Origin of the sequence: Zhihengliuella flava, assembly GCF_015751895.1 — a bacterium.
GTDB classification, from domain to species: domain Bacteria; phylum Actinomycetota; class Actinomycetes; order Actinomycetales; family Micrococcaceae; genus Zhihengliuella; species Zhihengliuella flava.
In genome coordinates, this window is sequence record NZ_JADOTZ010000001.1 from 632,918 (window position 1) to 747,386 (window position 114,469).

The window sequence follows — 114,469 nt, forward strand, 5'->3', positions numbered from 1 at the left end:
CCAGAGGACGTAGTCGGCGTAGCCAACGCCGTCCTTGCTGCCGAGCCCGGGCGGCAGGCCGGTGACTTTGAATTCGCGGACGCGCGAGTCGTCGGGGTTCCAGCCGGCTTCACGCAGCTGGAGGTCGATATAGACGCGGGTGGCGGCCTCGTCCATCTCGCCGAGGTCGATCTCGGGAATCTCCCGCTCGGCGTTAGCGGCTTTAATTCGCTCGAGTTCTGCGCGCGCGGCGTCTAGTTCCGCCTGGAGCTTGTCATTCTCGGCTTCTGCGGCTTCGAGTTCCGCGGCCATCTGGGCGACTTCGGCTTGGCTCTTGGCCGGTTCTCGCGGTTCGGCGGGCTGGGGCCGGAAGCGCTCGAGGTCCAGACGTGCGGCACTGGTGACGCGGCTGGCGTCACTGCGTGCGTAGGTGTGAGCTACCCAGATCGCAGCACGAAAGAGACCCGTCAGACCGGCGGCTGCAGCGGGGAGCGCGACGGATGCCTGACTGTGCACAGCGGTGTTGCCAATCTTCCGGACAGAGTGCATCTGGTCGCGGACGGCATCGGGTACGTGTCGCTGGAAGGTGCCGGCGTTGAGGCGGTTGTTGAGGTCGTCCTTGAGCGGCTTCTCGAGCGTCGCGTCGTACTGGTACATCCAACCAACCAGCTGCTCGAGCGCACGCCGTGCGTACATGAGGCTGACGCGGGGGTCGCGATACGCAAAGAATTCAGCCCGGTAGGCCTGGTCGGCGATGGCCGGCCACTGATCCTTCAGGAACCCGAAGTTGGATTCGGGTTGGGTCCCTTGCGCCACGTAGCTCCCCTAACGTTGCGGCGTGTGCAGCTCGTCACTGCCAGTCAGCCTACCTTTTCCCGCTCCAACTTCGCGGTGCTCAGAATCGCCATTCGTAGGCGAGCAGGATCTGCTGGTGGAATTCGGGCAGCGACGGATTAATGTGGGCAACGCGCACTGAAGGGTCTCCCTTCAGTGCACCGAGCATGCGGATGTACTCCACGAGTGGCCATGGGAGGTACCCCAGCTGCACTCCGCCAGCCGTCAAGACTGCACGAGCCTCGTCGTGGACCACATTGTCGATTTCGTGCCGAATCTGAAGCGAGTCGCCTATATTGAGCCCTCCTGAGCGCACGAGCTGAAGACCTTCTGTCTGATGCCTCAACCCATGTAGAGGAGTTGTTCCGGTAATCGTCCGCCGAGCAAGGTCAACCTCGGGCACTGCGAGCAGCTCGAAGTGATCAGTCAGGCGCCGCCCGAAGGTACGGCCAAGAATGTGGATGTCGGAGGCATCGTCGGGAAGCCCCATTGACTGAAGCCACTCCCCTCGATCATCACGTCGAAGCGACATGAGCCGAGAGGAAAACACAGGAAACAGGACATCGGATCGATAGTGTCGGTGAAGATCGGGGAAGCCCGGAATCATACGGAATTCATCGGACTTGTCGACACCTTTGAAGTACTGGAACGTATAGTCCTCAGCCGAGTGCTTCTCTAGGACGCCCATGAGGAAGTAGCGACGAGTCTCGGGATTCTGCCAGGTCACGAGCAACGATGCTGGCTCGCCCGTCGGTAGCCGTGATTCGACGTTTCGAACGTTATGCTGCGTCAGCATCAAGGCACCTCCTAAAATTCTCTCTTAACAACCCTTGTGCAAGTTTAGCGCCCTCGCCCGTGAGTCCGCTGGACGCCACCAGGTCGAGGAGCGAGTCGATGCCCGCCGCCCGCAGCCGGCCCTTCCACTCACCTGTCACTCGCGGAGCCCAGCCAGCCGAGAAATGATCAGCGAAGTCCAACAAGCTAACCTTCTTGCCTCCTTCAAACCGTCGTGCTGTCGCTTTCCTCACGAATGCACGTAGATTTTCGTGAGAATCAAGCACCCTCTCGCGCGCCTTATCTCGGGTGGTGATCCCTAATGAGGTCGCGTGATCAAAAGACTCAGCTAAACGAGCACGCGCGTGGAGACTAGTTATGAGAGCCCAATTCCGACTATGTCTATCAGTATTACCGATAAGTGCGTCAAAGTAGAGGTACAGAGAAAATGCCTCTACGGCTGTCCCGTCAAATCCACCCGGAGCCGAAACGAGTTTCAAAGCTTGGGCTAGGCTATGAGGAGAGTGACCGATACTATCCTTGTCATATGGGTCAAATCGCTCATTGAAAAACCCCATCAAAACCTGCCCTTCGACCAGCTCCTCTCCCGCGTTTCGATCAACTAGGGTGCGCACGAGTGCACCACGTTTCCCATCACGAACACCGTGCATGGCCATTGCCGCGGGAACGTTCAGCACACGCGCGATCCGACTTGCTGCAACTTCAGATGCAGCTTCATCCTCGGAGCGGTTTGAACGGCGTTCCTTGAAAAGCCAGTGCCGACCTTCACCATCGTCTAGCCATAGCTTGACTGAGTCACCACTAGATTCATCCCATGCAACTGTCCAAGCAGAAGCATCCGTTACGGACGCATCCACCTCGCCATCAGTCATGGCAGCACTCTACGCATGCGCCCTCACAAAGTAGAACGCACGCAGGCTGCGCAAGCTTGGTGCCCTAGAAGATGGGCGCCAGCGGGAAGCACACCTCGGGAACTGACGCATCGTGCGGATCGACGAGCGGTATGTACCTAGCTTTCATGTAGTCAATGCCGCTGTCGCCGAAGTGGTACGGGACGTAGTTCGTGCCGGCATGATCTAGTAGCGCGCTGAACCAGTACGTGTAGGCCGACAGCCCTCCACGCAGGTCGTCAAGCTCTAATTCGACCGTCATTGCATGCGCCACGAAGCTTGGGGTGACCTCGTCGAACGGTTGCGTTTTGGTCGTGGCGTACGTGACCTCGGAGGAGGCGAACAGCTCCCAGCCACTGGCCGACGTATATCGAAAGCGCGGTTCGACTCCATGCACCGGGTCTAGGAGTTTACTCAGCTCTAGTCGCCAACCGAGTCCGCTTGGGGCAAGGTACGGGAGTGCACGTAGACGCCCATAGCCCTTGTTGTGCAAAACGCGGACTGCTTCGAGGAGAGTGCGCTCCGGGCCGAGTCGCTGCTCTTCCTCTCGCCCGCGGCGGGCGCTCTCCAGTGTCATTCGAAGAAGTCCTCGTCGATCTTGACGACTTCGTAGACCTGCTCTGTTTCGACGCCGACGCGATACTTGATCATGAGGCTCACCAGCCGCTGGCCGTCGATGAGGATGATCCGGGTCGGGATGGACGAGGCGAAGTCGCGTGCGTTCTTGGTGAAGGTGCTTGTTGTGATGAAGACACCCTTGGTGGCGCCGAAACCATGGAGTGCACCGGTAAACGCTTGGATGGCTTCCCGGCCAACCGTATTGCCGTCACCGTAGCGTTTGGCTTGAACATAAAGCCGGTCCAGTCCGAGCGGATCTTGGTCGATCAGTCCATCGACTCCTCCGTCGCCGGTCCCGCCGATCCGTTGCCCTCGCTCCTCGGCGCCGCCATACCCCATGGCTAGGAGGACTTTGACGACAACTTCCTCAAAGAAATCTGGCGTAGCACCCCGCAGTCGCTCAAGGAGTTGCACAGCGATTTCATCGTTGACGCGTTGTACGCCGTAGGCGATGAGCTCTTCAGGGGTGGACGATTCCGCCCCATTGTCGGCGGCAGTGACTGGGTCAGCGAAGGCTGGGGCAGCCCCCGTCGACGCTGAAGCATCGTCCCAGTACTGTTTGAACAGTTGGTGGGCTTGGCCCTGAGATTGCAAGCCAGTCGGGTTCCCTGCGAGCCAGGCACGTCCTGCTTCTGAGATTTCATATGTAGCCCGTGCTGGGCGATCGAGCCAGCCCGCTTTGGACAGATGAGTAATCGCCCACGTGATCCGGTTTTCTGCGCGAGATCCACCGGACGGCAGTGTCTCTTCAATCTGTTGTCTCGTGAGCCCCACCGTTGCGATGACCGCGGCGCGAAGGTCCCTCGTCTTCCACCGCCCGCCTTGTGCGGTCACGCTCAACACGGGACGAACGAATTCGTACCAGCGCGGCATCTCTGCCGGCGGAACCTGATTCTCCATTAGAGCTCTCCCTTGAACGCTCGGTTCTGGAGTGATGCAAACAGCTCGTCCTCTGCCTTTTGAGCTGCGAGTAGGCGTGTGCGCTGGGCCTCGATTGCCCTAACTCTCCGGGCAAACTCCTGCTTCCTCACACGAGGCGGGTCAATAACCTGAAGGCTACGCAGAATAGCCAGATTGATGTTTTTTTGTGCCGACTCTGGTGCTTTTCGCTCAATAATCTCCTGCAGAAATTTAAACCAATGACGAACAAATTCCACCTGATCCTTGGTCGAGTTAAAACCGACAACACTATCAGGAAAACATGCATCAAACATCAGAATTGATGTTTTCGCAATATTTGCTGCGATAGTTATACAAAGAGTGCCAGCAGGCCACATTCGGCTCTGGCTAAGTCCAAAATCTGAGTAGGAACTCGAATGATCAGCTAAATACCCGCCCGCATTTGCCACATCTCCGGTTTGCACCAATGGATGCGGCCCGCCCAATAATCTCGGGTCGTTACGCGGACGATGCTTAGAAACACCTCGATCCAGAGTTCCCAACTCGCTGAGAGCCACTGTGGGCCATGCCTTCGTATTCGTCACCGGATCACCAAACATGGCGTGGAAGATCGACTGCGCGAGGGAGTCGAGGTGAGCGATGGCCTCGCGGCGCTTCGCGCGGATCGCATCAGCCTTGTCGAGGATGTCAGCGATGCGCCGCTGCTCAGAGGAACCTGGGAGGGGAATTTTGCATTTACTTAGGTAGTCAGCTGGAACACGACGTTGCCCACCGCTACCAGTCATGCGAAGTTTTCCAACTTCGCGAAAATGTGGGTGGCGCAAGAGATGAGACAGGTAACGCGCGTCTAGATTTTCGTCTGGGCGCAAAATGTGAAACTCGGTCGACCCGGCGCCGTATTCATTCTCAATCGTCGCTAGCCCAATTTTCCCATTTTCGAAACAGGGCGTTATCTTGGCGACCAGAACATCTCCTGCTTTGAACGGCCTATACCCTTTGCGAACGTCACCATAAAGCGTCATCCGTTCATCAACGACGCGACCCGAAGCATCATCGAGACCAGCCATACCGACGAACGATACTGTTGATTCGTCACTCAAGTCATGTGCTGGCGGATTAATGGCTGCAACTTCTCGAAGGCTCACATGCTTCACTTGAGGAGGTCCTTCAGCTCGGCGAGGCCTTCCGAAGTCTCCGCCTCAAGCTTCTCAAGGTCCGCAATGATGTCCGCCGGAGCCCGGTGCTCGACCTCCTCGTAATCAACCTCCTTGTAGCGGTTGATCGAGAGGTCGTAGTCGTTCTCAGCGATCTCGTCCTTCGGCACGATGAATGAGCGTTCCCTGCGGGACCGGCTGCGTTCTACCTCGACGAACTCTTGGCCCTGAGCACCGCGCAAGTTCTGCCACCGCTCCAAGACTTCGGGCAGATTGGTCGTGCCCTCGGGTAGCGGCGTGCGCTTGTCGTCCAGGCTGAAGCCGTCCGACTGTACGTCGTAGAACCAGACGTCCTCCGTGCCTCCGGAGTTGGTCTTGGTGAAGAACAGGACGGCCGTCGAGACTCCTGCGTACGGCTTGAATACCCCGGACGGGAGCTTCACCACGCCCTCCAACATCTGGTCCTCCACGATCTGCTTGCGCAGATCCTTGTGCGCCTTGGTGGAACCAAAGAGCACGCCGTCCGGAACGATGACCGCCGCACGTCCACCCGGCTTCAGCAGACGCAGGAACAAGGCGAGGAACAGGAGCTCTGTCTTCTTGGTTTTGACGACCTTCAGCAGTTCCTTAGAGGTGTTCTCATAGTCCAGGCTGCCGGCAAACGGTGGGTTCGCGAGGATCAGGTCATACTTCTCGGCATCGGCCGCGTGCAGGTCCGCCAGCGAATCCCGGTCCTCAATGACCGGGTTCTCAATGCCGTGCAACAGCAGGTTCATGGCGCCGATGCGGAGCATGGTCGCATCGAAATCGAAGCCATGGAACTGCTGGTTGGAGAAGAACTCGCGCTGGGTCCTGTCGAACTGAAGGTCCGGGTTCTGCTCACGGAGGTACTCCCCCGCGGCCATCAGGAATCCTGCGGTGCCCATGGCCGGGTCGCAAATCCGCTCCATCGGCTTCGGGTCCCGCATGGCCACCAGCAGCTCGATGATGTGGCGCGGCGTGCGGAACTGGCCGTTGGTGCCGGCCGAGGCAATCTTGGAGAGCATGTACTCGTACAGATCGCCCTTGGTGTCCCGCCCCTCCATGTCGATGCTGCTGATCAGGTCGACGGCCTTCTGCAACAGGTGAGGCTTGGTGATGGTAAAGCGGGCGTCCCGCATCTGGTGGCTAAACGCCGAATCAGTTTCCTCGGCCGCCGCCGTCAGGCCCTCCCGGATGAACGGAAAGACCGACTCCGTGAAGACGCGGAACATTTCATCCTGGCTGAAGTTCTTGAACCGGCTCCACCGCAGGTCCTCATAATTGCGGCCGAACTTGTCCGCGCCCTCCGGGAACACCGGGCGGTCGATCGACTTGCCCGTCAGATTCGCGCGCTTTTCCAGCCGCGTCTGCTGGTCATCGAGTCGCTTCAGGAACATCAGGTAGGTGATCTGCTCAATCACCTCGATCGGGTTGGAGATGCCGCCGGACCAGAACGTATTCCAAAGCTGGTCAACCTGTGATTTGAGTTCCCCGGTAATCATGCGTTCCAGCTTAGTCGCCAGGCCGCGCAGAATGGCCGGGGCGCGGCTGAGGTGAACCGATTTAGGGCCGCACGTGGGCACCGCAGCCGAGCCGTGCTGTTCCGCGTTAGAACAGGATGGTCGCGTAGTCGCCGACCTGTTCGAAGCCCACGCGCTCGTAGGCCGCGAGGGCCGGCGCGTTGTAGTCGTTCACGTAAAGGCTGGTGACCGGGGCGAGTGTCAGGGCGTGCTGGACGACGGCGGCCACGTAGCCCGCGGCGAGCCCCCGCCCGCGGTATTTCGGGTCCAGCCAGACACCCTGGATCTGCGTAGCGTGGTCGGTGATGGTGGCGACCTCGGCCTTGAAGATGACCTGAGAACCACAAACCTCGAAGTCAGCGAGGGTGGAGCCCTGCCGCACGAGGGTCTCCACGCGCTCCTTGTAGGAAGCCGCACCCTTCTCCAGCGGGGAGTACCCCAGCTCCTCTTCGAACATGCGCACGCACGCCGGAAGGATCGTGGCGTAATCGGACATCACGGCCCGGCGTACCGTGGCCGTGGGCGGGACGCGGGGTGGGGTGGTCATCGCGAGGAGCGGCTGGTGGGGACGGACATCGAACGCCGCCTGCTGGCCGTGGCGCAGCACCTCCCAGATCCCGCGCACGGCGACGGCGGGGCCAAAGACTGACGAATAACGGCGCCCCAGGCGCAGGGCGGCTTGGCCGAACCTGCGCGCCTGGGGCGCCGTTGAGGTCAGGGGAACGACGTTGTTGCCGACCCAGCAGGCGCTGGTGAGCTGACCGTCGTCGTAGTGGCCCAGAAAAACGGGATCCCCGTGGGGCTCAGCCGAGCCATGGGCCTCCAGCTGGGCCCGGACAAATGCGTGCGCCACGGGGTCCGCCGCGGTCAGGGCAGCGAGTTGCGCCGTGTCCTCGACCGCGAGGACGCGGACATTCGGCGCTACCCGCTCCCCCGGCTTCGGCTGCCGGGGAGCTTCAGGAGACGCTGACAGACGGGGCGCCGCCCTCAACGGGCTCCATCTCCTCGGCGATGCGCGTAGCTTCCTCGATCAGGGTCTCGACGATCTGATCCTCCGGGACGGTCTTGATGACCTCGCCCTTGACGAAGATCTGGCCCTTACCGTTGCCGGATGCCACACCGAGGTCCGCGTCGCGCGCCTCGCCCGGACCATTCACCACGCAGCCCATGACGGCGACGCGCAGCGGCACGTCCATGCCCTCTAGGCCCGCCGTCACTTCCTCGGCCAAGGAGTACACGTCCACCTGGGCCCGGCCACACGACGGGCAGGAGACAATGTCCAGGCCGCGCGGACGCAGGTTGAGCGACTCGAGGATCTGATTGCCCACCTTGACCTCCTCCACCGGAGGGGCCGAGAGAGAAACGCGGATGGTGTCGCCAATCCCTTGCGAGAGCAGGGCGCCAAAGGCGGTGGCCGACTTAATGGTGCCTTGGAACGCCGGACCGGCCTCGGTCACGCCAAGGTGCAACGGCCAGTCACCGGCCTCCGCGAGCAGCTCGTAGGCGCGCACCATGACCACCGGATCATTGTGCTTGACGGAGATCTTGAAGTCGTGGAATCCGTGCTCCTCGAACAGCGAGGCCTCCCATACGGCGGACTCGACGAGCGCCTCCGGGGTAGCTTTGCCGTACTTCTGCAGCAGGCGCTTGTCCAACGAACCAGCGTTGACGCCGATGCGCAGCGAGGTGCCGTAGTCCTTGGCCATCGCCGCGATTTCCTTGACCTGGTCGTCAAACTTCCGGATATTGCCCGGGTTGACACGCACGGCCCCGCACCCGGCCTGGATAGCCGCGTAGACGTATTTGGGCTGGAAGTGGATATCCGCGATGACGGGGATCTGAGACTTCTTGGCGATGATCGGCAGCGCCTCGGCGTCCTTGTCCGTGGGGCAGGCCACGCGCACAATGTCGCAGCCGGCGGCCGTGAGCTCGGCGATCTGTTGCAGGGTCGAATTGATGTCATGCGTCTTCGTCGTGGTCATCGACTGGACGCTGATGGGAGACTCCGACCCGATGCCCACCTTGCCGACGTTGAACTGACGGGTCTTGCGGCGGGGTGCAAGGACGGGCGGCGGGGCCTGAGGCATGCCGAGCGAAACGGCGGTCACGGATCCTCCTGTGACGAAAGTGAAATCTCACGTGCGGACCGGAGAGGCCGGCCGCACTCTGTCCATCCTACGCGGGTCGCGCTACGAGGCGTACCCGGAGAGTTCGCCCGTGACGGGGTCCCATTCGGTCACCTTCGCGTTGGCCACCAGCCCCTCGGAAACGAACGGGTCGCGGCGAATCACCTCGTTGACGGCATCCTCCCCGGACGCGGCGAAGACCAGCAGCGCACCGGAACCATCGGTGTAGGGGCCGGAGGCGACGAGCTTGACGTGCTCCGGGTCGCTCAAAGAACCCAGAAGTTCGCGGTGCGCGGCACGGTGCTCAGCACGGGCTTCGTCTGTCTCCGGCGCGTAGACGTATTCAACGGAATAAAGACTCATGCCCGCCAGTGTACTTTCCATCGCTGGGTGTCACGGGCGAGGGAGCGGTGACTCTTTCCACACGTCAGGCCGTCTGCCGGCGCACCAACTCGCAGTCCAGGATCGTCGCGGGTGCCGGCTGCTCGCCGGCCAGCCGGGCCAAGAGGACCTCGGTGATGACCTCCCCTTGGCGGCGTGAGGGCTGCCGGACCGTGGTCAAGTGGGGGTGCTCGGCGACCGCCACCGGCGAGTCGTCGAACCCGATGACGGCCACGTCCTCGGGCACGCGAATTCCTTGGGCCATCAGGGTGCGCACCGCGCCACGAGCCATGAGATCGCTCGCCGCGAAGATCGCCTCGGGCCTGCTGCCCGGGGTGTGTTCCAGTAGGGTCCGCGCCGCGGCCGCCCCACCTTCCGCAGTAAACTCCCCGGGTACGACGGCGAAGGGCTCCAGCCCGGCCTCCTCGAGTTCGGCCCGAAACCCGGCGAGCCGGTCCTCGCCGGCGGGCATCGTCGTCGGACCCGCAATGGTGGCAATCCTGCGGTGCCCGGCGTCGATGAGGTACCGCGTGGCCATGCGGCCTCCAGCCACGTTATCCACGTCGACGTAGTAGTCTTCCGCGGCGGGCACCGCCGGGCGTCCGCCGAAGACGAGCGGTACGGCCTCGGCGATCCGATTCACGAACGTATCCGCCGTGTGATGGGACACCACGATGGCCCCGTCCACGTTGCCTCCCGTCAAGTACCGGGTGGTCTTCGAGCCCGGGTCGTCGGAGGCGATGAAGAGGTTCAGCACATAGTGGGACTCGCTCATGGCGGCGTTGATGCCGCTAACGATCGCCGCGAAGAATGGGTCCCCGAAGAACCGGTTGGTGTCCTCGGGGATCACGAGGGCCACGGCGTGAGTCTGGCGCGAGGCCAGCGACCGCGCCGCGCGATTGGGCACATAGTCCAGGTCCTCAATCGCGGCTTGGACCGCCTCGAGCGCCTTCGGGCTCACCCGGCTGCCACCGTTGACCACGCGAGAGACCGTGGAGCGGGAGACTCCCGCGCGTTCGGCGACCTGCTCAATCGTTGCCGCGCTCCGCCGGGTGTGACGCTCCGTGGTCATCGTGCTCCTTGCAACTGGTGGCGGGTTAGATCGCCCGCTCCGAGATGATGTGACGATACTCGAGTCCGCTGTCCTTGACCAAGCGTTTTTGGGTCGTGTAATCCACGTGAATCAGGCCAAAGCGCTTCTCGTATCCCCACGCCCACTCGTAGTTGTCCAGCAGAGACCAGTAGAAATAGCCTCGCACATCGACGCCGGCCTGGCGTGCATCAAGAACCGCGCCCAGGTGCCCCCGGAGAAACTCCACGCGTTCAGCGTCATGGACGCGCTGTTCGCCACCGTCCTCGACCAACTCGTCGTCGTACGCTGCGCCGTTTTCGGTGACATACAGCGCGACGTCGGCCGGTGCCGCGTACTCGCGACTGACTCGTTGCAAGAGCCGGGTCAAGCCCTCCGGCTGGACCTCCCAGTGCATCCCCGTGCGCGGCAACGCGCGCTCGTGCCAATGGATCCCCTCGTGGGAGGGGAACGGGCTGCTGATCGGCCGGTCGGTGGGTGCATCTCCGCCCGGAGGCGCCACCTCGGGCTTCTCACCACCAACGAATTCCCCGTGATAGTAATTCACGCCCAGCGCATCGATGGGTGCGCTGATCGTGGCGAGATCGCCGTCGTGGGTGGCTTCCTGCCACTGCTTGACCGCGGCGGCATCGACCCGGCGGAGGTCATCAACAACGTCCTCGGGGTATTCGCCTCGGAACAACGGGTCGAGGAACCACCGGTTGAACTGGCCGTCGATGCGGCGAGCGGCATCGAGATCCGCCTCCGCGTCGGCGTTCACCGGGTCCGCCACCGTGAGATTCAGTGTGATGCCTAGGTCCAGCTCCGCATCCCGCTGCCGCAATTCGTTGACGACGGTGCCGTGGCTAAGCAGAAGGTGATGCGCGGCCAGGAGCCCGTCGCCCACGGATTGGCGGCCGGGTGCGTGGGCCCCGGCGGTGTAGGAGAGGAAGGACGAGCACCAGGGCTCGTTGAGCGTGGTCCAGATCTTGACCCGGTCCCCCAACGCGTCATGCATCGTCAGCGCGTACTCGGTAAAGCGTTCGACGACGTCGCGGTGGGTCCAGCCTCCACCCTCCTCAAGGACCTGCGGCATGTCCCAGTGGTGCAAGGTCAGCCACGGCACGATGTCCGCGCCGAGAAGCTCATCGACCAGGCGCTCATAGAAGTCCACTCCGGCGCGGTTCACGGCGCCGCCGTCGGGACGAACCCGGGACCACGAAGTGGAGAACCGGTAGGTCTGCAGGCCGAGGTCCTTCATCAGGGCGACGTCTTGGGGGTAGCGGTGGTAGTGGTCGCAGGCCACGTCGCCGTTGTCTGCATTGATGACCGCGCCCGGGGTGCGGGCAAAGTGGTCCCAGATGGACGCGGTGCGGCCCTCCTCGAAGGCGGCGCCTTCAATTTGGTAAGCCGCCGTCGCGGCGCCAAACAGGAAGTCCTGCGGGAAGGCGCGCGTGGCCAGGTGTCCGGCCGGCGAAGCCGTGCGGGAGGTAGACATAGAGTCGTGATCCTTTCGGAAGGAGATCGGGCTAGCCCTTGACGGCGCCGGCCATGATGCCGCTCACCAGCTGTTTACCCGCGAAAATGAACAAGAGCAAGAGGGGCACCGTGGCCAGCAGGACGCCGGTGAGCACGATCGAGTAGTCAACGAAGTAGTTGGATTGCAGCAGGGACAAGGCCACGGGCAGGGTGGGGTTCTGCCGATCAAGAACGATGAAGGGCCAGAAAAAGTTGTTCCACGCCGTCACGAACGTGAAGAGGAACAGCATGGCTGCAGCCGGGCGGGCGGCGGTGACGCCCACGGTCCAGAACGTCCGGATCATCGAGGCACCGTCCACGCGGGCCGCTTCGATGAGCTCATCCGGGACGGTTTGGCGTAGGTACTGCGTCATCCAGAACACGCCGAAAGCATTGACGAGCGCCGGCACGATGATCGCGCCGACCTGCCCGGTCCAGCCGATCTCGGAAAACAGGATGTACAGCGGGACGACGCCGAGCTGTTGCGGCACCGCCATGGTGGCAACGACGAAGGTCAGCAGGGCACCCCGCCCGCGGAACTTCAGCTTGGCGAACGCCCATCCGGCCAGTGTGGAGAACACCACGACGGACACGGCGATGAGCGTGGAACTGTACAGGCTGTTCCAGAGCGCCTGCCAGAAATTCACTGCCGGGTCATTGACCACCGCGGCGGCATTGGCCAAGAAATTGCCTCCGGGGATCCAGGAGCGGTCAGGATCCCGCAGCGTCGAGGCGTCGCCGGAACCGATCAGGAACGACCAGTAGAAAGGGAACAGCGCGCCCACGAGGACGACGCTGAGGCCGGCGTACGTCCAGAATCCGGGCCGGACCCCTTTGACCTTGCGTGGCACCTTACCGAGCGGCGATTTGCCGCGCCGTGACGTGCTCCGCGAGGGCCCCGGCGCTCGCGTCGACGGCTCGGTCGGGTGCCGCTGAGCTGGCCCGGCTGGCGTGGCCGATGCGCCGGGCGCCGAGGTGTGAGAGGTGGCGTGACTCATGAGATGGACTCCTTCTTGCGCACGGTGCGCGCCCGTCGGGCGCCGGAGGCCCGCGTGCCTTCGTCCGAGACCATGGCGCGGGTGATGAGGAGGTTGATCAGGCCGATGGCCAAGATGATGATGAACAGGATCCACGCCATCGCCGAGGCCCGCCCAAAGTTCCACTCGCCCCAGCCAATGTTGTAGAGGTAGAGCGTGATGGTCAGCCATTGGCCGGCCGAGCCGCCCAACCCGTACTGGTCAAAGACCCGCGGCTCATCGAACACCTGCAGTCCACCGATGGTCGACGTGATGACCACGAAGATCAGCGTCGGTTTGAGGCTCGGCAGCGTAATGGAAAAGAACTGCCGGAACGGGCCCGCGCCATCCACCGTCGCCGCCTCGTAGTAGTCCCGCGGCACGGCCTGCATGGCCGCCAGCAGAATGAGAGCGTTGTAGCCGGTCCAGCGGTAGTTGACCATCGTCGCGATCGCTACGTGGGACCAAAACGGTTCGACGTGCCACCCAATCGACTCAAGTCCGAACTGGTTGAGGATCTCGTTGACCAGACCAAAGCGGTCCGCAAAGAGGTTGTTGAAAATCAATCCCACGGCCACGGGCGCTACCACGTAAGGCAGCAAGACGGACATGCGCCAGAATGTCTTCGCCCGGATGTGCCGGTCCAGCAGGGCAGCAATGAAAAGCGCGAAGATCAACTGCGGCACGGAGGACAAGAGGAAGATGGAGAAGGTGTTCCCCAGCGCAGTCCAGAACTTGGGCTGGGTCAGGATCCAGGCGTACTGCTCGAATCCCACGAACGTGCCTTCGCCACGGACCATGTCCCACTCCATGAAGGAGATGACGGCGGTATAGCCGATGGGGAACAGTCCGACCACGGCGAAGAGCAGGAAGAACGGAGAGATGTACAGGTAGGGGGAAACTTTCAGGTCCCAGCGGCTGAGCCGCTGGGAGAAGGACAGGACGCGCACGGGCCGCTCCCCGGAGGTGCGTGCGCGCGTTGCGGTACTCGACACGTGGACTTCCTTCACTGGACAGGCACGACGACGGGGCACGGCTGCGGTGCCCCGCCGTCGGCGAGGGAGGTGGGTTAGAAGCTCTTGGCTTCCTCGACCCACGTGTTCCAGCTGGTCTCAGCGTCCTCGATGCCGTCAAAGACGCGGGTGATGGCATTCTGCAGACCGTCGTGGAATTGGAAGTACTTCGCTCCCTTGTACGGGGTCACCGTGATGGCCTCTGAGCGTTCGATCCCGATCTGCCCGACGGGAGCATCGTTGAAGTACTCGCTCGTCGCGTCGGTGAGTGCGGCGTCCTCATAGGCGCCGGACTGGCTCGGGAAGGTGCCAGCGTTCTCGAAAGCCTTCATCTGGGTCTCGGGGCTGGTGAGCCAGTCCGCCAACTTCTGGGCCTCCTCGACATTGGGCCCATTCTCCGGCACGACCAAGTAGGAGCCGCCCCAATTGGAACCGCCGCCCGGGAAGGCGTTGGCGATGTCCCAGCCTTGGACCTCCGGCGCCTCTCCCTCGATGATGCCGTGCATCCAGCCCGGGCAGAGCATTGTGGCGAACTCGCCGTTGGCCATCGAGGCGTACCAATCTTCCGACCACTGGCCGGCGTAGGCGGAAATCGGTACGGCCTGTTCCACCACCGTGTCGTAGGCCTCGCGGACCACCGGATTTTCCGTCGCGATGACGGAACCGTCCGTGTCCTCGTAGGTTTTTTCCTGCTGATTCATGATGCCCTGGAACACCGAATTCGCGGAGTCGACGAACGGCTGACCGGTCGCTTCCGTGTACTCGGCCCCGACCTCGAAGAAGGCCTCCCAGGTGGGGAACAAGGCGGCCACTTCCTCACGGTCGCTCGGCAGTCCCGCCTCTTCGAACAGATCACCGCGGTAACAGATCGCCTGCGGCCCGATGTCCGTCCCGTAGCCGACGAGGTTCCCCTCGGCGTCCGTCGCGGCGCTTTCTTTCCACTCCAGCCAGCGGCCCTTCAACTCCTCGGGCACCGGCGCCAGCAAGTCGGAGTACTGCATCATCTCGGTGTACCAGTCCACCTCGACGGCCTCGATATCGCTCAGGCCCGTCTTGCCGAGCTTCTGGAAGAAGTTGGCGCGGGCGTCATTGGAGGTCGCCGCCTTGTTATGCACGATCGTGACGCCATGGGCGTCCTCGTACTCCGCCAGAAGCTCGTCCGTGTAGCCAAAGTCGTTGAACGTCGAGATCGAGAGCGTGACGTCTCCGCCGTCGCTGCCCTCGGCGGCCTCGCCTGATCCGCAGGCGGACAGGGACAGCGCGCCGATGGCGCCGAGTGCGGTGAGAGCGGCGATCCGACGACCGGCTCGCGTGGTGTTCCTCGTCATGATTTCACTCCTTGTGAAGCACTGCGGTGATGAGGCGCGGCCAAGACCACCAGAAACGTGGGAGCGCTCTCACCTGTGATGGAAAGAACAATATGAGAGCGCTCCCACATGTGTCAACCATCACACTGAAATGCCTCCGGGTTGCGGTCAGCGACGGGGCTGCCACGCCGCGCGTGGGTGATAGGTTCATGGCCATGAGCACTCTTCGGTGGGGCATTCTGGCCACAGGCATGATCACGCACCTCTTCACACAAGACGCGGTCCGAGCCGGGCTACACGTGACCTCGGTCGGCTCACGGTCGCGCGCCTCAGCGGAGGCCTTCGCCGCAGAATTCTCGATCCCCCACGCCCACGGCAGCTATGCGGAACTCGTGGCGAGCGACGACGTCGACATCGTCTATATCGGGACCCCACATCCCATGCACTATGCGAACGCCGTGCTCGCCTTGGAGCACGGCAAGCACGTGCTGGTGGAAAAGCCGCTGACGCTCAACGCGGCGGAAGCTGCCGCCCTGCGGGACCTAGCCCGCTCCCAGGGCCTGCTGTTGATGGAGGCCATGTGGACCCGCTACCTTCCGCACATGGAACGCATCCGGCACCTTCTCCACGCCGGAGGCATTGGAGAGGTGCGCGCGCTCATGGCGGATCACACCCAATCCATTTCCACGGACCCGTCCCACCGGCTCAACGCCCTCGAGCTGGGCGGCGGCTCCCTTCTGGACCTAGGGATTTACCCCATCTCGTTGGCCTGGGATCTCCTCGGTCAGCCCACCGCCGTGACCGCCTCCGCTCGCTTGTCCGAGACGGGCGCGGATGCCGAGGTGGCCACCATCATGACGCACGCGTCAGGAGCCCTCTCGACGTCGCTGTCCACCTCCCGCTCCGCTGGCCCCAACCAGGCACACATCCTCGGCACCGCGGGGCGGATCGAGGTCGATTCCATCTGGTACAACGCGACCAGCTTCACGCACTACGACGCCGCCGGCGAGGTGGTGGAGAGGTACCGCAGTTCCGTGCCCGGCCGCGGCATGCAGTATCAGGCGCTGGCCGCCGAGCGCTTCATCACCGAGGGATCGCTGGACAGCGACCTGCTGCCTCTGGACGAATCGGTAGCCATCATGGGCACGCTGGACGAAGTGCGGCGGCAGATCGGCGTGGTGTACCCGGGTGAAGGCGAGGGCGCCGACGTCAGAACAGCTGGATCGGTTTGACGATGTCCGCGAAGATCAGCATGGCACCCATGACCAGGAGCAGGCCGGCCACGGCGTAGGTCACCGGCAGCATCTTCGCGATGTCCACCGGGCCGGGATCCTTCCGCTTGAAGATCTTGGCAATCCCCCTGCGCAAGGCCTCCCACAGCGCGCCGGCGACGTGCCCGCCGTCCAACGGCAGCAGCGGGATCAGGTTGAAGACGAAGAGGGCGACATTCAGGCTCGCGATGAGGCCCACCAGCGTGGATGCGCGATCCTGCAGCGGGATCTCTTCCATGGCGGAGACCTCACCGGCGATCCGGCCGACGCCCACCACGGAGATCGGGCCGTTCGGATCACGCGGGGCGTCAGTAAACGCGGCCCGCCCCACCGCGACCATGCGCGCCGGCAAGTCCAAGACGACGTCGGCCACGGCCCGGACGTTCTCTCCCACCTTCTCCGGCACCTCGGTCAGTGGCAGCGTCATGAGCTGCGACTGGGAACCCATGCCCACAAACCCGACCTCAACGGTCTCCACGTTTCCGGCGGCGTCAGTGACGGGCCGGCCGATCGCGTCCAGTGCTGGCCGCTCCGTCAAGCGGGGCGTGATGGTGGTGGTCTGCTCGACGCCGTCCCGCACGTACGTCACGGGCACGTCTTCGCCGGCGGTTTGTCGGATGAGCTCGGTGAGCTTCATCCAGTCCCACTCGGCCACGGCCACGCCGTTGTACTCGGTGATGAGGTCTCCGGGCAGCAGGCCCGCCGCGTAGGCCGGAGCCTCGGGGTCCGCTGGGCGACATACGGCGTCCTCGCCCGAGGAGGCCCTGGCCTGTTGCTCCTCGGAGCTGATGACGCACTGGCTGACTTCGGAGATCCGGACCGTATTTTGATACGTCCCCACCCCACTGATGAGCACGGCGAGCAACACGGTGGCGATGATCAGGTTCATCAGCGGGCCGCCGAGCATGATGATGATGCGCTTGTAGACCGGCAGCTGATAGAACATGCGGTGCTCGTCGCCCGGCTGCAGTTGCTCCGCGGAGGCCCGGCGGGCGTCGTCGGCTAACTGCTGGAACATGCCGGTCGACGTCGGCCGCGGCGCCGGTGCGGCGCCGTCAGCGTCGAGCGCGCCCGCGCCCAGATCGGTAGCACCCACCTTGCCCTTCTGCTTCGCGGGCGGATACATGCCAATCATGGAGACGTAGCCGCCCAGCGGGATGGCCTTGAGTCCGTACTCGGTCTCACCCTTCTTCGTAGACCAGAGCGTGGGGCCGAAGCCGATCATGTACTGCGGCGTGCGCACACCGAAGAGCTTGGCGGGCACCAAGTGCCCCACTTCGTGCAGGGCGATCGAGACGGCGACGCCGATGAGGACGATGACCACGCCGGCGATAAACAGCAAAATACTCATGCGTTGTGTCCGTTCCCTCGGTCCCGGCTCGGGCCTGACCAGCGCGCCCGCGCGTGGCGGCGGGCCCATGCCTCGGCGGCCAACACGGCCTCCACGCTGAGCTCGCCCCCGGTGACGGCGGCGGCGTCGTAGTCCTCGACGACGGCGGCGACGGCGTCGACGATGTCGAGGAAGCCGATGCGGCGATCGTGGAAGGCCTCGACCGCCTCCTCGTTCGCCGCGTTGTAGACGGCCATGTGCGTTGGCGACGCGGCGGCGGCTTGCTTAGCGAGGCGGATGGCGCCGAACGTGTCCTCGTCGAGCGGCTCGAACGTCCACTGGGCCGCCTGCGTGAAGTCGACGGCGGACGCGGCGCCCGGCACGCGATGCGGCCAGCCGATGCCGAGGGCGATCGGCAACCGCATGTCCGGCGGGGAGGCCTGGGCCATGATGGAGCCGTCGACGAACTCGACCATCGAGTGCACGATCGACTGCGGGTGCACCACGGGCTCGATCCGCTCCAGCGGGATGTCGAACAGCAGATGCGCCTCGATCACTTCCAGCGCCTTGTTGACCATGGTGGCCGAGTTGGTGGTGACCACGCGGCCCATGTCCCACGTCGGGTGCGCCAGCGCCTGCTCGGGGGTGACAGTGGCCAGCTCAGCGCGGGCGCGGCCGCGGAACGGCCCCCCGGAGGCGGTCACGATGAGCCGCGCGACTTCCCGTTCCCCGCCGGAGCGCAGTGCCTGCGCGAGCGCCGAATGCTCCGAATCCACGGGCACGATCTGCCCGGGCGCGGCTGCGTCCTTCACCAGCGCGCCGCCGACGATCAGCGATTCCTTGTTGGCTAGCGCCAGCAGGTGCCCTGCGTCCAGCGCGGCGAGCGTGGGGGCCAGCCCGATGGACCCGGTAATGCCGTTGAGCACGACGTCGGCGTCGGGCCATCCGGCAATGGCCGCGGCGGCCTCGGGGCCGGTGAAGAGTTCCGGACGGTAGGCCCCCGCGCCGCTGCGCGGAACGGACGCGGTAGCGCAGGCGGCATCCAGCGCGGCGGCGAGCTGCGCCGTCGTACCCGCGGCCGATCCCACGGCCTCGGCGCGCGTGGCGACGGCCTGCCGGGCCAGCAGCTCGAGGTTGGACCCGCCAGAGAGGGCCACCGCGGTGAAGCGCCCGGGGGCCTTCGCGATCACGTCGAGGCCCTGCGTGCCGATGGAACCGGTCGAGCCGATCAGCGCGACGCGACGGGGCGCCCCGGACGCGCCGGGGCCCTCGGACAGCGGGAAGGAGAAACTCTGAGCACTCACCCGCCTATTCTCCCAGACCTTTAGCGGACCGGTTCCGCGACGTGGTCTGCGGCGCCCTCGGCGTCCTGGACAGCCGGCTTCTGCCCGCCGGTGATGATCGCCCACAGGTACATCAGGACGAGGCCGGTCACGACGGTGGCGTGGTACCCCAGCCGCTCGGCGCCAAGCAGCACATCCGACAGGTAGTAGGTGAGCACACACAGTGCGGTGGACAGCAATCCGATGGCACCTGCCAAGCGGCTCGGGCGCCCGCCCGCGAAGAGGGCAATGGCGGCGATGACCAAGAACAGAGCGGGGATGCCGCCCAGGATGAGATTGGCCGTGATCGCGTCGATCTCCATGCGCTGGAATGCCATTTGCAGGCGGGGGAAAATGGCTACATAGGCCTCGGCTCCGCCAATGACGGCGAGGACGGAACCAACGAGGGCGCCAATGACAGACTTCACGGGTGTCCTTTCAGGAACAACAATTGATGCGCACCCAATCTGCCAAACGGCGGGCCCCGTGTCACCTTGGCGGGCCAGTATGGCGCCTGTGAGTTTTCACAGGCGCCACACCGATTAGTCCTCGGCCACGCGAATCTCAACGTCGATGTTGCCTCGGGTCGCTCGCGAGTAGGGGCACACCTGATGGGCCTTGTCCGCGAGGTCTTGGGCCTTGGCCTTCTCGACGCCCGGCAGGACGACCTCAAGGATCACGGCGAGCTGAAGATTGCCCTCGTCGTCTTTCCCGAGGGTGACCTGCGAGCCGATGCTCGAGTCGGCCACGTCGACGCCGTCCTTCTTGGCCACCAGCTGCAGGGCCCCGTGGAAGCACGCTGCATAGCCGGAGGCGAAGAGCTGCTCGGGGTTGGCGCCGTCGCCGGAGCCTCCCATGGACTCGGGAGCGGCGAGGTCGAACTCGACCTGACCGTCCTTGGTGACCACGTGGCCGTCACGGCCCGCTCCGGTGGCCAGTGCTTCTGCGGTGTACAGCTCGTTCATGGCACGTCCTTTCGTCGATGAACTCCGTCTGTGGAGTACGGACGTTGCCACTCAAACACACTGCCGGGCTGTTGTGTAGCGGCGGACAGCCAACACGTGGGTAATCCACACCTGACTCCCAGCGGAGACGGCTCCGCTAGCGTGTGGTGCGCGCTCGTTCCGCGAGCAATCGCGCCTTCTTCAGCACCACCTCATCCACCATCTGGCCCTCGTAGCGGAAGGCACCGGGCTCGCGCGCGGCAGCGTCGAGCACGCCGTTCGCCCACGCAAGTTGCTCGGTGCTCGGCCGGTAGCCCGCGCGGATCACCTCGGCTTGCGCCGGGTGAATGCACGCGGTGGCCGCAAAGCCCTGCGCGACGGCGTCGCTCACCTCGGCCGCGAGCCCTTCGGTGTCCTTGATGTCTAGGTACACCGAATCGATCGCCGCCTTGCCGTGCGCCCCGGCGGCGAGCCGCACCTGCGCGCGGGCCTGCACCGGGACGGATCGGTAGGCGCCCAGCCCGGTGGCGGCGTCGTACCGGCTAGCCGTCCCGCCGAGGGAGGCGATGAGGTCCTCCGCACCCCACATGAGCGCCACGACGTTCGGCTCGGCCGCGATGGCCGGCGCGTTGACGACGCCGGCGGCGGTCTCGATGAGCGCGATCACGCTGTAACCGGCGAGCGCACCGGCCTCGCCGGGCGCCTCGGTCTTGGCGAGCATGACCGTGCGGTAGGGCGTACGGGCGACGGCGGCGAGGTCCGCGACGTGATCCTCCGTGCCCGCGGGGTTGATCCGGACGATGGTCCGGGCCGCCTCCAGCGTGCTGGCGGCGACGGCCTCGCGCGCGGCCGGGCGCGCCTCGGGCAACACGGCGTCCTCAAGGTCCAGGATCACCGCGTCCGCCCGCTCGGCGGCCTTGGCGTAGCGTTCGGGCCGGTCCGCCGGGCAGAACAGGATGGACGGGCCGAGAGCGAAGCTCGTGCTCACGCCTGCACCTCACCGGCGAGTGCGCTCTCATGGGCGGCTCGCTCCCACATGAGACAGGAGCGCGTCGCTTCCGCGACCACCGTGCCATCCTGCTGATAGCCCGTGTGCTTCATGGTCACCACGCCCTGCCCGGGGCGGGACGACGACGGCCGCACGCTGAGGATCTCCGTTTCCGAGGTCAGCGTATCCCCGTGGAAGAGCGGGGCCGGGAAGCGGATCTCGCTCAGACCGAGCTGGGCCACGATGGTTCCCTGCGTGATTTGCGTGACGGACTGGCCGATCAGGGTCGCGAGCGTGAACATCGAGTTGACCAGCCGCTGCCCGAACGGCTGCTGGGCACTCCACGCCGCGTCCAGGTGGAGGGCTTGGGTGTTCATCGTCATCGTGGTGAACAGGACGTTATCCGTTTCGGTGATGGTCCGCCCCGGACTATGCACATAGACGTCCCCGACCTGCAGCTCGTCCAGATACCGGCCGCGCTGCTCAATCCGGCGTCCGGCCCGCTGCCCCGGCGAGGCGTCCAGTCCGTGGCTCTCGCTCATGCTGTCAACCCCAATTCGCGTGCAATCAGCATCAGCTGGACCTCCGTGGTCCCCTCCCCGACCTCGAGGATCTTCGAATCGCGGTAGTGGCGGGAGACGAGGAACTCGTTCATGAATCCGTACCCGCCGAAGACCTGCGTCGCGTCCCGGGCGTTGTCCATGGCGGCCTCACCGGCGACCAGCTTAGCGATCGCGGCCTCCGTCTTGAACGGTTTGCCAGCCAGCATCTTTGACGCCGCCTTATAGTAGGCCAGCCGCGCGGTGTGGGCGCGGGTTTGCATGCGGGCGATCTTGAACGCGATCGCCTGGTTGGAACCGATGCTGCGGCCGAACTGCTCGCGCTCCTTGGCGTAGCGCACGGACTCATCAACGCACCCCTGCGCGGCACCCGTCGCGAGCGCAGCGATCGCCACCCGGCCCTCGTCGAGGATCGAGAGGAAGTTTGCGTACCCCCGGCCACGCTCGCCGAGCAGATTCTCCTCTGGCACGCGCACGTTCTTCAGCGTCAGCGGATGCGTGTCTGAGGCATTCCAGCCCACCTTGTTGTAGGCGGGCTCAGCCGTGAAACCCTCCGTGTCGGTCGGGACGATGATCGTGGAGATTTCCTTCTTGATGCTGCCGTCTTTACGCTCCGTCTGCCCGGTGACCGCGGTGACGGTGACGTGCTGCGTGATGTCGGTGCCGGAGTTGGTGATGAACTCCTTGGTCCCGTTGATGACCCATTCGCCGTTCTCCAGCTTGGCCGTCGTCCGCGTCCCCGAGGCGTCGGAACCCGCTTCGGATTCGGTCAGGCCGAACCCGGCGAGCGCCTCGCCGGCGGCGAGCTTCGGCAGCCACGTGGCCTTTTGCTCCGCCGTACCGAAGCGGTGGATGGGCATCGCACCGAGGGAGACGCCGGCCTCCAGAGTGATGGCGCACGACTGGTCGACGCGGGCGATCTCCTCTAGCGCCAGGGAGAGCGCAAAGTAGTCGCCGCCCATGCCGCCGTGTTCTTCCTCAAACGGCAGTCCGAACAGCCCCAACTGGCCCATTTGGGCCACGATCTCGTAGGGGAAGCTGTGTTCCTCGTCGTGCTTGGCGGAGACCGGAGCGATCACCTCTTGGGCGAAGTCGCGAACGGTCTCCACGAGATCCTGATACTCGTCTTCCAATTCAAAATTCGGCATGTTCATGCTCCTTCGCTGGCAGGTTCGGTGGCGGACGCCTCGCCAGCGTCGGGTGCAACGCTGGCCAGGACGTGGCTTTTGGGTACTTGGTCGCCGACCGCAACGTGCACGGTGACGATTCCGGAGACGGCGGCGAGCGCGGGGTGTTCCATCTTCATGGCCTCCACCGTGACGATCGGCTGCCCCGCTTCCACGCGATCGCCCGTGGAGGCGCTGAGTGAGACGACGGTGCCGGGCATCGGGGCCCGCAGGTCCGGGTCTCCCCCGGCGACCGCGCGCTTGAGCTGGGCCAAGTGCCGGTGCAGCTTGTCTCGGCGGCTGAGCAGCCGGACAGTCGCCGTCCGCCCGCCGGAGGCCAGCCACGCGGCTCCGGAGTCCTGATCCCACACCAACTTCGCGCTCACGCCGTCGCCGTCCAGCCGTGCCCGCCCGGCGTTGACCGTGACTCTCGCCGCGCCCGACTCACCGAGGGTGACGGGCACGGCCTCTCCGTCGACGTCCAGGTCATAGGTCCGACGCCGGTGCTCGCCGAGCCGCCAGCCGTCGCCCAGCTGCCACGGCCCCTGTCTCCCCGCAGCCGGGGGCGGGGCCGTCGCCGGGGCGCCCGCGTCCGGTACCAGCATCCCGGTGCCCAGGACGACCGCGGCGAAATCCAACTCCTCCCCGGTGAGCTCCCGGGAGGAGAATGCCCCGCGCCGGGCGATGAGGTTGGTGTCAAGCCGGCCCGCGGCGACGTCGTCGTCCGCAATGAGCGACCGCAGATACTCCACGTTCGTGGCGACGCCCAAGATCACGGTCTCTGCGAGGGCGCCGTCGAGGCGGTCGAGCGCCTCGGCCCGGTGGGCGCCGCGGGCGATGACCTTGGCGATCATCGGGTCGAACCCAGCGCTGATGGTGCCTGCTCCCTCGATGGCGGTATCGACGCGCAGGCCCTCCCCCTGCGGCAGTTCCACGTAGAAGGCTTTCCCTGCTGAGGGCAAGAAGTCGGCGGCGGGATCCTCGGCGTAGACCCTGGCTTCCACGGCGTGGCCGGACAAGCGCACGTCGTCCTGTCCAAAGGCCAGCGCCTGACCCGCCGCGATGCGCACCTGCTGCTCGACGAGATCGAGCCCCCGGCCCTCGACCCGAACCACCTCTTCTGTGACCGGGTGCTCCACTTGGAGTCGCGTGTTCATCTCCATGAAAAAGAACTCGTCCGGAGCCTCGTCGGAGACCAGGAATTCCACGGTACCGGCGCCCCGGTAGCCGACGGACTCGGCCGCACGCACCGCGGCGGCGCCCAACCGAGCGCGAATCTCCTCCCCCGCGCGGCCCAGGCCGTCCAACAACGGCGCGGGGGCTTCTTCGATGACCTTCTGATGGCGGCGCTGAAGGGAACATTCTCGCTCGGCGAGATGCACGGTCCTCCCGTGCCCGTCCGCGAGGACCTGGACTTCGATGTGCCGCGGCGTGGTGACCAGCCGTTCCAAGAAGAGGGTGTCGTCTCCAAAGGCGTTCCTCGCCGTACGCCGGGCCGAGGCCAGTGCGGCCGGCAGTTCCCCGGGTTCGGTGACCGCGAACATGCCCTTGCCGCCGCCGCCCGCGGACGGCTTGATGAGCAGGGGGTAGCCGATGGACTCCGCGGCCTCCGTGAGCTGCGCGTCGCTCAAGCCAGGTTCCGCAATACCCGGCACGACGGGCACGGAGTGGGCCTGCACGTGATTCTTCGAGCGGATCTTGTCCCCCATCAGGTTGATCGATTCGCTCGGTGGTCCGATGAACGTGATGCCAGCGGCCTCCAGCGCGCGGGCGAACTCCACATTTTCCGACAGAAAGCCGTAGCCCGGATGCACCGCCTGGGCTCCGGTGCTGCGGCACGCGGCGAGGATGACCTCGATGTTGAGGTAGGTGTCTGCAGCGGAGGGGTGCTCGGCATCGCCGAGCCCGACGGCCTCGTCGGCCTGGCGCACATGCAGCGCGTCGGCGTCGTCCGGGGCATACACCGCGATGGAGCGGATGCCGAGCCGGCGGAGGGTGCGGATGATCCGCACCGCGATTTCGCCTCGGTTGGCGACGAGGACGGTTTCAAAGAGGTCAGTCATGGTCAGTCCTACATCCGGAAGACGCCGAAGCCGGAGTCCGGCAACGGCTGGCGCGAGCAGACGTCGAGGGCGAGGCCCACCACGCGGCGGGTGTCCGCCGGGTCGATGATGCCGTCATCCCACAGGCGGGCGGTCGAGTAATAGGGATTGCCCTGCGCCTCGTACTGAGCGCGGATGGGCTCGGTGAACTCCGCCTCTTGCTCGGCGGTGAACTCGCCGCCGTGGGCTTCGATCCCGTCCCGTTTGACGGTGGCCAGCACGCTGGCCGCTTGGTTTCCGCCCATCACCGAGATGCGCGCCGCCGGCCACATCCACAAAAAGCGTGGCGAATAGGCCCGCCCACACATGGAGTAATTGCCGGCGCCAAAGGAGCCTCCAATGACTACCGTGAGCTTGGGAACCCGCGTGGTGGCGACCGCGGTGACCATCTTGGCCCCGTGCTTGGCAATGCCTCCGGCCTCATACTCTCGGCCCACCATGAATCCTGAGATGTTCTGCAGGAAGAGCAACGGAACACCTCGCTGATCGCACAGTTCAATGAAGTGCGCTCCCTTTTGCGCGGACTCCGCGAAGAGGATGCCGTTGTTGGCGACGATCCCGACGGGGTGGCCGTGGATCCTCGCGAAACCGGTCACCAAGGTCTCTCCGTAGTTCGCCTTGAACTCGTGGAACTCACTACCGTCCGTGATGCGGGCGATGACCTCGCGCACGTCGAAGGAGGTGTTGAGGTCAGTCGGCACGGCGCCGTAGAGACCCTCCGGATCCACGACCGGCTCCATGGCCTCGGCGACCTCCCACGCGGGCCGCTCGGGTGGCGGGAGCGTCTCCACGATGTCCCGAACCATCTGGAGGGCGTGCTCGTCATTCTCGGCCAAGTGGTCGACGACGCCGCTCGTTTTGGCGTGGACCTCACCGCCGCCGAGTTCCTCGGCTGTGACGACCTCGCCCGTGGCGGCCTTCACGAGGGGTGGCCCCCCGAGGAAAATGGTGCCTTGGCCGCGGACGATCACCGATTCGTCGCTCATCGCCGGCACGTAGGCCCCGCCCGCGGTGCAAGAGCCCATGACGGCGGCAATCTGCGGGATTTTGGCCGCAGACAGCTGGGCCTGATGGTAGAAAATGCGGCCGAAGTGATCCTTATCCGGAAACACCTCGTCCTGCAGGGGGAGAAACGCGCCTCCCGAATCGACCAAGTAGATGCACGGGAGGCGGTTCTCCCGGGCGATCTCTTGGGCGCGCAGGTGCTTCTTCACGGTCATCGGGAAGTAGGTTCCACCCTTGACCGTCGCGTCATTGCACACGATCATCACGTGCCGGCCGTGCACCAGGCCAACGCCGGCGATGACGCCCGCGGCCGGCGCGCCGCCGTCGTACATGTCCTCAGCCGCGAGGGGTGCGATTTCCAGAAACGGGGATCCCTCGTCGAGGAGCTGGTCGATGCGCTCGCGAGGGAGCAGTTTGCCGCGGTCGACGTGGCGTTGGCGGGCCTTCTCCGGGCCTCCGCGGGCGGCCGTAGCGAGCCGCTGGCGCAATTGATCCACCAAGGCGCGCTGGGCTGCCTGGTTGGCCGCAAACGCGGGGGAACCGGCGTCCACGTGGGTCTGCAGAGTCTCCATCGACTTCTTCCTTGTTAAGGATCACTAACTTAAAAACAGGTTAGTGTTGATTAACCACTGGTGTCCACCCCTGACTGTGAGGCAGGACACCTAGACTGTTGAACCGCTGCCACCGACAGGATGGAACGATGAGCGAGACGCCGAGCGCCCCCGAGAGGCGGCACAGCAAAGAGGACCGCAGGGCCACCTATTTGGCCGCCGCGGCACGGCTTTTTGCGGCCAACGGCTACCGGGGCGTGTCCATCGAAGACCTCGGTGCCGCCTGCGGGGTGAGCGGGCCCGCCGTCTACCGGCACTTCGCCAACAAGCAGGCCGTGCTGGCCGAACTCTTGCTGGGGGTCAGCCGCTCCCTACTCGACGGCAGCACCATGGTGGCCGACGATTCGCTGGCGGCCGACGTCGTGCTGCAGCGCCTGATCGAGTTTCAGGCGGACTTCGCCCTGAACAACCCTGAGGTCATCCGCGTCCACGATCGCGACCTCGCGAGCCTCGATCCGGAACCTGCCGGCGAGGTGCGGCGCCTGCAGCGAGAGTACATCCGCGTCTGGACCGACCAGCTACGGCTGCTGCACCCGAACGAGTCGGCCGACGGCGCCCGCCAGCGCGCACAGGCCGTCTTTGGCTTGCTGAACTCGACCCCACACTCCAACACCCGGGAAGCAGCGTCAACACAGAGGTCACGCCTCGTCGCGATGGCATGGGCCGCCCTGCAAGCACCGGTACCCTAGAGACGGAAGGCCCGCCGCAACGCAGCGCCGGGTCAGCACGTGAACCCGACGGAGCGGATCGCTCCGAGGCAAGGAATGAGGAACGCCGTGAACCTACGCCCCGTGGAGCCAGCGGATCTCGACTGGTTTTTTGAGCACCAGCAGGACCCCGAGGCCAACACCATGGCTGGTTTTACCGCTAAGAACCCCGCAGACCGCGGGGTGTTTGACCACCACTGGTCCACCATCCTGTCCGATCCGGAGATTACCGTGCGCACCATTGAGCACGAGGACGCCGTGGTGGGCTACGTCGGCGCGTACCCCAACGAGGGCTACCCAGAAGTCACGTTCTGGACGGATAAGCAGTATTGGAGCCGAGGCATCACCACGAGCGCGGTGGACGCCTTCCTCGCCGAATACGCCGAGCGCCCCATCCGCGCCCGCGTTGTAACGGACAACGTCGGCTCGCAGAAGGTGCTGGAGCGCCGCGGCTTCACCATCGTCGGTGAGGCGGAGGGCTTCGCCAATGCCCGTGCCGCCGTCGTCAAGGAATACATCATGGAGCTCGCCTAGGAGATCCCCATGCCCACCCGCCGTCCGACGGCCCAAGACGTCGCAAAACGCGCCGGGGCCTCCCGGAGCGCTGTCTCCATGGTCATGAACGGCACCGCAGACGGGAACGTGTCAGCGGACCTGCAGGATAGGATTCGCCGCGCGGCGGCCCAGCTCGAATACACGCCGCATCCCATCGCGTCGGGGCTGCGCCGCCAGCGCTCCCAGATGATCGGGATCGTTACCGACGAGGCCGCGTCCAGCCCCTTTGCTGGCCGCATGCTGGCGGGGGCGTCACAGGCCGCCGCCGCGCAGGGCTATCTCACCGTCATCGCCGATGCGGGCGGGCCGGCGGCGGACACCTCCCACTTCGTGGAGGAACTGCGCCGCCGGCGCGTCGACGGGCTCATCCTCGCCACACAGTCGCTGCGGACGATCCACGTGGCGGACGGGCTGCGCCGGCAGCCCTCGGTACTCGCCAACTGCCGCGACGCCGCGGGGACGATGGCCGCCATTATCCCGGACGAGGAACGCGGCGGGCGCGAGGCGACGGAGCACCTGCTTGCTCTGGGGCACCGCAGGATCGTGTGGATTGGCGGTGGGAATGACATCGACGCCCGCCCCGCGCGTATCCGCGGCTTCCAGACAGCACTGGCGTCGGCCGGCCTGCCGCCCGGTGAAGTCGTCGAGGCCGGCTGGGATATCGACGACGGTTTCCGAGCCGCTGAGGTTCTGTTCTCACGAGAGACCGAGGTACGCCCCCATGCCCTGTTCTGCGCCAACGACCGCGTCGCGACGGGCGCGCTGCTGGCCGCCCGAACCGCCGGCCTCGGCGTGCCCGGCGACGTTTCCATCATGGGCTACGACGATCAACGGCACCTCGCCGACGCCACGGTCCCCGGACTGACGACGATGGCCCTGCCCCACGAGGGCATCGGCCGCGTCGCCGCCGAGCGGCTCATCGCGGCCCTCGACGGGCAGGCGATGATCGGAACGGACACCACGCTGCTCGAATGCCCTCTGGTGGTCCGGGGCTCCACGGGCCCACGCCCGTGACCGGCCCGCCGAGGCCGCCCCGGCTGAACGAGTCAGTCGCTAACGCGATACTCCACGGACATCGTCTCCAGGGCCCAGGCGTCGGCGACCGCTCCTGTGACGCGCACGGCCCACTCCTCGCCGGCCTCCGGGTAGGCGCGCACCGTGTGGGAGACGCTGCCGCCCCGGAAGGCCTCGACGATGCTGCGGTCGATGAAGACGCGGGCGCCCTCGGCCGCGATCGCCAGGACCGGCCGCTCCCCCGCCTCGGAGACCAGCAGCACCTCGATCTCGGCGCCCGCTGCGACGGCTCCGGCCACGGCGATCTCCGCCGGGTCCGAGACGACGTGGACGGGCCCGGGTTCGAGCGTTGCGCGGCTGCCCCGCAGGGCCGCCAGTTCGGGTGCGGGTGCGACGACGAGGCGCTCGGCCTCCAGCCCGAGGGTTCGCGGTAGCGTCAGCACGCCGGCCCAGCCAGCGGCGTCGGCGTAGGTTTCCGCGCGTCCCTCCCAGGACCAGCCCCACATGAGCGTCCTGTCTTCCTCCGCGAGCGCCTGCGGTGCGTAGAAGTCGGGTCCGGTGTCGGCCCGTCCGCCTGCAGTGGGCGCGAACCGCAGCAAGGTGCCGGCCTCGTCGGTTTCGATGTCTCCGACCAGGTAGGCAACGCTTTCGAGGCGGTGCCTGTCATCCACCCAGCGCCACAACGAGAGCAGCAGGACCCAGCGTCCGTCGAGCTCGACGAGCTGCGGGCACTCCCAGATCTCCGCCTCGGCCCACTCGCGGGCGACGCCGTCACCCGTATCCAGGAAGCGACCCAGATACCGCCACGACGTCAGGTCCTCGGCATCGTAGAGCAGCAGCGCGGGATCGCCGCCGCGCGAACCGGCGCCCTGGAGCGCGTAGCGGCGGCCGGCGAACGTGAAGAGGAACGGGTCGCGCACATCCGTGAACGATTCACCGCGCGGCATGCCTGTGGCCGGGGCCGGCGCCTTCTCCCACGCGTTGAGCTCGGAATCGCTGCTGCGGGCGAGCAGCACGGCCGATGCCCCGCCGTCTTGGCGCACGCCCGTGTAGACCAGCGTGGGTGTGCCGGCGTCCACGGTGGCGACGCCGGACCAGCAGCCGAAGGCGTCGCCTGCGTCGTCGTCCGGGGAGATCGCGACGGGATGCTCGCGCCATGAGACGAGGTCGGCAGAACTCAGGTGGGCCCAGGAGATCCGGTGGTGACGCGCCGATTCGGGGTTGTACTGGCAGAAGACATGGTACCGCCCGTCGTGGCGGAGCAGCCCGTTCGGGTCGTTGAGCCAGCCCGCCTCCGGCCTCGGGTGGATGACGGGTCGGAGAGGATCCGACGTCGCGGCGGCGGCACCGTGCGTGTCGTGGTGGTTGACCTGCGTTGTCACAAGCGGTCCTTTCATGTGGGGATCTACTTTCCGACGCCGGCGGTCAGGCCGGCCCGCAGGCTGCGTTGACCGAAGAAGAACACGACCAGTGCGGGGAGCATGGAGAGGATCACGCCGGCGAGCACCACGGAGATGCTGCCCGTGCCCATGTTGCCCTGCAGGGAGACCAGCCCGAGCGGCAGGGTGAAGTTCTCTTCGGAGATGGTCAGGATCAGCGGTCGGAAGAACTCGTTCCAGTGGTAGTTGAAGGCGAGGATGCCCACGATCGCCATACCCGGCGTCGCCAGCGGCAGGTAGACGGACCGGAAGATCCGCCACTGACTGGCCCCGTCGATTTCGGCCGCCTCGGCGAGTTCCGCCGGGACGCCCATGAAGTACTGGCGCATCAGGAACGTGCCGAAGGCGGTCGGGATGGCGGGGATGATGAGCGCGAGCAGCGTGTCCGCCAGGCCCATGCCGCGGATGATCATGAAGACGGGCACGATCGTCACCTGGACGGGGATCATCATGGTGGCCAGGACCAGCCCGAAGAGCAGCTTGTTGCCCTTGAACTTCAGGCGGGCGAACGCGTAGCCGGCCATGGCCGCCGTCATCATCTGCCCGGCGGCGATCAATCCGGTCATCAGGGCCGAGTTCACGACCAGCCGGATCATGTCGATCTGCGCGAACACCTCGGAGTAGGACGTGAAGTCCGGGTCCCACGGGATGAACCGGGGCGGGAGGTCGAACGACTCGGACGGGAGCCGCAGCGAAGTGGAAAGCGTCCACATCACGGGCCCGAGTGTCAGCACGGCCGCCACGAGGAGAACCACGAGGCGCCCGACGTATGCGCTCGTGACGGGCTTGCGCGCCGCGCGGCGCCGGGGCGCCGGGGCTTTCTTGTCGATTTGTGTAGTCATGGGTGCCTCACTGGTAGAAGACGAATCGGCGGCTGAGCTGGAACTGCACGTAAGTGACGGCCATGATCAGCAGCATCAGAACGAGACCGATGGCGGAGGCGCGGCCGAACTCGAGCTGCTCGAACGCCGACTCGAAGACGACCATGACCGCGCTGCGGGTCGAATCTCCGGGACCGCCACGGGTCAGCACGTACGGCTGGTCGAAGACCTGCAGTGCCGTGATGACGGCCATGACCGACGCCACGAGGGTGGTTGGGCTCAGCAGGGGCATCGTCACGTTCAAGAACTTCTTGATCCCGGAGGCACCGTCCAGCTCGGCCGCCTCGTAGACCTCCTTCGGGATGTTCCCCAAGCCGCCGACGAACAGCAGGAAGGAGAACCCGAAGTTCTGCCACACGTAGACGATGATGACGACGGCGGCCGCGCCGGCCGGCGTCGTCAGCCACGGCACCGGAGCCAGGCCGACGAGGCCGATCAGCCAGTTCACGACGCCGAACTGCTCGTTGAACAGGTAGCCCATGAAGATCGAAACCGACGCGGCGGAGAGCACCAGCGGGAAGAAGAACGTCGAGCGGAAGAAGACGCGGAGCCAGTCCGGCAGCCGCTCCTGAATCATGCTGGCTAGCACCAGGGCGATGCCCAGCTGCAGGGTCACCGCGATGATCACGAAGACGATCGTGTTCAGGAAACTGACGCGAACCGTCGGGTCCAGCGCGATGTCGGCAAAGTTCGCCAGGCCCACGAATTCTGGCCGGGAGATGATGTCCCAGCGGAAGAAGGCCAGGACGAGCGAGCCGATGATCGGCACGATCGTGAAGATACCCATGCCGACGATCGTCGGTGCGAGCAGCACCCATGCGAACAGGTTGTTCGTGCGTCGGCGCGGTGCCGGCTTCGGTCGCGACGGCGGGGTCGTTCCTGCGTGTCCGGAGGCGCTCCGGCGGCTCATCTTGCTGCTCATCAGCTGCTCCCGAGGACGAGGTTGAGGTCGCTGTCCAAGCTCTGCAACGCGGATCGGGTCTGCCGCGAGGATCCGCTGACCGCGTTGGTCACGTTTTTGATCAGGGCGTTTTCGACGGCCGCCTGCTCCGGCGGGGCCGGAATCGGCCCGGAGGTCGGGAAGCGGTCCAGCGTTTCGTAGAAGACCGGCCAGTTCTTGGGGCCGGTTTCCGCGTAGAAGGCCTCGTTCACCATCGACCGCCGTGTCGGCGTCGTCGTCGGTGCGGGCATGGCCAGCTCCATGGATTCGCGTCGAGCCGTGAACTTCACCCACTCCCACGCGGCGTCCTTGTTCTGCGCGGTGCGCATGATGGCGTACCCCGCCGTGCCGAACTGGTGGCGCTGCGTGCGGTTGCGTGGGAAGAACTGGACGTCGAAGTCGTCGCTCCCCATCCCCGCTTCGTGCAGGCCCTGCGCCCAATAGCCGCCGGCCGGCGTCGCGCCGACGCGCCCGCTCGAGAAGAGCCCGACGAGCGAGGTGCCGCCACCGCCTTCGGGGCGGACGCCCAGGCCTTCGGCGACGAGCTCGCGCATGTAATCGAAGGATTCGAAGACGCTCTCGTCGAGGGCGTTCGAGCCGTCCCAGATGAAGCCGCCGCCGCGCGTAGAGCGAGCCGGATCGTCGGGGTAGAACGCGTCCCAGAGCCAGTCCCCGCCCGGCGCCTTGCGCTCGGTCAGGAAGGACGTGTCGTTGTTGTAGAGCCACGGGACGATGCCGCCGAAGAGGCGGTTGGTCCAGTAGTACGGGGTGAAGCCCGCACCCTGGGACTTCTTCATCGCCCGGAGCATCTCGGTGAAGTCGTCCTGCGTCCAGTCATCCGCCGGACGGTCGAGGCCCGCTGCGTGCAGCGTGTTGACGTTCAAGTACATGTCCGCGGCATTCCAGTCGATCGGCAACTGGAAGAGGCTGCCTTGGTACATGAACGCCTCGACGAGGCTCGGGTGCACATCGTCGAAGTACTCCCGCAGCTCATCCGCGTCGCGGCGGATGTATTCGTCCAGGGGTTCAGCGAGTTTCTCCGCGAACAGCTGGGCGCCTTCCGTCGCCACGTAGACGATGTCCGGCGGGTTTCCGGCCGCCACCATGGTCAGGATCTTCGCGAAGAAGTCCTTCCAGTCCGCGCCCTGAATGGCCTGGATGTGAACGTTGATTTCCGGAAACTCCCGGTGGAAGTCCTCCGCGAGCACCCTGCGCCCCTCCGCGTCGGCGCTGTTGCCCAGGATGGCGACGGTCAGCCCGCCGGCATCCCGGCCAGGAATGTCGTTGCCCGTCAGTCGCGGCCAGGATCCGATCGTCACCCCCGCCAGTCCCAGTCCGCCCAGCGTCAGAAGCCCGCGCCGGGTGAGGTTTGTGGCGGTCGAACCGCCGATGTGTTGTGTCATGATCCCTTTCCTAACACGTGTCAGGTCTGGGTTTAAAAGTAAGCCCGGCGATGCCGGGGTGTCAAGGATCACATTTCTCAGGAGGGTCCGTGCGCGGTCCCGGCGCCTCCGGGACCGCAAATGCGGCTGCGGCCGGCCACACATGTGACCGGCCGCAGCCACCAGGGCCCTGTTCGGAGCCGGTTTCTAGACCAGCAGCTGCGCCCCCGGGATCGCGTCCAGCAGATTGGACGTGTAGTCCGTCTTCGGGTTCGCGAAGATCTCATCCGTCTTCCCGGACTCGACCAGCTGGCCGTTCTTCATGACCACCACGTCGTCGGCGATCTGACGCACGACGGCGAGATCGTGGGTGATGAACAGGTAGCTCAGGCCCAGCTCGGCCTGCAGCTTGTTGAGCAGCTCGAGCACCTGGGCCTGCACCAGCACGTCCAGCGCGGAGACGGCCTCATCGCAGATGATCACCTCCGGCTCCAACGCCAAGGCGCGGGCGATCGCGATGCGCTGGCGCTGCCCGCCGGAGAGCTCGTTGGGGAATCGGTGCATCGTCGATGCCGGCAAGGAGACGTGCTCCAACAGTTCCTTGACCTTGTTCTGGCGCGACTTCGCGTCCCCGATGCCGTGAATCTTCAACGGCTGCTCGATGGTCCGGAAGATGCTGTACATCGGGTCCAGCGAACCGTAGGGGTCCTGGAAGATCGGCTGGACACGGCGACGGAACCGGAAAAGTTCCTTTTCGCTGAGCTGGCCCATGTCCTCACCGTCGAACCGGATGGTGCCGCTGGTCGGCTTGAGCAGGTTGAGCACCATCTTCGCCACAGTGGACTTGCCGGAGCCGGACTCGCCGACCACCGCCGTCGTCGTCCCGCGCTTGACGTTGAATGACACGTGATCCACCGCCGTGAAATCGGACTTGGTGAAGCCCTTTTCCCGGATCTTAAACACCTTGGTGAGGTCCTGGATCTCGAGGACGTTGTCCGTGCTCGTTGCGGACTTCTCTGCGGCCGCGTCGTTGTCCATCCGCTGGGAGGACAACGACGGCGCCGCGCCGATCAGGCGCTGCGTGTAGGGGTGCTGCGGGTTGCGCAGCAGCTCCAGCGCCGGGCCCGACTCCACGACTTGACCCTTGTACATGACCACGACTTTCTCGGCGCGCTCCGCGGCGAGGCCCAGATCGTGGGTAATGAACAAGACGGCCGTGCCGCGCTGGGCGGTCATCTGATCCAAGTGGTCCAAAATCTGGCGCTGCACGGTCACGTCCAGCGCGGACGTCGGCTCATCCGCGATGAGCAGGCGCGGCTGGCAGGACAGGCCGATCGCGATCAGCGCGCGCTGACGCATACCGCCCGAGAACTCGTGCGGATACTGCTTGGCGCGGCGCTCGGCGTCGGGCAAGCCGGCGTTGGAGAGCGCCTCAGCCACCTTCTGGTTCATGTTCCCGCCGCCGAGGCCGTTGGCCTTGAGCGTCTCCTTGACCTGGAAACCGATCTTCCAGACCGGGTTGAGGTTGGACATCGGGTCCTGGGGCACCATGCCGATCTCATCGCCACGGATGGCGCGGAACTGCTTGTCCGTCGCCGACGCATAGTCCTTGCCGTCGTAGATGATCTGGCCGCCGGTGACCTTGCCGTTCTTCGCCAAGAGGCCCATCGCGGCGAGCGCGATGGTGGACTTACCGGAGCCGGACTCCCCGACGATGGCCACGGACTCCCCCGGGTACACCGTGAGGTTCGCGCCGCGGACGGCCTTGACCGGGCCATTGGGCGTGGAGAACGTGATCTCCACATCCTTCATATCCAGCAATGGCTGCTCGGAATTGTTCAGGTTTTCCATGACTCAGGCCTTCCGCGACTTCGGGTCCAGCGCGTCACGCAGGGCATCGCCCAGCATGATGAAGCTCAACACGGTGATGGACAGGGCAAGCGCAGGCCAGAAGAGGATCTGCGGATCATTGCGGACCGAGATCTGCGCATTCGAGATGTCGTTACCCCAGCTGACTACGCTCGGCGGCAGGCCAATGCCCAGGTAGGACAACGTGGCCTCGGCGACGATGTAGGTACCCAGCGAAATGGAGGCCACCACGATGATCGGCGAGAGCGAGTTCGGCAACACGTGTCGAATCAGCGCGCCGAACTTGGACACGCCGAGGGCCCGGGCGGCCATCACGTAGTCGGCGCCCTTCGCCTCGATCACCGCGCCGCGCGTGATGCGGGCCACCTGCGGCCAGCCGAAGATCACCAGAACCAGCGTCACGGTCCAAGGACTCTGATTGTCGCGGAACGCTGGCAGCTGCATCATCACGATGGCGCCGAGGATCAGCGGCAACGCGAAGAAGATGTCGCCAGTGCGGGCCAGCACGGTGTCCACCCAGCCGCCGTAGTAACCGGCCAGCGCGCCGATCGTGCCGCCGACGATCACGACGCCGATCGTCGTAAACAGGCCGACCAGCACAGAGGCCTGCGCACCGAAGATCAGGCGCGCGTAGATGTCACAGCCCTGATAGGTGAACCCGAGCGGGTGGCCCGGTTCGGCGCCACCCCGGGCGTTCTCCAGCGAGCAATCGCGCGGGCCCACGGATGTAAACCATTGCGGGAAGACGGAAACGACGATGATCCCGAGGATCATGATGACCGAGATGATGAATAGCGGCTGCTTGCGCAGGTTGCGCCACGACTCGGCCCAGAAGCTCAGGGGCTCACTCGTGGTGTTGACCGTGTCCACGCCCTGCAGGGGGGTTTCGTCGAGCGGGGCCACGAAGTGCTCGATGTGCCGCTTGGACTGCTTGCCGCGGTGCTTGACGTCGGAAATATCTGCGCTCGCCGCGCTCTGGTTCTCAATGTTCTCAGGCATAACGAATCCTCGGGTCAAGCAGGGCGTACAGCAAGTCGACGATCAGGTTGGCGACCACGAAGATCAGCACCATGACACTGACGACGGCGACGACGGTCGGCGTCTCACCGATCTTGATGGCGTCCAACAGCACGCTGCCGATGCCGGGAACGTTGAAGACGCCCTCGGTGACGATCGCTCCGCCCATGAGCATGCCCAAGTCGGCGCCGAGGAAGGTCACGACGGGAATCATTGAGTTGCGCAGCACGTGCACGATGATGACGCGGGGGCGGCTCAGGCCCTTCGCTGTGGCGGTCCGCACGTAATCCGCGCTGAGATTCTCGGCGACCTGCGTCCGGCTCAGGCGGATGACGTAGGCCAGTGACACGAGGCCAAGAACGATCGCCGGCAGGATCAAGTCAGACCAACCGGCCTCACTACCGACGGTCGGTGTGGTCCACCGCAGTTCAACACCGACGACGTACTGCAGCACGAAGCCGAGGACGAAGGTCGGCACGGAGATCACGACGAGGGAAAGGACCAGGACGGTCGAATCGAACAGCTTGCCCTTGCGCAAGCCGGCGAACACACCGAAGATGATGCCGAAAACCGCCTCGATGGCCAGCGCCATCACGGCGAGGCGGGCGGTGACGGGCATGGCCCGGGCGACGACGTCGTTCACGGCCTGGCCGGAGAACGTTTGGCCCAAGTCGAGGGTGAGCAAATTCTTGAGGTAGAGCCCGTACTGGACCCAGAACGGTTGATCGAGGTTGTACTGGGCGCGCAGGTTGGCCTCGACGGCCTCGGACATCGGTTTGCCGCCGGAGAGCGCGGCGATGGGGTCTCCGGTGGCGAAGACCAGGAAGTAGACCAGCAGCGTGGCCCCGAAAAAGACGGGGAGCATGTGCAGGAATCTCCGGAGGGTGTACATCAGCATGGAGAGAAGTTCCTTTAGACGTGAGACCGGGCGGCGAGGAGATCATCCTCGCCGCCCGCGTCTTGGCGATCAGGCGTGATGCCTAATCAGATTGGGCGTTAGCCCTTGGTGATCTGGTGGTACAGGACCTTGCCGTCCCAGCCCAGCTCGACGTTGTCGACCTGAGTGCTCCAGCCGGCCTGCTTGGCCTGATACCACAGCGGCAGCACCGGCAGATCCTCGAAGAGGATCTCCTGTGCCTCGTTGAAGATCGTCGCCGCTTCCTCAACACTGGCGGCCTGCAGACCCTCATCCAGCTTCGCGTCGAAGTCGGGGTTCGAGTAGCGGCCGTCGTTCGAGCTTGCGCCTGTGCCGTAGAGCGGTCCGAGGAAGTTGTACAGCGACGGGTAGTCGCCCACCCAGCCGGCACGGGAGATGCCCGGCAGAGCATCGGTGTTGGCCAGCTCACGCATTTCCTTGAAGGTAGCCTTCGCGTCCAGCTCCGCCTGGATGCCCAGGTTCTCACGCAGCTGGTTGGTGATGGCCTCGATGTACTCCTTGTTGCCCGCACCGTCCGTGTTGGACGTGTACAGGAGCACCTCGCCCTCGGGCCACGGCGAAATCTCATTCGCCTGATCCCAGAGTTCCTTGGCCTTCTCCGGGTTGTACTCGAGCACCTCGTTGCCCGGGATCTCGGCCGAGAAGCCGTTCAGGACCGGAGCCGTGAACTCAGTGGCCACTTCCTTGGTCCCCATGAAGATCTGGTCGATAATCTGCTGGCGATCGAACGCCATCGAGATCGCCTGACGGCGCAGCTGACCCGCCTCACCCTGGAAGTTCTCGTTGTAGCCCGGGATCACCATGGTGGCGTTGCCGGCGTAGGGCTGGGACACGCTGCGGCCCTCAAGGTCCGACTCGTAGTTCTCGAGCGCGCTAGGCGGCATTTCGTCGAGCACATCGAGGTTGTCCGAGAGCAGGTCGTTGTAGGCAGAATCGTAGCTGTCGTAAATCTTGAACAGGATGCCATCGTTGGCCGGCTCACGCGGGCCCTCGTAGTCCTCGTTCGGGACCAGGCTGATCTGCGTCTCGTGCTGCCAGCCGTCCTCGGCCAGCACGTACGGACCGTTGGAGACCGGCGCCTGACCGAAGGCCTCCATGTCCTCAAAAGCCACCTCGGGCAACGGCATGTAGGCCGAGTAGCCAAGGCGCAGCGGGAAATCAGATTCCGGCTGCTGCAACTCCACCGTGAAGGTGTAGTCATCCACCACGGTGAGGCCGGAGAGCTCGTCGGCGCCGTTCTCATCGGACTCGCTGTAGCCAGCGAAGCCCTCAAAGAAATAGGAGCCCTTCTGAGCGTTGTCCGAGTCAGCGGCGTAGTTCCACGCGTCAACGAAGGAGTGCGCGGTCACCTCCGAGCCGTCGGAGAACGTGTGGCCTTCCTTGATCTTGATGGTCCAGGTCTGGTTGTCCTCAGACTCCACCGATTCGGCCAGCTCCTCCTGGAGCGAGCTGTCAGCGGCGTACGAGTACAGACCCTGGAAGATCTGCTCGACGACGCGGCCGCCGCCCACCTCGGAGGTATCCGAGGGGATGAGGCCGTTCTGCGGCTCGGTGTTGTGGGCGGTGACGACGCCGCTGGTCGCTTCGTTCTCCCCGCCGCCTTCGCCGCCGCCGCAAGCGGTCAGCGTCAGGGCCAGCGCCGAGGTCACGGCGACTGACTGCAGTACGCGATTCATGCGCATTCAATAACTCCTTGATAATTTTCGAGCAGAAAAGACCGTGATGTGAAGCAGGTCTCATTCCCTCTCGGTATTGAGGCTCAACGCCTCAACCCACGGAACCCTACAGGCCATCAAGCACACGTGTGGGGCAGATCATGGGTCTGAAACAGAAAATTTATGACTTTGAAACGTTTGATGCAAATCACACGAGCGTGATAAGTGACGCTGGATCGCGGAGAATCCCCGCCGTTCCGGCCAGGAAGCGCGAGGCCTGCGCCCCATCTACGAGGCGGTGGTCAAAGCTCAGACTGAGCGTCATCACCTCGCGCAGCGCCACCTCGCCCTGGTACTCCCAGGGTTGGACGCGCACCTGACCGAGCCCCAAAATTCCCGCTTCACCTGGATTCAAGATCGGCGTGCCAGCATCGATGCCGAAGACACCGATGTTGGTGATGGAGAAGGTCCCACCCCGCAATTCGTCCTGCCGCGTCTTCGACGTCCGCGCACGGTCAACGAGGGCGGCCGTCGCCTCCGCCAGCGCGGCGAGATCAAGGGACTGAGCGGCCTTAATATTCGGAACCAGCAAGCCACGCTCCGTCGCCGCGGCGATACCCAGGTTCACGTCATGGAACCGGATGATGTCCCCGGCCTCCTCATCCCACGCCGAATTGAGCTCCGGGACACGGGCCAGCTGCAGGCACACGGCCTTGGCCACCAACGTCAGCGGCGTGAGTTTGGCCTGCCCCGGTTGCTGGGCGGCCCGGAGCCTCTCGAGCAGGCGCATCGACTCGGTGACATCCACGGTCAAGAACTCGGTCGCATGAGGCGCGGTGTACACCGAGTCGCTCATGGCCCGCGCCATGGCCCGCTGCACCGAGGAGATTCTGACCCGCTCACACCGTGTCCCGTCGTCGCGGGCCTCCGACTGGGGAGCCGCGCCCTCCGCCGCGGCGGAGCCGTGCTGGCCGGCGGATTCCACATCCGCGCGCGTGATCAAGCCCTGCGGGCCACTACCCGTTAGCTCGTCGAGACAGACCCCGAGGTCCTTGGCGAGTTTGCGCACGGGCGGCGTGGACCGAGGCCGCTCAGCTGGGTGCGCGACGGCGTTGGATGCTTGGGTGTCCACCGCGGGAGGTGCCGCGGTGCCGGCATCAGCTTCTGACCCCGAGCCGCCGGCGGGAACGGCCACCCGACGGCGACGCTGCGGGCGCCGTCCCGTCTCCACCGCAGCCCCGTACCCGACCAAATTTGGCTCACGAGCCGGCGTCGTGACCTGCTCGGCTGCCGACTCCGACGCGGCGTCCGCTGAGGAGCCGCCGTCCTGCGCGCCCGATCCGGCGGGCTGATCCACCTCGAAGGCCAGCAGCGGCTGGCCCACCTCGACGATCGCGCCTGGTTCCGCGAAGATCCGCGTGACGACACCCGAGTACGGGCTCGGCAACTCCACCAACGCCTTGGCCGTCTCCACATCAGCGATCACTTGGTTGAGGGAAACCGTCTCGCCTTCAGTGACCTTCCACGCCACGACTTCCGACTCGGTCAGGCCCTCGCCGAGGTCCGGTAGGTTAAAGACCTTTTGCATCACGCGTCTCCTCCCTGCCGTGCGGCGGACGGTCCTGCCGCGGCCCCGTTCAACGAACTCGTGCGCTCCAAGACGGAATCCACGCCATCCAAGATGCGGTCGAGATCGGGCAAGTGGTGCTGCTCCAATTTGGAGGGCGGGTAGGGAATGTCGAAGCCCGTAACCCGAACCGGCGGTTGCTCCAAATGATAGAAACAGCGCTCCGTCAGGCTCGCCGCGAGTTCGGCACCCAGACCAGCGAACTGACCGGCCTCGTGCGTGATCACCACGCGCCCCGTTTTCCGGACCGACGCTTCCAACGGACCAAAGTCCACCGGAGACAACGAGCGCACGTCGATCACCTCGACGCTCACGCCCTCGTCGGCGGCCGCCGTGGCCGCGTCGATGGCCGTCTTGACGAGCGGACCATAGGCGATGAGCGTGACCTGATCGCCGGGAACCACCACGCGAGCCGCTCCGAGCGGCAGGTCGGCCTCCGCCTCCAGATCCACCTCGGCCTTCTCGTGATAGCGCCGCTTAGGCTCAAAAAAGATCACCGGATCATCGCAGGCAATCGACTGGCGGATCATGGTGTAAGCGTCCTGCGGGTTGGAGGGGCTGACCACCCGGAGGCCGGCCGTATGCGCAAAATAGGCCTCCGGAGATTCCGAGTGGTGCTCGGGCGAACCGATGCCGCCGCCGAACGGGATGCGGATAGTCAGCGGCATGGCCACGTGCCCGCGGGTGCGGTACCGCAGCTTGGCCACTTGGCTCACGATTTGGTCAAACGCCGGGTAGACGAACCCGTCAAACTGGATCTCGACCACGGGCCGGAACCCGCGGTAGGCCAAGCCCACGGCGGTGCCGACGATGCCCGACTCGGCGAGCGGGGAATCGAGCACGCGCTGGGCGCCGAATTCCTTCTGCAACCCGTCCGTGATGCGGAAGACTCCGCCGAGCGTTCCGACGTCCTCCCCCATGACCAGGACCTTGTCGTCCTCGGCGAGCGCGGCGCGCAAACCCCTGTTGATGGACTGCCCGAAGGTCAGAGTCCGTAGTCCTGTGGCTTCACTCTGCTGCGTGCTCACTGTCCCTCCCCCTCCACGAGCTCGAGGTACCGGCCATACTGCTCCCGTTGGCGCCGGAGCCACGCATGGTCCTCGGCGTAGACGTTCTCAAAGACCTGCTCCCATTCCGGGTCCGCCATGCCGGTAACCCCGGCGCGCAGGGCCTCGGCCACCTCGTCGGCCCGGTGTTCGGCCGCCTCGCGGAATCCGTCGACGGCCATCCCCCGGGTTTGCAGGTATGCTTCGATGCGCTTCAGCGGGTCCTTACCCGACCACTCCTCCACCTCGTCCTTGCTGCGGTACCGGGTGGGGTCGTCCGCCGTCGTGTGGGGCCCCATGCGGTACGTGACCGCTTCAATGAAGGTGGGGCCGTCCCCCGCGCGGGCCCGGTCGAGGGCGATGCGGGTGGCCGCGAGCGAGGCCAGCACGTCATTGCCGTCAATACGCACGTGCTCCATCCCGAATCCCTCGGCGCGTTGGGCGATCGGTACCCGACTCTGCAGTCCCACCGGCTCGGAAATAGCCCACTGGTTGTTCTGGCAAAAGAAGACGGCGGGGGCCTGGTAGCTCGCGGCGAAGGCGAGTGCCTCATTGACGTCGCCCTGCGTCACCGCTCCGTCCCCGAAATAGGCGACCGCCGCCTGATCGCCGCCGTCGAACTTAATGCCCATGGCATAGCCGGTGGCGTGCAGGGTTTGGGCGCCAATGATGATCTGCGGGGTGGCCATGTTCACGGAGAAGGGATCCCAGCCACTCGAAGCATTGCCGCGCCAGACGGTCAGCATTTCCTCCAGCTTGACGCCGCGGCAGTAGGCCACGGCGTTCTCGCGGTAGGAGGTAAAGACGAAGTCGTCCTGACGCAGAGCGCGGGCGGAGCCTACCTGCGCTGCCTCTTGGCCCAAGAGCGGCGGCCACAGGGCCAACTCGCCTTGCCGCTGAAGTGCGGTGGCTTCCGTATCAATCCGGCGGGCGGCCACCATGTCAGCGTAGAGATCGGCGACGGCGTCGTCGCTAACGTCCGCTACGGCGGCATCAAATGGTTCGTGGTGGCGTCGGGTCCCATCGGGGGCGACTAAGCAAATGGGTTCGGCGGCGGCCGTGCCGGCCGGGGTCATCACGTTCTCGCGGGACATGTTGTCTCCCTCGTTTTCAGCGCTGTTCGGACCGCGAACGCTGTGGCTTGTGGCCGCGTTCGACGCCGAACGATGTGGCGGGTCACCACACGTACTTGTGACGATACTCACAGTCGCCGCGCTGAGCAATCGCAACGCCGGTCCACCCCAGAATCGGTGCTCACTAGCGCTGAGCCCCACGGTGGGAACAGCAAGCAGGGCCCGCACGCTCCAAGAGCGTGCGGGCCCTGCCGCTAGCCGAACGGGCCGCGCCGGTCACACCGTCGCTGTCGCCGTCGGCCGCTGCCGATCGACCTAGTGGTCCACCGCCTTCTCGGCACCCACTCCGGTGAGCGAGCGGACCTCCATCTCGGCTTGGATCTTCCGATCCTCACCATCCTTGTCCGTGATCGATCCGATCCAGCCGAGCAGGAAGGCCAGCGGAATGGACACGATGCCCGGGTTGGACAGCGGGAAGATGGCAAAGTCGGCACCTGGAATCATCGAGCTCTCCGCGCCGGACATCACCGGCGAGAAGATGATCAGGACCAAGGCCGCACCCAAGCCGCCGTACATCGAGAACACGGCACCCCGGGTCGTGAATCGACGCCAGAACAGCGAGTAGATGATGGTCGGCAAGTTGGCGGAGGCGGCGACGGCGAACGCAAGGGCCACCAGGAAGGCCACGTTCTGCCCCTGAGCGCCGATGCCGCCCAGGATCGCCAGCACGCCAATCACCAAGACGGTGCGGCGGGCTACCACGACTTCCTTCTGCGGCGTCGTCTTCCCCTTGGCGATCACGTTGGCGTAGATGTCGTGGGAGAAGGAGGCCGCGGCCGTGATCGTCAGGCCAGCCACGACGGCCAAGATGGTGGCGAACGCGACCGCCGAGATGATGCCCAGCAGCAAGGACCCACCCAATTCGAAGGCCAGGAGCGGTGCCGCCGAATTCACGCCGCCGGGGGCATTCTCGATCCGCTCCGGCCCGAGCAGCGCGCCCGCGCCGTAGCCGAGCACCAGGGTGAAGAGGTAGAAGGCTCCGATGAGCCAAATCGCCCACACAACGGACCGGCGAGCTTCCTTCGCCGTCGGCACCGTGTAGAAGCGCATCAGCACATGCGGCAGACCCGCGGTACCGAGCACGAGGGCCAGAGCCAGGGAGATGAAGTCCATCTTGGTGGTCAGGTTCTCGCCGTACTTCAGCCCCGGCTTGAAGAGATCCTCGTTGCCGCCGGCCATGGCGGCCGCGTCCCCCATGATGGCGGACAGGTTGAAGCCGTACATGGTCAGGACCCAGATGGTCATGACGAACGCGCCAGCGATCAGCAGGCAGGCCTTGATGATTTGCACCCACGTGGTGCCCTTCATCCCGCCGACGAGCACGTACAAAATCATGATGGCACCGACGACGACGATGACGAGCGACTGGCCGGCCCGCTCGTTGATGCCGAGCAGCAGCGAGACGAGGCCACCGGCGCCGGCCATTTGAGCCAACAGGTAGAACACGCAGACGGCCATCGTGGTGATCGCCGCGGCAATGCGCACCGGGCGCTGCTTCAGCCGGAAGGACAGCACGTCCGCCATCGTGAACTTGCCGGTATTGCGCAAAAGTTCCGCCACGAGGAGCAGGGCGACGAGCCACGCCACCAAAAAGCCGATCGAGTAGAGGAAGCCGTCATAGCCGTTGATCGCGATGGCCCCGACGATCCCCAGGAAGGACGCCGCCGAGAGGTAGTCACCCGCGATGGCCGTGCCGTTCTGGCCGCCCGAGAAGGACCGGCCGCCCGCATAGTAGTCAGCGGCGGTCTTGTTGTTCTTCGAGGCGCGGAGAACCACCACGAGGGTGACCGCGACGAAGAGGCCGAAAATCAAAATGTTGACCCACGGGTTACCCACCGTGGAGGTCTCTGCCGCTTGAGCCAGCGGAATGAGGTGGGTGGCGTTCACTGGTGACCTCCTGCCACAGAGTTTTCGAGGCGTTCACGGATGGCCTGGGCCTGAGGGTCCAGCTTGCGGTTGGCGAACCTGACGTAGGCGGCCGTGATGACGAACGTGGAGACGAACTGCAGCAGCCCGAAGATGATGCCCACGTTGACGTTGCCCCACACGGAGATCGCCATAAAGTCCGGGGCGAAGGCCGCCAGGATGACGTAGACGAAGTACCACACGATAAAGACCACGGTCATCGGGAACACGAAGCTTCGATGCGTCTTGCGCAGCTCCTTGAACTCCGGCGATGACTGGGTTTCACGGAAGTCGACGCCGGCGAATTCGTTGCCGCCGTCGTCTTCCCGGACGGTGTCCGGGCCGGGTTGCGTACCCATGCATTCCTCCTTCAGCTTGCACATGGCCCACCCTTGGGCCGTTTGTGATCCCCATCACTGTGACGCACATCGCATCCGGGTGGGAACGGGCGTGGCCCGGGGACCCGCTGGACGGTTGCCCTGATGCGGCGAACGGTCGCGTGGCACGGCGAACGGCGGCTGCTGGCGCATCGGTGAAGTGCTCTGGCGGCGTCCCAGTAGGCTGTTGCCCATGTCACCGGCCCTGCAAACCACACTGATCGTGGGCATCATCGTCATTGCGGTCACCGTGGTGACCTATGCCGGCGTGCGGCTCTTCCATTCGCAACGGGACCTCGGGACGGACGCGGACCGAGCGCGCTTCCAAACGCTGCACACCGTTTCGCTGGCCGCACCGCACCTCGCGGACGGCTTGACCGCCGACGGCGCCGCCCGCGCCAGTCGCCACCTGCGGGAACTTCTCGGCTGCCAGTCCCTCGCCGTGACGGATACGACGACGGTCCTGGCCTCCGACGGCCCCACCCCCGACGCCGATGTCATGGACGTCGCCTCCGCCAGCCTGTCCAGCGGGCGCACCCAGGTGCGTCACGGCGGGGCGTGGGACGCCGTGAGCGCGCCGATCATGGTTCAGGGTCAGGTGCGCGGGGCGCTAGTGGGATTCACGGTCAAGGCCGACTCCCCGCTCGTGAGGGCCAGCACGGAGGTGGCGGCTTGGGTGGCCGCCCACGTCGGATTGGCCGAACTCGACGAATCGCGGGCTCGGCTGGCCGAAGCCGAAGTGAAGGCTCTGCGGGCCCAGATCAGCCCGCACTTCATTTACAACTCGCTCGGCGCCATCGCGTCCTTTATCAACACCGATCCGGAACGGGCCCGGGAACTGGTGGTCGAGTTCGCGGACTTCACCCGCTACACCTTTCGACGGCACGGAGACTTCACCACGTTGGCGGAGGAGCTCGAGGCGATCGACCGCTACTTGCTCCTCGAGCGCGCACGATTTGGCGAACGGATCACCGTCAGCCTCGAGATCGCCCCGGAGGTCCTCGGCACCGTCATTCCGTTTCTGACCCTGCAGCCACTCGTCGAAAATGCGGTGCGTCACGGATTGGAATCCACCGCCAGCGGCGGACGCATCACCATCACCGCGGCGGACGATGGCCAGCACGCGCTCCTGACCGTAGAGGACGATGGCGTCGGCATGGACCCCGAAGAACTCGCGGCGACGCTAGCGGGCCGCGCGGATGGTTCCCACGTGGGTCTACGCAACGTGGACGTCCGGCTGCGGCAAATCTATGGGCCTGAGAACGGGCTGGTCATCGACACGGCGCCGGGCGCGGGGACGCTCATCAGCGTCCGGGTTCCCAAGTTCCACACGCCTACACTGGATCCATGATTAATGTGGTCATTGCCGACGACGAGCCGCCCGCCGTCGCGGAACTCGCGTTTCTCCTCGCCAAGGACCCCCGGATCGGCCACATCCACCGCGCGTCTTCCGGGGCCGAGGCACTGAAGGCCCTCGAAGAGTTCGACGTCGACGCCCTGTTCCTCGACATCCACATGCCCGCCCTGACCGGCCTCGACATCGCGCGAGTCATTAGCCGCTTCAACCGACCGCCGGCCGTCGTCTTCGTGACCGCCGACGAGGCCCAGGCCCTCGAGGCGTTCGATCTGGCCGCCGTCGATTACATCCTCAAACCCATTCGCCCTGCCCGTCTCGCCGAATCGGTGCGCCGGGTGGCCGAGGCCACCCAAGAGGACAGCGACGCGCCCGACATGGTGACCGTCGATCAAGGCGGGGTGACCCGGATGATTCGCAGGGACAGCATCACCCATGTGCAGGCAGCGGGCGATTACGCGCGCCTACACACCCCTGAGGGCACGTTCCTCATCCGGGTACCGCTTGCGGACCTGGAATCGCAGTGGGCCGACGCCGGATTCGTACGCATCCACCGCAGCTACCTCGTGGCGATGGACCACGTGGACCGCGTCAAGCTGCAGGCGGGGCGTTCCGCCGTCGTCATCGCCGATACCGACTTGCCGGTCAGCCGGCGAGCCCTGCCGCACCTGCGCGAGCGCCTCGAGGCGCACCGGGTGAGGCCACTGTGAGCGCGCCCGGTCCCCGCCGCGTGCGCGTCACGGCCCCCGCCGACGCTCCGACTGCCCGACACGCCGCCCAGCGCGATTCCTCCAGCGTCGAGGACATTCACGTCCGCTCGCTCGTCCGCTCGCAGTTGCGCCTGTCCCTCACGGTAGCGCTGGGATTCTTGGTGATTCTGGTCGTCCTCGCGGTGCTGGTCAGCCTGTGGCCGCGCATCCAAGAAATGCGCGTGGCCACCATCCCCTGGACATGGCTCCTCTTGGGTCTCGGTGTCTATCCGCTCATTTGGTCTGCCGCCGCGCTCTACAACCGCGCCTGCGCGCGCAACGAAGCCCGCTACCGCTTCCTCGCGAGGCGGTAGCCGTGGGTGGCACCAGCGCACTGGCCGCCGTCGTGATCGTCACGGCCGCCACCGTGCTCATTGCGTTCAATGGGCTGCGGCTCTCCCGGACGACCAGCGACTTTTACGTCGCCTCGCGCACCGTGCGCCCGTGGTGGAATGCGTCGGCGATCGGCGGCGAGTACCTGTCCGCGGCCAGCTTCTTGGGTATCGCCGGGCTGATCGTCGTCTCCGGCCAAGACGGCCTCTGGTTCCCGATCGGATACACCGCCGGATACCTGATGCTGCTGCTGTTCGTCGCCGCGCCGTTGCGGCGCTCCGGCGCCTACACGTTGCCCGATTTCGCGCAGATCCGCCTCGGGGGCCGGGCGCCCCGGCTGGTCACCAGCGCCCTGGTGGTGGTGGTCGGCTGGATGTACATTGTGCCGCAGTTGCATGGGGCGGCGCTCACGCTCGGGATCACGACGCCGGTGCCCGGGTGGATGGGTGCGGCGGCGGTCATGTGCATCGTGTGTGTCACCGTTCTCGCCGGTGGCATGCGGTCCATCACGTTCGTGCAGGCTTTCCAGTACTGGCTCAAGCTGCTGGCGCTCGCGGTGCCGACCGTCTTCTTACTCTTGCATCTGGGATTGACGGGAGACTCCCCCACCGCCGACGGCGCGGCCCTAGATCCGTGGGTCTCCGACGCCACCGCGCAGGGATCCTCCGCCGTGGCCGGCGGCGCTCTGACCCTGTTTCAGACCATTTCCCTGATCGTCGCGCTCCTCTTTGGCACGTTGGGGTTACCCCACGTGCTGGTGCGCTTCTACACGAACCCGGATGGCCCCAGCGCCCGGCGCACCACCGCCATTGTGCTCGGACTGCTCTCCTTGTTCTACCTATTTCCTACCATTCTGGGCGTGCTCGGCCGGGCGTACTTGCCCGAACTGGCCGAGTCCAATAACGCGGACGCCACCGTGCTCCTGCTGCCTCAAGAGGTCGTGGGAGGCGTTGCCGGCGACCTGCTGGCGGCCCTCGTGATCGGCGGGGCATTCGCCGCGTTCCTCTCCACGACGTCTGGCCTCGTGGTCTCGCTGGCCGGGGTGATGAGCCAAGACCTCTTCGGCGGGACGGTGCGTGGGTTTCGGTGGGCCACCGTCGTGGCGTGCGCGGTCCCGCTGGTCCTCGCGCTGGCCACGCGGAGCTTTGCCCTCGCCGGGGCCATTGGGTCCGTCTTCGCGTTCACGGCTTCGACGATTTGCCCGCTGCTACTGCTCGGCATTTGGTGGCGCGGGCTCACCGCTCGCGGAGCCCTCGCGGGCATGATCACCGGCGCACTCAGCTGCGGCACTGCGCTGCTGGCAGCCAGCACGCTCATCCTGCCCGAAGCGGTGGCGCACGTCTGCGAGCACCCCGCGGCGGTGACCGTTCCGTTGGCGTTTGTGACGACCGTGGCTGTTTCCCTCTGGGATCAGCGGCGGGAACCGGCGCAGTCGCCGGCTGCTGCACGGCGCGCGCAGCGGGCGCGCCGAGTCATGGCCCTCCTGCACGTACCGGAGCCGCTCCCATCCAGCGGGGCCGCGACCACTCATCCACCAGAGAGCCGCTGACCAGACGGCGTCAGCTCTACTCGATGGAGGCCATGAGCTCCACGACGCGATCGAGGAAGGCGTCGACCTGGCTTTCTTCGTAACCCTCTTGGCCCCGCGCCTCCCGGAAGGTGGCACGACGGACCACATCGACGCTCATGGGCACGTCCTTCTCGAAGTAATCGAGCAGTTGATCGCACAACTGGTCAACATCTTCGACGTTGTAGCTTGCGGCCTTGTTGCGGGACGGGCGGCGGAACCGCTCACCCGACGCACGGTGCAATCGACCGCGCAGAATCGTGGAGAGGCGCCCAACTTGCTGCAGCCAGGCGTCCTCGCCCTCGGCCTCGATCAACGCCTCGCGCTCACGCTGAGCAAAAACATCCTCAAGCCGGTCAAGTGCGGCATCCACGGAGCGCGCGTCGTAGCCGCCCTTCTGCGGGTCGAAGGCCGTGCGGCGAACCAGATGACTGGTGACCACGTGGTCGTCTTCGCCGGTGCCGTTGAACGTGCCGCGGGCACGGGCCAAGAAATCGTCAACTTGGTCGATGTTGTACCCGAACTCGGAAGCCGCCACCGTTTCAAAGGGCAGAGCGGCTTGGCGCATTGCTGGCTGGCTCACGTAGTCGTCCCTCTCGTTCCGGCCAGTGGCCGTCTGCGATCGTCAATCCTCAGCGGTAGAGCCCCTCGGGCCGTCCGCACAGTCCATAGTACCGATTTCTGGGGTTCCTCGGCGCCACTCGGACACCGTGTACCCCAAGGTTTCAGTGCCGCGCTACATCGCTCCGAGCGCCGGAGTCAGAGCCACGGCAATCACGTACGCAGCGGGAGAGGCGAAGACGATGGAGTCCAGCCGGTCCATGACGCCACCGTGCCCCGGCAGCAGGTTGCTCATGTCTTTGATGCCTAGCTCGCGCTTAACCATGGATTCGGAAAGGTCACCGGCCGTAGCCGCGGCGACCGTGGCGATGGCCAGCGGAACGCCCGCCCACCAGGGGATGTCCAGCAGAAAAATCGAGGCCAAGATCGCCACCATGACGGCACCACCGGCCGAGCCGGCAAAGCCCTCCCATGACTTCTTGGGGCTGATCTTGGGCGCCATAGCGTGTTTGCCAAAGAACGCGCCCACCAAATAGCCAAACGTGTCGTTGGCGACCACCAAGAGCAACAGGGTGGCAACCATCAAGGGGCCTTTGTCGAGGCTGTACAGCAGCACAGCGAAGCTGAGCAGGAACGGAACCCACAGGAGGATCCCCACCGAAGCGGAAATCGACTTCACGACCCCGTGTGCCCCCTCGATCAGGCGCCACAGGCAAATCAGCAGAATGCTCCCGGCCACCGCGAATCCGAGCGCTTCGGGACCGCCATAGTGCGCCGCGAAGGGGAGCGCTACGGCCCCAGTGACCAGGGGTACTAACGGAACGTCCGTGTTCGCGCCCTCCAGCGCGCGGGCCACCTCCCAGCATCCGAGGGCGCCGAAGACGGCGGCAATGCCCACGAAAGCGACGGGAAAGAAGAAGAGGCCCGTCAGCACGACGGCGATCAGAACCAGACCGACGCCGATCGCGGCCGGGAGATTTCTCCCGGCTCGCGAGGCGTTGGCTCGTCCGTCGCGCCGTGAGCGCCGTGTGGCCGGTTCCGTGCCTGAAGACATTAGACGTCCAGCAGCTCGGCTTCCTTGCGCTTGAGCATGTCATCGATGACGTCAACGTTCTTTTTGGTCAGCGCGTCGAGTTCCTTTTCGCCACGCGTGCCGTCGTCCTCACCGACCTCGCCGTCCTTGACGAGCTTGTCGATCGCGTCCTTGGCCTTGCGACGGTGGTTACGGAGAGCCACCTTGGCGTCCTCGCCCTTGCCGCGGACCACCTTGACGTACTCCTTGCGGCGTTCAGCGGTCAGCTCCGGCAGCACCACGCGGATCGCCCTGCCATCGTTGGACGGGTTGGCGCCAATCTCCGAATCCGACAGCGCCTTCTCGATCTCGCGGAGGGCCGTGACGTCGTAGGGAGTGATGAGAATGGTCCGCGCGTCGGTGACCTGGAAGGAGGCGAGCTGCTGCAGCGGAGTCATGGAGCCGTAGTAGTCAACCATGACCTTGGCATAGAGGCCCGGGTTGGCTCGGCCGGTGCGGATAGACGCGAAGTCCTCCTTGGCAGCGTCGATGGTGCGGTCCATCTTCTCGCTGGCGTCAGACAGGGTTTCGTCAATCACGGCTTCACTCCTTGCTTCGTGTTGCCGCCGTTCGGCAGCGGCGCTTGTGTGGCGGAACGTCTTTTCATCCTATGTCAGGTGACTGCTACACCGTGACTCGCGTACCCAGCGGTTCGCCGAGCAAGGCCCGGGTGACGTTTCCTTCACCCTCCATGCCAAAGACGCGCATGTCGAGCGCGTTGTCCTTACACATGGTCATCGCGGTCTGGTCCATCACGCGGATGTTCTTGATCAACGCCTCGTCGTAGGTGAGGTGTTCAAATTTTTCGGCGGTGGGGTCCTTCTTCGGATCGGCGCTGTAGACGCCGTCCACGCCACTCTTGGCCATCAGGACCTCGTCGGCACGCACCTCGAGTGCGCGCTGTGCAGCCACGGTATCGGTGGAAAAGTAGGGCAGTCCGGCACCGGCGCCAAAAATCACCACGCGGTCCTTCTCCATGTGACGGATGGCCCGTCGCGGGATGTACGCCTCCGCGACCTGGGCCATCGAGATCGCTGACTGGACGCGCGTGCCGACGCCAGCCTGCTCCAGGAAATCCTGCAGCGCCAAGCAATTCATCACCGTGCCCAGCATTCCCATGTAATCGGCGCGGGATCGATCCATTCCTGACTGGGACAGCTCGGCTCCTCGGAAGAAGTTGCCGCCGCCGACGACGATCGCGGTCTCGACTTCGCCCACCGTCGCGGCAATCTGCTGCGCGATGCCCTGAACGGTCTCCGGGTCGACGCCCAATTTTCCGCCGCCGAACACTTCGCCGGACAGTTTGAGCAGAACACGACGCCGTCCGCCGCTCGCGGAGTCCTCGCCCGCCTGCCCCGGTGCTGAACCCGTCATGACGTTCTCCAATGCGCCCTCCCATGGCGCGCGCTCTTGGCCCGCGCCGTCGTCGTTGATTGTGCTGGTCCCGGCCACGTGCCGGGCAGGGAAAAGGGGTGACCACCCGCTGTGGTGGCCACCCCCTTACCCTACGCATCCTCCGGCGCTAGGGCCGGAGGTGCGATGACTTCGCTTAGGAGCCTACGCGGAAACGTGCGTAACCGGTAGCGGCAACGCCTGCCTCTTCCAGCACCTTGCCAACGGACTTCTTGGTGTCCTTGGCAAAGGCCTGATCCACGAGGACGACCTCCTTGAAGTAGCCCGTCAGACGGCCTTCAACGATCTTGGTCATCGCGGCTTCCGGCTTACCTTCGGCCTTGGCCGTTTCCTCAGCCACGCGGCGCTCGTTCTCGACCGTTTCGGCCGGAACTTCGTCGCGGGTCACGTAGGTCGGGGCCATCGCGGCGGAGTGCACGGCAACGTCGTGAGCGGCGGTGCCGGCTTCATCGCCCGCCTTGTCGACGGCGACGAGGACGCCGACCTGAGCCGGCAGGTCCTTCGACGTGCGGTGCAGGTAAGCGTCAACCAGGGCGCCTTCAACGCGAGCCACGCGGCGGACGACGACCTTCTCGCCGAGGGCAGCAGCCTCTTCGATGACGAACTCCGGCATCGGCTTGCCGTCGACCTCGGCCGCCTGAAGGGCCTCGGCGTCAGCAGCACCGGACGCGATGGCGACGTCGAGAACCTTCTCGGCCAGAGCGATGAACTTGTCGGACTTGGCGACGAAGTCGGTCTCGCAGTTGACCTCAACCATGACGCCGACGGTGCCGTCGACGACCTTGGCGGTCACGAGTCCCTCAGCGGCCGAGCGGCCCTCGCGCTTGGTGGCACCCTTGAGGCCCTTGACGCGGATGATCTCCATCGCCTTGTCGGCGTCGCCGTTGGCCTCGTCCAGAGCCTTCTTGACGTCCATCATGCCGGCACCGGTGCGCTCGCGCAGGGCCTTGATGTCTGCGGCAGTGTAGTTTGCCATGTACAACCCCATTCGTTGTGGTTTGTCGAAGTATCTACGGGGCGGACCGCCAGGGGTCCGGTCGGTGAAAAGCCGGCGGGCTGTGGGCCCGCCGGCTTTTACATCCTATGGTTACTTGGCGTCCTCGGCAGGAGCCTCAGCCGGAGCCTCTGCGGACTCCTCGGCCTTGCCCTCGAGGAGCTCGCGCTCCCACTCGGCCATCGGCTCGGCCGGAGCCTCGGTGCCGGCCGCCTTGTTGTTGCGGGCGATCAGGCCATCGGCGACGGCGTCGGCCACGACGCGGGTCAGCAGGTTGACGGAGCGGATCGCGTCGTCGTTGCCCGGGATCGGGTAGGCCACCTCGTCAGGATCGCAGTTGGTGTCGAGGATCGCGACGACCGGGATGCCCAGCTTCTGCGCCTCGTCGACGGCCAGGTGCTCCTTCTTGGTGTCGACAACCCAGAGCAGCGACGGGGTCTTGGTCAGGTTGCGGATACCGCCCAAGTTGCTCTGCAGCTTGGTCAGCTCGCGGTGGAGCAGGAGGAGTTCCTTCTTGGTGTGGCCGGATCCGGCCACGTCGTCGAAGTTGATCTCTTCCAGTTCCTTCATGCGCTCAACGCGCTTGGCGACCGTCTGGAAGTTGGTCAGCATGCCGCCGAGCCAACGGTGGTTGACGTACGGCTGGTTGACGCGGCTGGCCTGCTCGGCAATAGCTTCCTGAGCCTGCTTCTTGGTGCCAACGAACAGGACGGTGCCGCCGTGGGCCACGGTCTGCTTGACGAACTCGTACGCGCGATCGATGTAGGACAGCGACTGCTGCAGATCGATGATGTAGATGCCGTTGCGCTCGGTGAAGATGAAGCGCTTCATCTTCGGGTTCCAGCGGCGGGTCTGGTGGCCAAAGTGAACGCCGCTGTCCAACAGCTGGCGCATGGTAACGACTGGCATGTCGTCACTCCTTCCGGCAGTGGCGGACCGGCTCCACTAGCGTGGTGCCGCGGTAACTGCCCTCGTGTTTCGGGTTGAATGGCGATCCACCAGGTGTAGGTGGTGCCCCTGGCACAGTGCGCCCGAAGGCCGCCGCGACCGGCCGGAGAACCGGACCGCAGGCCGCGAAGCCCACACCACATCCCTCGAATGATCGGATACAGCGTGGAATCACTGTGCGCGAAGTCATTCGCGACCGGCGCGTCCCTACCGAGGCAGGGCATAGCGAGGCACACGAATGCACGCACCAGTGTACTACACGAATGGGACCGCCACGGCCCCTCACTGACCCTCCACAGCGCTCTCTGCGTGTGCTCTCGTCCACAGTTCCTCGGGCATCGCTGGCGCCGGAGTGCCGGGTCAGAGAGGCTCGGCTCATGTCCCATCGCACCACTTCACCCCACCGCGTGCGGCGGCTGGTTGCCCTGCTGGCCGCCCTCTGCCTCATCCCACCCGCCGTGGCGAGCGCGCGCCCGGAGGCTCCACCGCCGAGCTCCACGCCACCGTCCTCCTCGTGGGTCTCGCCGCTCGGTGGCACGGAACGACCGGAGGTCCTGAGAGCGTTTGACGCTCCTGAATCCGACTACGGTGCCGGGCATCGTGGGGTGGATCTCGCGACGGACCGCGGAAACGTGGTTCTCGCGCCCGCCACCGGCCGTGTGGCGTTCACCGGCGTCGTCGTCGATCGGCCAGTCATCAGCATCGACCATCCCTCGGGATTGCGCACGTCACTCGAGCCGGTTGAGTCCACCGTTGCCGTGGGCGACGTCGTGCACGCAGGGGATGCCGTCGGGCAGGTCGCGACAGGAGGCCACTGTGCGCAGGATTGTGTTCACTGGGGCGTTCGGCGCAACGGGACGTACGTCAATCCCCTGTTGAGCCTCACTGATACTCGGCCGTCGGTCCTGCTTCCGCTCGAGTGACGCGGCGATAGAGTTCGATCATCTTGGTGCTTTGGCGGCTTTGCAGGAGCGCTTCGGCCTCCCGAGCGCTCCACCGCAATCCGGCCCGCGTTTGGGCGACGGCCACCTGGATCGCCTCCGCTAACGCCGCCTCCGCATCATCGTGGGTGAGCCAATAGCTCTCCGTCGGAAGATCGGCCGCGATGCGGTGATCGCTCAGCACCACCGGCGTCCCGAGAGCCACCGCTTCGAAGACGGTCATCCCCTGCGTCTCGAATCCGATGGACGTCTGGACCAACACGTCGGCGGCGGCGAGCTCTGCCAGCATCTGCTCATACGGGACTTTGCCGCGGAACGTGAACCGGGGCCCACGTCCAGAGCGCGCGGTCCGCGCGAGGAAGGCTTCCGCCTTGGACCGCTGACCACCGTCACCAAACAGGTGAACGTCGACATCGGCGCCGGAGTCGACGACAGCACGCAAGAAGGGAAGAAGGCGTTTCTCAGGGCTGAACCGCCCCGTCCACACGAGGCGCAAGCGTTCACCGGCTCTGTCCGAAGCCTTGGCCACGCCGCGCAAGCTCGCGGCCGCATCGTCGTCGAGCCCCGTCGGAATGACCTCGACGTGGTCAAAAACCTGACGGGCCTCGAGCAGTTGCGCAAAGTGCGTTGACGGGGCGGTCACCGCCGCCGCAGCATCGGTGAACGCCCGCAGATACGTCCACGCGTCCCGCGGCGTGGTGCCTTGGAGCCGCAGGAGGCGCCGCTGGGCGACGGCCATGGCACGCACCATCACCTTCGGGAAGGGCATCGTCGCCGCGAGGCCGACGTCGACACGGTTGTGCATGGTGTGGACCACCGGGAGTCCGTGCCGTTGCGCGTACCGGTAGCCGATCGCCGCGCCCCAAAAGTCGGCTTGAACGTGCACGACGTCGACCGCCGGGCGAGAGGCGAGCTCCGCATCGATGCGCGCATCGGAACGTGGCCCGGGAATCGCCAGTGAGTACTCCCCCGAACCCAACGGGACCGAGGGCAAGGAGACGATGGACGCCTCTGTGTTGAGGGGACGCGTGGCCCTCCGGCGGGCCGGCGCCACGATCGTGACTCGGTGCCCGTTCCGTTCGAGAAAACGCTGCTGCAACAGCACCGACGTTTGCATGCCACCCAGCGTGGCCGGGTGCTGATCGACGAAGATGACGATGTGCAGGGCATCGCGCTCAGACTGTGCCATCCGTACCTCTTCCGCGTACCAACCCCGGTGTCCGCTGGTCACCGGAGCGCATCGGGCGAGAAAAGTAGGGCGAGCGGGGCTTGAACCCGCGACCGGAGAATTATGAGTTCTCTGCTCTAACCAACTGAGCTATCGCCCCGAACCGTTGCCGCCGCCGCGGCAACAGGAACCATCTTAGCCTCGTTGGGGCCGCTCACCAGTTAGGGGGCGACCTCCGCGTAGTCGGCGCCTCGATAAATCGCCTCGAAGGTCGACATCGTCTTGTCTTGACTGTGCTTGACGGCCTTGGCGTGGGAGGCCTCTCCCATCGCCTGACGGCTGGCGTCATCGGCGCCCAAAATCGCGTCGAGCTTCTCCGCGAGCTCTGCCGCGTCGCCGGGCGCGAACAGGTACCCGTTCACCCCGTCGTCGACCAGGTGGGGCAGCGCCATCGCGTTAGCCAGCACCACGGGCCGGGAGGCGGACAGCGCCTCGAGCGTCACCAAGGATTGCAGTTCCGCGGTGCCCGGCTGGCAAAACACGTCCGCGGCCAAGTAGGCCTCTCGAAGCGCCGCGTCGTCGACGTGTCCACGGAAGTGCACTCGATGCTCGACGTGCGCCTCACGAGCCTTCTGTTGCAACGACTCGAGCTGCTCACCCCCACCAATGACTTCGAGGTGAGCGCCAGCCCGGGTAGCGGCCACGGCGTCAATCAAAACGTCGATATTCTTCTCCACGGCGAGGCGCCCGACGAAGAGCACCGTCGGGTGTTCTCGGCGCTGCACGTCCTCGCCGTCGGCCAGTTCGTAGTGGGCCGAGTCAATCCCGTTGGACAGGGCCAGCACGGAGTCGAGCCCGGCGCGCTGCCGCATGGCGGCGGCGGCCAGCGGCGTCGGCGTGGTGACGACGTCGGCCCGGCCCATGATGCGTCCCATGTCCCGCCAAGAATTCTTCGCCACAATGCGCTTGAACCACCGCGGAAAGGGAAGAAACGGGTCCAGGTTTTCCGGCATAAAGTGATTCGTCGCCACGATCCGTATCCCCCGCCGTTGGGCCTGATTAACGGCGGCTTGACCGATCATGTAGTGGCACTGCACGTGGACCACGTCGGGGCGTACCTCATCGAGAATGCGCCCCAGTTCGGGGCCGGCTCGCCAGGGGAAACAGAGCCGATAGCTCGGGTGGGTCGGCACCGCGTGGGAGACGAGCCGGTGAATCGTCGCCTCCGGGCGCACCTCGACGGTGCTGGGACCGGAGTCCGTGCGCGCCGCCACCACGTGCACCTCGTGGCCCCGCGCGTGCATCGCCGTCGCCAATCGATAGCAAAAAACCGCCGCGCCGTTCACATCCGGTGGATAGGTATCGGCGGCGATGAGAATTTTCAGTGGTGATCCACTGGGCATGTCGCTGTCACTGGGCACGCGGCTCATGACTCCTTGGAATGATGGTCGGATCGTTGTCGATGGGCATCGGGGTGGTGGCGGGACAGAGCGATCACACCGACGGTGGCGACGATGGCAAATCCCACCATGGACATTGCCATAATTGGGTGCACGTCGTCCCGCAATTCGCCGAGCACGGCGATTCCAATCGCAATACCCACCATCGGGTCGATGACGGTCAGGCCCGCAATCACGAGGTCGGGTGGGCCCGACGAATAGGCATTCTGGACAAAGTACGTCCCTAGCAAGCCCGCGACCGCCACAGCGATCACGACGAGCCACGACACGTTGGCCAAGAGGTTGCCTTGCGATTGCATCAGGCTGATGGCCAGGGTCCTCACCAACACCGCCACGAACCCGAAGAGCACCCCAGCGCCCATGATGTAGAAGAACGCGCTCTGCCGGTGACGGAGGAGAATCGCCAGGGAACCGAAGACGGCCACCGCGATAGCTAAAAGTAGTACCGTGATCAGTTCCTCACGGGCACTCACCTGAGGGTGCGGATCAGTCACGTTGATGGCCAGCAAAACAAAGCCAATGCTGCCGCCGACACAGGCGATAATGGCGAGGAACGTCGGCCGGTTCAACCGGATTCCCACTTCCCGCGCATGGACCACGGTCGTGATCACCAACGCAATGGCCCCGATCGGCTGCACGACCGTCAGCGGCGCCGTGGCGAGCGCGTAGACGTTCAGCGCCATCCCGATCCCCATCAGGATCAAGCCAAGCACCCACCGGGGGTTGGTGAGCAGCCGGAGCACTCCACGGTGACCCAAGTTGAGGCCACCGGTCGTCTGCCGAACGGCACCTCCCTGACGTTGGGCCCCGAAGGCGAGAAAGAACGCGGCAATGACCGCGCACGAGACCGCTACCCAGACCATGTGCTGCCATCAGGGTCGGCGGCACGGGCCGATGACGACTCGCTCGCGTTTCGATCCCGGCGATCGCGCCGATATTTACGGTGCGCTGCCACGAAGTACCCTGCCGCGGCGATGATGTGCAGCGCGCACCCGAGGGCGAGCACAGCGGTGGCGACGGCGTCGTACGTCGGCGATCGAACCGATTCGACCTGCCCCAGTAACAGCAGTGGTGTGCCCACCAGCAACGCTGCCGTGCGCACCTTGCCGATGATGCTGACCGGCAGCTCGGGGCTTCCACGGAACAAGATCAACGAATTCACGATCAAGATCAGATCCGGCACCACGATGGAATACACGAGCCAGGCGGGCGCAATCCCAGCGAGGACGAAGGTCGTGGCCACGACCAACAGGGAGAGCCGATCCGCGAGCGGATCCAGCCACGCGCCTACGGTCGACATTTGGTTGAACCGCCGGGCCAAAAACCCGTCAATCCAGTCGGTGGAACCGAGAATCGCCAGGACGATGGTTGCGGTCAAGAAGTGGCCAGCAAAGACCAGCCACACGAAGTACGGCACGAGGCAAAACCGCAGCACCGTGATGACGTTCGGGATGGTCCAGAACGTCGCACGGATGCGGTATTCGACGTCGTCACGGGTCCCCGCCCCGATAAACCGCAAGGATCCCCCTTACTGAACGGTCCGCTATCGCCTACTGACCATCGGTCGAGGAACCGGGCTTGAACTTCTGCAGCTTCTCCTTGAGGCCGTAGGCCTTCTCGGCCGTCTTTTCCGCGGTGGAGGCTTGCTTGCCGAGCTTGTCCCGGAGCTCAGCGAGGTGCGCGCGGCGTGCCTCGGAGCGCGCCTTGAGCTCGGCGTAGGACAGGTTCTCCTTCTCCGCCTCCTTCTTGGCCTTTTCCGCTTCCTTCTCGGCGGCCATGCGCTCCTTCTCCTCCCGCGTGGGCTCGGGCTGATCGAGCGTCGAGACGTCGAAGGCGCTGCCTTCCTTGAGGATGCCGAGATCGTGCTTGAAGCCGCGCAGCGCGTCCTCGGGCATGAGCGGCATGGCCTTCTTGATCTTCACGACGGCGATCAACGCCACGATCACGATCAGCAGGAGGAAGAACGCCGCGACGACGAGGGCTGCGCCCCACGCCGGCATGACTTCAGCCAACCCCATAATGGCCGCGACCAGCAGGCAGATGCCCAAGGCGGAGAGGAAAAGGAGCGCGGCCACGCCCAGGCCGGCTGCTACGCCGACGTTGATTCCCTTGGACGTCAACTGTCGCTTGGCCAGCTGGAGCTCGTCATTGATCTGCTTGGGCACGAGTCGACCCAAGTCTTTGATCACGTTGATCGGCGAAGCTGTCCGGCGCCCCGTCTCGGTTCCTGACATGAGTTGATTCCTTCGTCGTCTCTCCGGCCCGCCTGGGAGCCCCTGTCTGTACAAAACTACCAAAAGAAAAAGCCGGGGCCCGGTGCTGCGTGCAGCGCCGGGCCCCGGCTCAGTCGAGCTCCCCCGACTGGACTCGAACCAGTAACCCTTCGATTAACAGTCGAATGCTCTGCCAATTGAGCTACGGGGGAAAGAAGCGACAACAAGCCTAGCAGGGGAAAACCCTGAAGAAAAAATCAGGGTCCCGGGGTGCTGCCCGCAGCGGACCCCGGGGCCAACGCAAAAAATCCCGGCCACCAAAGCTGATGACCGGGATTTTTACACTTGCTCCCCCGACTGGACTCGAACCAGTAACCCTTCGATTAACAGTCGAATGCTCTGCCAATTGAGCTACGGGGGAAAGGCAACGCGCACTAGCCTACAACACGATCGGAGTTGGCGCGAAATCGAGGTGTTCCCCCGTCCGGTCCTAGTCGTCGCGCAAAGAACGCCGCCGCAGCTCCAGTTCCATGAGCTCGCGATTGATCCGCTGAAAAGCCTCTGGATCCGCTGCCGGATCCATGCGCTGCAGTTGACCAATGCGCTCGGCCTTCAGGTGCGTGATTTGCAGTTCGAAGAGCCTGTTCATGATGTCCCGGCAGTACCGCGCCAGGGCCTCATCGGAGTGCGCGGGCAAGGGGCGCACCGCCAGCTCCGACACCAGGGAACGCAACGGCTCGGGCACCTCCTGACGGACAGCCTCAACCCATCGCGACGGCGTCGCTCCGGACGCGCCAGCAGCTCGGATGGCCGCGTGAATGGCGGCGTGGGCCGGCGCCAGGAAGCGCGCCTCGTAAAAAGCCTGCCACTGCTCCGGCGTCAGCATGGCTGGCTGCTGCAACACCACCTCCAGCGACTCCCGCTCCATGCGCGTGACCGGATCGCGTGGATCCGGAAGCTCAAAGGCAGGTTCCGCGCCCGGTCCTGCGCCGTCGTCGTACCCGGCCTTCCCGGCGTACGACGACGCCTGGCCGGTCTGCTGCGAGCCACGGTCCCGCTGGCCGCGGGTGCGGTCGCCACCGGAACGCGCGCGCTTGCCCGCCGCGGCGACCGCACGATTGACGTCATCCATGTCCAGGCCGAGCCAGCCAGCGAGCTCCCGGGTGTAGGCCGGGCGCATGGCCGCGTCGCGGATCTCCGCGACGATCGGCGCCGAGGCGCGCAGGGCCTGCACGCGCCCCTCGACGGTATCGAGGTCGTACCGTTTCAGCCCGACCTTGATCGCGAACTCGAACAACGGCCGCTTGGCATCGATGAGTTCGCGCACCGCCTCCGGACCCCGCTGCTGCCGCAGATCACACGGGTCAGCACCACTCGGTTCGACGGCAACGTAGGTTTGCGCGATGAATCGTTGATCCTCCTCGAACGCGCGCAAGGCCGCCTTCTGCCCGGCCTCATCACCGTCGAAGGTGAAGACAACTTCTCCGCCCGTGCCATCGTCCTGCAAGAGCCGGCGGGCAATCTTGATGTGGTCCGCCCCGAACGCCGTACCGCAAGTGGCCACCGCGGTGCCGATTCCCGAGAGGTGGCACGCCATCACGTCGGTGTATCCCTCGACGACGATCAGCTGCCGGTGCTTGGTGATCTCCCGCTTGGCGAGGTCCACGCCGTACAAGACCTGCGACTTCTTATAGAGCTGCGTCTCCGGGGTGTTCAGGTACTTCGGACCCTTGTCGTCGTCGTGAAGTTTGCGGGCGCCAAAGCCGATGGTGGCTCCCGTGAGGTCCCGGATCGGCCAGATCAACCGACCACGAAAACGGTCATAGATGCCCCGTTGGCCCTCGGAGAACATCCCGGTGTGGCCGAGCTCCTCATCGGCGAAGCCCTTGGAGCGCAGGTGCTTGAGCAAGTGGTCCCAGCCCTGCGGCGCGTACCCGACGCCGAACTGTTCCGCCGCCGCCTGGTCGAACCCGCGGCCCGTGAGGAACTGCCGTGCGATGGACGCCTCCGGGCTGCCCAGCTGATAGCGGAAGTACTCCTCGGCGATCTTGTGCGCATCCAGCAATCGCTGGCGGCGGCCGACCTCCTGCTTGGATGGACCATGCCCTCCATCCTCATACCGCAGCTCGTAGCCCAGCTTGGCCGCGAGCAGTTCCACGGTCTCGGTGAACGTGGTGTGGTCCATCTTCTGAATAAAGGAGATCACGTCTCCGGATTCGCCACAGCCAAAGCAGTGAAAGGATCCAACCTGCGGGCGGACATGGAAGGACGGAGTGCGCTCGTCGTGGAAGGGGCACAGGCCTTTGTACGATCCGACACCGGCCGAGCGCAGGCTGACGTAGCCTTCGACGACAGATTTGATGTCGGTGCGCGCGCGGACCTCGTCGATGTCGTCGCGCTTAATGAGTCCGGCCATGCCTTACAGGATACGTCCCCGTCGGGGCCCCGAAGGACGTTTTCCACAGGTCACTGCACAGGCGCGCGCAGCGGTTCGCGGACGGCGGACTAGTAGAGCTCGTTGCGGAACGGCTCGCCCTGAACCAGCGTGCGGTGCCACTCGATCGCGGACGCGTCCGTCAGCGACGCGACTTGGTCAATCACGGCACGCAGGCGGCCGCCGTCGTCACGGGCGTCGTGCCAATCGGCAGCGAAGATCGGCTCGAGGTATTGGTCGCCCGTCTCGGTGAGCAGCCCCACGAGATCAGCGAGCATCTGGCGCTGCCGCTCATAAATCGGCTGGCGTTCGTCGCTCGTCATGACATAGGCCGTCGCGAGCCCCTTCATCGCCGCGATTTCATGATCCGTCTCTTCGGGGACGATGAGCCGGCCATTAAAACGCGTCAACGGATCGCTCCCATACTCGGCGCGTGTGGCGTCGATCGCCGCGGAACAGAACCGGCCGATGAACTGACTGGTCATATCCTTCAGCGCCGCCATCGAGCGCCGCGACCCCGTGGCGATCGGAACCCATTCCTGGCTCGCCTCGAGGCGGCCGAGTGCGGCGCTGATCGTCGCATCATCGACGCCGGGGAGGTACCACCGGCGCGTATATTCGATGACCCGGTCCCGGTGATCGGGATCCTGAATCCAGCGCAATTGGAACCGCCCGGCGACGATGGCGTCCTCGACATCGTGCACCGAATAGGAGATGTCATCGGCCAAGTCCATGACTTGGGCCTCAATGCACGTCTGGCCCGGCTCGGGACGCATCCCGTGCGTCTCATCCCCCGCTCGTAGCCATTCAAAGACGGGCATGTCATCGGCGTACACCCCGAATTTGCGCGTCTTCTGGCCGTTCCGCACGGGGGCGTCCGGACGCGCCCACGGATACTTGCAGGCGGCGTCGAGCGCTGCCCGCGTCAGGTTCAGCCCCGCCGAGGCCCCGTTGTGACGGAACGTCTTGGTCTCGAGGCGGGTGAGCAGGCGCAGCGTCTGCGCGTTGCCCTCGAACCCGCCGATCTGTGCGGCGAGCTGATCCAAGGCCTTCTCACCGTTGTGCCCGAACGGCGGGTGGCCCAAATCGTGAGCCAAGCACGCCGTGTCCACGACGTCGGGATCGCAGCCGAGCGTCGCGCCCAGCTCCCGGCCGACCTGAGCCACCTCAAGCGAGTGGGTCAGCCGCGTGCGGACGAAGTCATCCGAGTACGGCGCCACCACCTGAGTCTTGGCCCCGAGCCGGCGCAGTGCCGAGGAATGGAGCACGCGGGCGCGGTCCCGCTCAAAGCTGGACCGGTAGGACTTCTTGGGCGGCTCCGGGACCCAGCGCTCGTGGTCGTAGGGCTCGTACCCGGGGATCGGCTTCAGCATGCGCGCTACCCGCCGGAGACGTCGGACTCGGCGGCGGCAATCATGGCCCGGTGCGCCTCGCTCAAGTCACGAGAGTCGAGCCAACCATCCGGCAGCGCCGGGCGCTTCGGGGTGCCCGCGCGCCCGCGTGGCCCCTCGGCGTCGGCGCCGGGGTAGCCGGCGTCGGGGTTGAGCTCGCTCAGGAGCGCGCGCAGTTGTTCCAGTGTGCCGACGGTGGCCATCGCGGCGCGCAGCTCACCGCCGACGGCATACCCCTTGAAGTACCAGGCCACGTGCTTGCGGATGTCCCGGAGCGCCTGCTCCTCGTTACCGAAGTAATCGATCAACAACTCGGCGTGGCGGTAGAACGTTTCGCCCACCTCCGCCAGCGTTGGCGTGAACCGCTGGTCGCTACCCTCAAACGCGGCCTGCAAGTCACCAAACAGCCACGGACGGCCTTGGCACCCGCGGCCAATCACCACGCCGTCGACGCCCGTCTCACGCACCATCCGGATGGCGTCCTCGGCGGTCCAAATGTCTCCATTACCCAGCACCGGGACGTCCGGAAGCGCCTCGCGCAGCTCCTTGATGGCCGCCCAATCCGCCTGCCCCGAGTAGAACTGGCCGGTCGTGCGGCCGTGCAGCGTGACGGCGGCCACCCCGTACTCGCGGGCGATTCGCCCGGCGTCGAGGAACGTCAAGTGATCGTCGGTGACGCCCTTACGCATCTTGATCGTCAGCGGAATGTTCCCCTGCGCAGCCTCGCGCGTGGCGGAACGAATGATGGATTCAAACAGCTCCGTCTTCCACGGCAGCGCCGAGCCACCGCCCTTGCGCGTCACCTTGGGGACGGGGCAGCCAAAGTTCAGGTCGATATGATCCGCGCGGTCCTCCTCGACGAGCATGCGCACGGCAGCGCCCACGGTCTTCGGCTCCACACCGTAGAGCTGTACTGACCGGACCGATTCGTCCTCGTCGTGGGAGATGATCCGCATCGACTTCTCGTTCCGCTCAACGAGGGCGCGCGAGGTCACCATTTCCGTCACGTACAGCCCGCCGCCATACTCGCGGCAGAGGCGTCGGAACGCCTTGTTCGTGATGCCCGCCATCGGCGCCAGCACCACCGGGGTGTCGATCGTCAAGTTGCCCAGTTGCAGCGGCGGCAGTTCCAGCCGGGTCGCGGAGCCGCCGTCGGCGGGCACGGTGGACGACGGCGTCGCCTGCGCGCACGTGTGCGCGGCGGCGTCGTTCTGGGGTGAGGCGAGGGAAGCGGAGACTGTCACCTCCCTAGTATCGCAAGTCGGGGCAAATCGGCCCCACCGACTTGGCTCGCCCCGTGGACGGCACGGGCGAATCAGCCGATGGGCGGGCCCGAGCCGTCCGCGTGCGCCGCGCTGCGGCGGCCAGAGCGTCGACGCGGGGCCACGGAGCCGTCCGACGAGCCGCGCGTGGCAGCAGACCGCGAGGCGGCTCCCACGTCCCCGGTGCCGACGGCCTTGACGACGGCGGTGGCAATCGCCGTCGTGACCGGGATCGCCAGCACCAATCCGATGGAACCGACCAGCGTTCGCACGACCTCCTCGGCGAGCTCCCCTGAGGTAAAGGTGTCCAGTAGCGCCCGGTCGTAGAGCGTGACGAGGATCAGCATGGGTAAGACGGCGCCCGCGTAGGCGAACGCGATCGTGTACACCGTCGACGCGATGTGGTCCCGCCCAATGCGCATGGCCGAGGTAAAGAGCTCGCGGGCGCTGCGGTGCGGATTTGCCTCCGCAAGTTCCCACACGGCGGACGATTGCGTGATCGTCACGTCGTTGAGCACGCCGAGGCCGGCCACCAGCAGTCCGCACAGGATGATGCCGGACAGGCTGAGCTCCGGGACTTGGTTGACCAGCGTGTACTTGGCGTCGTCGCCGACGCCGGTGAGGTGCACGGCGTCGGTGGCCCACGCCGCCAACGCCGTGGTCACCGCGAGGCCAAAGATCGTGCCCAGCAGCGCCGTCGTCGTCCGGGCCGTAAACCCGTGCGCGAAGTACAAGACCGCGATCATGATCAGCGCCGAACCCACTAGGCCCACCAGCAGGGCCGGCTTGCCCTCCACGAGTGCAGGGATCATGAAATGAGCCAAGACGAGGTAGGCGCCGATGAGGCCCAACAAGGCGCGGAAACCGCGCCACCGCGCCACGAGGACGACGACGAACGCGTAGGCGGCGGCGAGCAGCAGAATCGGCGCCGCGCGGACAAAGTCCACAAAAATATAGGGAGCCGCGGATCCGGTGACCGCCTCGCGCAGGTCCAAGTAGCGAATCTGATCGCCGGGTTCGACGCCGGTGGCCGCGAGGATTTCCGGCGGAACTTCCACGGGAACGGCCCCGCCGCCAGCGTTGGGACGAACATAGGCCACGTCGCACTGTTGCGCCTCGCCGCCCGCGGCCTCGAGGTCGCCACTGGACGGGCACGTCTCATTGACCACGCGCTCCACTTCGCCGGAGACCATGGACACCCCGGCGGCCGTGGAGTACGGGTCATCGAGCTGGACACGATCCGCTCCCCCACTGGGCCACAGGAACCACGTGCCGATCACCGTGAGCAGGCCGAGCGGAATGAGGATCGCGGTGAGAAGGAGGCGGGCCCTGCGGCGACGCGCCGGATCATGGATCCGGACGTCGTCGTGCCCGTGCGCGTGGCCCATCGACTCCTCCCCCTAAGCCGTGGCGACGATGCGGGTGGTGGTGATGACCGTGGCCTGCCGAGCGGCCACGAGCCCGTCCACCACCTCGACCAGCGCGGTCATCGCGTCGTCCACCTCCACCTTAACGGGGTACTGGTGGGCCAACATGGCCAGCAAGCCAAACACGGCCTCGCGGGCGTCGTCCTCGGCCAGGGCCGGATCCCATCCCACCAACACGTCCGCCGGGGCGTCCACGCGGTCCGGCTCGTAACTCACGGCGAAGGCTTGGATCCGACCGCCAGCGGGTTGAGGCTTATCGCGCAGGACGACGGCGCCCTTGGCACCGGTGGATTCGGCGAGCAACATGGTCTGCGCGCGTCCCAGGGTCATCTCCGAGCGATCCCACCCGTGGACCGCGTTGTAGAAGTCCACGACGAGGCGGGTCAGCTCCACGGAGCCCGTGGCCGACTCGTCCAGCGTGAGTCCGTCCTCGGAGAAGTTCGGCAGCTTCATGCCGCCGGGCTCAATCACAACGGCGCGGGAGCGCATGATGGGATGTTGCCCCAGCGAGGCGGCGAATCCTGACGCGGCGGCCGCGTCGGCGCCCTCCTCGGTGTAGCGGGACTTCAGCTCCTGCGGTCCGCCGGCAGGGACCTCCGCACGCAGGCGGCGCACCAATTCCGTGGCGATTCCGTGGCGCCGGTGATCGCGCGCGACCTCCGCAAAACACCACAGGCGGTCAGGGTGCAGGGTCGAGGCAAACAGCGTTGCCGCGGCGATCGGCACGCCCTGGTCCTCGGCCACCATGGTGCGCGCCCAGGGTTCCTCAGAGTCTGGCCGCAGCATGGTGCGGTCCACGTGAGCCTGCGGCGTCGCGGGATCACCCCAGATCTGAATCAGTTCCAGATCATCCCCGTCGCGCCAAGGGCGGTAGGTGAGCTCTGCTGCCATGGTTTAGGCGCCCCGCAGACGCTCAGCGAGGTACGACTCCACCTGATCCAGCGCCACGCGCTCCTGGGTCATGGCGTCCCGCTCACGGATGGTCACGGCCTGATCCTCGAGGGAATCGAAATCGAAGGTAATGCAGAACGGTGTTCCGATCTCGTCCTGGCGGCGGTAGCGGCGACCGATTGCGCCGGCGTCGTCGAAATCAATGTTCCAGCGCTTGCGCAGCACGCTGGCGAGCTCGCGGGCCTGCGGCGAGAGCTTCTCGTTCCGGGACAGCGGCAGCACCGCGGCCTTGACCGGCGCCAAGCGCGGATCCAGCTTCAGGACCGTGCGCTTGTCGACGCCGCCCTTGGAGTTCGGCGCCTCGTCCTCGGTGTAGGCGTCGACGAGGAAGGCCATCATGGACCGGGTCAGGCCGAAGGAGGGCTCGATCACGTAGGGCACGAACCGCTCGCCCGAGGCCTGATCGAAGAAGGACAGGTCCGCCCCGGAAGCCTCTTTGTGAGAGGTAAGGTCAAAGTCCGTCCGGTTGGCCACGCCCATGAGCTCGCCCCATTCGGAGCCTTGGAAGCCGAATCGGTACTCGAAATCGATGGTGCCGGCAGAGTAATGCGCGCGCTCGTCCTCGGGCACATCAAACTGACGCATGTTCTCCGGGTTGATCCCCAGGTCGATGAACCAGTCCCAGCAGTCCTTCACCCAGCGGTCGAACCACTCGCCCGCGTCCTCGGGCGCGGTGAAGTACTCGATCTCCATTTGCTCAAACTCGCGGGTGCGGAAGATGAAATTGCCCGGCGTGATCTCATTCCGGAACGCCTTGCCGATCTGGCCGATGCCGAACGGTGGCTTCTTCCGGGAGGCGTTGAGCACGTTGGAGAAGTTCACGAAGATTCCCTGGGCGGTCTCCGGGCGCATGAAGTGCAGCCCCGACTCGCTGTCCACCGGGCCGAGGTATGTCTTAACCAAACCGGAGAAGAGCTGTGGCTCGGTGAACTGCCCCTTGGTGCCGCAATCGGGGCAGGCGATCTCGCTCATGCCATCGTTCGGCTGGCGGCCCTTCTTGGCCACAAACGCTTCGATGAGGTGATCCTCGCGGTGCCGCTTATGGCACTGGGTGCACTCGACGAGGGGGTCCGTGAAGGTCTTCACGTGCCCCGAAGCTTCCCAGACGGCTTTGGGAAGGATGATCGACGAGTCCAGCCCCACCATGTCCTCGCGGCCGCGAACGAAGTTCTGCCACCACTCGCGCTTGATGTTTTCCTTCAGTTCCGTGCCGAGGGGCCCGTAGTCCCACGCGGAGCGGGAACCGCCGTAGATCTCACCGGCCTGAAAAACGAATCCGCGCCGCTTGGCGAGGGAGATGACCTGATCGAGCGTGGATTGCGGTGCCATACTTCTACTCCTGCTGAACGAGGCCGCTGGTTGCGGTCCGTCATGGGGGACAAATTCCGAGTCCACCCTAGCCGATCAGGCGGCCAACCCCTTAGCGATGTCCGGGCGCTCCGCGCTGCACGGAGGCGATCACGACGGCGCCGAGTGCCACCGCAGTTCCCGCCACTGTGGCGAGTTCCACCTGTGCGCCCGCCACCGGAAGAAAGACGTCGATGGCGAGCGAGCCGAGGAGTTGTCCCGCGATGAGGCCCAGGCCCGTGACGAGGACCCCGAGGAAGCGCACCAGGACCGCTGAAGCGGCGATGAAGCATACCCCCAGCGGCCCGCCGAGGTACATCCACCAGACCGGCGGAAGCGGCGCCATCGGCGTTCCAGCGGCCGTCATCACGAGTAGCGTCACCACCAACGCGGCGGTACCGACGGCGAAGTTCACGAAGGTCGCCGGCAGAGGGCTACCCGCGTAGCGCGTCTGGACGCCGTTCATGGCTTGCTGGAAGCCCATGAGCAGTCCCGCCGTGAGCGGCAGCAACAGCGGACCCACCACCTCGAATCCGACGCCGCGCTCGGCCAAGGTGGGCCACACGGCGACGCCCACGCCCACCAGGGCCAGTAGGGCTCCGACCGCACGGCGCGTGCTGACGGGCCGCGGGCCGCCCGGCCCAAAACCGACCCGATCCGCGACGAGGCCGGAGGCCACTTGCCCCGCCACATTAGCCACGGTGAAGAGGGCGACCCCGAGGATCGTCACCACCAGGCCCTGAGAGATCACAAAGAAGGCACCGATGGTGCCGGCCAGCAAGTACCACGCGGGAACGTCGCCGGCGGCGACGTGGCTGCGCAATCGGCTGAGGCCGCGCCGGCCGGGCGGGGTGAGGCAGGCCAGCGCCAGCAGGAGGAGTCCGACGCCGAAGGAAATCGTGGCGGCCTCAATCCCGTGCCCCAGCTCGGTGGAGAGCGCGCCGTTAACTCGCCCTTGGAGCGGCATGGCGCTTCCGGCGATCACAGCGATCGCGACGCCGACGGGCACGGGGAGTGCGGCGCGCTCAGCGCTCACGGGGCCTCCTGAAAAAGATGAGACGGCAGTGTTGGCGCAGCGAGTCAGGCCCGGGCGCCCAAGAGCTCTAACCTACCAACGATGTCGATATTCACCGCCGGACGTGAACGGCGCATGACGCCGCGGGCGTCGAGGCGCGCGGACTCGCGCCCCTACAATGGGGGACCATGAGCGACTTCGACCCAAACACCGTGTCCATCCGCGACGAGTCCATCCGGCTGGGGCAGTTGCTCAAACTCGCCAATTTCGTCGAAGACGGTATTGAGGCCAAAGCGCTCATCGAGCAAGGTCTCGTCAAAGTCAATGGCGAGGTGGAAACCCGTCGGGGCCGGCAGGTGCGCGTCGGGGACTCGGTGACGCTGGACGAGACCACGCTCACCGTGCAGAGCCACGACGCGTCGATCGGCTAGGGCCATCTGCGCGGCCACCGGGCCTGTCCCCGGTGGCCTGATTAAGCGGTCAGGACCTTGGCCCGGAGGAACTCGGCCACGTGCCCCATCTCGGCCTGATTGATGCTGTGGGCTAGGCCGGTGTACATCATCTTGGTGAGATCCGTGGCGGCATGAGCCCACTCGTTAGTGAACTCAATCTTGTCCTCCGTGATGATCTGATCCGCGTCCCCCCGGCCCCAGAAAAGCGGCGTGCGCCGCGCGCGCAGCGCGTCGTCGGCGAAGTAGTCACTCGGCGTCGGGATCGCAAAACCGGACAGGCCCACCACCGCGTCGATCCCTGCGGGGCGGCGCCGCAGTACGCTGGTGGCCACGGCCATGCCCATGGAAAAGCCGAGCAGCGTCACGGACGAGTGCCGCTGCTCCACGGTCTCGAGCCAGGAGATGACATCGTCGACGGCGGACGTCACCCGGTCAATGGAGTACTCCGGCTCGTGCAAGAGCGGAAACCACGTGTACCCCGGACCAAGCGCATGTGGGGCGCGCACCGAGGCCAGCGTGAACTCGTCCGGCAGCATCGGCGCGAGGCCGATCAAGTCCCGCTCGTGGGACAGGTAGCCGTGGAACATGACGATCAGCGGCGTGCCGTCGCGCTCGTTCTCGGGCCGGCTCCAGACGACTTCGGGGCTCCATACGTTGGTCATGCCCCCATTGAATCACCGGCCGTGGTGGGCCGGACAATCGTGACTGCTCGGCGCGTTAGTCGGTGAAGATCCGGCGCCGCAGGGCTCCGGCCAGCTGCTGCGCGTCGGTCAAGAAACCATCGTGTCCGATGGGCGTGGTGATGTATTCGACGGGACCGGCGCCGAGCAGCCGAGCCATCTCCTCCGACTGCGCTGGCCAGTAGAGGCGATCAGAATCCACGGCGGCCACCAAAAACTGGATGTGCCCCAACGAGCCGAGCACGCGTGCGAGCCCGCCGCGGCCGCGGCCGACGTCGTGACTCATGAGGGCTTCCGTGATGATGAGGTAGGCATTCGCGTCGAACCGACCCACCAACTTCCCGGCCTGGTGGTCCAGGTAGCTCTCAATTTGGTAGCGTCCGCGCTCGCCCGGCAGGGCCGCGTAGGGGTCCTCCCCCGCCTGCGCTTGACGGCCGAACCGCGCGTGAAACTCCACGTCGGAACGGTAGGTGATGTGTGCCATGCGCCGGGCGATGCCGAGGCCTGCCACCGGCCCCTCCCCCAATCCGGCCACGCCGCCCGGGGCCGTCGCCGGAGCACTGTAGTAGTCCCCGCCGTCGAAGCGGGGATCGAGGCGGATCGCCTGCGTCTGAATCTGCGCGAAAGCAATCTGTTCCGCCGTGGAGGCCGCCGTCGTGGCAATGGGCACGCACCGCTGCACCCGCTCGGGGAACGTCGCAGCCCACTCCAAGGCGCGTGCGCCGCCCATTGAACCACCGAGCACCGTGTGCCAGACATCGACGCCGAGCGCGTCGGCCAGCCTGGCCTCCAGCCGCACGGCGTCCCGCAGCGTGGTCAGCGGGAAACGCGAACCGTAGGCCCTCCCGTCGGGGGCGGCGCTGCCCGGCCCCGTCGACCCGTTGCAGCCGCCGACCATGCCGGGGGCCACCACGAAGTAGCGGTCCGTATCGATCGGAGCCCCAGGCCCCACGAATCCGTCCCACCAGCCGGCTTCCTCGCTGCTACCGCGGGCCACGTGCGGATCCCCCGTGAGGGCGTGCAGCAGCAGGACGGCATTGGAGGCCTGCGCGTTGAGGGTGCCCCACGTCTCGAAGGCGATGTCGACGGCGTCGAGCTGCCCGCCGGCGTCAAACGTGTACGGCCCCGTGGACAGCACGCGCAGCATGCCATCGGCGAGGTGTTCGGCGCCGGCGAGTTCGGCGGGCGTGCCGCCCGGCCGTGGTGCATTGCTGGCCGGGCGGCTGACTGCGGTAAAGGTGTCCGTCGGCGTCACTAAACAGCGGCCTCGCGTGGTTCGGCGGTGGCGCGGGCCTCGACGGCGGCGAATCCGGCCTCCAGGTCCGCGATGATGTCGTCAACGTGCTCGATGCCGACCGCGAGGCGCACCAAGCCCGGCGTCACGCCCGCTGCGGCCTGCTCGGCCTCGCTGAGTTGGGCGTGGGTGGTGCTCGCCGGATGGATGGCGAGCGAGCGGACGTCGCCGATGTTCGCGACGTGCGAGTGCAGGCTGAGGCCATCGACGAAGGCCTGCCCGGCGGCGCTGCCGCCCGCCACCTCGAAGGCGACGACGGCTCCTGTGCCGCGCGGCCCATACTTTTGGCCGCGCTCGTACCACGGGCTGGACTTCAACCCGGCGTAGGCGACGCGGACGACGTCGTCCCGGTCCTGAAGCCATTCGGCGACGGTGTTGGCGTTGGCCACGTGGCGCTCGATCCGGAGGCTGAGCGTCTCCAGACCTTGGGCGATCAGGAACGCGTTGAAGGGCGAGAGGGAGGATCCGAGGTCCCGGAGCAATTGCACCCGGGCCTTGAGGATAAACGCCAAATTGGCGCCCAGGGCGCTGCCCACCCCAAGATCCCGGGCGAAGACCAGCCCGTTGTAGGACTCGTCCGGCGTGTTGAAGGTAGGGAAACGCTCCGGATCGGCCGCGAAGTCGAACGTTCCGCCATCGACGATGACGCCAGCGATCGCGGTGCCGTGCCCGCCGAGGTACTTTGTGGCGGAGTGGATCACGACGTCGGCTCCGTGCTCCAGCGGGCGGATGAGGTATGGCGTGGCCAGCGTGTTGTCCACCAGCAGGGGCACTCCTGCCGCGTGGGCGACGGAGGCGACGCCCTCAATGTCCAGGACATCTTGGCGTGGGTTGGAGACGACTTCGGCGAACAGCGCCTTGGTGCGTGGACGGATCGCGGCACGCCATGCCTCGAGATCATCCGGGTCGGCCACGAAGGTGACCTCGATTCCGAGACGCTTCAGCGTGTGCTTGAGCAGGTTCTGCGTCCCCCCGTACAGGCTGGGACTGGCGACGATGTGGTCCCCGGACTCCGCCACGTTCAATAGCGCAAAGGACGTGGCGGCCTGGCCCGAGGACAGCAGGAGGGCGCCCACGCCGCCCTCGAGATCCGCGATCCGCGCCTCCACCGCGTCGGTAGTGGGGTTGCCGATCCGGGTGTAGATCGGCTCGAGCTCGGCGAGCGCAAAGCGGGCGGCGGCCGATTCGGCGCTCGGGAACACGAAGGACGTGGTCTGGAAGATCGGCAGGGCGCGGGCGCCGTTGCCGGGGTCCGGCACGTGGCCGGAGTGAATCTGGCGGGTTTCAAAGGACCAATGGGCCTGAGTACTGTGCTGCGTCATGGACGTTCCCCTTTACCGTGTGGGGCCGCCCGCCGCGCCAACACCAGAGAGCCTGGCGCCGTGGGCGTACCCGCGCTTGCCCCGGGCCGGTCGGCTCGAGGCCAGGTCCTCACCCGGGGCACCCCACCGCGAGTGGAGGGTTGCCGGCCAGCAAACCGGGGTTTTGCGCTGGCACTCATGACCTTGCGCTCTAGTGTGTGTCACGAGGCCGTGCGCCGCAAGCTCGAGGCGAAACACACGTTCACGCGCGACGAAAATGCACCCGAATGACAAACTTAGGCAACCCTAAGTCGAGAGCTATCTCACAAAGTGCCATCATGAGCACATGATGAGGTTGGACCATGTTTCATACGCGTGCGGACCGGACGGCCTGACGGCCACTGCTGAACGGGTGGCAGAAAAGCTCGGTCTCGAATCTGTCAAGGGCGGCGTCCATCCCCGCTTCGGTACCCGGAACGTTATTTTTCCCTTGCAGCACAACCAGTACCTCGAGGTCGTCGAGGTCCTGGATCACCCCTCCAGCATCAAGGCGCCGTTCGGCCAGGCCGTGCGCGCCCGCTCGGAAGCTGGCGGCGGATGGATGGGCTGGGTCGTCGCCGTCGAGGATCTTTCCGGCTTCGAGGATCGTTTGGGGCGCACGCGCGTTCCCGGCAATCGGAAGTTCCCGGACGGTCAGGAACTCACCTGGCAGCAGATCGGCATCAAGGGCCTCATCGCCGACCCGCAGGTGCCCTACATGATCCAGTGGGATGAGGGCACGGCCCCGCTGCACCCCTCTCAAGCGCTGGAGAATCCTGCGGGCCAGATTGCGCAGATTTCCATTGCGGGCTCGCCGGAGCGCGTGGCCGAGTGGCTGGGTGAGCCGGAGCAGCACCCGTTGCATGATGTGACGGTCGACTGGCTGGCCCCGAACGGGACTCCGGGCATCATGTCCGTCTCCTTCATGACGCCCCACGGTCTGGTGACGCTCTAAAGCGCCTCACGAGATCACCGCGGCGGGGCGTGCGTTTCTGACAGCGTCAGGAACGCACGCCCCGCCGCTGCTCGTCTCGGGAGGATTCCTTGCCCGCTCGGGCTCCCGGCCCGCTCAGGCACCAATTCCGATGGCGCTCCCCCACAGGGCAAACCCGATGAAGCCCACCGCGTCGAGCAACACGTGGGCTACCACCAGGGGCATCACCCGCGGCTGCCCCCGGTCCATCGAACGCTGATAGAACCAGCCGAAGACCACGCCCATGGCCACGTTGCCGAGGAACGGACCGAACCCCTGATACAGGTGGTAGCTGCCCCGCAACACGGCCGAGATGAGAATGATGGCCCACGCCCGCCACGGCCCTTGGTGCACTCCGAGCTGCCGCAGGTAGTGGAAGAGGAACCCAACCACGAGGACTTCTTCCAAGACCCCGTGGCGCACGGCGGAGAGCAACAGCACCGGGATGGTCCACCAGTAGTCGCCGAGGTTTGCGGGAGCGATCGCCGTGGTCATCCCGAGCGCTCGCCCCGCCGCGTACACGCCCAGCGTCCCGACGCCGATGGCGAGGAACAGCGCGGTCCCCGTGGCGGCGTCGTACCCCACGCTGGGCAGGAGCCCACGCCCCGGACGCCGCACCCCGAAGCCCAGTACCGCGAAGGGCGTGCGCCCCGTCAGGAGGTACAAGAAGTAGAGGGCCAGGACGGCCGGGACCAGCGCAAAGGCGATGTCAAGCAGTTGGTACAGCAGGTCAAACACGGGGCGCTCGGCGCGGGAGGTGTTCATGCTCGTCGTCTGCTCGGCCAGCGGACCACGCGTGAGCTTGTCTGCCAAGCTCACGACGGCGTAGACGGCTGACTGTCCGAGGGAGAGCCCCAAGACCAGCCCCAGTTCGAGCCACAGGCGCCAGCGGGCGGGCCGGCCTGCGGTGGGCTGCAACGCGCCGGGGGCGCCGACGGCGGGTTCAGGCACACGGGACGAGCTCATAGGATCGATGGTATGCGCCCGCCCACAGACTCTGAGATTGCCCTGGCCGAAAACCTCTACCCCGGCCCGGCGTGGGCGCAGGGCTCCGTGGCGGAGGGCGGGCAGTTTCACGAGGTCCTTGTCACCGAGGAGGCCGTCCTGCGGATGGCGCGCGACGACGTCCAAGCGGCCCAGCTACCGCGCCGCGTGGCGCTCGTTGATGCGCTGAGCGGGCGATTGCCCTACGCCGTGCCCTGCTCCCTCAGCCGGATTGCCGACGGCGCCGTCGTGCAAGAGTTCATCCCGGGCGCGGCGCACCCGCCGCACACCGGCGACCCGGTGCGGTTACGCGAGGTGATCGCGGCTCTTGCCGCCGTGGATGTGGCGCCGCTGCGCGAGCTGTTGGCTCCCCCATTTGCCTACCGCGGGCCGTGGACCGAATCGAAGATCGCCACCACGCTCACGGCGCTCGGCGAGCATGCCTCGGATCCGGCCAGCGGCGCGGCGTTGGTCCACGACGCCGCGTTGGTGCTCGCGGAGCTGCGCCAGTTCGCCGACGTGCCGGCGCAATTAGTCCACGGGGACCTCGCCGGGCACAACATGCATTGGATCGGAGGGCGCGTGAGCGGCATCCTCGACTGGGATTTGGCCGCCGCGTGGGATCCCGCGCTCAACGTCGCGTATCTCGCCGCATGGCACGGGCGTGACCTCGTGGATGAGCTGGCCCGAGATGCGGAACAAGCGCGGCGAGCGCGGATCTGGGACGGCGCCATGCGCCTCGAGGGGATCTATAACGCAAGCCTGCGGACCGATGCCCCGAACTGGGGAAAGCTCATGCGCAAGGTCGCACCACGCGTCCATGCCGCGCGGGAGGCGATCTGATCCTCCACGCCTAGCGACCATACGACGGCCGCCCCGCGGCCCGTGCGTGAGGCACGGACCGCGGGGCGGCCGGTCGAGCTAGGCGGGTTAGGACAGCGCGGAAACCGCGGCCTCGTAATTCGGCTCTTCCGTCGTCTCGGCGACCTGCTCGGTGTACAGGACGGTGCCGTCGGTATCCACCACGACCACCGAACGCGAGTTCAAGCCGGCGAGCGGACCGGTGGCAAACTTCACGCCGTAGTCCTCGCCGAAGCTCGAGCGGAAGGTGGAACCGGTGACCACGCGCTCAAGACCCTCGGACCCGCAGAAGCGTGCCTGGGCGAACGGAAGGTCAGCGGAGACGCACACCACGGTGGTGTTCTCCAGCTCCGAGGCGCGCTGGTTGAATTCGCGCACGCTGGCGGCGCAGGTGCCCGTATCAACGCTCGGGAAGATGTTCAGCACGAGGCGCTGACCGGAGAAGTCGGTCGACTTCACCTCGGACAGGTCCGCGCCGACCAGCGTAAATTCGGGAGCGGTAGAACCCACGGCGGGCAGTTCTGAGACCGTCTGGACGTCATTTCCTTGCAGCGTGATGTTAGCCATGGCTCATGTCTACCACGCCCCCTGACGTGCGGCGAAGCGCCCGCGACGTATGACACCGCGGGGGCCGCCCTGCCGTAGGCTGAGGGCATGGCTTCCGCAGCGCAGCATCTGATCCGTACCTCCGAGCTGCCCGTCTCCGCTTGGCGCAATGGCCGCGGCAAGACGCGTGAAATCCTCTCCACTGAACGGCGTCGGCTCAGCCTCGCCCTCGTCGATCAGGCTGGCGAATTCTCCCGCTACGACGGCTTCACCCGGGTGCAGACCGTGGTGGAGGGCGAGCTGCTGGTGCTGACCGTGGACGGGCGCGAGCAGGCGATCGAGCAATACCGTCCCTTCACGTACGACGGCGCCGCGCAGACCACCGCGTCGCTGCCCACCGGCCCGGTGGTCTGCCTAAACGCGTTCGCGGCGCACGGTACGTCCGTGAGCGTTCTCGTCCTTGAACTCAGCAAGAAACGGGCCTTACCCCTCGGCAATGATCAGTACGGCATGCTGCTGGCGGGGCACGCCCAGCTAGCCACGGGCGAGGGCGGCGGCGCGTCCGGTGACGCCGCCTCGCTCACCGAGCTCGACGTCGTCGTCGGCTCCGGAGCCGACCAGACGGCCGTGACCGGGCGGGGGTTCTTGGCCGTGGTCACCTACACCGCCGGCTAGAGGCGAGCCCCGCCGCGCCCCGAGCCGCGTACCTCGCCGCGCGAGTCGACGCGCTCGCCCTCGCGGAACACCGCCTGCGTGAGGGGCATGCCCGGCCGGTACGCCAAGTGCGCGGCCGAGGGCGCGTTGAGCAGCTGCACGTCGGCTCGCTTGCCGACCTCAATACTGCCAACCGTGTCCTGAACACCCAGCGCGAGCGCCCCGCCGAAGGTGGCCGCGCGCACGGCCTCCTGCACGCTCAAGCCCATCTGCAGGACCGCGGTGCCCACGCAGAAGGCCATCGAGGTGGTGTAGCTGGTCCCCGGGTTGCAGTTGGACGCCAGCGCAATTTCCACGCCGGCATCCAGCAGCTCACGTCCCGGCGCCAGCGGTTGCCGCGTCGAGAGGTCGCACGCGGGCAGGCAGGTGGCCACCACGCCCGGTGCGCCGGTAGCCGACGCGGAATCCCACCCGGACCAGGATCCCGCCAGTGCGGCGACGTCGTCGGGCTCGAGATAGTTCACGTGGTCCACACTGGCCGCACCAAATTCGACGGCGAGGCGCGCCCCGGGTCCAGGGCCCAGCTGATTGCCGTGCACGCGCAGGCCTAGACCGGCGTCTCGGCAGGCGGCCAGCACGCGACGCGACTGGTCCTCGGAAAAGGCCCCGCGCTCGCAAAAGACGTCGGCGGAGTGAACGTAGGGGCGCACCGCGGTCAGCATCTCGGTACACACCAGCTCCGTGTATTCCTCGGCGTCGGCGCCCGGCGGCACCAGGTGGGCGCCGAGGTAGGTCACGTGATCGGCCACCGCCGAGGCGATCCGGGCGTGCCGGCGCTCCTGGTCGACGCTGAGGCCGTAGCCCGTCTTCGTTTCGAGGTAGGTGGTCCCCCCATCCGCCGCCTCGGCGACGCGGCCGCGCACCAGGCGCGTGAGCTCGTCGTCATCGGCCGCGCGCGTGGCCTCCATCGTCACGGCGATCCCCCCGGCGGCATAGGATTCGCCGGCCATCCGGGCCTGAAACTCGGCGGACCGGTCCCCCGCGAAGACGAGGTGCGTGTGCGAATCCACCCACCCGGGCAGCGCGGCCCGTCCACCGGCGTCGTGCACCACATCCGCAGCGGGCGCGCGATGGGCCGCGCCAATCCACGCAAATCGCCCGTTCTCGACGACGATGGCGGCGTCCTGCAGAACCCGCCGCTCGGGATCCTGGCTGGTCAATTCCGCAATATTGGTAATCAGCAGGCTCATGAAAACTCCGGATGGTCGGCGAAGAAGCGGGCGTAGAGGTCAGCGGGGTCGCCGAGCCGGGTATGGAGACCGTGCTGGGCCACCACCTGACCCGCGATCCGCACCTCGGCGACGTCTGCGGCGGTGGCGGTCAGCGGCAATTGGGCCGGGCGGGACCCGGCGGTGCGCACGCTCGCTGCCGAGACCTGCACCTGATCCTTGTTGTCCGCCAGCCCGAGGCTCGCTAGGCCACCGGCCCGAGCGGCGGCCGCGAGTTCGGTGGGCGCGAACCGGCCGCGAATGCCGGTATTGAGGCGTTCGCCATGCTCGAGGGCGCGCATTTCCAGAAACGGGTCGATGCTGGCGTGCTGATCGGTGCCGAGCGCGATCACCGCACCGGCGTCGGCCAAGCGACGCGCCGGCCCGATGCCGTCGGCGAGGTCCGCCTCCGTGGTGGGGCACATGACGATGCTGGCACCCGCGGCGCCGAGCACGGCGATGTCCTGCTCGCTCAGGTGCGTGGCGTGCACCGCCGAGAGCCGGGAGGACAGCAATCCGTGACGCGCCAAGAGCCCGGTGGGGCTCACGCCGTAGGCCGCCTCGCACGCGGAGTTCTCGGCGGGTTGCTCGGAGAGATGCACATGGAGGGGCTCGGCCGGATCCAGCTCCGCGCCGATCATGGCCAAGGCTTCCGGCCCGACGGCGCGCACGGAATGCAGGGCCGCCCCGAGGCTCACCAGCGATGAGCCGGCGGCTTCGGAGGCGAGGGCGGCGGCGAGACGCTGATGGCGTTGCAACCAGCCCGCGGCATCGCCATCACTGAAGCGGCGCTGGGTCGGATTCAGTGCGAGGGGACGACCGGCTGCATCGAGCCCACCGGCGAGGTAGCACGTGTCCAAGAGCACCAAACGAATCCCGGCCGTCACAGCGGCCCGGGCCACGGCGCGCTCCATGTCGTGGTCCGGGTACGGCGCACCCTCCGGACCGTGGTGGAGGTAGTGAAATTCTCCGACCGCCGTCCACCCGGCCGTGACCATCTCGGCGAAGACGGCGGTGGCCAGTTGCTCGTACCCTTGCGGGTCTAGGACGGACGCGGCCGCGTACATTTGCTCGCGCCACGTCCAAAAGTCCCCGGCGCCACCGGCCTCGCCCTCGTGGGTGCGCCCGCGCAGTACGCGGTGGAAGGCATGCGAGTGGGCATTGATGGGGCCGGGCAGTGGAACGAGGCCGCCGTTCACAGCAGGTCCCCCAGCGCGTCGGCGAGCGCCAGCGTGCCGGCGGTCGCGTCGTCGTCCTCCACATATTCCTCGGGCGAGTGGCTGATCCCGGAGGGATTGCGCACGAACAGCATGCCCGTGGGAACCTCCGCGGCGAGAACACCGGCGTCGTGCCCCGCCCCCGTGGCCAAGGCCGGGGCGCCAGCCACGGTGCGCTGCGCGGACGCCGCGAGGCCGCGCGTCAGCTCTGCATCGAACGTGACGGTGGCGGACAGGGATCCTTGGCTCAGTGTCACGGCGCAGCCCTCCACGCCGGCGAGGTGCACGGCCTCGCCGTGGATACGCTCGACCAGCTCGGCCGTCACCGCGTCGTCCTGATGCCGCACATCGATCCACACGTCCACGCGGGAGGCGATGACGTTGGTGCCCCCGGGCACCGGCTCGAGGCGTCCGACCGTCGCGCGGGCACCCGGCTGGGCCGCGCCGATCTGACGGATCGCGACGACGGTGCTCGCGGCGGCGATCATCGGATCCGACCGGTCCGCCATGAGGGTCGTCCCGGCGTGATTGCCTTGCCCCGTGAACGTCAGGCGCCAGCGCCCATGGCCGAGGATCGACGACGCGACGGCGACGGCGGGGCCCCGCCCGGCGGCGTCCGTGAACTCCTCGGTATTGAGTCCGCGGCCTTGCTCGACGTGCAGTTCCACAAATTGGCCGATGCGGGACAAGGCTGTCTCGTCGCGTCCCATGAGGTCCGGATCCAGCCCGTGCCGGCGGGAGGCCTCAGCGAAGCTGGTGCCGTTCTCGTCGCGCAAGGCGAGGGCGCGGGCGGGGGTGATGGCGCCGGTGAGGAGCCGCGACCCGAGACAGGCCACGCCGAACGCGGAGCCCTCCTCCTCGGGAAAGACGGCAATGGCGAAGGCCCGCGTGCGGTGCAAGGAGCCCGCAGACTCTCGGGCGGCCAGCACATCGAAGGCGGCCAGCGCCGAGGCCAGGCCGAGCGGCCCATCGAAGGGCCCGCCCCCGGGCACCGAATCGAGATGGGATCCGGTCACCAGGGCCCCGGCCCGCGGATCTCCGGCCGTCACGGCACCGGCTGGGGTCGGCAGATCCCACCAGGCCCAGATGATGCCGTTGGCGTCGCGCTCCACGGCGAGGCCGCGGTTCGAGGCCTCGGCCACAAACCACTCGCGCAGCTCGAGCTCCGAGGATGAATACACCGGACGGGTGTATCCCCCTCGGCGCGCGTCGCGCCCGGTGTCGGCGATGGCGGCGAGGAGCGGATTAACGGCGGCCGCCGCCTGCCTCTCAAGCGTGGTCATCAGCTGTGCCCTCAGTCATGGGAATCCGCACGCCGCGCTCGGCCGCAACATCGCGGGCCCGCTCGTACCCGGCGTCGACGTGACGGATGACCCCCATCCCTGGGTCGTTCGTCAACAGGGCCTCCAGCTTGGCGGCCGCGAGCTCGGAGCCGTCGGCAACCGAGACCTGCCCGGCGTGAATGGACCGGCCGATCCCGACGCCGCCGCCGTGGTGGATGGAGACCCAGGTGGCGCCGGAGGACGTCGCGGTCAAGGCGTTCAGCAGCGGCCAGTCCGCGATCGCGTCCGAACCATCGGCCATCGCCTCAGTCTCCCGGTAGGGGCTGGCCACGGACCCGGAATCAAGATGATCGCGCCCGATGACGATCGGCGCCGAGACCTTACCCTCGGCCACCAGCTGGTTGAAGAGCAGTCCAGCCTTGGCCCGGTCGCCGTAACCCAGCCAGCAAATGCGCGCCGGCAGGCCCTCGTACTCGACGCGCTCGCCGGCGGCGTCGATCCACTTGTGGAGATGCTGGTTCTCGGGGAAGAGCTCCTTGATGGCCTCGTCCGTGACGCGGATGTCCTCGGGGTCGCCGGAGAGCGCCACCCAGCGGAACGGTCCCAGCCCTTCGCAGAACAGGGGGCGGATGTAGGCCGGGACGAAACCCGGAAAATCGAAGGCGCGGTCGTACCCGCCCGTGCGCGCCTCATCGCGGATCGAGTTGCCGTAATCGAACACCTCGGCACCGGCATCCTGGAACTCCACCATGGCGCGCACGTGCGTGGCCATGGAGGCCTGCGCCCGGGCGGTGAAGCCCTCCGGATCGGCGGCGGCCTCGCGCTGCCAATCCGCCACGGCGACGCCGACGGGCAGGTAGGACAGCGGGTCGTGGGCGGAGGTCTGGTCGGTGACCACGTCCACGCTCAGCTGTCCGGCCTGATGGCGGCGCAGGAGCTCCGGCAGCACCTCCGCCGCGTTGCCGACGTAGCCGACCGAGAGGCCGCGCCGCTCCGCCTTGGCCGTCATCACCTGAGCGATCGCGGCATCGAGGTCCTCTTCCACAACGTCGAGGTAGCGCTTGGCCGCCCGGCGGCGCAACCGGGTCTCGTCGACGTCGATGATGAGGCAGGCGCCGTCGTTCAGCGTCACGGCCAGTGGCTGCGCGCCACCCATGCCGCCACATCCGGCGGTCACCGTCAGGCTACCGGCCAGCGGCCCCTCGCCCTCGGCGCTCTCCGGGAGACGGCCCGCCGCGGCGAGCTTGCGGCCGACGGCGGCAAAGGTCTCGTACGTGCCCTGGAGGATGCCTTGGGTTCCGATGTAGATCCAGGACCCGGCGGTCATTTGCCCGTACATCATGAGCTCCTCCGCCTCCAGCTTGCGGAACTCGGGCCACGTGGCCCAGTCGCCGACGAGGTTGGAGTTGGCGATGAGCACGCGCGGCGCCCATTGATTGGTGGTGAACACGCCCACGGGCTTGCCGGACTGGACCAGGAGGGTTTCGTTGTCCTCCAGCGTCTCCAGGGTGCGCGTGATCGCGTCGAACGCTTCCCACGACCGTGCGGCGCGGCCCGTGCCGCCGTAGACCACGAGGTCCTCGGGGCGTTCGGCCACCTCGGGATCCAGATTATTCATGAGCATGCGCAGCGGTGCCTCGGTCTGCCACGACTTGGCGGTGAGTTCGGTGCCGCGCGTGGCGCGAATCGTGCGGCTGGGATCGTGCTGGGTAAAGGTCATGGTGTCTCTCCAGTGAGTGCGGGTGAATCTGTGGTGGTGAGCAGGTGGGCCGCCTCGGCGGCGACGGCAGCGCCAATCTGCCCCGTGAGTTCTTCTGTGATGCGGTAGGTGGGCACGACGACGGACAGGGCCGCGACGATCCGCGCCTCGTCACCGTCGCCGACGACGACGGGCGCGGCGATCGCGGTGACGTCCTTTTCCACGCCGCGGTCAACGACGACGTAGCCCGCCGAGGGGGTCTGGCCACGCAACACGGCACCGACGGCCGTGCCGCCCAGCGGAATGCTGCGGCCCACCCACGAGGCGTGACGCACCGAATGCGTGCCTTCCTCCATGGCGATGTAGATGCTGTGCTGATCGGCGAGTGCCCCGGACGCCGGGACGCTGAGGTAGGCCGACTCCCCTGTCTCCGCGACGAGCCGCCGCAGCGGACCGGCCGCGAGAGATACGAGAGACTCGTGGCTCAGCGCCTGAGCGCCCAACTGAACAATGCGCATCCCGGGCAGGTAGCCGGCGTCGTCCTGTTTGCGGACGAACCCGCTGGATTCCAGCGTGCGCAGCAAGCGCAGTGCGGTGGAAGCGGAGAGCCCGGTCTGGCGCGCGGCCTCAGCTAGGGACAAGCTGCCGGCATCGCACACGGCGCCGAGCAGCGCGAGAGCCCGGTCGACGGTGCGGGTGCCCGATTCGGCCATGCATGCTCCTGAAATCTGTGGTGGTCGGCAACACCAACCCGCCCGATCTTGCCACCGAGCGAAATCTGCGTTTCACTTATTGAAACGTGAATTGCCTCGCTTGGCAAGGTCACCAGCTAGCCGCCCACTCGAGAAGGACCACCATGACCTCCACCATCGCCCTGACTCCCGCACCACTGTCCCCGGCCGACGTCGTGGCCGTGGCCCGCCACGGGGCCGCCGTCGAGTTGTCCCAGGAGTCGCTGCAGGCCATGGCGGCCTCACGCCGAGTCATCGAGGACCTGGCCCACGACACCCGCCCGCACTACGGCGTTTCCACCGGGTTCGGCGCGCTGGCCACTAAGCAGATCCCCGGCGAACTGCGCACCCAGCTGCAGCGGTCCCTCATCCGCTCCCACGCCGCGTCCTCCGGCGCGGAGGTTGACCGCGAGGTGGTGCGCGGGCTGATGCTTAATCGACTGCACACCATGGCGACCGGCCGCACGGGCGTGCGCCCGGAGGTCGCGGAAACCTACGCCGCGCTGTTGAACGCGTCGATCACCCCCGTCGTGGGCGAATACGGGTCTCTGGGCTGCTCCGGAGACCTCGCCCCGCTCTCCCACTGCGCGCTCGCGGCCATGGGCGAGGGCCAGGTCCGGGACGCCGACGGCACGTTGCGCGATGCCGCCGATGCGCTGGCCGACGCCGGCATCACCCCAGTGGTCCTCGCCGAAAAGGAGGGCCTGGCGCTCATCAACGGCACCGACGGCATGCTCGGGATGCTGCTGCTGGCCGCCGAAGACCTCCACCGGCTGATCTCCACGGCGGACGTGGCCGCCGCCATGAGCGTCGAAGGCCTGCTCGGCACGGATTCGGTCTTCGCCGAGGACCTCCACGCCCTCCGCCCACAGCCGGGCCAGATCGCCTCCGCAACCAACATGCGCGCCGCCCTGTCCGGCTCGCCCCTCGTGGCCGCACAGAAGGAGGGCGATCACGCCTTCACCCGCGTTCAGGACGCCTACTCACTCCGCTGCGCCCCGCAGGTTCATGGGGCCGCGCGGGCCACTTTGGACCATGCCGAGTCCGTGGCCGGGTTCGAGCTAGCCTCCGCCGTCGACAATCCCGTCGTCACCGAGGACGGACGCGTCGAATCCAACGGAAACTTCCACGGCGCGCCGGTGGGTTACGTTCTGGACTTTTTGGCTATCGCCTCGGCGGACCTTGCCTCGATCTCCGAGCGGCGCACCGACCGCTTCCTGGACAAGGCCCGCAGCCATGGCCTCAATGCGTTCCTCGCCGATGACCCCGGGGTGGACTCGGGACACATGATCGCCCAGTACACCCAGGCCGGCATTGTGTCCGAGCTCAAGCGCCTGGCCAACCCCGCATCCGTGGACTCCATCCCCAGCTCCGCCATGCAGGAGGACCACGTCTCCATGGGCTGGTCCGCTGGGCTCAAGCTGCGCCGCAGCATCGACGGGCTCGCTCGCGTGATCGCCGTCGAGTTGCTAACGAGCGCCCGCGCCCTGGATATGCGCGACGGCGGCGTGGCCACCAGCCAGTCCTCCCCCGTCATCACGGCGGTGCGCTCGGCGATCCGCGACGTGGTCGAAGGGCCCGGGACGGACCGCTACCTCGCCCCGGAGATTGCCGCGGTGCACGCCCTGGTCGCCAGCGGGGCCGTCCTCGACGCGGCGCAGGGCGCGGCCCCGAATCCGCTGCACTGAGGGCGTAGCCCGCGGGCATCTCCGCCCACGGGATGACTCTTGAGGCACAGCGTCGCAGATATACTGGGGGTTAGCGCTTGCGCGCTCCGTGACCACTGCCTCGATCCGGAAGTCGACGTCCTTGCAATTTCTTGCCCGCTTGAGCCTGAAGAATCGCGCGGTCGTCGCGCTGCTAACCCTCGTCATTGCGGCGACCGGCCTGTATTCGATGACCGCGCTCAAGCAGGAGCTCATTCCCAATATTGAGTTCCCGCAGACCACGGTCATGGCGACCTCGCCCGGCGCCAGCCCGGCCGTCGTCGATGAGCAGATCGCCCAGCCCCTGGCGCGTTCCTTTGAGACGATTTCCGGCGTCGAGTCCGTCACCAGCACCTCCTCCGCCTCCGTCGCCATGATCACGGTGGCGTCCGAGTACGGTTCGGACACTACCGAGATCGAGGCGGAGCTGCGCACCGCCATTGACGCGCAGGCCGACACGCTGCCGGAGGGGACGGAACCACAGGTGATGGCCGGTTCCGTCGCCGACATCCCGGCCGTCATGCTCACGGTGTCCTCTGCGGCTGAAACGGACGCGCTGTCCCGCGAGCTGGAGAACGTGATGGTGCCTGCGCTCGAGGAGGTCGAGGGTGTCCGCGACGTCTCGGTCGCGGGTGGTGCCACCGAACGCATCACCATCACTCCGGATGAAGAGCAACTGGCCGCGGCGGGCCTGACCAGTCAAGCCTTCGCAACCGCGCTCGAGAACAACGGGCAGTCCCTCCCCGCGGGCTCCCTGCTGATCGACGAGAACAACGTCTCCGTCACGGCCGGCAGTGCCATCGAAACGCTCGAGGCCCTCCGCGAGCTGCCGCTGCTGCCGTCCGCCGATGCGGCCGCGGCCGATCCGAGCGCCCCCACCGCCCCCACGGGGGCCGTGACGGTCGATGACGTCGCCGACGTCGCCGTGGTCACTGAGGACACTGACTCGATCACGCGCACCAACGGCGAGCCCAGCGTGTCTGTCACCGTCACCAAGACCCCTGATGCCGACGTCGTCAGCGTCTCCCATGCCATCGCAGACACGTTGCCGGACACCACCGCCGCCCTCGAAGCGGCCCTCGGGGAGTCCGCTGAGGCCACCGTCATTTTCGATCAGGCACCGTTCGTCGAGGACTCGATTCACCACCTCGCGCTCGAGGGCGCGCTGGGCTTGCTGTTCGCCGTCGCGGTGATTTTGCTCTTCCTGTTCTCGCTGCGCGCGACGATCGTCACGGCAATCTCCATCCCCCTCTCCGTCCTGTTTACGTTCGCGGCACTGTATGGCTCCGGCTACACGCTCAACATGCTCACGCTGAGCGCCCTGACCATCTCCGTGGGCCGCGTGGTGGACGATTCGATCGTCGTGATCGAGAACATCAAGCGCCACCTGTCCTATGGCGAGCGAAAGTCGGCGGCGATCTTCACGGCCGTGCGTGAGGTCGCGGGCGCCATCACGTCGTCGACCTTGGCCACCGTCGTGGTGTTCCTGCCCATCGTGTTCGTGTCCGACTCGGTCGGCGAGCTCTTCCGGCCGTTCTCCCTCACGGTCGCGATCGCGATGCTCTCCTCGCTGATCGTCGCGCTGACGATTGTTCCGGTGCTGGCCTACTGGTTCATGAAGCCACCGGCCGGCGACGTCGACCCGGCGGCCGTGAAGCGACAAGCCGAGGAGAAGGAATCGAAGTCCCGGCTGCAGCGGGCCTACGTGCCCATGCTGCGCTCCACGCAGCGCCATCCGGTCATCACCGTCGTCGCGAGCGTGGCCCTGCTGATCGGCACCGGCGCGCTGCTTCCTTTGCTCAAGGTGGACTTCCTCGGAGACACCGGTTCCAACTCGGTCATGGTCAACCAAGAGTTCGAGGCCTCGGCGTCGCTGGAGAGCATCTCCTCCACCGCCGCCGCGACGGAGGACGCGCTGCTCGGCGTCGACGGCGTCGACTCCGTGCTCCTGACGGTCGGCGGCGACGGGTTCAGCCAAGACACCTCCTCCGGGATGTTCATGGTCACCACGGACGCCTCCGGCGATCAGGCGGAGATCCGGTCCGCGCTGGAGGCCTCCGTGGAGGACCTCGAGGCGGCCGACAGCATCAGCTTTGGCGAGAGTACCTCGGTGGGTGCCACCACGGTGGACGTCGAGCTGACGGGCAACGACGCCGAGGCGCTCGCCGCGGCATCCCAGACCCTGATGACGGAGCTGGACGGCATTGAACACGCGTCCGCGCCGAGCTCGGACCTTGCCGCAACGCAGCCGTCCCTGCAGGTCGTGGTGGACCGCCAAGCCGCGGCGGAGGCCGGCCTGACCGAGATGCAAGTCGCCGGCATCGTGGCAGCGGCCGGCAACGAGCGCTCCATTGGCGAACTGCGCATTGACGACCGCAACCTGTCCGTGTTCGTCGCCGGCGGCAGCGAGTTCGCCACGCAGGCGGAACTCGAGGAACTCCCGGTGCCCTCGGCGGCGGGGATGCTGACCCTCGACGACGTCGCCGACGTCGTTACCGAGGACGTGCAGGATTCGATCACCCGCGACGGCACAGATTTGGTCGCGACGGTCTCGCTGACCCCGGACGAGGGGCAGCTGGGGGCCGTGACGGCCTCCGTCGAGCAGGCCGTGGCGGATGCCGATCTGCCAGCTGACGTCTCCTCGGAGATCGGCGGCGCCTCGGCGCAGCAGGCGGACGCCTTCCAGCAGCTCGGCCTGGCGATGCTCGCCGCCATCGCGATCGTCTACATCCTGCTGGTCGCCACGTTCAAGTCTCTGATGCAGCCGCTCATCCTGCTGATTTCCGTGCCGTTCGCGGCAACGGGCGCGATCGTGCTCATGCTGGTCACCGGACGCCCGCTGGCGGTGGCCTCCCTCATCGGCATGCTGATGCTGATCGGCATCGTCGTCACCAACGCGATTGTGCTCATCGATCTGGTCAACCAGTACCGGCGTGACGGACAGCCGCTCGCCGAGGCGGTGGAGAACGGCTCGCGCCAGCGCCTGCGCCCGATCCTCATGACGGCGTTGGCGACCATCTGCGCGCTGATCCCCATGGCGCTCGGCATCACCGGATCCAATGGGTTCATCTCACAGGATCTTGCGATCGTCGTCATCGGCGGACTCATCTCCTCCACCGCGTTGACACTCATCCTGGTGCCCGTCTTCTACCGACTCTTCGAAGCGAGGAAGGAGCGTCGGCAGCAGGAGAACCCGCGCGAACCGGAGACCGCGCTGATCGATCTCGTCGCTGCCGGCGAGCCGTTGCCGTCGCGCCGCGCCTTGCGGGCGCAGCGGCAGGACGAGGCCTAGCGATTATTACTCAGGGCAGCGAGCCAGGTGATGGCCCGCTGCCCTGAGTTCTGTGAGGGGTGGCCCACGACGGCGTACGTCGCCGCGCCACCACGAGTCCTCACTCGCCGGTGCCCGCGTTTTTAGCCAAGGACTGCTGCTCGCGAGGCGACGAAGGCCTCCACGGCCGCGTCAATGTCCTCGCGCGTGTGCGCGGCCGAAAGCTGCACGCGGATGCGGGCGGTCTCTTTCGGAACCACCGGGAAGCTAAACGCCGTGACAAACACGCCGCGTTCCAGCATCTGCGCGGCGATTTTCGAGGCGACGACGGCATCGCCGAACATCACCGGGACGATGGCGTGCTCGCCCTCCAGCAGGTCGAAGCCTTCCTGCTCCATGCGGGAGCGGAAGTAGCCAGCGTTGCTGAAGAGGCGCTCGCGCAGTTCCCCGGAGTCCTTCACGAGATCCAGCGCGGTCAGCGTAGCGGCCACGATCGACGGCGCCAGCGAATTGGAGAACAGGTAGGGGCGGGCCTTCTGCCGGAGCATCGCCACGATCTCGGCGCGGGCGGAAACATAGCCGCCGGAGGCACCACCGAGAGCCTTGCCGAAGGTGCCGGTGTAGATGTCGACCCGTTCGGAGACGCCCGCGTGCTCTGGCGTTCCCGCGCCGGTCTCTCCCATGAACCCGACGGCGTGGGAGTCATCGACCATGACCAGGGCGCCGTACCGCTCGGCGAGGTCGCAAATGCCCTCGAGTGGCGCGAGGTACCCGTCCATGGAGAACACGCCATCGGTGACGATGATCGTGCGGCGGGCGCCGGCGCCGTCGTTCAGCTGCGCGGCTGCCTGGAGCTGAACCTCGAGGTCGGCGAGGTCCCGATTGGCGTAGCGGAACCGGGCGGCCTTGGAGAGCCGAATGCCGTCGATGATGGAGGCGTGGTTCAGGGCATCGGAGATGATCGCATCCTGCGCGCCAAACAGAGACTCGAAGACGCCGCCGTTGGCATCGAAACAACTAGAAAACAAAATGGTGTCCTCGGTGCCGAGGAACTCGGAGACCTTCCGTTCCAGCGCAAAGTGCAGGTCCTGCGCGCCGCAGATGAAACGTACTGACGCCATGCCAAAGCCGCGCTCGTCCAGGGCCTGCTTGGCTGCGGCGACGATGCGCGGATCATCCGCTAAGCCCAGATAGTTGTTGGCACAGAAATTGACGACGTCTTCCGCCGCCCCACCCAGCGGCCCGGCCTTGATGCGCGCGGACTGCGGGGAATCGATGTGGCGCTCGTGTTTGTAAAGGCCCGCGGTCTCGATCTCGGCGAGCTCTGCGGCGAGCTGGTCTTTCAGGTCCGTGTACATGTTCCCTCGTCGGTAGGTGGTTTACAGGTGGCGCCAGTCGAGGACAACCTTGCCCCGGTGACCGGAGCGGGCGATGTCAAAGCCGCGTTCCCATTCGGTGGCTGGCACGACGTCGGTCACGACGCCGGCCACGCGCTCGCGCAACGCCGGGTTCGAATCGAGCATCGCGCTCATGGCGTACCAGGTTTCAAACATCTCCCGCCCGTAGATCCCCTTCAGGGTGAGCATGTGGGTCACCACTTTGCCCCAGTCGATGGTGATGTCCGCGCTGGGTAGCCCGAGCATGGCGATCTGCCCGCCGTGGTTCATGTTGTCGATCATTTCCGGCAGTGCCTGCGGGTGCCCCGAAATCTCGAGCCCGACGTCGAAGCCCTCGACGAGGCCGAGCTCGCGCTGCGCCGCCGCGATCCGCGTCTGCGCCACATTAATCGCCAGATCGGCCCCAGCGGCACGGGCCAGCTCCAGCCGGGGTTCCGACACATCGGTGATCACCACCCGCCGGGCTCCGGCGTGCTTGGCCACCCCGATGGCCATGAGGCCAATGGGGCCCGCTCCCGTGATGAGCACATCCTCGCCAACGAGCGGGAAGGAGAGGGCGGTGTGGGTGGCGTTACCGAACGGATCGAAGATCGCCCCCAGCTCGGCGGTGACGGCCTGGGTGCGGTGCACCCAGACGTTGGATTCCGGGATCACCACAAACTCCGCGAAGGCACCGTCCCGCTGCACCCCGACGGACGAGGTGTTGATGCACATCTGCCGGCGCCCTGCGCGGCAGTTTCGGCACATGCCGCAGACGACGTGCCCCTCGCCGGAAACCCGGTCGCCCACCGCAACGTGGGTGGCCAAGTCACCGATTTCCACGACCTCACCGTAGAACTCGTGCCCGGGGATCATGGGCGCGGAGATCATCGCGGCCGCGGCGGCGTCGTACGCCTGGATGTGCAGATCTGTGCCGCAAATCCCGGTGGTCATCACGCGAATCTTCACGTCATGCGGCCCGCATTCGGGCTCGGGCCGATCCATGAACTCGAATCCGGCGTGGGGACCGGACTTATACAGGGCCTTCATGACTCCCATTCAAGACCCCAAAACACCTTAGAACAAGCTGGACTTTCTGAATCTAAACTTCAGCATTCGCTAATGTGTTGGATACGCTGCTGTGCATGGACCTCCACCAGCTCACGCTCTTGCGCGAATTGCGGGAGCTCGGCAGCGTCAAAGCCGTCGCCGACAGCCTGCTCGTCACACCCAGCGCGGTCTCCCAGCATCTGGCGCAGCTGCAGCGCAGCGTGGCCGTGCCGCTGACCCGTAAACACGGCCGCACCCTCGTCCTTACCGAGGCGGGCGAGGTCCTGGCGGAGGCCGGGGCGGACGTCGTGGCGGCCATGGCCCGCGCCCGGGCGGCCATCTCCGCCTTTCACGAGGACGCCTCAGCGCAGGTGCGCGTCAGCGGATTCCATTCGGCGGGACAGGCGCTCTTCGCGCCCCTCTTGCGCGTCTTGGAGCAGCACGACGGCGCCGCGCCGGCGGTGAGCTTCACGGACGAGGACGTGGCCGAGCAGGATTTCCCGGCGCTGACCGCGCAATATGACCTCGTCTTGGCGCACCGCATGGAGCATCGCCCGCCGCGGCCCTCCGGCGGGGTGAGCATCATGGAGCTGGCCCGCGAACCGCTGGACGTCGCGGTGCCGGCCGGGCACCGGCTGGCCGCGCGTCAGGCGTTGGAGGCTGCCGACGTCGTCTCTGAGCCGTGGGTCACCTCCCGACCGGGCTATTCGCCCGACGACGTGCTCTCCGCGATCGGTGCGCTCGCCAGCGCGCCGCCGCGCGTGGTGCACCGCATCAATGACTACTCGACGATCGCCGCGCTCGTGGCCGAGGGCGGCGTCTTGGGGCTGCTGCCGCGCTACACGTCGCGGCGGGCGCTGGGCGCCCAAACGGGCGTGGTCCTCAAACCCTTGCGCGGGTTAAACACCAAGCGACGGATCGACTTGATGGCCCGGCCGGAAGCCCTCGAGCGGGCCAGCGTGCGGGCGGTGGTCTCCGCGTTCGAGGCGGTCATGGCGGAGCTCATCACCCCGCAGTCGCCCCCAGCAGCAGCTCCGTGAGGGCATGGATCCCCACCGCGTGCAACGGCTCCATCGGCGGATGCAGGCTCGCGATCAGTCCATAGTGGACGGCCCATCCACGGGCCCGAAGCCACAGCGCATCGTCGGGGGCAGCGCCCGCTGCCCGAGCGTACTCATCGGCAAAGTCGCGGCGGCCTGACGCGGTGAAGTGGAGCCACACCATGCCGAGATCGCTCGCGGGATCGCCCCGGGTGATGTCGCCAAAATCGATGATGGCGGCCAACACGCCGGCAGGATGGCACACGGTGTTGTGCGGGTGCGGGTCGCCGTGGAGCCACAGCAACGGCCCGGCATGCTCCGGGGCGGCCGCTGAAGCGTCGAAGAGGCCGTCCAGGACCTCGACGGCGCCCGGCCACCAGCCCTGCACCTCCGCTGTGTACGGGCTGATGGAGAAGTCCGCGAGACGGCGCCGAGCGTCGTCCCTTCGGAGTCGCAAGGCCGTGCCGCGGACGGCGTTGGTGGGCGCGTCCGCCGGCGCGGGACGGTGGAGGGCGGCGAAGAACCGGGCCAACTGACGGGCGTAGCCGTCCCGGTGTGCGGCCGATGCTCGGGCCGCGCTCGTGCCGCGAAACCACCGGGTGATCACCCACGGATACGGGTAGCCCGCACCCGGCTGGCCCGTGCGCACCACCGCTGGTACCGGCACGGGAAGGTGTGGTGCAAGGCGAGGCAGGTGAGCCACCTCGTGGTGGAGAAGGGCGACGGCGCTGCGGCGCCGAGGCAAGCGGACCGCCCAGTCGGCGCCCAGCCGGTACATGACGTTGTCCCATCCGGTGGCCACCCGCACCAGCGGCAGGCGGGCGAGGTCCGGGTGCTGAGCAGCCAGCAAGCGGCGCACCTGAGCGTGCGTCAGCTCGACATCGGCGGGCGGGATGGGCATTTCACCAGCGTACGCGCGGCCCAGGGCCGACGGGTACGTTCCCGGTTCGGCGCGGGCGGGTGAGCTACTGGCTGAGGGTGCTCAGGGCGCCCGAGTTGCGAAGATTTGTTGACACCAGCAGCGGCCGGCCCGGCGCGTCGCTCGGCACCGTGACCTCGTGTTCGGTGGCGACGTAGTCCATCGTGCACGGCGTCTGCCCGTAGTCGGTCGAGAAGTGGACCATGATCTCATCGGCGGCGATGACCTCCACCGACTCGAACTGAGCCGGGCAGCTGGAACTGCCAAAGGTGTGTACCCGTATGGTCCCCGCCTGCTCATCGATCCACTGCGCTTGCCGCGGCTCGGTGGCCGCCGGTGTCCCGAGCTCGGGAGGTGTGGGCAGCTCGCTGGCGGAGGAGCTCGGCCCGGACGCGGCGGGAGCGGACCGCGAGGGGGTGATGGGCGAAATCTCGGCGCTGGAAGGCGCCTCGGCGGAACCGTTCCCGGCCCCGCCGGGGGCCAGCACCGTCATGACCAGGGCGATCAGCACGGCGATGAGAAGAACACTGCCACCGATCACGGCCGCGGCGACCCAGCGGGTCCGGGCGTGGCGTCGCGTTTCTTCTCCGGGGCTCATACTTCAATTGTCGCCTACTTGCTCCGGGCTCGCGACTTAATTCAGTATCAAAACAGCATCGGCCGGCGCCGCCCGCAGGCAGCGCCGGCCGATGACCGGGATTGCTCGTCGCCCTAGCCGTCGACGCCGAGCTTCTCCAACACGATCTCGCGGACGCGCCCGGCGTCCGCTTGGCCGCGCGTCGCCTTCATGACGGGACCAATCAGGGCGCCGACGGCCTGCAGCTTGCCCCCCTTGATCTTCTCCACCACGTCCGGCATCTGCGCCATCGCGTCGTCGATGGCCGCGCCGAGCGCGGAGTCATCATTGACGACGGCGAGGCCGCGCTTCTCGACGATCTCTGCCGGGGCGCCCTCACCGGCGATCACGTATTCCAGAACCTGGCGGGCGATCTTGTCATTGATCTTCTGGGCCTCGATCAGCGCGTTGAGCTCGATGATCGTTGCGCTCGTGACACCCAGCTCGGTCGGTTCGACCTCGGCGTTCTTGGCCAGACGAGAGATCTCGCCCATCCACCACTTGCGGGCCACCGCTGCGGTGGCGCCGGCGGCGATGGTCTCCTCAATCGCCTCCAGCAGCCCCGCATTCACGACGTCGCGGAACTCGGCGTCCGAGTAGCCCCAGTCGGCCTTCAGTCGCTTGCGTCGCTCCGCCGGCGGTTCCGGCAGGCGGGAGCGCAGTTCCTCGATCCATTCCGCCGTCGTGACGATCGGGACGAGGTCCGGCTCCGGGAAGTAGCGGTAATCATCCGCATCCGACTTCGGGCGGCCCGACGTCGTCGTGCGCGTGTCCTCGTGCCAGTGCCGCGTTTCCTGAATGATCGACTCACCAGCATCAAGCAGCCCCGCCTGGCGGGAGATTTCGAAACGCACCGCGTGATCCACCGCGCGCAGCGAGTTCACATTCTTGGTCTCGGTGCGGGTGCCGAACGCCTCGGCGTCCTTGCGCATCAGGGACACGTTCGCGTCGCAACGCACGTTGCCGCGCTCCATGCGGGCATCGGAGACGCCGAGGTTGCGCACGATCTCCCGGATCGCGGCCACGTAGGCTTTGGCCACCTCCGGGGCGCGGGTTCCGGCGCCGACGATCGGCTTGGTAACAATCTCGATCAACGGCACGCCGGCGCGGTTGTAATCCACCAGGGAAAAGTCGGCGCCCTGAATGCGGCCTGCGGCCCCTCCCATGTGGGTGAGCTTTCCGGCGTCCTCCTCCATGTGCGCGCGCTCGATCTCGACGCGGAAGACCTCTCCGTCCTCGAGCTCGACGTCCAAAAAGCCGTCGAAGGCAATCGGATCGTCGTACTGCGAGGTCTGGAAGTTCTTGGGCGTATCCGGGTAGAAGTAGTTCTTCCGGGCGAAGCCGCACTTCTCGGCGATCTGGCAGTTCAGCGCCAGACCGATCATGATGGCGGATTCGACGGCGGTCTTATTCACCACCGGCAGCACGCCCGGCAGGCCGAGGTCCACCTCGTTAACGTTCGTGTTCGGCGCATCGCCGAACGCGTTGGGGGCGGAGGAGAACATCTTCGTCTTGGTGTTCAACTCGACGTGGACCTCGAACCCGAGGACCGGGTCATAGGTCTGCAGCGCGGTCTCGAAGTCCACCAGATTCTCAGTGGCGCTCATCTCAGGCAGCACCTTCCTCGATTGCGGCGGCCAGCTCCGGCGCCTGGGTGATCAGCGGAGCGCCCCACGCGTCCTCGAGTAACTTCTCGAGGGCGGCGCCAGCGCGGTAGACGCGGGCGTCTTCGCGAGCCGGGGCGAGGAACTGGATGCCCACCGGCAGGCCCTCCGAGAGGCCTCCCGGGACCGAGATTCCCGGCACACCCGCGAGGTTCGCCGGGATGGTCGCGACGTCGTTGAGGTACATGGAGAGCGGATCATCACTCTTGGAACCGAACTCGAACGCCACGTTCGGGCTGGTCGGGGAAACCAAGACGTCCGCCTGCTCGAACGCGGCGTCGAAGTCGCGCTGGACCAGCGTGCGCACCTGCTGGGCGGAACCATAGTAGGCGTCGTAGTAGCCCGCGGAAAGTGCGTACGTCCCGAGGATGATGCGGCGCTTGACCTCGTCGCCGAACCCCGCCGCGCGGGTAGCCCCCATCACGCGTTCGATGGTGACCGGTCCGTCCTTCGGCAACACCCGCTGGCCGTAGCGGACGCCGTCGAACTTGGCCAGGTTGGAGGACACCTCACTCGGCATAATGAGGTAGTAGGCGCCGAGCGCGTACTTGAAGTTGGGGCAGGAGACCTCCACGACCTCGGCGCCGGCGGCCTTGAGCAATTCCAGCGACTCGTCGAATCGCTGCTGCACCCCGGCCTGGTACCCCTCCCCCGTGAGTTCCTTGATGACGCCGACGCGCAGGCCCGTCAGGTCGCCGGTCGCGCCGGCCTTGGCGGCCTCGACCAGCGCTGGCACCGGGTCGGTGAGCGAGGTTGAGTCGCGTTTGTCATGCCCGGCGATCAGCTCATGCAGGTACGCCGAATCCAGCACGGTTCGGGACACCGGGCCAATCTGGTCCAGCGAAGAGGCCATGGCGATGGCGCCATAGCGGGACACCGAGCCGTACGTCGGCTTGACGCCAACGGTGCCGGTAACGGCGCCGGGCTGGCGGATGGAGCCGCCGGTGTCCGTACCGAGCGCCAAGGGCGCTTCGAAGGCGGCGACGGCGGCCGCGGAACCGCCACCGGAGCCGCCCGGGATACGGTCCAGATCCCAGGGGTTGCGCGTATTTCCGTAGGCCGAATGCTCGGTGGAGGAACCCATCGCGAACTCGTCCAGATTCGTCTTGCCGAGCATCGGCAGCTTGGCGGCCCGAATCTTATCGATCACCGTCGCGTCGTACGGGCTCATCCAGCCCTCGAGCATTTTGGACGCCGCCGTCGTCGGCTGGCCCACGGTCACGATGAGGTCCTTGATGGCGATGGGCACACCAGCCAGCGGATGGAGGGAGTCGGCCTCGGCGCCGCCGGCGGCGCGAATCGCGTCCACCTCCGCGGCCACGGCCAGCGCCTCCTCGGCGTTGACGTGCAGGAACGCGTGGACGCCGCGCTCGCCACCGTCGACGGCCGCGATGCGGTCCAGATGGGCCTGCACGGCCTCAACGGAGGTCACCTCGCCGGAGCGCAGTTTCTCGGCCAGCGCGGCGGCGGAGAGATTAATCAGTTCGGTCATCGCTTACTCCCCATCCAGAATCGCCGGCACCTTGAAGCGGTCCTCGTCCGCATCGGGCGCGTTGGAGAGGGCCTGCTCGGGCGTCAGCGTGTGCCCCACCACGTCCTCGCGCAGCACATTCTGCAGCGGCAGCGGGTGGCTGGTGGCCGGGACATCGTCTCCGGCGGCTTCGCTCACGGAGGCGATCGAATCGACGATGACGGACAGTTCGCCCGTCATCTTCTCCAGTTCGGCATCATCCATTTCGATGTGCGCGAGCCGGGCCAAATGGGCCACGTCCTCACGGCTGATGGCAGACATGTAGCTCCCGATGTGGTTGGGGTTCTCAGTTCAGACTTATTCTATTCCAGCTCAGCCACGCGAGGCGTGCGAGCGGACCGTCTCCAGCGCGCGGGCACGGTCCGTCGCCACATAGTGCTCCTCGCTCGTCAGCACGGTGGGCACGGTCTCGTTGCCACCGTTGAGCTCGCGCACCCGGGCCGCGGCGTCGTCATCTTTCCAGATATTGACCCAGTAGACGTCCTTGAGGTGGGAGCGCAGCTTCCACATCAGGCGCAGGCAGAACGTACATCCCGGACGCCAGAAGACCGCCACTCCCCCGTCGGCCACATGCTGCTCAACGCCCGCGTCCGGGCGGGAAGGCACGACGGCGGCGATGGCGGTAAAGCCCGAAAAGATGGCCAGACCCAGCGCAAAGGCCACGGCCACCCCGTCCACCGGGCCGGACAGCGCGCGAGCGGCCACGAGCGCTGCGAGAACAAGGATCAAGAGGGTTAGCACCCACGGCTGGGCAAAAAGACGACGCATGGACCCCACCCTATCGAAGTGGGCTGATTCGCGCCGGGCCGTGCTCGCGTGGGACTAGACGTCCTTGGTGTAAACCACCAGCGGCGCCCCGTTGCTGGGGACGAACCAGTCTCGCTCGGGCACGTGGGTGAAGCCCTCCGACTCGTAGAGCGCCCGGGCCGGCGCCCAACTGCCGCCCGTCGTCAGCGCCAGCCGCGCCACGGCGTCGTCCTGCTCGCCCAGCGCGACGACGGCGCGCACCAATGCGCGTCCCGATCCGCTGCGCTGGATGTGCGGGTCCACCGCCAGCATGCGCATCTCCAACTCGTCATCGCGGCAGATGTCCGCGTACTTCGAGCCCGGGCGGATCACGGAAATCGACGCGATCAGCTGACCGTCACGCTCAGCCACGAAGAGCTCCGCGTGCTGGGCGCGATCGGCAGTATCCGCAATGAAATCGAAGTAGGTGGAATCCGGGTCGAAATACCCGGTCGCGCGATACGCGGCGAGCGTGACGCGAGTAATTCCCTCAAAGTCTTCGGTAGTTGCGGGGCGGATGACGATCTCAGTCGGCAAGGTGTTGGGCTCTCACTCTGTCAAAGTTGATGAACCCGGCAGCCGCCCACGCCGGGTAGGTTTCCGGACGCATGACGGGCACGCCCGCTTCCTCGGCGATGAGCATCGCGGCGGACCAGTCATGGAGGTGGGTGCCGAATTCGGCGTAAGCATCCAGCGTACCGTCGGCCACGAGGCACACATCGAGCGCTGCGGAGCCCAGGCGCCGCATGTTGGCGAAGCCCGGCATGAGCGCCCCCAGGGCGGCGACTTGCCCGACGTGCCGCTGGTGGGAGTATCCGAATCCGGTCGCGATGAGGGGGCCATCCGTCTGACGATCCGGCCCTGACAAGCGCTGAGGCGGGCCCGCGGCGTCGGCCCGATAGGCCCCCGTGCCGCGGGCGGCGTAGTACTCGAGGCCGAGTGCCGGGGCGTTGACGGATGCCGCGAGCCAGGTTCCCTCGGCATCGCGGACGGCGACCGATGTGGCGTAATAGACAATTCCGCGCACAAAGTTCGTGGTCCCATCCAGAGGATCGATGGACCATTCGGTCCCGGAGGGCTCCTCCGGTTCGGTGTGCCCGTACTCTTCGCCCGTGATCGCGTCGTGCGGGCGCGCCGCGGCAATCACCTCGCGGACGGCTTGCTCTGCCCGGCGGTCAAACTCCGTGACCCAATCTCCGCCGTCGGACTTCGTCTGTGTCCGCGGCCGGCCGGCGCGTTCGGCCAGCACCGCGGCGCCCGCTGCCGCGGCAGCCCGGGCCACTTCGAGCAATTCGACGCTCATTCCGCGCCCTCCTCGCCGATCAGTAGGTCATCGGTCACGGACTCGGGGCCGCCGGCCAGAAGGACTCGGAACCCGTCCTCATCCAGCACTGGAACACCCAGCGAGAGGGCCTTATCCAGCTTCGACCCAGCGGCGGAGCCGGCCACGACGTAGCTCGTTTTCTTGGAGACCGAGCTGGTGGCCTTGCCGCCGCGCGTGATGATCGCTTCCTTCGCCTCGTCGCGGCTGAAGTTCGGCAGGGTTCCGGTCACCACGATGGATAGCCCCGTGAGCGTCTTGGGGGCCGAGGCGTCTTGGGCATCGGCCATCACGACGCCGCTCTCCCGCCACCGCTGGACGATCCGCTGGTGCCACTCCACGTTGAACCAGTCGACCAAGGAGTTGGCGATGATGGAGCCAACGCCATCGACTTCGGCGAGGTCCTCGCGGGCGGTCTCGGCACGCACGGCCTCCTCGATGGCCTCCATGGTCCCGTAGCGGACGGCGAGCGCGCGGGAGGCGTTCGGTCCCACGTGCCGGATGGACAGGGCCACGAGTACTCGCCACAGGGGCTGCTCCTTGGCCTTTTCCAGCTCTTGAAAGAGCCGCTGCGTGTTGGCGGTCGGCGCCGAAGGTTTCTTGGCCGTGCCCTTCGTGTAGAAGTACGGGACCAGTTCCCAGCGACCCGTTTCCTCGCCTCGGGTGCGCTTCTGGCGCCACACCATCACGTCCGCCAGCTTCTCCCGCAGCGACTCGTCCACGTTTCCCGCCGCCAAGTCGAAGAGGTGCGCCTCATTGGTGATGACGCCGGGACCGGCGGGACGGACCTCGCCATCGTGCTCCGCGGGATCATCCCCCGGTCCAGCGGTCAGTGCCTGAGCCGCCTCGTCGCCCAAGGCCTCAATGTCGAAGGCGCCGCGGCCGGCCAGGTGGGCCACCCGCTGGGTGAGTTGGGCGGGGCACGTCTCCGCGTTGGGGCACCGAATATCGACGTCGCCCTCCTTGGCCGGGCGCAACGCGGTGCCACACGAGGGGCAGCGGGCGGGCATCACGAAGTCCCGGAGCTGCTCCTCGCGGCCCTCGCGCAGCGGCAGGACGGGCCCGAGCACCTCGGGGATCACGTCGCCTGCTTTGCGCAGGATGATCGTGTCCCCAATCTTGACGTTCTTCGCCTTGACGACGTCCTGGTTGTGCAGGGTCGCCCGGGACACCGTGGAACCCGCGACCGTGACCGGCTCCATGACCGCATAGGGGGTGACCCTGCCGGTGCGGCCGACGTCGACCCGGATGTCCAACAGCCGAGTGTGCACCTCCTCGGGCGGGTACTTAAAGGCCGCCGCCCAGCGGGGCACGCGCGAGGTGTAGCCCAGCGCACGCTGGATGGCGAACGAATCGGCCTTGACCACAATCCCGTCGATCTCGTGGATCAGCTCGTGACGCTGCGCGCCGAAGCGCTCAATGTAGTCGAACACCTCGGCCTCGGAGGCCAACACCTCCGAGTACGGAGACACGGGCAGGCCCCAGTCGCGCAAGAGGTCGTACGTCTCGTGTTGGCTCGTCGCCGCCAGACCAGTACGCATGCCGATGCCGTGGACGAACATCCGCAGCGGACGCTTGGCGGTCTCCGCCGCGTCTTTTTGCCGCAAGGATCCGGCCGCGGCATTCCGCGGGTTGGCCAACGGCGCCTTGCCCGCGGCAATGAGCTGCTCGTTGTACTCCTCAAAATCAGCCGAGCTGATGAAGATCTCGCCTCTGATCTCCACCTCGTCGGGCCACCCGCGACCGGACAGCTCGGTCGGGATGGTGGCGATGGTGAGCACGTTGTGGGTCACGTCCTCGCCCGTCGTGCCGTCTCCTCGCGTGGCCGCGCGCACGAGGCGCCCATCCCGGTAGAGCAGGTTGACCGCCAGCCCATCGATCTTGACCTCGCACAACCAACGCAACGTCTCCGCCGGGGCTTGCACGGCCGCGTTCTCGCTGGCGCGGGTGAGCCACGTGGAGAGCTCCGAAGTGGAGAACACGTCCTCCAACGAGTACATCCGGCTCAGGTGCTCCACCGGGGAGAACGCCGCCGAGACCTCGCCGCCCACCTCTTGGGTGGGGGAATCGTTGGAGACCAGCTCCGGATGCAGCGTCTCGATCTCGGTCAGTCGCGTGAAAAGCCGATCAAACTCGGCGTCGGAGACTAACGGGGCGTCCTCGTTGTAGTACGCGAAGCGGTACCGCCGCACGTCGTCGACCAGCTGTTCGTATTCAGAGCGCAGTGATTCGTCCACGTCTCCATCCTGCCTCATGGCGCCGCCCTAGTCGTCCGCGCCGATCGTACTCTCCAATAACGTCAGGTCCGCATGGGTGACCAGGTGCGAGGTCACCGCGTGCTCTACCAGCCGCGCCTTGCGATTTGTCGCCAACTTCCCGGCCCCGCCACGCAGGCCGGCGATGCCCGCCTTGTCCAGCTTGTCGCAGACGTTATCCAGCTTGCGATTGAATTTGGTCGTGGCCCAGCCGAGGCGGGCGGCCGCCGCCGCGCTCGAGGGGACGGCGCTCAGCCCGGTGCCATCGCGGCGAAGCATCGGCTCCGCCAGGGCGACCACGAGAGCCCGCTGCGATTCCGTCAGGGTCACCGGGCCAATGGTGGTGGCCCCGTCCGGATCGTCCGCGCTCCACTCCTGCCGGAACGCTGGCTGGTTCATATGCACGCCAAGCTCATACGTCGTCGGACCGGCGGTGAACACCACAGTCGTTTGGCTAAACACCAGGGGCAGTCGCGCGCCCGGGGCCAGCCACGCCTGCAAGCCGCCCGTCTTATCGGAGATGGTCGCCGAGAGCCGCTTGCCGACGTTGGAGAGCCACCAGATCCCGTCATACCGCGCGACCGTGAGGAACTGACGGTGCAGATACGGGTTCTCGTCGACCTCGAGGTCGCCCTCGCGGCCAATCGTAAAGACCTGCTGGTCCCCCACGGGAAACCATTCGCCGCAGAACTCCACCTGCACGTCCGGGGTCATTCGCCCGCCTCCCCGCTCGCGGACGCGTCCCCCGTGCAGTGCCGCACCGGTTCGGAGACCCTACCGTCGTCACGCACCAGCAGGACTTCGATACACGTCGGGCCGTCGGCGCGACGTGGCGTGGTGGCGGCGGCGGCGTCCGTGCGCTGGACCTCCCCCTCCTGGGCCGCGGTCACCGGGGTCCATTGGTAAAAGTCGCCTTGCTGGGGTTCCGGATTGCTCCACGTAAACGTGACGTTCTCCCCCTCAGTGGAGTACTTGAAACCGTCGACCACGGGCACCACACCGCCGATCATGGCGTCGGCCGGGTCATCCTGGCTCCCTAGTGACGGGACGGCCTGCCGCGGATCCTCCTCCGTAGACAAAGCGTTGACGAGGACGGCACCACCGACGATCACCGCCAAGCCCACGATGATGCCCACCAGCGCCTTCGGGAAGCGTTGCCGCTCCACCTGCCCGTCGTCGGCCTCCTGCGCCGCCTCAAAACCGCTCAGCTGCTGGTCTTGCCGGGCCGGCCGCGCCGGCTGGGCCGAACCGGCCGGGGTGAACGACGGCGTCGCCTCCGGGGCGCTCGTTGCCGAGATGGCATGGGTCTCCGCCGGGGCGGGCTGCTCCGCGGTCCACGCGGCACCCCCAGCGCCTCGGGACCGGGCGGCCGTCTGCGCCCCGTCGATCGATTGGACGCTGCGCACCCGCGTGGCCTCGCCGTCGTCCGGGCCGTGCGCCGGATCAGGGTCGATGTGGGCCTCGTCCAGCACCTCGAAAGGCGTCACGCCGAGTCCCAGTTCCGCCTGGATCCGCTGCAAGGCGCGGGCTAGCTGGGCTGCCGATTCGAACCGTGATCCCGGCGATTTGGCCATCGCCACGGCGAGCGCCTGGTTGAGCGAGACCGGCACATCCTGGCGCGTCAAGGGCTCTAAGGGGGCATTGGTAATGCGATGAATGAGCTTCGATTGGGTATTGTCGCCGCCGCGCCGCACAAAGGGTGAATGCCCGGCTAAGAGCGTGTAGATCGTGGCGCCAAGCGAGTAAACATCCATGCGGACGCCATCGGGCTGTCCGCCGGCGAACGCCTCCGGGGCGGACCACGGGATGGACAACCCGGCGTCGTCCGCGGCGGCCCCGGCGGTCCCCGAAATACCGAAATCCGTGAGCGCCGGGCGGTTGTAGTCCGTGGTCAGCACGTTGGCCGGCTTGATGTCCCGGTGAATGATGCCGGCGCGATGAGCGGTTTCCACCGCCGAACTGATCTGGATACCGAGGGTGAGCGCCTCATCCACGCGCAACAGGCTCCGCCGATACCGGGCATCGAGGCCCGGCCTGGAACAGTACTCCATGGCCAGGTAGGAGCGGCCGTCACCGCTAATGTCCGCCTCGTAGATCGTCACAATGTACGGGTGGGTGGACAGCTGGGCCATGAGGTTCGCTTCCGACTCGAAGCGACGGCGGGCGGCCTCCGAGGTCACGTCCGCCAAGAGGACCTTCACGGCGACCTTGCGCCGGGGCCGGTCCTGCTCATAAAGGTAGACGTCGGAGAAACCGCCGGAGCCCAGCGGATTGAGGTAGGTGAACCCGTCAATCGCGGGGGCCGGGGCCGGCGGACGCTTGCCGCTCACGGCAGATCCTCAAAGCGTAGGCTGACACCGTCGCCGAGGTCGGCGATGTCGCCATCGAGCAGCAGCACCGATTCGTTACGTCCTAGCCGGCGCGGGGCCTGCCCGGGCCGGATAAGAACGGTGCCATTGGTGGCGCCGAGATCCACCAAGTCGACGTGCCACCCGTCGACCTTCACTTGGAGATGGGACCGGGAGATGTCTCCGGCCGGGCTGGAGACCTGCATGAGCTTGGGTTGCGCGTCTCCCGAGAATCCGCGGGCGCTCGGCTGACGCCCGAGCACCACCGAACGCACCAAGGGGCACTGATGGGTCCGGGCCCCGCTGCCCTCGATCACGGTCATCTTCCCGAGCGGCGGCCGCATCACCTGATGCGCGTCGCCAGAGAGCGCGGCACCGCACGTTGTACACGTCGTCGCCGTAGGCGGGTTCGCGTGCCCGTCGGCGCAGGCGCGCCCCAGCACAAATTCGCCAGCGTTCGCAGCCGCTGTGGTGTCATGCCCCGTCAGGGTCAATCCGTCGTCGGGCTCCGCGGACGGCACGGGGGTCGGCAGGGCGCTGCGGTGCACCGTCTCGCCGTCGTGATCTCCTTCTTCTACCGGTCCACGGCCGCCCGCAGCGGGCTCGGGCTGCGCCGACGACGCGTGAGGTGCCGACTCGGCAGACGCCGCGCGCGGGGCGTCCCCCGTGCGCCACGGCACCGAATCGATCATGCCGGGGGCGTCGGCAGGAGCCGGCTCCGGTGCCGCGGGCCCGCGCCGTGGAGCGCGCACCACGGGCGATTCGGCCTCCGCTGCGCCGACCGGCGACGCTGAGGATGGCCCGGAGGCAGCGGGATGTGCCGGTACCCCGGCTGGGCGGTTGACCAGAATGGTGTTCGCCTCATCCGGATCATCGGCGTCAGGTTCGCCGCCGGACGCTAGGGAATCGGCCAGGGCGGCAGAGTCCTCGAGGGGCTCACGGGGGCCGAGGATCTCGCCCGCCAAGGAGACTTGCTCCAGCGAGACGTGCTCCCAAGACAACGAATCCACCTCGACGTCGTCAGCTTCCGGGTACGCGGCTGCGGGCTCCAGCGGCAGGGCCACCTCCGAAACAGGTTCCGGCTCCGGCGTGGGTTCGGGCGCGGCGGCAGGGCCCGACGGGGGCTGCGCCTCGGGCACTGGCTCGGCCGGTGACTCGTCCTCCGGTGCTGGCTGCTCCTCCGCCGGCGGCTCGGCGACTTCAGCGTGCGGCGCTGGCTCGGGATGCTGCACGGCCGTTTCCAGAGGCGGCGTACCGGCTTCCGCGACGTCGCGCACCTCCGAAACGCGCACCACGCCCTCGCCAATGGGCAGCCACGCGTCCTGTCCGGCGTCCGGGGACTCCACGTGCCACCCGGCGCCTGCCAAGAACCTGCGCTCATGCCACGTGGCGGCTCCCTCGCCGCTGGTGCTCGAACCTCCGCGCTCGTCCGGCACGCGAATCGTCACGTCGCCTCGCACCACCACATGCGGCGGCGACTGCCGAGCAATGATGGCAAAATCTGGCAAGCGAGAGATCTGCATCTTGTACGCGCTGAGAATCGCCGAGAGGAGTGACTCCACCGTCGCCTCGGCCATCTGTTCCCACAGCTGCACGAGCAGATCGCCCTCAGCCTCGGCCGGCAGCACGACGACGTGGCGGTGCGTCACGAGGGCCCACCGATCACCGGGGCGATAGTGAACGGCCGTCATGACGTGACCTCCTCGCGTTTAGTCTCCGAGACGCCGACGGGTTCGGTCTGGTTCTCATCCTCTGCGTTGGCGCGAGGCATCGTGTCGGCGACATCGTCGTCGCCGTGTTCAAGGGCAGCGTCCGCGACGATGACGGTGATATTGTCCCGCCCGCCGGCGCGCAGCCCGGCGTCGATCAGTGCATCGACGGCCGCCTGCGGGTCCGCCGTCGTGGCCGCGATCTCCTTGAGCACGTCATCCCGCACCTCGCCGGAGAGCCCGTCCGAGCACACCAGCAATCGATCGCCGTCGGAGACCGGCAACAACCAAAAGTCGGCGCGGCTGTCGTCCCCCGTGCCCAGGGCCCGGGTAATGACGTGCCGTCGCGGGTGCCACACGGCCTCCGCGGCGGTAATCTCGCCGCGGTCCAACAGGAGCTGGACCTCGGAGTGATCCACGGTGATCTGTTCAAGCACCCCGGCCGCTAGACGATAGGTTCGCGAATCGCCCACGTTGAACACGAGCCAGTACGGTTGCCCGTCTTGGTAGACGACGGCGGCACCGGTCACCGTGGTTCCGGCCCGTTCCGATGCGGCCACCCGGATGGCACGATCGGCCTCACGCATGAGCGTCTGGACCTGCTCGGCGTCGAACCGTCCCCCGGCCTGCTGGTGCCCCTCGGCCAGCGTCTGCACGCACACGCGGCTGGCCACCTCGCCCGCCTCGTGTCCGCCCATGCCATCGGCCACAGCGAAGAGGGTGTCCGTGGACAAGTACGAGTCTTCATTGAGCTCGCGGCGCAGGCCGCGGTCAGTTCCTTGACCGCGGCTAATCCGTACGGGGTGTTCCGTCGTCGCTTCGCTCACGCGCGCTCGACCTTGAAGTAGCGATCTCCCATATACACAGTCTCCCCCATACTGGCCTGCATGGGCTGACCCGCCGTCAGTTGCCGGCGATTGCCGCCCGCGTCGGTGATGGCGGAACCGTTCGTTGAATTGCGGTCCGTGACCCAAATCCCGCTGGTGCTGGCCTGCACCAACACGTGAGTCTTGGACATGGATCGGCCAATGTCCGCCATCGAGAGCGTGTCCGCGATCTCCTCGCCCTCCGCGGCTGCGGGATTGCGCCCGATGAGCAGCGACTCGTCCAGCACATGGACTTGACCGTCGTCGAAGACAAGCCGCGCCCGCACGCTGGCCGCCTCGCGGAACTGGGTGTGCTCGACGTCGTCGTCGGGGTGGAAGGGCTCCTCGTGAACCACCGGCTCGGCCGGCTCGGCGCGGACCGGCTCGACCGGCGCCTCGGGGATATTCCGCTGGGCACGCGCCGTGGCGGAAGGCTGTGCCGGCCGGGCGTCTTGCGGGCTCGGCACCGCGTCAGCGGGCTGCCCAGAAGGGGCCTGCTGTGCCGGGCGCTGCGGGGCGGGTGCGGCCACTTGCGGCTCCGGAACGGAGTTGATCACCCCGGTGAATCCCGCGTCCGCGTCCTGGGGGCTGCCGGGGTAAGCCGGTGCCGTCGGTAGGTAACCGGGGGCGAAACTCTCGGGGCCAAACAAACCACCCGTGGTCAAGGGATCGCGTCCGGCGCGCACATCCATGACCAGTGTGCGCGCCATCTTGTCGTGCCACCCCTGACGCTGGTGGTTCGGGTCCCACACGTTGGACACCACCATCAGCACCGGGCCAAGAACGGGCACCACGTTGGCGACGCCGATCAACAGCCGCCTGATGATCGTCTTACCCCAACCCGGGGCGAAGCCGTCCTCATTGGCCGTTCGCAACCCCATGAGGACGTTGCCCACCGTCTTGCCGCTGGTCGCCTCCCACCACCACAGGAAGACGCCGTAACCGAGGCAGATGACGAGGTAGAGAACGTAAGAACCCATCATTTGGCCGATGACCTCGGGAGCGGCCGCCACTTGCGCCAACTGCGGGGCCAAGACGGCGCCAAAGATGATCGACACGATCATCACGGGCACCGAATCCAGTAGCCACGCGCCCAGTCGCTTGCCCGCGGAGGCGTTGACCAGATTCATCACTTTGGCCACTAGTTACTCCTTCGATGGTTTCTCGTTTACTTTACGGACGGGCCGGGCCTCTCCGCTAGATCGGCCTAGCCAGCCCGGCAGCTTCCCCCACCGACTGCGCTGCGCAGGCCCACGGGCTGCCCGGCGCGCTGCCGCCTGCGCCGCGGCGTCGTGCATCAAGGACCGGGGCGAGTACTTGGCCTTCAGCCGTTGCCAGAAGGTGGCCGACGAGGACAGTGCCTCGGCCTGCCGGTCCACGGCCGCCCAGTAGTCTGCCACTTCCTGCTCCGTGACCTCGCCCGCGGCGAACGTCGAGCGGTCGGCGCGGTCGGCGAGGTCTACCACGGCAACGGCCGAGGAGCCCAGCGAGTCCGTCAGCACGCGCGCGTTCTCGCGGCGCGTCGCCCCCGGCACGGAGACGATGCCGTAGTCCGTGGCCTGGCTGAGGACCTCTTGCCACCCTCCGCTCACACGGTCTCCTGCCGATCCCCCTTGGAAACGACGGCGGCGCCGGCGCAGCTTCAGGGCCAGGATCAGCAGGAAGGGAGCCAGCAGGATGAGCAGCGATCCTAAGGAGATCGCCACGGCGATGATGACCGTGCCCCAGCGCTCCCAGAACGTCAGGTCTTCTTCCTCAACGTCTTGCGGCTCGGGGGCGGTCTCCGGGGGAAGGTCCGGCTCTTCCTGCGCGGGGGGCGGCGGCTGCAACACCTGCGGCTGCGGTACCGCCTTGGGCTCCTGCTCCGGGGGCGTCGGCTGCTCATCGTCGTCGGGCGTGGGATTAAACGCCACCCACCCGATGTTTTCGAAGGCGATCTCCACCCACGCGTGGACGTCGGAGCCCGTGATCTCCACCGTCGCCGATTCGTTGTATTCCTCCGGGTAGAAGCCCATGACCACCCGAGCGGGCATGCCCTGCTCGCGGGCCATCAGCGCCATCGCCGTCGCGTACTGTTCGTCATCGCCGATCATGTCCTCGGCGTCGAGCAGACTCGTGATCCGTCCGGCGCCATGGCCAGAGAGGGAAGGGACCTGACCTTCGGCCCCATTGGAGAAGTATCCGGAGGTGCTGAGCACCGTTTCGAGGCTGCGCGCCCGGTCGAGGGGGCCCTGAGCTGCCCCCACGTACTCCACGGCTTTCGCCGCGGCCATCGGCGGGACATTCGCCAGGTCCGGCATCCGCAGCTGGGAGAACTCGGCTTCCGAGAGCACCTCATCGCTGGGGGTGACGGGAAACTGCACGTGTGCGGTATAGCGATCGCCCTGCGCCAAGCCCGTGGCGCTGAGAGCCGTCTCGGCCTCGTCGCTATAGAACAGCGACCGAGCCAAATCGCCCTGGCTGTCCTCAGGAACCTCCACCCCGTTGAGCTTGCCGCCGGCCGGAACCCAGACGCCGTCGTACTCTTCGATGGTGATCTCGAGCTCGCCGGCAGCCCGCGTCGCCTCGCCCTCGGCGGAACGGATGGTGGACGAGTCTCCCACGGGGGCAAAATTGCCGCCCGAGCTCGGGTCCACCGTGAACACCATGCCGTTATATGAGTCCAGGGCAGCCAGCCGGACGCGCCGCCCCTCAGGCAAGCCTTTCACGGTCAGGAGCGTCTCATCCGCCATGGTTTTGACGTACTTCCGGAAGCTCGTCAACGGACTCGGGTATTCGTACAGGTCAACGGGCGGCTCGACGGCGTCGCGCAGCACCTTTCGCGGGGTGTCCGGGCTAATCAAGGGGGCGGCCACGGCGGTCACGCCGCTCGCCACGACGAGGACGACGGCGCCGATCGCCACGCGCCGGATCAAACCGTCCCGCACGCCCCGCGCGTCGTCGTCCGCGTGATTAAGTGAGCGGAAACCCTCCCGGACGATGCGCCCCACGTACCGACGCCAGGCGAGCCACGCAACGATCAGCGCCACGAAGACGCCGCCGCGCAGCAGCGGCACGGGCACGTCTTGGGTCCCGAAGACAATCCCGATGACAAACATGGCCAAGAGCGGCAGCAAGGTCCAGAAGGGCGAACGCAATCGCCACGCCATCATGCCCGCGAGCACACTCGTGACCAAGGCGGACAGGAAGGCGACGATCAGCACGCCGCCGTACGCGCCGACGGGCGGCGAGACGGTGAGCATGTCTTTCCACGCCAGCACCACACCCGCGAGCAGCGTGCGCAGCGATTCCAGCGTGGGGATCACGCCGTAGAGCGCCTCCCGGGGCGTCGCCAGAGGCGTGCCGAGCAGGACGTAGAGGAGGATGAACAGCGCGATCGTTCGCCATGCGCCCCACCGGAACCGCACGGAGACCCACGCGAGGCCGAGACCAGCGACGATGCCACCGACGCCAGCCAAGACAAAGAACACGCTGCCGCCGTAGGCGTCGCTGAGGCCGAGGACGGCTAGCCACAGGGCCGCGCCCAAGCAGGCGGCATCGACGGCGTAGCGCCACAGGGGAAGATGGGTTCTCATGCGGCAGCCCTCCTGAGCAGCACGCCGAGTTCGTCCAAGTTGCCGAGGGTCAGCACGGTGAGGTCCCCAATGTTGTTGCGGGCGGCGTTCAGCCCGTGTCCACACCGGATAGCGATGGCGCGCACGCCGAGCGGGATATGCATGCTGGCCTGCCGCATCTGCCGAGCGTTGGTCTTGGCCCCGGTAATAATGAACACCACGGACGCGGTGGGTACCGTCTCCGCCGTGGTGCGGGTGAGGTTGACGACGCTACGGCGCGGCATGAGTCGGCTCTGAACCCGAGTCAACCCGTCCATCATGTTGCGCCCGGTATCGGTCCGGATCGGCCCGGATTGGCTCAGCACGGAGAACTTGCGCTGCTCGGTGGCCGCTTGGAGCCCAATGGATGCGGCCACGGAGACCGCGAGCTCAAAATCCTCGGGTGCTTGCTCGAGGTCGTCCCCGTACTCGCCGAGGTTGAGGGACAGGGCAATGGCCAGATGGCTGCGCCGCGTCTCTTCGAATTGGCGCACCATAAGTTCGCCCGTACGCGCGCTGGACTTCCAGTGGATGTGCCGGCGGTCATCACCCGCCTCATACTCACGCAGGGCGTGAAAGGACACGTCCGAGTTGGACAAATCCGACGTCGGCATGCCCTCGAGATCGCGGATGAAACCGGAGCTGGACCCATCCAGAGCGGTGGTTTTGGGGTGCACGTAGAGCTCGTACTCGTCACTCCAACGCACCTGGCGCCGCAAGAGGCCGAAGGGGTCCTGACGCACGGAGCGCACGGGGCCCACGTCCAAGACGGCGCGGCGCTTGGTGGGGATGGTGAAGAGGTCTTCGTGCTCGGCCCCGGGGCCCAAGCGCGGCACTCTAAATTCGGCGACGGCGGCGCCCACTGGCAACTCCATGGTGGTGCCGAAGGTGGCGCGCTTGGACGGGTTCTTCACCACCATGGCGCCCACCGCCCGGTCCCCGACGGCCACGCGAGTGCGGTGGAGGTCGAGGGCGACGTCGTACTCGCTCTTGCCCACGATGAATCCGATGGCGATGACGAGCAGGAGCGTGCCCATGGCCGCGCCAAGGCTCGCCTCGAGCCAGCCGAAGGCCGCGCCGAGGACCCACAGCGTGAGGGCGGTGCCCGCGATGGCGAAGCCCAGCGGGGACACGACGCGCGCCAAGGGCGCGACGTACCGCTCGAACAGGTCGCCGGCGCGTTCGGTCGCCGGACGCGCGTACTCACGCGCCACATCGACGCCCTCGCTCACCGCGGTGGCCGAGCGCGCGGCGTGAGCGCTCAGCGCGGCCCGGCGGCCAGAGCGCTCGGCAGCACGGCGGGAGCGGCGGTTCTCCCCGTCCCTCATGCCTGGCCGGCGTCCCCGCGCTCGTGGGTCTGCGGCTTCAGGATGGTCTCGTCGTCGTCCGGATCCCCCGTCGCAGCGTGGGCGTCCGTGTTCATGCGGTTGGAGGCGTACCGCTCGTCAGCGTGGCTGCCGGTCGTGGTGACGGGCTCGGGCACCGGAGTCGACGCAGCGGCCGAGGCCGTGGCTCCCCGCTGGGTGGGGGCCGGAACGGTCCGCACGACGTCGGCGAGCACCTTCTCGGCCGTTGCTCCCGTGAATTCGGCCTCCGGGTCCAGCACCAAACGGTGCGTGAAGACGTGCGGCGCCAATTCCTTGACGTCATCGGGCAATACGTAGTTGCGTCCCTCGGACGCCGCCCAAATCTTGGCCGCCCGGATCATGGCGAGGGCACCACGCACCGAGACGCCTAACCGGGTTTCTTCTGCCGAGCGCGTGGCCTCGCAGAGCTGGGCGACGTAGTCGAGGATCGCGTGATCGACGTGCACGGTGGTCGCCAAATCGGCCATATCCGCGACCGCTTCTGTCGTGATGATTGGCATGAGCGCTTGGGATCGGTCCCGCTGCGAGCTTCCGGACAGCAGCTCAACCGTCGCGGCACGGTCCGGGTAGCCGATCGACGTTTTGATGAGGAACCGGTCGAGCTGAGCCTCCGGTAGCCGGTAGGTGCCCGCCTGCTCGATGGGATTCTGCGTGGCGATCACCATGAAAGGCCGCGATTGGGGGTACGTCACCCCGTCGATCGTGACGCGCCCCTCCTCCATCACCTCGAGCAGCGCGGACTGGGTCTTGGGCGAGGCACGGTTGATCTCATCGGCGAGTACGAGATTGGCAAAAATGGGGCCCCGATGGAACTCGAAATCCTGGGTCTTCTGATCGAAGATCGTGATGCCGGTGACGTCCGAGGGCAGCAGGTCAGGGGTGAACTGAATACGCGAATTGGTGCCTTTGACGGTCGCGGCCAGCGAACGGGCCAGCATCGTTTTGCCCGTGCCTGGGGCGTCCTCGAGCAGGACGTGGCCCTCGGCCAACATGGCCGTCAGGACCAGCTTCACAACGTCCTGTTTGCCCAGCACGGCCTTGCTCACGTTGTTGACGAGCTTGCCGAAGGTCTCGGAAAACCACGCTGCCTGCTCATTCGTCATCGTCATAGTGCTACTGCTTTCTCGTCGCGTCGTTCCAGATTATTGCAGGTCATTGGATTTAACGACCCTCTCGAGAGCAACGGCGGTACCCCCTCCGAGTGACCACCCGCGCGTGAGAAGTCTAGGCGAAAGAGAAATCTGTTGCGATGGGGAGAAGTCACCATGACGCGCCGGCGAGCCCCCGGCGATTCGGGACACCGCGAAAGCGACGACACCGTGGACAAAAACGGCGGGTGGAAATTAGTCGATGACGAGCGAACCGCCCTCGCCGTGGGCGAGGTCGAAAGGATTGATGTCGCCGAAGCCGCGCACCGAGGTGGCCTCCAACTCCTGCACCACAAAGCGGGCGTCATCTTTGAGGGTGGCCGCGGTGAGCGCATCGGTCAGGATTTGCCCGGGCTCGGCCAGGGCCGTCAGCCGCGCGGCAAGGTTGACGGTGGGCCCGTATATATCGCCCAGCCGGGAGAGCACCCGCCCCCACACTACGGAGACGCGGGCCGCGGGCAGGGCCTCATCCGCATTCAGTTCCTGGGCCAAGGTCAGTGCGATCTGCGCACCCGCCTGCGGCGTCTCCGCGACAAACAACACTTCATCGCCGATGGTTTTCACAAGCCGGCCGCCGCCCACCGAGATGATTTCCGCGGCCTTGTTCTCGAAGCGCTGCACCAACTGCGCAAGGGTGCGCTCATTCATCCGCCGCGAAAGCGAGGTATAGGAGACGAGGTCGGCGAAACCCACGGCCCGCGCCAACGGCAGCGGCGCATCGTCATCGTTCCCCGAGACCACTCCGGCTTGAGACCGGGCGCCCAGACGCTGGATCGCCGCATTGAGGTTGCGGCGCCACGTGTAGACGAGCAGTTCCTCGATGGGAGCGATCAGCTCCGGCAGCAACTCCACCATTTTCCGCCGTGCCTCGGGATCGCTGAGCCCCTGGTTCTGGATCATGTCCTCCACCAGGGCCTCGATCTGCCAGACGACCATCCGATCGGTCATCTGCCCGATGGACCGCGTCACCGAAATCGCTGCTTCTTCCGTGAGCGTCTCGGAGCGAACATTGTCCACGATGGTCAGCAGTGCCTGCAGGTCATTCTGCGTGAACGCGACGTCTTCTTCGCCGTGATTTGGAAAGCCCAGCGCGCGCCACAGCTTGCGGGCGCTATGCAGCGAGATGCCGGCCTTCTGGGCCACTTCTCGGCGCTTCATGGTGCGTTCGCCGCCGATGAGCCGCGCCTCGAGGCTGCGCGTGGAGGCCTTCACCTGCTGACGCTTAATGGCATCAACGAGCGGGAGGGCGCGCGTGATGGGACCAGGATCCGTGGGTAAATCTGCGTGGCTGAGAATGGCGTCCACATCAATCCGGTACGGATCATCAAAGTCCGGTGCCGTGCCGGCCTCGTAACGCGACTTCTCCGGGAAGGTCAGCTCGACGTCGACGCGCGGCATCTCCTGCGTCTGGGACGTGGGCTCCTGCGGTGCCGGCTCGTCAGAACCTGGCTCGTGATGCTGCTCAGACATGGAGGGGGCCTTGCTGGGCTGGGGCGGACCACCTGATGGCCTGCTCCGCCCCGAAATCTGCGCCATCGAACATGACGCTGCGCGGCAGATCCTCGATCGCGTCCAGCGTGAGTTCACGCAGCTTGTGGACTGACGGAACGTTCTTCAGCGTGGTCTCCCCATTGGCGGTCAACAGCATGAGGTGGCCCGCTTGCACGGAGCGCTGGGCCACAGATTGGCGGACAACAAGTTCACGAATCAGCACGAGGGGTAGTTCCCGCAGGGACCGTGCCGAAACGCCCGTGCGGATCACGACGCGTCGATTTGTCAGGTAGTACCAGGTGCGCGCCCACCGCAGGTACGGCCGGACGCTCCACCCGAGCATCAGCAATCCCCCGATGACGAACACGGCCGCAGTCAGCAGCGGTGTCAGGTCCGCCGCCCACGCCGCCACGTCCTCGCGGCCCAGCCAGCCCAACCCGAACCCGGAGGCCCCAACGACGAGGAACAGGAGGATGACGGGCCGAACCAGCACGCGGCGGTGCTGGCGGGTCTTCACGATGACCCGCTCGTCGTCGCCGAGCTTGATGCGCATGGTTCTTCCTCCTCCCTGATGACGCCTACCCCTCTAGTCTAGTCAGGGCCCCTTGCGCCGGTCAGCTTCGCTACGCATACCCGCCCTGTGAGCGGCGCACGTGGACGACGTCGGCCGCATGCAGGACGCGCCGCTCGCCGGCAACGGTGCGCACGTCGAGGCCACCGTCGAGGGCTAGGCCCGTCGCGGTTGCCTCGAGCGCTTCGCCCCCGGGCAGCTCTGCCTTGATGTCCACCCCGATGGTCGCCATGCGCGCGGCGACGCGGTCGCGCAACCCCGAGCGCTCCACCGTCCCTGCGGCCAAGAGCCTCGAGTACTCCCGGTCGACCGCGGCGAGATAGTCGCACGCGACG

Annotated in this window: 102 protein-coding genes, 3 tRNA genes, 2 pseudogenes and 1 riboswitch (2 of these 108 cut by a window edge); of the genes and pseudogenes, 16 read left to right on the forward strand and 91 right to left on the reverse strand. The window is 66.6% G+C overall.

Going from position 1 to position 114,469, the window contains the following annotated elements:
• From IW252_RS02975 to IW252_RS03045, 16 genes and pseudogenes are all read right to left on the reverse strand, one after another.
• On the reverse strand, window positions 1-795 hold the start of the coding sequence (locus IW252_RS02975; protein ID WP_196835210.1) for a DEAD/DEAH box helicase family protein. The gene continues 2,655 nt to the left of window position 1, outside the view; only the first 795 of its 3,450 coding nucleotides appear in the window; its start codon is at window positions 793-795; its stop codon lies beyond the left edge, outside the window.
• A gap of 79 nt (window positions 796-874) precedes the next feature.
• Entirely contained in the window at window positions 875-1,609 is a 735-nt protein-coding gene (locus IW252_RS02980) for a hypothetical protein (protein WP_196835211.1), read from the reverse strand.
• Window positions 1,593-2,480, reverse strand: coding sequence for a HipA domain-containing protein (locus IW252_RS02985; RefSeq protein ID WP_196835212.1), 888 nt, complete (start codon window positions 2,478-2,480; stop codon window positions 1,593-1,595). Before IW252_RS02985 ends, IW252_RS02980 begins: the two co-directional genes overlap by 17 nt.
• A 64-nt stretch (window positions 2,481-2,544) precedes the next feature.
• Window positions 2,545-3,075: a hypothetical protein gene (locus IW252_RS02990; protein WP_196835213.1), complete on the reverse strand. Its 531-nt coding sequence runs from the start codon at window positions 3,073-3,075 to the stop codon at window positions 2,545-2,547.
• Window positions 3,072-3,710: a restriction endonuclease gene (locus tag IW252_RS02995; RefSeq protein WP_231366161.1), complete on the reverse strand. Its 639-nt coding sequence runs from the start codon at window positions 3,708-3,710 to the stop codon at window positions 3,072-3,074. The genes IW252_RS02990 and IW252_RS02995 overlap by 4 nt, the downstream gene beginning before the upstream one ends.
• A gap of 27 nt (window positions 3,711-3,737) precedes the next feature.
• Window positions 3,738-4,016, reverse strand: a pseudogene (locus IW252_RS13430) (winged helix-turn-helix domain-containing protein); the annotation flags it as partial.
• Window positions 4,016-5,170, reverse strand: a complete 1,155-nt coding sequence (locus IW252_RS03000; RefSeq protein ID WP_196835215.1) for a restriction endonuclease subunit S — start codon at window positions 5,168-5,170, stop codon at window positions 4,016-4,018. The pseudogene IW252_RS13430 and the gene IW252_RS03000, both read right to left, overlap by 1 nt.
• Window positions 5,167-6,693 carry a type I restriction-modification system subunit M gene (locus tag IW252_RS03005; protein ID WP_196835216.1) on the reverse strand — a complete coding sequence of 509 codons (1,527 nt, stop codon included), beginning with the start codon at window positions 6,691-6,693 and terminating at the stop codon, window positions 5,167-5,169. The genes IW252_RS03000 and IW252_RS03005 overlap by 4 nt, the downstream gene beginning before the upstream one ends.
• 106 nt (window positions 6,694-6,799) lie before the next feature.
• Window positions 6,800-7,702 (reverse strand): GNAT family N-acetyltransferase, encoded by a 903-nt coding sequence (locus tag IW252_RS03010; RefSeq protein WP_231365880.1) that lies wholly within the window; start codon window positions 7,700-7,702, stop codon window positions 6,800-6,802.
• On the reverse strand, window positions 7,668-8,819 hold the full coding sequence (gene ispG / locus IW252_RS03015; RefSeq protein ID WP_196835217.1) for a flavodoxin-dependent (E)-4-hydroxy-3-methylbut-2-enyl-diphosphate synthase: 1,152 nt from the start codon (window positions 8,817-8,819) through the stop codon (window positions 7,668-7,670). Before ispG ends, IW252_RS03010 begins: the two co-directional genes overlap by 35 nt.
• A gap of 81 nt (window positions 8,820-8,900) precedes the next feature.
• Window positions 8,901-9,200 (reverse strand): YciI family protein, encoded by a 300-nt coding sequence (locus IW252_RS03020; protein WP_196835218.1) that lies wholly within the window; start codon window positions 9,198-9,200, stop codon window positions 8,901-8,903.
• Window positions 9,201-9,264: 64 nt separating this feature from the next.
• A complete protein-coding gene (locus IW252_RS03025; RefSeq protein WP_196835219.1) occupies window positions 9,265-10,290 on the reverse strand; it encodes a LacI family DNA-binding transcriptional regulator in 1,026 nt (341 codons plus the stop codon).
• A gap of 25 nt (window positions 10,291-10,315) precedes the next feature.
• Window positions 10,316-11,785 (reverse strand): GH1 family beta-glucosidase, encoded by a 1,470-nt coding sequence (locus IW252_RS03030; protein WP_196835220.1) that lies wholly within the window; start codon window positions 11,783-11,785, stop codon window positions 10,316-10,318.
• 31 nt (window positions 11,786-11,816) lie between these two features.
• The gene (locus IW252_RS03035; RefSeq protein WP_196835221.1) at window positions 11,817-12,803 is read right to left on the reverse strand and encodes a carbohydrate ABC transporter permease; all 987 of its coding nucleotides are present in this window, start codon (window positions 12,801-12,803) and stop codon (window positions 11,817-11,819) included.
• Complete coding sequence (locus IW252_RS03040; RefSeq protein WP_331271416.1) at window positions 12,800-13,816, reverse strand: carbohydrate ABC transporter permease; 1,017 nt, start codon at window positions 13,814-13,816, stop codon at window positions 12,800-12,802. The genes IW252_RS03035 and IW252_RS03040 overlap by 4 nt, the downstream gene beginning before the upstream one ends.
• Before the next feature lie 74 nt (window positions 13,817-13,890).
• The gene (locus IW252_RS03045; protein ID WP_196835223.1) at window positions 13,891-15,162 is read right to left on the reverse strand and encodes an ABC transporter substrate-binding protein; all 1,272 of its coding nucleotides are present in this window, start codon (window positions 15,160-15,162) and stop codon (window positions 13,891-13,893) included.
• Window positions 15,163-15,356: 194 nt separating this feature from the next.
• On the opposite strand from IW252_RS03045, the gene IW252_RS03050 reads away from it, so the two are divergent.
• Window positions 15,357-16,373: a Gfo/Idh/MocA family protein gene (locus IW252_RS03050; RefSeq protein WP_196835224.1), complete on the forward strand. Its 1,017-nt coding sequence runs from the start codon at window positions 15,357-15,359 to the stop codon at window positions 16,371-16,373.
• Here the strand turns inward: IW252_RS03050 and IW252_RS03055 are convergent.
• The 9 genes from IW252_RS03055 to IW252_RS03095 all read right to left on the reverse strand — a co-directional run bounded on the left by IW252_RS03055 (window position 16,351) and on the right by IW252_RS03095 (window position 26,401).
• Complete coding sequence (locus IW252_RS03055; RefSeq protein ID WP_196835225.1) at window positions 16,351-17,763, reverse strand: M50 family metallopeptidase; 1,413 nt, start codon at window positions 17,761-17,763, stop codon at window positions 16,351-16,353. The genes IW252_RS03050 and IW252_RS03055 overlap by 23 nt on opposite strands.
• Window positions 17,760-19,019: a 1-deoxy-D-xylulose-5-phosphate reductoisomerase gene (gene dxr, locus IW252_RS03060; protein WP_196837063.1), complete on the reverse strand. Its 1,260-nt coding sequence runs from the start codon at window positions 19,017-19,019 to the stop codon at window positions 17,760-17,762. The genes IW252_RS03055 and dxr overlap by 4 nt, the downstream gene beginning before the upstream one ends.
• Window positions 19,020-19,066: 47 nt before the next feature.
• Window positions 19,067-19,492: a hypothetical protein gene (locus IW252_RS03065; protein WP_196835226.1), complete on the reverse strand. Its 426-nt coding sequence runs from the start codon at window positions 19,490-19,492 to the stop codon at window positions 19,067-19,069.
• A gap of 114 nt (window positions 19,493-19,606) precedes the next feature.
• Window positions 19,607-20,029, reverse strand: a complete 423-nt coding sequence (locus IW252_RS03070) for an organic hydroperoxide resistance protein (RefSeq protein WP_196835227.1) — start codon at window positions 20,027-20,029, stop codon at window positions 19,607-19,609.
• Window positions 20,030-20,165: 136 nt separating this feature from the next.
• Window positions 20,166-20,996, reverse strand: a complete 831-nt coding sequence (locus IW252_RS03075; protein WP_196835228.1) for an HpcH/HpaI aldolase/citrate lyase family protein — start codon at window positions 20,994-20,996, stop codon at window positions 20,166-20,168.
• The gene (locus tag IW252_RS03080) at window positions 20,993-21,538 is read right to left on the reverse strand and encodes a MaoC family dehydratase (RefSeq protein ID WP_196835229.1); all 546 of its coding nucleotides are present in this window, start codon (window positions 21,536-21,538) and stop codon (window positions 20,993-20,995) included. The genes IW252_RS03075 and IW252_RS03080 overlap by 4 nt, the downstream gene beginning before the upstream one ends.
• On the reverse strand, window positions 21,535-22,704 hold the full coding sequence (locus IW252_RS03085) for an acyl-CoA dehydrogenase family protein (protein ID WP_196835230.1): 1,170 nt from the start codon (window positions 22,702-22,704) through the stop codon (window positions 21,535-21,537). The genes IW252_RS03080 and IW252_RS03085 overlap by 4 nt, the downstream gene beginning before the upstream one ends.
• Window positions 22,705-22,706: 2 nt before the next feature.
• The gene (locus IW252_RS03090; RefSeq protein WP_196835231.1) at window positions 22,707-24,785 is read right to left on the reverse strand and encodes an acetyl/propionyl/methylcrotonyl-CoA carboxylase subunit alpha; all 2,079 of its coding nucleotides are present in this window, start codon (window positions 24,783-24,785) and stop codon (window positions 22,707-22,709) included.
• A gap of 8 nt (window positions 24,786-24,793) precedes the next feature.
• A complete protein-coding gene (locus IW252_RS03095; RefSeq protein WP_196835232.1) occupies window positions 24,794-26,401 on the reverse strand; it encodes a carboxyl transferase domain-containing protein in 1,608 nt (535 codons plus the stop codon).
• A gap of 128 nt (window positions 26,402-26,529) precedes the next feature.
• Here IW252_RS03095 and IW252_RS03100 point away from each other — a divergent pair, with 128 nt between their 5' ends.
• From IW252_RS03100 to IW252_RS03110, 3 genes are all read left to right on the forward strand, one after another.
• On the forward strand, window positions 26,530-27,129 hold the full coding sequence (locus tag IW252_RS03100) for a TetR/AcrR family transcriptional regulator (protein WP_196835233.1): 600 nt from the start codon (window positions 26,530-26,532) through the stop codon (window positions 27,127-27,129).
• 87 nt (window positions 27,130-27,216) lie between these two features.
• Window positions 27,217-27,681 carry a GNAT family N-acetyltransferase gene (locus tag IW252_RS03105; RefSeq protein ID WP_331271417.1) on the forward strand — a complete coding sequence of 155 codons (465 nt, stop codon included), beginning with the start codon at window positions 27,217-27,219 and terminating at the stop codon, window positions 27,679-27,681.
• Window positions 27,682-27,690: 9 nt separating this feature from the next.
• On the forward strand, window positions 27,691-28,716 hold the full coding sequence (locus IW252_RS03110) for a LacI family DNA-binding transcriptional regulator (RefSeq protein WP_196835235.1): 1,026 nt from the start codon (window positions 27,691-27,693) through the stop codon (window positions 28,714-28,716).
• A 32-nt stretch (window positions 28,717-28,748) separates the two neighbouring features.
• Here IW252_RS03110 and IW252_RS03115 read toward each other — a convergent pair whose 3' ends face one another.
• The 13 genes from IW252_RS03115 to IW252_RS03175 form a co-directional block, all read right to left on the reverse strand.
• Window positions 28,749-30,113: a glycoside hydrolase family 32 protein gene (locus IW252_RS03115; protein ID WP_196835236.1), complete on the reverse strand. Its 1,365-nt coding sequence runs from the start codon at window positions 30,111-30,113 to the stop codon at window positions 28,749-28,751.
• Window positions 30,114-30,121: 8 nt separating this feature from the next.
• Window positions 30,122-30,997 carry a carbohydrate ABC transporter permease gene (locus IW252_RS03120; protein ID WP_196835237.1) on the reverse strand — a complete coding sequence of 292 codons (876 nt, stop codon included), beginning with the start codon at window positions 30,995-30,997 and terminating at the stop codon, window positions 30,122-30,124.
• Window positions 30,998-31,004: 7 nt separating this feature from the next.
• Complete coding sequence (locus IW252_RS03125; RefSeq protein WP_231365881.1) at window positions 31,005-31,958, reverse strand: carbohydrate ABC transporter permease; 954 nt, start codon at window positions 31,956-31,958, stop codon at window positions 31,005-31,007.
• Window positions 31,958-33,379, reverse strand: coding sequence for an extracellular solute-binding protein (locus IW252_RS03130; RefSeq protein ID WP_196835238.1), 1,422 nt, complete (start codon window positions 33,377-33,379; stop codon window positions 31,958-31,960). The genes IW252_RS03125 and IW252_RS03130 overlap by 1 nt, the downstream gene beginning before the upstream one ends.
• A gap of 186 nt (window positions 33,380-33,565) precedes the next feature.
• Window positions 33,566-35,209, reverse strand: a complete 1,644-nt coding sequence (locus IW252_RS03135) for an ABC transporter ATP-binding protein (protein WP_196835239.1) — start codon at window positions 35,207-35,209, stop codon at window positions 33,566-33,568.
• A gap of 3 nt (window positions 35,210-35,212) precedes the next feature.
• The gene (locus IW252_RS03140; RefSeq protein WP_196835240.1) at window positions 35,213-36,226 is read right to left on the reverse strand and encodes an ABC transporter permease; all 1,014 of its coding nucleotides are present in this window, start codon (window positions 36,224-36,226) and stop codon (window positions 35,213-35,215) included.
• Entirely contained in the window at window positions 36,219-37,142 is a 924-nt protein-coding gene (locus IW252_RS03145) for an ABC transporter permease (RefSeq protein WP_196835241.1), read from the reverse strand. Before IW252_RS03145 ends, IW252_RS03140 begins: the two co-directional genes overlap by 8 nt.
• 98 nt (window positions 37,143-37,240) lie before the next feature.
• Entirely contained in the window at window positions 37,241-38,863 is a 1,623-nt protein-coding gene (locus tag IW252_RS03150; protein WP_196835242.1) for a peptide ABC transporter substrate-binding protein, read from the reverse strand.
• Window positions 38,864-39,044: 181 nt separating this feature from the next.
• Window positions 39,045-40,424 (reverse strand): dihydrolipoamide acetyltransferase family protein, encoded by a 1,380-nt coding sequence (locus tag IW252_RS03155; protein WP_196835243.1) that lies wholly within the window; start codon window positions 40,422-40,424, stop codon window positions 39,045-39,047.
• The gene (locus IW252_RS03160) at window positions 40,424-41,491 is read right to left on the reverse strand and encodes an alpha-ketoacid dehydrogenase subunit beta (RefSeq protein ID WP_331271418.1); all 1,068 of its coding nucleotides are present in this window, start codon (window positions 41,489-41,491) and stop codon (window positions 40,424-40,426) included. The genes IW252_RS03155 and IW252_RS03160 overlap by 1 nt, the downstream gene beginning before the upstream one ends.
• On the reverse strand, window positions 41,488-42,603 hold the full coding sequence (gene pdhA / locus IW252_RS03165; RefSeq protein WP_196835245.1) for a pyruvate dehydrogenase (acetyl-transferring) E1 component subunit alpha: 1,116 nt from the start codon (window positions 42,601-42,603) through the stop codon (window positions 41,488-41,490). Before pdhA ends, IW252_RS03160 begins: the two co-directional genes overlap by 4 nt.
• A gap of 294 nt (window positions 42,604-42,897) precedes the next feature.
• A complete protein-coding gene (locus IW252_RS03170; protein ID WP_196837065.1) occupies window positions 42,898-44,511 on the reverse strand; it encodes a solute symporter family protein in 1,614 nt (537 codons plus the stop codon).
• A 14-nt stretch (window positions 44,512-44,525) separates the two neighbouring features.
• The gene (locus IW252_RS03175) at window positions 44,526-44,906 is read right to left on the reverse strand and encodes a DUF485 domain-containing protein (RefSeq protein WP_196835246.1); all 381 of its coding nucleotides are present in this window, start codon (window positions 44,904-44,906) and stop codon (window positions 44,526-44,528) included.
• A 211-nt stretch (window positions 44,907-45,117) separates the two neighbouring features.
• Here IW252_RS03175 and IW252_RS03180 point away from each other — a divergent pair, with 211 nt between their 5' ends.
• From IW252_RS03180 to IW252_RS03195, 4 genes are read left to right on the forward strand one after another with little or no spacing between them, the layout of a single operon-like run.
• Window positions 45,118-46,275 (forward strand): sensor histidine kinase, encoded by a 1,158-nt coding sequence (locus tag IW252_RS03180; RefSeq protein WP_196835247.1) that lies wholly within the window; start codon window positions 45,118-45,120, stop codon window positions 46,273-46,275.
• Complete coding sequence (locus IW252_RS03185) at window positions 46,272-46,988, forward strand: LytR/AlgR family response regulator transcription factor (protein ID WP_196835248.1); 717 nt, start codon at window positions 46,272-46,274, stop codon at window positions 46,986-46,988. The genes IW252_RS03180 and IW252_RS03185 overlap by 4 nt, the downstream gene beginning before the upstream one ends.
• Window positions 46,985-47,341 carry a hypothetical protein gene (locus IW252_RS03190; protein ID WP_231365882.1) on the forward strand — a complete coding sequence of 119 codons (357 nt, stop codon included), beginning with the start codon at window positions 46,985-46,987 and terminating at the stop codon, window positions 47,339-47,341. Before IW252_RS03185 ends, IW252_RS03190 begins: the two co-directional genes overlap by 4 nt.
• 2 nt (window positions 47,342-47,343) lie before the next feature.
• On the forward strand, window positions 47,344-48,909 hold the full coding sequence (locus IW252_RS03195) for a sodium/solute symporter (RefSeq protein ID WP_331271419.1): 1,566 nt from the start codon (window positions 47,344-47,346) through the stop codon (window positions 48,907-48,909).
• Between the two features lie 16 nt (window positions 48,910-48,925).
• Here IW252_RS03195 and IW252_RS03200 read toward each other — a convergent pair whose 3' ends face one another.
• The 6 genes from IW252_RS03200 to rpsB all read right to left on the reverse strand — a co-directional run bounded on the left by IW252_RS03200 (window position 48,926) and on the right by rpsB (window position 53,876).
• The gene (locus IW252_RS03200) at window positions 48,926-49,495 is read right to left on the reverse strand and encodes a DivIVA domain-containing protein (protein ID WP_196837067.1); all 570 of its coding nucleotides are present in this window, start codon (window positions 49,493-49,495) and stop codon (window positions 48,926-48,928) included.
• Window positions 49,496-49,663: 168 nt separating this feature from the next.
• Window positions 49,664-50,542: a phosphatidate cytidylyltransferase gene (locus tag IW252_RS03205; RefSeq protein ID WP_196835250.1), complete on the reverse strand. Its 879-nt coding sequence runs from the start codon at window positions 50,540-50,542 to the stop codon at window positions 49,664-49,666.
• Window positions 50,542-51,099 carry a ribosome recycling factor gene (gene frr / locus IW252_RS03210; protein WP_196835251.1) on the reverse strand — a complete coding sequence of 186 codons (558 nt, stop codon included), beginning with the start codon at window positions 51,097-51,099 and terminating at the stop codon, window positions 50,542-50,544. The genes IW252_RS03205 and frr overlap by 1 nt, the downstream gene beginning before the upstream one ends.
• A gap of 85 nt (window positions 51,100-51,184) precedes the next feature.
• Window positions 51,185-51,934 carry a UMP kinase gene (gene pyrH / locus IW252_RS03215; protein ID WP_196835252.1) on the reverse strand — a complete coding sequence of 250 codons (750 nt, stop codon included), beginning with the start codon at window positions 51,932-51,934 and terminating at the stop codon, window positions 51,185-51,187.
• Between the two features lie 175 nt (window positions 51,935-52,109).
• Window positions 52,110-52,949 (reverse strand): translation elongation factor Ts, encoded by an 840-nt coding sequence (gene tsf / locus IW252_RS03220; RefSeq protein ID WP_196835253.1) that lies wholly within the window; start codon window positions 52,947-52,949, stop codon window positions 52,110-52,112.
• 111 nt (window positions 52,950-53,060) lie between these two features.
• On the reverse strand, window positions 53,061-53,876 hold the full coding sequence (gene rpsB, locus IW252_RS03225; protein WP_196835254.1) for a 30S ribosomal protein S2: 816 nt from the start codon (window positions 53,874-53,876) through the stop codon (window positions 53,061-53,063).
• Between the two features lie 416 nt (window positions 53,877-54,292).
• Here rpsB and IW252_RS03230 point away from each other — a divergent pair, with 416 nt between their 5' ends.
• The gene (locus tag IW252_RS03230) at window positions 54,293-54,838 is read left to right on the forward strand and encodes a M23 family metallopeptidase (protein ID WP_196835255.1); all 546 of its coding nucleotides are present in this window, start codon (window positions 54,293-54,295) and stop codon (window positions 54,836-54,838) included.
• Here IW252_RS03230 and IW252_RS03235 read toward each other — a convergent pair.
• The 15 genes from IW252_RS03235 to IW252_RS03305 form a co-directional block, all read right to left on the reverse strand.
• A complete protein-coding gene (locus IW252_RS03235; RefSeq protein WP_231365883.1) occupies window positions 54,798-56,045 on the reverse strand; it encodes a glycosyltransferase in 1,248 nt (415 codons plus the stop codon). The genes IW252_RS03230 and IW252_RS03235 overlap by 41 nt on opposite strands.
• Window positions 56,046-56,110: 65 nt before the next feature.
• A tRNA-Ile gene (locus IW252_RS03240) sits at window positions 56,111-56,184 on the reverse strand.
• 61 nt (window positions 56,185-56,245) lie between these two features.
• Window positions 56,246-57,454: a glycosyltransferase gene (locus IW252_RS03245; RefSeq protein WP_231365884.1), complete on the reverse strand. Its 1,209-nt coding sequence runs from the start codon at window positions 57,452-57,454 to the stop codon at window positions 56,246-56,248.
• Window positions 57,451-58,347 (reverse strand): DMT family transporter, encoded by an 897-nt coding sequence (locus tag IW252_RS03250; RefSeq protein WP_196835256.1) that lies wholly within the window; start codon window positions 58,345-58,347, stop codon window positions 57,451-57,453. The genes IW252_RS03245 and IW252_RS03250 overlap by 4 nt, the downstream gene beginning before the upstream one ends.
• Window positions 58,335-59,003 (reverse strand): CDP-alcohol phosphatidyltransferase family protein, encoded by a 669-nt coding sequence (locus IW252_RS03255; protein WP_196835257.1) that lies wholly within the window; start codon window positions 59,001-59,003, stop codon window positions 58,335-58,337. The genes IW252_RS03250 and IW252_RS03255 overlap by 13 nt, the downstream gene beginning before the upstream one ends.
• A 31-nt stretch (window positions 59,004-59,034) precedes the next feature.
• Entirely contained in the window at window positions 59,035-59,718 is a 684-nt protein-coding gene (locus IW252_RS03260; protein ID WP_196835258.1) for a phage holin family protein, read from the reverse strand.
• Window positions 59,719-59,836: 118 nt separating this feature from the next.
• Window positions 59,837-59,909: transfer RNA gene (locus tag IW252_RS03265), tRNA-Asn, on the reverse strand.
• Window positions 59,910-60,045: 136 nt separating this feature from the next.
• A tRNA-Asn gene (locus IW252_RS03270) sits at window positions 60,046-60,118 on the reverse strand.
• A 69-nt stretch (window positions 60,119-60,187) separates the two neighbouring features.
• A complete protein-coding gene (gene dnaG / locus IW252_RS03275; RefSeq protein ID WP_196835259.1) occupies window positions 60,188-62,113 on the reverse strand; it encodes a DNA primase in 1,926 nt (641 codons plus the stop codon).
• Window positions 62,114-62,202: 89 nt separating this feature from the next.
• Entirely contained in the window at window positions 62,203-63,504 is a 1,302-nt protein-coding gene (locus tag IW252_RS03280; protein WP_196835260.1) for a deoxyguanosinetriphosphate triphosphohydrolase, read from the reverse strand.
• Between the two features lie 5 nt (window positions 63,505-63,509).
• On the reverse strand, window positions 63,510-64,685 hold the full coding sequence (gene dusB, locus IW252_RS03285; protein ID WP_331271549.1) for a tRNA dihydrouridine synthase DusB: 1,176 nt from the start codon (window positions 64,683-64,685) through the stop codon (window positions 63,510-63,512).
• Window positions 64,686-64,837: 152 nt separating this feature from the next.
• Window positions 64,838-66,172, reverse strand: coding sequence for a YibE/F family protein (locus tag IW252_RS03290; RefSeq protein WP_196835262.1), 1,335 nt, complete (start codon window positions 66,170-66,172; stop codon window positions 64,838-64,840).
• 12 nt (window positions 66,173-66,184) lie between these two features.
• Window positions 66,185-67,102, reverse strand: a complete 918-nt coding sequence (locus IW252_RS03295; protein WP_196835263.1) for a GNAT family N-acetyltransferase — start codon at window positions 67,100-67,102, stop codon at window positions 66,185-66,187.
• A gap of 3 nt (window positions 67,103-67,105) precedes the next feature.
• A complete protein-coding gene (locus IW252_RS03300; RefSeq protein WP_196835264.1) occupies window positions 67,106-68,491 on the reverse strand; it encodes a glycine--tRNA ligase in 1,386 nt (461 codons plus the stop codon).
• A 91-nt stretch (window positions 68,492-68,582) separates the two neighbouring features.
• Entirely contained in the window at window positions 68,583-69,545 is a 963-nt protein-coding gene (locus tag IW252_RS03305; protein ID WP_331271422.1) for a DMT family transporter, read from the reverse strand.
• 167 nt (window positions 69,546-69,712) lie between these two features.
• Between IW252_RS03305 and IW252_RS03310 the strand changes: the two genes are divergently transcribed.
• Complete coding sequence (locus IW252_RS03310; protein WP_196835265.1) at window positions 69,713-69,955, forward strand: RNA-binding S4 domain-containing protein; 243 nt, start codon at window positions 69,713-69,715, stop codon at window positions 69,953-69,955.
• A gap of 41 nt (window positions 69,956-69,996) precedes the next feature.
• On the opposite strand, the gene IW252_RS03315 is transcribed toward IW252_RS03310, so the two are convergent.
• From IW252_RS03315 to IW252_RS03325, 3 genes are all read right to left on the reverse strand, one after another.
• Window positions 69,997-70,638, reverse strand: coding sequence for an alpha/beta hydrolase (locus IW252_RS03315; RefSeq protein WP_196835266.1), 642 nt, complete (start codon window positions 70,636-70,638; stop codon window positions 69,997-69,999).
• 55 nt (window positions 70,639-70,693) lie between these two features.
• Window positions 70,694-71,803: a homoserine O-acetyltransferase MetX gene (gene metX, locus IW252_RS03320; RefSeq protein ID WP_196837071.1), complete on the reverse strand. Its 1,110-nt coding sequence runs from the start codon at window positions 71,801-71,803 to the stop codon at window positions 70,694-70,696.
• Window positions 71,804-71,910: 107 nt separating this feature from the next.
• Window positions 71,911-73,272 carry a bifunctional o-acetylhomoserine/o-acetylserine sulfhydrylase gene (locus IW252_RS03325; RefSeq protein WP_196835267.1) on the reverse strand — a complete coding sequence of 454 codons (1,362 nt, stop codon included), beginning with the start codon at window positions 73,270-73,272 and terminating at the stop codon, window positions 71,911-71,913.
• 67 nt (window positions 73,273-73,339) lie between these two features.
• A riboswitch (SAM riboswitch) is annotated at window positions 73,340-73,455 on the reverse strand.
• A 142-nt stretch (window positions 73,456-73,597) separates the two neighbouring features.
• On the opposite strand from IW252_RS03325, the gene IW252_RS03330 reads away from it, so the two are divergent.
• Window positions 73,598-74,245: a VOC family protein gene (locus IW252_RS03330; protein WP_196835268.1), complete on the forward strand. Its 648-nt coding sequence runs from the start codon at window positions 73,598-73,600 to the stop codon at window positions 74,243-74,245.
• A 114-nt stretch (window positions 74,246-74,359) separates the two neighbouring features.
• Here the strand turns inward: IW252_RS03330 and IW252_RS03335 are convergent, their stop codons facing one another.
• Window positions 74,360-75,229: a CPBP family intramembrane glutamic endopeptidase gene (locus IW252_RS03335; protein ID WP_196835269.1), complete on the reverse strand. Its 870-nt coding sequence runs from the start codon at window positions 75,227-75,229 to the stop codon at window positions 74,360-74,362.
• 12 nt (window positions 75,230-75,241) lie between these two features.
• Here IW252_RS03335 and IW252_RS03340 point away from each other — a divergent pair, with 12 nt between their 5' ends.
• A complete protein-coding gene (locus IW252_RS03340; RefSeq protein WP_196835270.1) occupies window positions 75,242-76,090 on the forward strand; it encodes an aminoglycoside phosphotransferase family protein in 849 nt (282 codons plus the stop codon).
• 87 nt (window positions 76,091-76,177) lie between these two features.
• Here IW252_RS03340 and tpx read toward each other — a convergent pair whose 3' ends face one another.
• Window positions 76,178-76,675, reverse strand: a complete 498-nt coding sequence (gene tpx / locus IW252_RS03345) for a thiol peroxidase (RefSeq protein WP_196835271.1) — start codon at window positions 76,673-76,675, stop codon at window positions 76,178-76,180.
• An 87-nt stretch (window positions 76,676-76,762) separates the two neighbouring features.
• Here tpx and IW252_RS03350 point away from each other — a divergent pair, with 87 nt between their 5' ends.
• Window positions 76,763-77,329 (forward strand): HutD/Ves family protein, encoded by a 567-nt coding sequence (locus IW252_RS03350; RefSeq protein WP_196835272.1) that lies wholly within the window; start codon window positions 76,763-76,765, stop codon window positions 77,327-77,329.
• Here the strand turns inward: IW252_RS03350 and hutI are convergent.
• The 5 genes from hutI to IW252_RS03375 are packed head-to-tail and all read right to left on the reverse strand — an operon-like array spanning window position 77,326 to window position 83,488.
• On the reverse strand, window positions 77,326-78,558 hold the full coding sequence (gene hutI, locus IW252_RS03355) for an imidazolonepropionase (protein ID WP_196835273.1): 1,233 nt from the start codon (window positions 78,556-78,558) through the stop codon (window positions 77,326-77,328). The two genes, IW252_RS03350 and hutI, sit on opposite strands and share 4 nt — an antisense overlap.
• Complete coding sequence (locus tag IW252_RS03360) at window positions 78,555-79,775, reverse strand: formimidoylglutamate deiminase (RefSeq protein WP_331271424.1); 1,221 nt, start codon at window positions 79,773-79,775, stop codon at window positions 78,555-78,557. Before IW252_RS03360 ends, hutI begins: the two co-directional genes overlap by 4 nt.
• A complete protein-coding gene (locus IW252_RS03365) occupies window positions 79,772-81,076 on the reverse strand; it encodes an allantoate amidohydrolase (RefSeq protein WP_196835274.1) in 1,305 nt (434 codons plus the stop codon). Before IW252_RS03365 ends, IW252_RS03360 begins: the two co-directional genes overlap by 4 nt.
• Window positions 81,063-82,796: a urocanate hydratase gene (locus IW252_RS03370; RefSeq protein WP_196835275.1), complete on the reverse strand. Its 1,734-nt coding sequence runs from the start codon at window positions 82,794-82,796 to the stop codon at window positions 81,063-81,065. Before IW252_RS03370 ends, IW252_RS03365 begins: the two co-directional genes overlap by 14 nt.
• Window positions 82,793-83,488 (reverse strand): IclR family transcriptional regulator, encoded by a 696-nt coding sequence (locus IW252_RS03375; RefSeq protein WP_196835276.1) that lies wholly within the window; start codon window positions 83,486-83,488, stop codon window positions 82,793-82,795. Before IW252_RS03375 ends, IW252_RS03370 begins: the two co-directional genes overlap by 4 nt.
• A 143-nt stretch (window positions 83,489-83,631) precedes the next feature.
• Here IW252_RS03375 and hutH point away from each other — a divergent pair, with 143 nt between their 5' ends.
• Together hutH and IW252_RS03385 are read left to right on the forward strand one after the other, a co-directional pair.
• Complete coding sequence (gene hutH, locus IW252_RS03380) at window positions 83,632-85,194, forward strand: histidine ammonia-lyase (protein ID WP_196835277.1); 1,563 nt, start codon at window positions 83,632-83,634, stop codon at window positions 85,192-85,194.
• Between the two features lie 139 nt (window positions 85,195-85,333).
• The gene (locus IW252_RS03385; protein WP_231365885.1) at window positions 85,334-88,504 is read left to right on the forward strand and encodes an efflux RND transporter permease subunit; all 3,171 of its coding nucleotides are present in this window, start codon (window positions 85,334-85,336) and stop codon (window positions 88,502-88,504) included.
• A 122-nt stretch (window positions 88,505-88,626) separates the two neighbouring features.
• On the opposite strand, the gene IW252_RS03390 is transcribed toward IW252_RS03385, so the two are convergent.
• Window positions 88,627-89,841 (reverse strand): glycine C-acetyltransferase, encoded by a 1,215-nt coding sequence (locus IW252_RS03390; RefSeq protein ID WP_196835278.1) that lies wholly within the window; start codon window positions 89,839-89,841, stop codon window positions 88,627-88,629.
• Between the two features lie 21 nt (window positions 89,842-89,862).
• Window positions 89,863-90,909: an L-threonine 3-dehydrogenase gene (tdh, locus tag IW252_RS03395; RefSeq protein ID WP_196835279.1), complete on the reverse strand. Its 1,047-nt coding sequence runs from the start codon at window positions 90,907-90,909 to the stop codon at window positions 89,863-89,865.
• A 95-nt stretch (window positions 90,910-91,004) separates the two neighbouring features.
• Here tdh and IW252_RS03400 point away from each other — a divergent pair, with 95 nt between their 5' ends.
• Window positions 91,005-91,949, forward strand: coding sequence for a LysR family transcriptional regulator (locus IW252_RS03400; RefSeq protein ID WP_196835280.1), 945 nt, complete (start codon window positions 91,005-91,007; stop codon window positions 91,947-91,949).
• Here the strand turns inward: IW252_RS03400 and IW252_RS03405 are convergent.
• The 20 genes and pseudogenes from IW252_RS03405 to IW252_RS03500 form a co-directional block, all read right to left on the reverse strand.
• Window positions 91,915-92,850 carry an aminoglycoside phosphotransferase family protein gene (locus IW252_RS03405; protein ID WP_196835281.1) on the reverse strand — a complete coding sequence of 312 codons (936 nt, stop codon included), beginning with the start codon at window positions 92,848-92,850 and terminating at the stop codon, window positions 91,915-91,917. The genes IW252_RS03400 and IW252_RS03405 overlap by 35 nt on opposite strands.
• Before the next feature lie 64 nt (window positions 92,851-92,914).
• A complete protein-coding gene (locus IW252_RS03410; RefSeq protein ID WP_196835282.1) occupies window positions 92,915-93,466 on the reverse strand; it encodes a hypothetical protein in 552 nt (183 codons plus the stop codon).
• Window positions 93,467-93,579: 113 nt separating this feature from the next.
• Window positions 93,580-95,091 (reverse strand): Asp-tRNA(Asn)/Glu-tRNA(Gln) amidotransferase subunit GatB, encoded by a 1,512-nt coding sequence (gatB, locus tag IW252_RS03415; protein ID WP_196835283.1) that lies wholly within the window; start codon window positions 95,089-95,091, stop codon window positions 93,580-93,582.
• A 1-nt stretch (window position 95,092) separates the two neighbouring features.
• On the reverse strand, window positions 95,093-96,640 hold the full coding sequence (gene gatA / locus IW252_RS03420; protein WP_196835284.1) for an Asp-tRNA(Asn)/Glu-tRNA(Gln) amidotransferase subunit GatA: 1,548 nt from the start codon (window positions 96,638-96,640) through the stop codon (window positions 95,093-95,095).
• 3 nt (window positions 96,641-96,643) lie between these two features.
• Complete coding sequence (gatC, locus tag IW252_RS03425; protein WP_196835285.1) at window positions 96,644-96,940, reverse strand: Asp-tRNA(Asn)/Glu-tRNA(Gln) amidotransferase subunit GatC; 297 nt, start codon at window positions 96,938-96,940, stop codon at window positions 96,644-96,646.
• Between the two features lie 51 nt (window positions 96,941-96,991).
• Window positions 96,992-97,447, reverse strand: a complete 456-nt coding sequence (locus IW252_RS03430) for a glutaredoxin domain-containing protein (protein ID WP_196835286.1) — start codon at window positions 97,445-97,447, stop codon at window positions 96,992-96,994.
• Window positions 97,448-97,501: 54 nt separating this feature from the next.
• Window positions 97,502-98,002: a GNAT family N-acetyltransferase gene (locus IW252_RS03435; RefSeq protein ID WP_196835287.1), complete on the reverse strand. Its 501-nt coding sequence runs from the start codon at window positions 98,000-98,002 to the stop codon at window positions 97,502-97,504.
• On the reverse strand, window positions 97,992-98,768 hold the full coding sequence (locus tag IW252_RS03440) for an inositol monophosphatase family protein (RefSeq protein ID WP_196835288.1): 777 nt from the start codon (window positions 98,766-98,768) through the stop codon (window positions 97,992-97,994). Before IW252_RS03440 ends, IW252_RS03435 begins: the two co-directional genes overlap by 11 nt.
• Complete coding sequence (gene ligA, locus IW252_RS03445; RefSeq protein ID WP_196835289.1) at window positions 98,765-101,041, reverse strand: NAD-dependent DNA ligase LigA; 2,277 nt, start codon at window positions 101,039-101,041, stop codon at window positions 98,765-98,767. Before ligA ends, IW252_RS03440 begins: the two co-directional genes overlap by 4 nt.
• 9 nt (window positions 101,042-101,050) lie before the next feature.
• Complete coding sequence (locus tag IW252_RS03450) at window positions 101,051-101,755, reverse strand: hypothetical protein (protein WP_196835290.1); 705 nt, start codon at window positions 101,753-101,755, stop codon at window positions 101,051-101,053.
• On the reverse strand, window positions 101,752-103,371 hold the full coding sequence (locus IW252_RS03455) for a serine/threonine-protein kinase (protein WP_196835291.1): 1,620 nt from the start codon (window positions 103,369-103,371) through the stop codon (window positions 101,752-101,754). The genes IW252_RS03450 and IW252_RS03455 overlap by 4 nt, the downstream gene beginning before the upstream one ends.
• Window positions 103,368-105,080 carry an FHA domain-containing protein gene (locus IW252_RS13700; RefSeq protein ID WP_196835292.1) on the reverse strand — a complete coding sequence of 571 codons (1,713 nt, stop codon included), beginning with the start codon at window positions 105,078-105,080 and terminating at the stop codon, window positions 103,368-103,370. Before IW252_RS13700 ends, IW252_RS03455 begins: the two co-directional genes overlap by 4 nt.
• Entirely contained in the window at window positions 105,077-105,925 is an 849-nt protein-coding gene (locus tag IW252_RS03465; RefSeq protein ID WP_196835293.1) for a PP2C family protein-serine/threonine phosphatase, read from the reverse strand. Before IW252_RS03465 ends, IW252_RS13700 begins: the two co-directional genes overlap by 4 nt.
• Window positions 105,922-107,106: an RDD family protein gene (locus IW252_RS03470; protein ID WP_196835294.1), complete on the reverse strand. Its 1,185-nt coding sequence runs from the start codon at window positions 107,104-107,106 to the stop codon at window positions 105,922-105,924. Before IW252_RS03470 ends, IW252_RS03465 begins: the two co-directional genes overlap by 4 nt.
• A 3-nt stretch (window positions 107,107-107,109) precedes the next feature.
• A complete protein-coding gene (locus IW252_RS03475; RefSeq protein WP_196835295.1) occupies window positions 107,110-109,539 on the reverse strand; it encodes a transglutaminase family protein in 2,430 nt (809 codons plus the stop codon).
• Window positions 109,536-110,885, reverse strand: coding sequence for a DUF58 domain-containing protein (locus tag IW252_RS03480; protein WP_196835296.1), 1,350 nt, complete (start codon window positions 110,883-110,885; stop codon window positions 109,536-109,538). The genes IW252_RS03475 and IW252_RS03480 overlap by 4 nt, the downstream gene beginning before the upstream one ends.
• Before the next feature lie 188 nt (window positions 110,886-111,073).
• Window positions 111,074-112,033 (reverse strand): annotated as a pseudogene (locus IW252_RS03485) (AAA family ATPase); the annotation flags it as partial.
• Between the two features lie 234 nt (window positions 112,034-112,267).
• Window positions 112,268-113,542 carry an adenylate/guanylate cyclase domain-containing protein gene (locus IW252_RS03490; protein ID WP_231365886.1) on the reverse strand — a complete coding sequence of 425 codons (1,275 nt, stop codon included), beginning with the start codon at window positions 113,540-113,542 and terminating at the stop codon, window positions 112,268-112,270.
• The gene (locus tag IW252_RS03495) at window positions 113,535-114,116 is read right to left on the reverse strand and encodes a PH domain-containing protein (protein WP_196835298.1); all 582 of its coding nucleotides are present in this window, start codon (window positions 114,114-114,116) and stop codon (window positions 113,535-113,537) included. Before IW252_RS03495 ends, IW252_RS03490 begins: the two co-directional genes overlap by 8 nt.
• 70 nt (window positions 114,117-114,186) lie before the next feature.
• A protein-coding gene (locus tag IW252_RS03500; protein WP_196835299.1) for a biotin--[acetyl-CoA-carboxylase] ligase crosses the window boundary here: on the reverse strand, window positions 114,187-114,469 show its final stretch. Its footprint extends 575 nt past the window's final position; the window shows 283 of its 858 coding nt (coding positions 576-858); the start codon falls outside the window, past its right edge; the stop codon is at window positions 114,187-114,189.

What these genes read in the sequence shown, in the direction of transcription:
- IW252_RS03155 (WP_196835243.1), bottom strand. Translation starts at nt 40,424, where the DNA reads ATGCAAAAGGTCTTTAACCTACCGGACCTCGGCGAGGGCCTGACCGAG.
- IW252_RS03400 (WP_196835280.1), top strand. Translation starts at nt 91,005, where the DNA reads ATGGACCTCCACCAGCTCACGCTCTTGCGCGAATTGCGGGAGCTCGGC.
- gatB (WP_196835283.1), bottom strand. Translation starts at nt 95,091, where the DNA reads ATGAGCGCCACTGAGAATCTGGTGGACTTCGAGACCGCGCTGCAGACC.
- IW252_RS03370 (WP_196835275.1), bottom strand. Translation starts at nt 82,796, where the DNA reads ATGACCTTTACCCAGCACGATCCCAGCCGCACGATTCGCGCCACGCGC.
- rpsB (WP_196835254.1), bottom strand. Translation starts at nt 53,876, where the DNA reads ATGCCAGTCGTTACCATGCGCCAGCTGTTGGACAGCGGCGTTCACTTT.
- IW252_RS02990 (WP_196835213.1), bottom strand. Translation starts at nt 3,075, where the DNA reads ATGACACTGGAGAGCGCCCGCCGCGGGCGAGAGGAAGAGCAGCGACTC.
- IW252_RS03365 (WP_196835274.1), bottom strand. Translation starts at nt 81,076, where the DNA reads ATGACCACGCTTGAGAGGCAGGCGGCGGCCGCCGTTAATCCGCTCCTC.
- IW252_RS03245 (WP_231365884.1), bottom strand. Translation starts at nt 57,454, where the DNA reads ATGAGCCGCGTGCCCAGTGACAGCGACATGCCCAGTGGATCACCACTG.
- hutH (WP_196835277.1), top strand. Translation starts at nt 83,632, where the DNA reads ATGACCTCCACCATCGCCCTGACTCCCGCACCACTGTCCCCGGCCGAC.
- IW252_RS03375 (WP_196835276.1), bottom strand. Translation starts at nt 83,488, where the DNA reads ATGGCCGAATCGGGCACCCGCACCGTCGACCGGGCTCTCGCGCTGCTC.
- IW252_RS03045 (WP_196835223.1), bottom strand. Translation starts at nt 15,162, where the DNA reads ATGACGAGGAACACCACGCGAGCCGGTCGTCGGATCGCCGCTCTCACC.
- IW252_RS03025 (WP_196835219.1), bottom strand. Translation starts at nt 10,290, where the DNA reads ATGACCACGGAGCGTCACACCCGGCGGAGCGCGGCAACGATTGAGCAG.
- IW252_RS03260 (WP_196835258.1), bottom strand. Translation starts at nt 59,718, where the DNA reads ATGTCAGGAACCGAGACGGGGCGCCGGACAGCTTCGCCGATCAACGTG.
- IW252_RS03185 (WP_196835248.1), top strand. Translation starts at nt 46,272, where the DNA reads ATGATTAATGTGGTCATTGCCGACGACGAGCCGCCCGCCGTCGCGGAA.
- IW252_RS03410 (WP_196835282.1), bottom strand. Translation starts at nt 93,466, where the DNA reads ATGAGCCCCGGAGAAGAAACGCGACGCCACGCCCGGACCCGCTGGGTC.
- IW252_RS13700 (WP_196835292.1), bottom strand. Translation starts at nt 105,080, where the DNA reads ATGACGGCCGTTCACTATCGCCCCGGTGATCGGTGGGCCCTCGTGACG.
- hutI (WP_196835273.1), bottom strand. Translation starts at nt 78,558, where the DNA reads ATGAGCCTGCTGATTACCAATATTGCGGAATTGACCAGCCAGGATCCC.
- IW252_RS03230 (WP_196835255.1), top strand. Translation starts at nt 54,293, where the DNA reads ATGTCCCATCGCACCACTTCACCCCACCGCGTGCGGCGGCTGGTTGCC.
- IW252_RS03205 (WP_196835250.1), bottom strand. Translation starts at nt 50,542, where the DNA reads ATGTCTTCAGGCACGGAACCGGCCACACGGCGCTCACGGCGCGACGGA.
- pyrH (WP_196835252.1), bottom strand. Translation starts at nt 51,934, where the DNA reads ATGACGGGTTCAGCACCGGGGCAGGCGGGCGAGGACTCCGCGAGCGGC.
- ligA (WP_196835289.1), bottom strand. Translation starts at nt 101,041, where the DNA reads ATGAGGCAGGATGGAGACGTGGACGAATCACTGCGCTCTGAATACGAA.
- IW252_RS03080 (WP_196835229.1), bottom strand. Translation starts at nt 21,538, where the DNA reads ATGAGCGAGAGCCACGGACTGGACGCCTCGCCGGGGCAGCGGGCCGGA.
- IW252_RS03005 (WP_196835216.1), bottom strand. Translation starts at nt 6,693, where the DNA reads ATGATTACCGGGGAACTCAAATCACAGGTTGACCAGCTTTGGAATACG.
- IW252_RS03495 (WP_196835298.1), bottom strand. Translation starts at nt 114,116, where the DNA reads ATGCGCATCAAGCTCGGCGACGACGAGCGGGTCATCGTGAAGACCCGC.
- IW252_RS03070 (WP_196835227.1), bottom strand. Translation starts at nt 20,029, where the DNA reads ATGAACGAGCTGTACACCGCAGAAGCACTGGCCACCGGAGCGGGCCGT.
- IW252_RS03250 (WP_196835256.1), bottom strand. Translation starts at nt 58,347, where the DNA reads ATGGTCTGGGTAGCGGTCTCGTGCGCGGTCATTGCCGCGTTCTTTCTC.
- IW252_RS03475 (WP_196835295.1), bottom strand. Translation starts at nt 109,539, where the DNA reads ATGAGAACCCATCTTCCCCTGTGGCGCTACGCCGTCGATGCCGCCTGC.
- IW252_RS03145 (WP_196835241.1), bottom strand. Translation starts at nt 37,142, where the DNA reads ATGCTGATGTACACCCTCCGGAGATTCCTGCACATGCTCCCCGTCTTT.
- IW252_RS03295 (WP_196835263.1), bottom strand. Translation starts at nt 67,102, where the DNA reads ATGGCAGCAGAGCTCACCTACCGCCCTTGGCGCGACGGGGATGATCTG.
- IW252_RS03340 (WP_196835270.1), top strand. Translation starts at nt 75,242, where the DNA reads ATGCGCCCGCCCACAGACTCTGAGATTGCCCTGGCCGAAAACCTCTAC.
- IW252_RS03050 (WP_196835224.1), top strand. Translation starts at nt 15,357, where the DNA reads ATGAGCACTCTTCGGTGGGGCATTCTGGCCACAGGCATGATCACGCAC.
- IW252_RS03055 (WP_196835225.1), bottom strand. Translation starts at nt 17,763, where the DNA reads ATGAGTATTTTGCTGTTTATCGCCGGCGTGGTCATCGTCCTCATCGGC.
- IW252_RS03150 (WP_196835242.1), bottom strand. Translation starts at nt 38,863, where the DNA reads ATGCGCATGAATCGCGTACTGCAGTCAGTCGCCGTGACCTCGGCGCTG.
- IW252_RS03090 (WP_196835231.1), bottom strand. Translation starts at nt 24,785, where the DNA reads ATGACTGACCTCTTTGAAACCGTCCTCGTCGCCAACCGAGGCGAAATC.
- IW252_RS03335 (WP_196835269.1), bottom strand. Translation starts at nt 75,229, where the DNA reads ATGAGCTCGTCCCGTGTGCCTGAACCCGCCGTCGGCGCCCCCGGCGCG.
- IW252_RS03235 (WP_231365883.1), bottom strand. Translation starts at nt 56,045, where the DNA reads ATGGCACAGTCTGAGCGCGATGCCCTGCACATCGTCATCTTCGTCGAT.
- gatA (WP_196835284.1), bottom strand. Translation starts at nt 96,640, where the DNA reads ATGACCGAACTGATTAATCTCTCCGCCGCCGCGCTGGCCGAGAAACTG.
- IW252_RS03430 (WP_196835286.1), bottom strand. Translation starts at nt 97,447, where the DNA reads ATGCGTCGTCTTTTTGCCCAGCCGTGGGTGCTAACCCTCTTGATCCTT.
- IW252_RS03130 (WP_196835238.1), bottom strand. Translation starts at nt 33,379, where the DNA reads ATGACACAACACATCGGCGGTTCGACCGCCACAAACCTCACCCGGCGC.
- IW252_RS03440 (WP_196835288.1), bottom strand. Translation starts at nt 98,768, where the DNA reads ATGAGCGTCGAATTGCTCGAAGTGGCCCGGGCTGCCGCGGCAGCGGGC.
- gatC (WP_196835285.1), bottom strand. Translation starts at nt 96,940, where the DNA reads ATGTCTGCCATCAGCCGTGAGGACGTGGCCCATTTGGCCCGGCTCGCG.
- IW252_RS03030 (WP_196835220.1), bottom strand. Translation starts at nt 11,785, where the DNA reads ATGTCTACCTCCCGCACGGCTTCGCCGGCCGGACACCTGGCCACGCGC.
- dnaG (WP_196835259.1), bottom strand. Translation starts at nt 62,113, where the DNA reads ATGGCCGGACTCATTAAGCGCGACGACATCGACGAGGTCCGCGCGCGC.
- IW252_RS03350 (WP_196835272.1), top strand. Translation starts at nt 76,763, where the DNA reads ATGGCTTCCGCAGCGCAGCATCTGATCCGTACCTCCGAGCTGCCCGTC.
- IW252_RS03175 (WP_196835246.1), bottom strand. Translation starts at nt 44,906, where the DNA reads ATGGGTACGCAACCCGGCCCGGACACCGTCCGGGAAGACGACGGCGGC.
- tpx (WP_196835271.1), bottom strand. Translation starts at nt 76,675, where the DNA reads ATGGCTAACATCACGCTGCAAGGAAATGACGTCCAGACGGTCTCAGAA.
- IW252_RS03480 (WP_196835296.1), bottom strand. Translation starts at nt 110,885, where the DNA reads ATGAGGGACGGGGAGAACCGCCGCTCCCGCCGTGCTGCCGAGCGCTCT.
- IW252_RS03115 (WP_196835236.1), bottom strand. Translation starts at nt 30,113, where the DNA reads ATGAAAGGACCGCTTGTGACAACGCAGGTCAACCACCACGACACGCAC.
- IW252_RS03085 (WP_196835230.1), bottom strand. Translation starts at nt 22,704, where the DNA reads ATGCCGAATTTTGAATTGGAAGACGAGTATCAGGATCTCGTGGAGACC.
- IW252_RS03310 (WP_196835265.1), top strand. Translation starts at nt 69,713, where the DNA reads ATGAGCGACTTCGACCCAAACACCGTGTCCATCCGCGACGAGTCCATC.
- IW252_RS03110 (WP_196835235.1), top strand. Translation starts at nt 27,691, where the DNA reads ATGCCCACCCGCCGTCCGACGGCCCAAGACGTCGCAAAACGCGCCGGG.
- IW252_RS03300 (WP_196835264.1), bottom strand. Translation starts at nt 68,491, where the DNA reads ATGGCACCGCAATCCACGCTCGATCAGGTCATCTCCCTCGCCAAGCGG.
- IW252_RS03330 (WP_196835268.1), top strand. Translation starts at nt 73,598, where the DNA reads ATGATGAGGTTGGACCATGTTTCATACGCGTGCGGACCGGACGGCCTG.
- IW252_RS03315 (WP_196835266.1), bottom strand. Translation starts at nt 70,638, where the DNA reads ATGACCAACGTATGGAGCCCCGAAGTCGTCTGGAGCCGGCCCGAGAAC.
- IW252_RS03020 (WP_196835218.1), bottom strand. Translation starts at nt 9,200, where the DNA reads ATGAGTCTTTATTCCGTTGAATACGTCTACGCGCCGGAGACAGACGAA.
- IW252_RS03035 (WP_196835221.1), bottom strand. Translation starts at nt 12,803, where the DNA reads ATGAGTCACGCCACCTCTCACACCTCGGCGCCCGGCGCATCGGCCACG.
- IW252_RS02985 (WP_196835212.1), bottom strand. Translation starts at nt 2,480, where the DNA reads ATGACTGATGGCGAGGTGGATGCGTCCGTAACGGATGCTTCTGCTTGG.
- IW252_RS03135 (WP_196835239.1), bottom strand. Translation starts at nt 35,209, where the DNA reads ATGGAAAACCTGAACAATTCCGAGCAGCCATTGCTGGATATGAAGGAT.
- IW252_RS03390 (WP_196835278.1), bottom strand. Translation starts at nt 89,841, where the DNA reads ATGTACACGGACCTGAAAGACCAGCTCGCCGCAGAGCTCGCCGAGATC.
- IW252_RS03140 (WP_196835240.1), bottom strand. Translation starts at nt 36,226, where the DNA reads ATGCCTGAGAACATTGAGAACCAGAGCGCGGCGAGCGCAGATATTTCC.
- IW252_RS03120 (WP_196835237.1), bottom strand. Translation starts at nt 30,997, where the DNA reads ATGACTACACAAATCGACAAGAAAGCCCCGGCGCCCCGGCGCCGCGCG.
- metX (WP_196837071.1), bottom strand. Translation starts at nt 71,803, where the DNA reads ATGCTGCGCGTGCTGTCCACGGGGCCGTACACGTTTGACGCCGGCGGG.
- IW252_RS03450 (WP_196835290.1), bottom strand. Translation starts at nt 101,755, where the DNA reads ATGACCCCGGACGTGCAGGTGGAGTTCTGCGGCGAATGGTTTCCCGTG.
- IW252_RS03325 (WP_196835267.1), bottom strand. Translation starts at nt 73,272, where the DNA reads ATGACGCAGCACAGTACTCAGGCCCATTGGTCCTTTGAAACCCGCCAG.
- tsf (WP_196835253.1), bottom strand. Translation starts at nt 52,949, where the DNA reads ATGGCAAACTACACTGCCGCAGACATCAAGGCCCTGCGCGAGCGCACC.
- IW252_RS02980 (WP_196835211.1), bottom strand. Translation starts at nt 1,609, where the DNA reads ATGCTGACGCAGCATAACGTTCGAAACGTCGAATCACGGCTACCGACG.
- IW252_RS03280 (WP_196835260.1), bottom strand. Translation starts at nt 63,504, where the DNA reads ATGCTGAAGCCGATCCCCGGGTACGAGCCCTACGACCACGAGCGCTGG.
- IW252_RS03095 (WP_196835232.1), bottom strand. Translation starts at nt 26,401, where the DNA reads ATGGAGACTCTGCAGACCCACGTGGACGCCGGTTCCCCCGCGTTTGCG.
- IW252_RS03290 (WP_196835262.1), bottom strand. Translation starts at nt 66,172, where the DNA reads ATGGGCCACGCGCACGGGCACGACGACGTCCGGATCCATGATCCGGCG.
- IW252_RS03100 (WP_196835233.1), top strand. Translation starts at nt 26,530, where the DNA reads ATGAGCGAGACGCCGAGCGCCCCCGAGAGGCGGCACAGCAAAGAGGAC.
- IW252_RS03405 (WP_196835281.1), bottom strand. Translation starts at nt 92,850, where the DNA reads ATGCCCATCCCGCCCGCCGATGTCGAGCTGACGCACGCTCAGGTGCGC.
- tdh (WP_196835279.1), bottom strand. Translation starts at nt 90,909, where the DNA reads ATGAAGGCCCTGTATAAGTCCGGTCCCCACGCCGGATTCGAGTTCATG.
- IW252_RS03180 (WP_196835247.1), top strand. Translation starts at nt 45,118, where the DNA reads ATGTCACCGGCCCTGCAAACCACACTGATCGTGGGCATCATCGTCATT.
- IW252_RS03200 (WP_196837067.1), bottom strand. Translation starts at nt 49,495, where the DNA reads ATGCGCCAAGCCGCTCTGCCCTTTGAAACGGTGGCGGCTTCCGAGTTC.
- IW252_RS03490 (WP_231365886.1), bottom strand. Translation starts at nt 113,542, where the DNA reads ATGTCTGAGCAGCATCACGAGCCAGGTTCTGACGAGCCGGCACCGCAG.
- pdhA (WP_196835245.1), bottom strand. Translation starts at nt 42,603, where the DNA reads ATGTCCCGCGAGAACGTGATGACCCCGGCCGGCACGGCCGCCGCCGAA.
- IW252_RS03125 (WP_231365881.1), bottom strand. Translation starts at nt 31,958, where the DNA reads ATGAGCAGCAAGATGAGCCGCCGGAGCGCCTCCGGACACGCAGGAACG.